Origin of the sequence: Pantoea sp. SM3 (genome assembly GCF_000963995.1) — a bacterium.
GTDB lineage: Bacteria > Pseudomonadota > Gammaproteobacteria > Enterobacterales > Enterobacteriaceae > Pantoea > Pantoea rwandensis_B.
Genome location: NZ_JZRD01000019.1, coordinates 57,672 through 152,657 on the forward strand (window position 1 = coordinate 57,672; position 94,986 = coordinate 152,657).

The following is a 94,986-nucleotide window of genomic DNA, read 5'->3' on the forward strand; positions in this document are numbered from 1 at the left end:
TATCAATCGGGCAATCGCGGACGCAGGCGAAATCGACGTGCTGGTGAACAACGCCGGGATTGGTGTGCTGACCTCACTGGAAGGCACGCCGATGTCCACCGTACGCGAAGTGTTTGAGACTAACACGCTGGGCACTATCGCCATGACGCAGGCGGTGCTGCCTCAGTTCCGCGCCAAACGCAGCGGTACGGTGATCAACGTGACGTCCACCGTGACGCTGAAATCCCTGCCGCTGCTGGCGGTGTATACGGGCAGTAAAGCCGCCGTCAACGCGTTTACGGAATCACTGGCGCTAGAGTTGCAGCCGTTTAATGTTAATGTGCGGCTGGTGTTGCCAGGCCTGGCGCCCACCACCGATTTCGGCAAGAACGCCATGCCGCGCATGGAGCAAACCTTCCTCGACGCCTATCAGCCGATGCTGGATGGCATTATGGCGAGCATGCACCAACCGCAGCCTACCACCAAAGCCGACGATGTCGCCGCCGCGATATGGCAAGCAGCCACAGATCCCAACGCACCGATGCGCATTCCCGCCGGGGAAGATGCGGTGGCATTGGCCCACGAGAGCGTTTGAGCATAAAACCTGGTTAATAGCTTACGGCTTGTCAGTTAAGCGGCGGGTGATAACGCAGTCTGGTGCGGTTCAGAGGGGCTCTGGCCCGCACTCCGGCATTCTCACCCACACGAAAATAATTGCCACTTTTAACAGTGGCAGCATTTACAAAACGGCTCTTAACTGGCGAGCATGCAGCAAATAGCCTGGTTCATTCCAGAGTTAGCGGTTATGGTGTTTGACTCACCTGTTAGCCCTGAAGAATGTTCGATGCAGATTCATTGTCTGGCCCAGATGCCAACTTTTTATGATCAAGTGACCCGCATGTTGCATCATGAATGGAGCGAATTGCCTAACTGGCGTGATGAGCAAGTGATTCGCCAGCGCCTCGAATCACGCAATGCCGCTGATGCCCAAACGATGACGCTGTTTGCCGCCACGCACGAAGGCGAATTGATGGCCACCGCCAGCATCATCCATTACGAATTGAGTGACATCCCTGAGCGTGAATTTTGGCTGGGTGAAGTGATCACCGCTCGCGAGCATCGCGGTAAAGGGTTGGCCAGTGCATTAGTGACCCAGCTGATTGCCGAAGCGCGAGCAAAATCGATCCCTGCACTTTGGCTGTATACGCCCGACCAACAAGCCTTGTATCGCCGCTTTGGCTGGCAGGATGTGGACCAGCGAAACATTGCCGATGAGGACGTCACGGTGATGGTGCTGAAACTGGAATAAGGAGCAATCGATGTTGATACGCAAAAATTACCCGGAACTGGGGGAAGTGAAAGCGCCTTATGTGCACGCAGTAAAGCATGGCGACACTTTATATGTTTCAGGCTTAACGGCTTTCGCCACGCCCGCGCAGCAAGGTGATATTGCCTCACAGGCTGAGGCTATCTTTCAGCAGCTGCACCTGATTGCGGCTTCCGAAAATACCTCGCTGAGCAATCTGATTAAAGTGACCATTTTCATCACCTCCTTTGCCCAAATTAATGATCTGCGGGCCGTGCTCTTTAAGCATTATGGCCATCATCTTCCCGCCAGTTCGCTGGTGCAAATTAGCCAGCTGTTCTCACCGGATCTGAAAGTCGAGATTGAGGCGATTATCGCACTGTAACCTGTGCAAGCTGTTGCAATGCGGCGACGCCATCGCGAGCAATCCAGGTGCGCAGCGGCGCGAACAGCGGCTGCGGGAGCGCTTCAGGTGCAAACCACTGCCAGCCTTCACACTTCTCCGGTTCCATCAACTGCGGTTCACCCTGAGGATGATGTGCCACCAGCAGCAAGGTGATGTAGTGTTTGTTAGCCTCAGGGAACACATCACTGGTGAACGCGCCGTTTTGCAATTCAGTCAGAGTTAATCCCGTTTCTTCAAGCACTTCACGTCGTGCGCAATCATCCGGCGATTCGCCAAATTCCAGGTGTCCGCCAGGTGCCGACCAGTCCCCTGCACCGTGGCTGCCCTTGCGGCGGCCCAGCAGCAGTTTTCCTTCACGGAAAATCAATACGCCTATACCGACTTGTGGTGACATAAAAACTCCTGGTTATGTTAATCGCCCGCAATGGTAAGCGTTGCCTTAAACCTTCTGCAAGCCATGGGCAGAGTTATCGCTGAGGTTTGAAACGTACTGCCATCATCATCAATACCACGACCCCAACGCTCATGATGGCCCATGCGCTGTTAAGTGAGTCGGCGCGATCGCGAACGATGCCCGCAATCAGTGGCATCAACGCTGCCAGCAAATAACCGCCGCCTTGCACAAAGGATAACAAGCCCGCCGCCTCTTCCGGGGAGTGCGCATGATCAAGCGTCACGATCAATGAAAGCGGGAACAACGCACCAATCCCCAATCCGAGTAGCATGGTGGGCAACCACGCCAGCGCGCCGCCCAGCCACAGCAGGCTGATTAATCCCAGCAGCAGGAGGGTCAGCACCAGCAGCAGTGGAGGCCGACGATCGTGGAAGCGATGGATCAAGCCAGACACAATAAAGCCTGCCACCACCTCGGTTAACGTCAGCGCACCGAGCACATAGCCGCTGTGCTGCGGCGTCCAACCATGCTGCATGTAAAACGGTGGCAGCCACGCCAATACCAGCGTGTAAGCCCCCGTGCCAATCCCGAAGAACACCATGAGCAACCCATTACGGTGAGTTCGTACGGGTTTGGCACGCTGATCCTTCGCAGCAGGAACGCTGCGGCGCAACGTGATTAACCACAGCAGTACCGCAACGATCGCGGGGACAACCGGCAGTGCCAGTGCCATGCCCAGCCCCTGCGCATCCGCCAACGGGGCGGCCGTTGCAGCCGCTAACGCTGCACCCGCCATGATCCCGGTGGTAAACAGTGCCATTAACGTGCCGGCCTGCGCAGCAAAGTGCCGTTTAATCAGCGCCGGCATCAATGCCTGAATTAACCCAATCCCTGTGCCCGCCACCAGCGCACTGGCAAGTAGCACCTCGACATCAGGAACAGCACCGCGAAGCAGGCAAGCCAATGCCAGCAGAATCAAACCTGCGGCGATCCCGCGAACCTCTCCGATAAAACCAAGCAACCATGGCCCCGCCAGGGCTGACACGCCCATCATCACCACCGGCAAGGTGGTGAGCAAACTGAGTTGGGTAGCGTTGAGGTGTGATTCGCGTTGCAGTAGCGGAAACAGCGGTCCAATGGCCGCCATAATCGGTCGTAAATTCAGGGCGATGATGAAAACCAGTAAGGCAAACATGCCTAAAGCAGGTAAGGTACGAGTCATGTTGCATCTCCATGTGCGTCAAAAGTATCTTAACGTTAAGATACTTTGCGGCATTTCGATAGAGGGGTGCGCACAAAGCACCACATTCGAGGGGAAAAATGACCGACCACGTTGATTTTGTTATTGAGCAGTGGGCCAATGCGATGCCGGAGTTGGATGCCTCCTCAATGGCGATATTTGGCCGCATGCTGCGCATCATGAAACACCTCGCCACCCGGCGCGCTGAGGCACTGGCTCCCTTTCACTTTCGCGAGGGAGAATTTGATGTGCTCGCCACGTTGCGCCGTGCGGGTGCACCTTATTGCCTCTCACCCACCCAACTCTACAAATCGCTGTTAATCACTTCCGGCGCGATGACCAATCGGCTTAATCGCCTTGAAGAGGTGGGATCCATTGAGCGCGTGGCCGATCCTGATGATAAACGCAGCATGCTGGTTGCCTTAACCGATGCCGGTCGTGAAAAGATTGAGCAAGCCCTGCTGGTTCATACTGCGACCCAACGTGATCTGCTGGCGGCGTTGAGTCTTGATCAACAACAGCAACTGCAGACGTTACTCAGCCAGCTAATGCAGACATCAGAAGCCCAGCGGTAAGTATTTCGTCCGTGGATGTGTCAAAATATGAATTAATTCAGTGCGCTTTCCGCTATGTTAGCGCTTCTGCTTTGCCTTCTGATGGAATAAATGATGAGCACCAAATACGCCCCCTCGCAGATTTTTCTTCACTGGCTGACCTTCTTACTGGTCGTCACAGCCTATTGCACCATGGAATTTCGCGGGTTGGCGACGCGGGGATCCTGGCAGGGCTTTGCTATGATCATTGGCCATTTCAGCGCAGGGAGTTGTGTGCTGGTGCTGATGCTCTCTCGTATCATTCTGCGTTTTCGCCATCGCAGCCCAGCGATTGTACCGAAACCACCCCACTGGCAGACTGGCCTGGCGCACCTGATGCATCTGGCGATCTACCTGTTCTTTATTGTGTTGCCGACACTCGGCATTTTGTCGCGCTTTTATATGGGCCGCACCTGGTGGATTTTCGGGATTCCTATGCCGGTGAGCGGCGACCCCGATCCTGACTTTGCTGACAGCATTGCGGACTGGCATGAAACGCTCGCGCCTTACGGTTACTGGCTGATTGGCATTCATGCGGTGGCGGCACTCGCCCATCACTATCTGTTCAAAGACAACACATTACTGCGCATGATGCCCTCGCGCCGCTCGCGTTAGTCCTCTCTTTTGCGCCCGGTTATGGCACTGGCCGGGCGTCCAAAAAAGCGCTGAAACGCGACGCTGAAATTGCGCGGATGTTGATAACCTACCTGCCATGCCGCCTGAGCCACCTGAAATCCCTTTTCCAGCAAGCGATGAGCGTGCTCCATGCGCATCTGCAACAACATCGCGCCCGGCGTGCAGTGAAAATGCTGCTGAAACCCTTTTTTCAACTGGTAGTCACTTAACCCTGCCGCCAGCGCCAGCGCACTCAGCGAGAAAGCATCAGCCAAATGATTGCGCATCCAGTCGCGTGCCTGTTCCAGCCGTTCAATCATCTGTGGATGCAACTTGTGAAGCGTTTCCGTGGGTTGAAGCTGGTGACGATGCAATGCCAGCAGGCTGAGCGCCTGAATTTCCAGTCGCAACGGATCGTGATGCGCTTGATTGAGTTGTGCAGCGGTAGCATGACCGAATCGGCAAAACAGATGGCGTTTGAGCTGTGGCTGTAGCAATCCTGCTGCCGCTATTTCACCAAAATAGTGGCGCACATTCGCGGCACTGAGGATCAGGCGCAACTGCTGCACCCGCTCACCTGCGCGATACAAGCGCTCGCCCTGGCTGGCCTGAAAACTGGTGACGGTCAAATGCCCGGCGCTGAAGGCTATTTCACGTCCGCTGGTTTCCCGAAAACGGGATTCTCCTCGCAGGCCAAAGGTCAGCACCAGCTGTGGTTGCGTGTGAGTGGGTCGTGAAGACTCACAGAGCGCCTCAACGGGCCAGTAATCAGACTGCACCATGCGCATATCCTGTGACAGTTGATGCTGGCGCACATGCATCTCGCCGGGTTTCTGCATCCTTTCTCCTCCCGCAGAGTTAAATCACCGTCTTGCAGACAAATGAGAATAAATTGCATTTACGCGAAAGGCTAGTCTGATGTTCACGTTACCCGCTCAGGAGATTGCCATGCGTTCCCCGCTAACTACCCTCGATCAACTGCTGGCTCAGCATGCCCTCAACGGCGCTGTGGCAATAGCATTTGAACATCGCTTGTTTGATTTTCTGGCGTTACCTGCCACGGCTGCGCAAGTCGCTCAACACTACGACTGGCAACCACAGCAGGCTTATCATCTGTTACGTCTGTTATGGAGTACGGAATTACTGTCGCATGAAGCTGACTGCTTTGTACTGGCGCCGAATGTGCATGCCTGGCTGTGTCATGACAGTCGCCGCTATATTGGTGACGCCTGGCGCTATCGTCATCAGGTGTTACAGCAGTTTGCTCAACGTTTGCCACAACTGCTGACCCAGGCGGAACCCGGCTGGCAGGATCCCTTGCAAATCGATACCGCGTGGGCGGATGCCGCCTTGCATCAAATTGCCCAGGAGCAACGTGCCCTCAGTGCAGAGACCGCTTGTGCGGTTGCGGATACCCTGGCTGATTTTCAGCGTCCGGCGCTATTGCTGGATATGGGCGGCGGACCGGGTCTAATCAGCATTGCGTTAGCCCAACGCTTTTCACAGCTTTCGGTGATCGTGTTTGACCTGCCCCAAACTGCCACCATCGCGCAGCGCAATATCGAAAAAGCCAGCCTAAGCGATCGCTGTTGCGCTCTGGCGACGTTTCCGAAAGAGCGTCAGGTGGACATCATCTGGAGTTCATCGTTTCTCTATTTTATGGCGGACAGACAGGCGATGCTGCGCGAGTGGTTCACGCGTTTAAAGCCAGGCGGATTGCTGATCAGCGCCCATTCAGAAATCCCAGTGAATCCAGAGGAAGCACGGCAAGTGCTGCCATTCTTTACCCCATTAATGATGAGAGGTTACAACGTCACAAATGAAGGGGTATTGTGCGAGGAATTACAGCAGGCAGGATTTGATATTGAGCGCGTCCAGCGGATGCAACCGTTTCCGATGTCACCGCTCGATGTCATCCTCGCGCGAAAACCTAAAACGTTAAGCTAAAGCTGTCGTCCAGCAGTGCAATAATCTCGCTATCCGGTAAGCCGTTTTCCAGCGTCAGGCTGATCCAGTGCTCTTTGTTCATGTGATAGGCCGGATAGACGCCGTGCTGCTGGCGCAGGGAACCGGTAAGTTCAGGACGTGTTTTGATATTCATCACCTGAACCATCGGACCGTCGGCCAAACCGAGTTTATGGCTCTCAAGCGGAAACACCAGTGCAAACCATTTACGGTGGCGTGGGTGCCGCAGGACCGCGTATTCACTGTGTTTTTTCCACGGATAGTCAGGTTCTATCTGGTACGTTTGGCTGATGTGGTCGAACAGTTGCTGACGATTCATGGTGGTTCCCGATGTGTGGAAGATATTGCCGGCCTTGCCCCAATAGCACAAGGCCGCACCTTACGTTATAAGGCGCGGCCTGTTGTGACAAGCTCTTCAACTCAGACGACTATCTCAACTCAACTGAAAACGTCCCACCGTTTGCGCCAGTTGTGCCGCCTGGTCTTCCAGCGAACTGGCGGCGGCAGACATCTGTTGCACCAGCGCGGCGTTTTGCTGCGTGGTGCCGTCCATTTCATTCACCGCGATGGTGACCTGGCTGATACCGCGCGCCTGTTCATCGGATGCCACCACAATCTCACCGATGATAGTGCGCACTGAGTTCACTGCCTGGGTCATCTCCTGCATGGTCTTACCGGCGTCCTGCACCAGTTGCACACCGCTGCCAACTCGCTGGCTCGACTCTTCTATCAGCGCCGCAATCTCTTTCACCGCGTTGGCACTGCGCTGCGCCAGATTACGCACTTCAGAAGCCACCACAGCAAAACCACGCCCCTGCTCACCGGCACGCGCCGCTTCCACCGCCGCATTCAGCGCAAGGATGTTGGTCTGGAAAGCGATGCTGTTGATGATGGCGGTGATATCGCCGATCTTCTTCGCGCTATCGTCGATCTGCGCCATGGTTTGTACCACTTCACCCACCAGCGATTCACCCCGGCTGGCGATCTGCGTGGCGTTTTCCGTCAACGCCGTTGCCTGATGCGCATTGGTGGCGTTGTGTTTCACCGTGGCGGTGATCTGCTCCATACTGGCGGCCGTTTGTTCCAGTGCCGCCGCCTGTTCTTCCGTGCGTGAAGCCAGATTCAGGTTGCCGCTGGCAATTTCGCCTGCGCCCTGACGAACAGAGGAACTGGCATCCTGGATCTGGCCGACAATCTCACGCAGTTGGTTTTGCATGGTATGCAGCGCATAGAACAGGCTGCTGTTATCACGCCCTTTCAACGTGATGACGTTATCCAGTTTGCCATCCGCCACCGCCAGCGCAATGGTCGCGGCTTCAAGCGGTTCGCCACCAATCGGCTTCAGTACTTTACGGCTGAATAACAGGCCCAGCAGTGCGCAGACCACCAGAATACTGATGACCATCAGGATCACGGCGTTGACCAGTTGATGATGCGCCGCCGCCATCACTTTGCTGACCGGCGCGACCACCCCGAGATACCATTTCTGATCGCTATTGCCGATCACCACCGGCTGCCAGGTGACCAATGCATCTTCACCCAGTAACGCGTCATGTTGTTCCATGACGTCTGAACTGTAGTGATGGGTATCGCCTTTCCACGCTTTGCTGGTTTGGTTTTTATCCGGGTAAGACACCACATTGCCCGCGCTGGATAGCAGCATGGCGTAGCCCACGCCTTCCCAGGGTTTGATTTTATTCACCCTTTCCTGCAACGAGGCCAGCGAAATATCTGAAGTCACAACACCCCACAATTTCCCCTGGCTGAGAATCGGCGCCGCCACGGACGTCAGCAGTGTTGGAACACCGTTATAGGCATAGCTGTAGGGTTCAATCAGGGTGTCTTTTTGACTTTTCTGTGGTAGCAGATAGTAGTCACCCTGGCCCGGTGTAAAGATCGACGTCAGTGGGTGCATCTTGAAATTGCCTGACTGATCGCGATCAACGAAGAAGGCATAACGGCCCTTCGGCGCAGCACCCGGCTGGGTAGCGAACTCGGCGTCGCGGCCATCGAAGGCGTTTTCTTCAAAGATCACTGAAATCGACAGGTAGTCAGGATTATCGCGCAGTGCCGACTCCATGACTTTATCGGCAACCTTACGATCCTGGATCCCTGCCGCTGGCAGCGCAATCAGGCTGTGCCCGAGGTTATGTGCCACGTCTCGTGCATAGCTGAGTTCCTGCTGGATTTGCAGCGCCTGGGTATGGGCAATTTGCTGCAGGTAGTTTTCAGCCAATGACTTCTGCTCGTTGCTGGACTGCCAGCTCAAGACGCCGATGGTCACGGCAAAACCGAGGGTGATGGTTAAGGCGCCCGTCAGCAGCATCTGCGTGCGGGTGCTCATTGTTTTCTTTGATGATGCAAGTTTGGCCATTATGGCGCTCCTGGAGTTGACACTTTTTCGGTTAAAAATGAACCACTCCCTGTGCACCTACATCCCTCTGTAGAGACTATCGGCGCGCGGCGCAGGAACTTGATGGGTGAGCAGGTCGGAGCAGAGCGTAATGAGAGGCTGATTCGCCGTGGGTTGTGTGGCACGGGCGGCCCTCAGGCCGCCCGCCGGTGCATCAGGAAGCACCTTTACGTCATGAACATCCAGGTAACGACAAGCACCGTTATTTAAAGCTTTCGCTCGCGGCTTTGGCGATGGCGATTTCATTTGGGTTAGCAGAGCCGCTGACACCCACGGCACCAATGGTATTGTTTTGCCACACCACCGGTGAACCACCGCCCAGCGGGATGACGCCCGGCAAGGTGGCAATAGCCGGTTCTTTACCGTTGGCGCGATCCATGTATTTGTCTGTTGGCGTGCGATACAACGCCGCCGCACGGCCTTTCAGAATCGAAGAATCGATGCAGCCGACAGGCGCATTGTCCATGCGGTTAAACGCCAGCAGTTGGCCTGACTGATCCAACACAGCAATGCAGACGTTGGCGTTCAGCGCATGCGCTTTTTCCTGCGCGGCCGCGATCAGCTTCTGCGCATCACCCTGCGAGAGAATGGTTTGCGTCAGGGTGGCCTGTGCGGCAGCAGAACCGAACAGTGCGGCGCTCAATAGCGCAAGGGATAAAGCCTTTTTCATTGAAGTCACTCCTTAAAGGGTCGTACCGTGATGAATGCGGGCGACCTCAACGTCGCCCATAAAAGTTATTTCCGGCGGCGCAGCACAAGGATCAACGCCGCAACCACCACCAGTAGCGCAACCCCACCACCGATGATGCTTAGCACATGTGCGTATCGCACCAGCCAGCTGCCGCTTTCGCCTTTCAGCGTTTGTTCCACATCAGCCGGAGTGATGACATGCTGCGGGTTGCCAAAGTTGGTGGAGACATAGTTCGCGACTTTAGTGAGTTCGGCCTGACTAAACTGGGTGCGAAACTCCGGCATAAAGGCGTGATCGTTGCCGGTCTGGCGATCCACGCCTTCCGCGATGGTCATGATCAGGTTGGCGGGATCGTCCGACAGCACCGCTGAAGATCCCACTAGCGCGGGATAGAAGCGCTGAGCATCGTGGGTTCCGCGTCCGTCACTGGCATGGCAAGTGGCGCAGGCACCGTTGTACAGTTGTGCCCCGCTCATGGCATCGCCTGAGACATAGTCCGTGATCTCATTTTTCATGCCGGTTTCGATGGCTGACAGCGGCGTGGCCTGCGGTGCAACAGAAGGCGCTTTACGATCAGCGCCGCCGATCGCAGGCACCTGCTTCAGATAATGTGCCATTGCCTCCAGATCGCTTTGCTGCATTTTCGAGAACGAGTTCTGAACCGCTGTACCCATCTCACCTGCGGCAATCGCTTTACCGTGTAGCGCGCCAGTGCGCAGATAAGTGACTATCTCCGCTTTGCTCCAGTCACCGATACCTGCTTGTGTATCTGGCGTGATATTCGGTGCTGTCCAGCTGCCAACCTTGCCGCCGGAGAGGAAACGATCGCCCTGTTCCGCCATCATGCCGTTACGTGGGGTATGGCAGGTGGAGCAGTGCGCCAGCGTACGGACCAAATACTCGCCCCGTTCTGCACTGCCTGCTGCCGCATTGCTGCCCGGCACGGCACTGCTATCCAGGAACAGCAGATTCCACATCGCCATCACCGGACGGAAGGAGAACGGGAATGGCAGATCGGTTTCGGGGGCCGGATGATCATCGGCTGGCACGCCCAGCATCAGATAGGAGTAAAGCGCGTGGATATCCTCATCTGACAGCCCGGCGAAGGAGGTGTAAGGCATAGCGGGATAGAGATAATGATTACCCGGTGCTTTGCCTTTGCGCATCACGTCGGTGAAATCCGCCAGGCTATAGTTGCCAATCCCGGCAGTTTTCGACGGCGTGATATTGGAGCCGTAAATCATCCCCATGGGAGACTGAATCGCGTAACCGCCCGAGAAGGGTTTACCACTGTGTGGATCGCGATGGCAGGCTGAGCAGTCACCGGCGGTGGCCAGATATTCCCCTCGCTTGACCAGATCCGGCGAAGCATCCTGTGCCTGCACAGCACCGGCCAGCAACAGGCTTGCCGCAGCCAGATGTCTGATAGGTTTGCGCATCATCAGATCTCCCTCGCGATGGTATCGGCCATACGCAGCGCCAAAGCGATGCCGGTCAGCGTGGGATTCACCGTCGCAGAGGTGGGCATCACGCCAGTGGTGGCAAGGAACAGATTGGGATGATCCCAGCTACGGCAATGCGCATCGACCACCGAATCTCGCGGGTTATCCCCCATGATGGTGGTGCCCATGATGTGATACTGATTACGCCAGCCGGTCGGTGCTTCAATCACTTCACCGTTAAAGGCCTGCAGGAAGTTAGCAAAATCCTTGTAAGCCTGCGGGCGCATACCGCGCACATAATCATCAAGATGGTAATTGACGTTGAGCATCGGCAGGCCAATCGAATCTTTGCGATCGTAATTTGGCGTCACGCGGTTGGTGGGACTCGGCAGCGTTTCGCTCATGGTACTGATGTTCATGATGCGCGAAGCGCGGTCACGAATCGCATCATCCAGCGCTTGCCCCATCATGCCCTGTTTCAGCAGCGGCACAGTGACATCGACATTGGGCACCAGGTTACGCAGCGAATAGCGGATCGCCGAGTGCTGTGCACGTGTGGCTTCATCACGACGATTGGCGATGGTGCCGTGCTGCACCGAACCACGACCGGTCCACAGCGGTTCGTCGGCAAGAAAAGTCAGGCTTAGACCCGTGTGATCCATCAGGTTACGACCGACCTGATCGGAACTGTTGGCCACATCATTCATTAGCAGCAGCTTTGGCGTTTCCAGCCCGTGCGCAGCGATGATGAAGGTTTTCGCGGTGAGGCGCGTGTCTTTGCCATCGGGCTGACGATAATGCAGCGCGACGATCTTGTTACCTGCGCCTTTCTCCAGCTTCCAGGCCACACACTCGGTGCGCAGCTGCACGCCCAGCGCCACCGCTTTATCGACATGCATATCACCAGAATACATCGCGCCAATCGGACAGATCGGCTCACAGTTGTTGTTACCCGCGCAAGCCGGACGACCATCATAAGGCCGTGACACACGCGCGTGCGGCTCATGAATCACCTGATAACCCATCGGGCCCAGTTTTGACTGCATGCGCTGCACCATATACGGCTTGGCTTCCGGCGGCAGCGGATATTCCGCTGATCGTGGTGGATAGTGACCGCGTCCTTGCCCACTTTGATCTTCATCGGCGGTCCCTACCACGCCCACTTCACGCTCGGCTTTGACATACCAGGGTTCCAGCTCGCTGTATTCAAACGGCCAGTCGCGGCCAACGCCGTACACACTTTTCAGCTTGAAATCATTGGGCAGAAGGCGCCAGCAGGCCGATGCCCAGTGGCGCGTACTGCCGCCGGCTACGCGTAAATAGCTGGTGACATACTCGAAATCGTCATCCCCTTTGGCATCGATATACCCTTCGGTATAAGAGTTTGGTGCCCACGGCAGATTCGGATAAGGCGTGCACCAGTTACGTTTACTGGCACCGTTTCGGTAGTTTTCCACCACTTTCCAGCGCGGAATATAAGGCCCTGCTTCCAGCATAATCACCGATTTGCCCGCTTTCGCCAGCTGATAAGCGGCGTTGGCGCCCAGCGCACCGGAGCCGACGATCACCACGTCAGCATCAAATTCACTCATGATGTACCTGCTCGATTCTTGTTATAGGGTATTGTGCTGCGCCAGCATCGCCTCGGCTTCCACGAGGGTTTTGGCTTTGCCCTGCACCATCAGTAACCAGGGTGCATCAGGCTGTTTAATCTGCTTTGCGGCGACGGGCGATTGATCGCCCCATTCGCGGATCAAGCCGGGCATCGGTGGCGCGATCACGCCCGGCGGCACTTCGGCCCAGTAATCACCGCCTGCCCGCGCATAGCTGGGACGAATGGTGTGGTCACGCGTCGGTTCATACATCAGCGCCGACAGGAAGGTGACGAAGTGCGCGTCATCCACCGCTTTGGTGGTGGAGGGATGGCCGGTGTAACCGAGATACCACGGCGAAATAATCGTCAACGCCGTTTTGACATCGGCATCATCAAGCTGCGCAACGATCTGCTCACGATCTTCGCTGTGCTGCGCATTGAGGCGCGTCATCAGGCGCGCTAATTGAGCCGGGAATCCCGCATCCTGCTCACACAGCAGCGTCCATAATCGTTCAGTGATGCCGATATCGAGGCCACGGCGTCCGGTTAACAGTTCACTGGCGCGCAAAAGCAATGCCTGAGAGGCATCGGCAGGTGCGGCTAACAGCGGTTGCAACGGGATAGAAACGATGACCGGCGTGGCCATCATCAGTTGTAAGAAACGTCTTCTTTCCATGGCTAACCTGCTTTCAGCGCCGACAGCGCGCCCTGCGCCGCTTCCGCATCCACGTTGCCATCTGGCGTGCTGACACCAATAGCGCCCACCACCACGCCGTTCACTTTCACCGGCTCACCGCCTGGCAGCGGTACCACCACCGGATTACCGAGCATGCCGACATTTCCGGCAGCGATTTTCTGCTGAAAGCTGGACGTCGGCACGCCAAAGGCGGCGGCCGAGTGCGCTTTCTTCGGCGCGAGTTCGCTGTTCGCCAGCGTGGCGCCATCCAGACGCTCATAGGCGATCAGCTGACCAAAAGGATCGACCACCGCAATCGCGCCGCCGATGTGATGGCTATCGATAATCTGCTCGGCTTTCGCTACCAGCTGTTGCGCCTGGTGATGGGTTAATACGGCAACCTGGTTAACGGGTTCGGCGGCCTGGCTCGCGGCACAGAAAAGTCCACCGCACAGCAGCACTGTCGGGAGTTTTTTCATGGGTGTTGTCCTGAAATATTAAGGTTGAAGGAGAAACTCAGTGGCGTGCTAGACGTTGCTGAATCAGATGATCGAGGCTCCATTTACCGCCGCCGTTCAGACACAGCATCAGGAAACCGGCAGCGCAGGAGATATTTTTTAACCACACCATCAGGTGTGCGTGGCTGTATCCCTGATAGAACAGGAATCCCGCCAAAACCGAGAACACCGCCATAAAAATGGCGGTGAATCGCGTCAAAAAACCAAAGGCAATCGCCAGACCGCCGCCCACTTCCAGCAGGATCACTAGCGGCAGGAAAAAGGCCGGTACACCGCTGTCCGCCATGGTTTGCAGGTTGTCAGCATAGTGGGTGATCTTGTCGAGACCGGAAGCGAAGAACAGACCCACCGCCATAACGCGGCCGAGCACAGCGAAGAGTTCTTTTGAGTGAGACATGATGTAACCGTTCTATTATCTAGTTGTTAATGAACCAAACGGTACACTCTATAACTTTAGTTACATTTATCATTTCGTGCGGCTAAAAAACGCATGGCACATGAGTTGTGCAACTTTGCAGCGCACTTTGCTCAAATCAACGACGATAAAATAACTGCGAGGTATCAGGGTGCTGAGGATGATTTTTGAAGTGGATCACACTATTTATGCGGACTTTTAACTGGTGATATGCGGTAGAGCGCTCCGCTAACTCTACGTTTTTAACGGTTTTTTTTAAGTAAAAATCCTAAAGCGTATAGCAAAGTACAACTCCAGCCATGTGCGATCTGTTTGTTAACAAAAAAACAACATTGGGCGGTTTGGCGTTTCAACTCCTGTTACTCGTTGTTATTCCCGACAGGAATGAATTAATAACCTTCGCAGAATATTTTTTATCGATTGCCGATGCCAGGATGACGTAAACCCTATCGGAGAACCGACATGACTTATCGCTTTCTCGTGACCACTACCAGCCTCGGCCAGGGAGGCCGTCAACTGCTCGCTGAAGCAGGCTGTGTGGTCGATTATCTGGATGACGCCAATAACGTTGCGGAAGTTGAACAGCGCATGAGCAGCGTGGCATATGACGCCGTCATATCGCGCACCGTTGAATTGAACGCGAAAGCCATCAACGCCTGTCCGACGCTGAAAATCATCTGCAAACACGGCGTTGGCGTCACCAATATTGATGTGTCAGCGGCTACCGAACGCGGTATACCGGTGCTGACCACGCCAGCGACCAATGCCCAGTCTGTTGCCGAGCTGACGCTGGCATTGATGCTGAATTGCGCGCGGCGTCTGCCCTATTTCCAGCAGGAAGTCGCTGCCGGACGCTGGACCCGCAGCGGCGATGGCGAAGAGCTACAGGGCAAAACCCTGGGTCTGGTCGGCTTCGGCGAAATCGGCCGACGCGTGGCACGGTTCGCGCGTGTGATTGGGATGCAGGTCGCATTTTTCGATCCTGCCGCCCCGGCTGATGGCGAGTTTGAAGGTGCGCAGCGCTGTGCTTCGCTGGACGATTTACTGCCGCTGGCGGATGTATTAAGCCTGCACTGTCCGGTCACGCCCAAAACCCGCCTGATGATCAACGCGCAACGTCTGGCGCAGTTGCCCGCTCACGCCACGCTGATCAATACCGCGCGCGGCGAATTGATTGATGAAGATGCGCTGGCTGCCGCGCTACAAAGCGGACAACTGCGTGCCGCAGCGCTGGACACGGTGACAATTGAGCCGCTGGCTGCCGACCATCCGTTCCGCGCGCTCAGCAATCTGATCGTGACTCCGCATATTGGCGGTTCCACCCCGCAGGCACTGGATGCCGTTGCACAAAGTGCAGCACGCCAATGTCTGGCATTTCTTGATAACCAACAGATCAACCCATCCGCCTGCGTCAATCCGCAGGTGTTAAACCGGAGTTAACCTATGACCATCCATAAAGACTGGCCGATTGGCTATTTCATTGGTGAGCACGGCGCGCCGATCGATGCGGGCGTGATTGATGCCTTCCGTGCACTGCCCGTGCCAAACATTGGCGACTCCATGGGACGCAGTGTCGGTGCGCTGGGCTTACAGGCTTATCACAACGATACCAATCTGGTGCTCTGCGGCCCGGCGATCACCGTGAAAGTCCGTCCAGGCGATAACCTGATGATTCATAAAGCGATCGAAATGGCGCAGCCAGGCGATGTGATCGTTGTTGATGGGTCGGGGGATCTGACCCAGGCGTTAATCGGCGGTCTGATGCGCACCTCTGCCATCACCAAAAAGATTGCCGGTTTCGTGATTGATGGTGCCGTGCGCGATCTGAATGAATGGGCAGAAGGCGGTATTGCCTGCTGGGCACGCGGCAACACTTTGCGCGGCCCTTCCAAAGAAGGTCCAGGTGAAGTGAATACCCCGGTGCACTGCGCGGGACTGGTGGTGTCACCGGGCGATTTGATCGTGGCTGATGCCGACGGCGTGATTGCTATCCCGCAGGATGAGCTGAGTGTGCTGCTGCCTCGCGTGCAGCAACATGCGCAGCGTGAGGAGAAAATCCGCGCCAGCAACGTAGCAGGCAACAACGATCCTGAGCGCTTCAACGCCATTCTGCGCGCGAAAGGCTGCCCGGTTTAACGCTATACCCTGAATCACCTGTGTTATCGGGCGTGGCCATCCGGCCAGCCCTTAACAAACCATTATAAAAACAACGGAGTACCCTACCGTGCTGAAAAAAATTTCGCTGAGCGAGTCGATCCCCCCGCCGATGACCTGGCGTGACAACTTCACACCAGAAGAAGGTAAGGCATTTGGTGCGCAACTCTCTGCGCGTCTGGAACGCTTACCTGCCGCCCGCCCGCTGTGGCTGATTATCTTTGCGCTGGCATTGGGAGGCTGGTTTGAAGTGTATGACGTGTTCCTGACCGCCTATATCGGTCCCGGCATGGTTCGCGAGGGGATCTTTTCTCACGGTAGCCATAACTTTTTTGATCCCCATAGTCTTGGTGCGTTTGTCGCGGCGATGTTCCTCGGGGTTTTCCTCGGCACCTTGCTGATCGCCAATCTGGCTGACCGCATCGGGCGCAAAAAGGTGTTTATTATCGCCTTGCTGGTTTACGCGGTGGCCAGTGGCATTATGGCGTTTCAGCACCATCCGTTTTCCATTGTATTCTGGCGCATTGTGTCGGGTATTGGCGTCGGCGCCGAGCTGGTCACCATTGATGCCTATGTCTCCGAATTTATTCCGGCACGCCTGCGCGGCCGATCCTATGCGTTTGTGCAGGCCATCCAGTACACCTCGATCCCGACCATCGCTTTTCTTTCATGGCAGTTGGTCCCACAGGAAATTCTCGGCCTGAGCGGCTGGCGTTGGGTGGTGTTATTTGGCTGCATCGGCGCGGTGCTGGTGTGGATCCTGCGTATGGGATTACCCGAAAGCCCACGCTGGCTGGTTGAGCAAGGCCGCTACAAAGAAGCGGAAGACGTGGTACGCCGACTCGAAGCACGTGTCGCTAAATCCACCGGTTCCGCGCTGCCTGCGATTGACAGCCATCTGTTGCAGCCTACTGAATCTAAACCGGCTGCAAAAAACGAAATGTGGCGTCCACCGTACCGTCGTCGCACCATCATGCTGCTGGTGTTCAACTTCTTCCAGTCGATTGGCTATTACGGTTTTGCCAGTTGGATCCCGACACTGCTGGCAGCCAAAGGTGTGACCTTCACGCACAGTTTGCTCTATTCCTTCCTGATTGCTTTTGCCAGCCCGTTGGGGCCGCTAGTGGCAATGACCTTTGCCGATCGCATTGAGCGTAAGTGGCTGGTGAGTGGCTCCGCGCTGGCCATTGCCCTCGTCGGCACGGTATTTTCCTGGCAGTCGCAACCGGTGATGCTGGTGACGTTGGGACTGCTGCTATCGCTGGCCAGTACCTGTATGACTTTCTCGTACCGCGCCTATCAGGCTGAATTGTTCCCAACGCGTTTCCGTGCCAAGGCGATTGGTTTGGTCTATTCGGTGAGTCGTATCAGCGGCATGTTGTCAGGCTTTACCATTGCCTGGGTGCTGAGTGAGATGGGGGTGAGTTCAGTGTTTGCCGTGATTTCCGGTGCGATGGCGATTGTGGTGTTTACCATCGGTGTACTCGGTCCGCGCACGCTGAATCGCCGTCTGGAAGAGGTGAATCCCTAAGGGATTGATGACCAAAGAGATGTGATGCCAGGATGTATATAACGGGATTAGGCAGCAGCCTAATCCCGTTTTCAATGGTGGTTATTTCTGTTCTGGCAGCGCGTACGCCAGCACATAATCGCCCACCGGCGTTTCCATAAAGTGATGCCCGGCGGCAACGATCACCAGATACTCACGCCCATTTTGCGTGTAGATCATCGGGTTGGCCTGACCCCCTGCGGGCAGTTCCGTGCTCCACACTTCCTTGCCGGTTTTCATGTCGATGGCGCGAATTAAGTCATCGGTAGCAGCCGCGACAAAGATCAGCCCGCTGGATGTCACTACTGAACCGCCATTATTCGGCGTACCAATATTAATCGGCAATCCGGTTGGCAGGCCAAATGGACCATTACGACGTGCGGTGCCCAGTGGACGATCCCAGATGGTGCGTCCATCACGCAGATCGATGGCACGTATACCACCATACGGCGGCTCTTTACACAGCATGCCTGTGTACGGCAAGCGCCAGCCCGCATTCACGTTCACCGCGTAAGGCACACCGATTTGTGGATCGCCTGCCCCTTCCGCATGGCCGGTATCGTGTGGGTTATAGGGAATTTCATCACGAGGTTTCCAGCCCAACGCATCGGCTTTGGCACGCGGCACCAGAATGTTGTAGTTCGGCATATCATTGTAGTTAGCAATGATGATGCCACGCGTCGGATCCACCGCTACGCTACCCCAGTCAGAACCGCCGTTATAACCCGGATACTCAATCGAATGACGATCGGCTTCCGGCGGCGTGTACTGCCCTTTATAACTGGCTTGCTGGAACTGAATGCGGCACACCAATTGATCCACCGGTGTTAAGCCCCACATGTCCTGCGGAGTGAGGTCCGGTTTACTCAGGTGATGGAACAACGAATAAGGCTGAGTTGGCGAACGCTGGTCCGGTTCTACACCGCCGCCGGGCACCGGACGCTCCTCCACACCAAACAGCGATTTACCGGTGCGGCGATCCAGCACATAAATCTCACCCTGTTTGGTCGGCATGATAATCGCCGGTGTTTTACCGCCGTTTTTATCCGGATAATCCACCAACGTCGGCTGAGAACCGGGATCATAATCCCAGACATCTTTATGCGCGGTCTGGAAAGTCCAGGCCGGTAAACCGGTATCGATATTCAATGCAGTCAATGAGACTGAATACTTATTCTCGGCAGGCGAGCGCGTACCGCTCCAATAGTCACCCGATGAGTTTCCGACCGGCAGATACACCAATCCTAATTTGTCATCACCGGTGAACGAGGTCCAGACGTCGGGTGAACCGCGTTTGTACGCATTGGGTCCTTTCTTCGGTGTGGCGGTATCCGGATCGGCTGCATCCCACGCCCATTTCAACGCTCCCGTGCGCACGTCATAAGCTTTAATCACCCCCGGTGGGCCAAATGCGCGCTGGCCATCGATCGTCTGATGTCCCACTACCAGGGTATCACGTATCACCACCGGCGCTGAGTTGATGGCCACATAGCCGTCATAGGTTTCCCCCATATCCTCAGCAAGATTGACCGTGCCCTGATTACCGAAACTGCGGCAGACTTCGCCAGTTTTGGCGTTCAATTCGATGATGCGGGCGTCCAGCGTCCCGAGGATGATGCGCTGCTGGCAGTCACTGTTGTCGCTGTTCGGTGCGACTGCAGCGACCTGTCCGGTGCTGGCGTGGCTGTTGGTCTGGCTGTCATACCACGTCAACCCACGGCAGGCGGCGGTGTAAGGAATGGATTTGTCGCTGACTTTCGGGTCAAAGTGCCACTTCTCTTTTCCTGTTGCGGCATCCAGCGCGAACACCATGTTGCGCGCGGTACAGGTGTATAGCGTATCGCCCACTTTGATCGGGGTGTTTTCACCGCCCCAACGCGCTTTCGGTAAATCACCGGTACGGAATTGCCAGGCCAGCTTGAGGTCTTTTACGTTATCCGGGGTGATCTGGCTGGCATTGGCGAAACGCTGCGACGCCAGGGAACCGCCGTAGGTATACCAGTCGCCACTGTCTGGCGTGGAGGCTTTTCCGCTGCCAGTATCCGCCATGTAGTTAGCCGAGCCCGCAGCAGGCACATCTGTGGCTGGTGTTTCATTGAGTGGCGCAAAGGGCAGCGCAGCAGCAATCACAAAGGCGACAATCAGTACGGCCGCCAGCGCGCGCGACGCCCCCCGGCTGACGCGCGGCGCCAGATTGGGTAACTGGAAGGCAAACACGATGCCGAGAATCAGCATCAAGGCAAAACGCGGCACCCAGCGCCAGTAATCCAGCCCTGACTCCTGAATGGTCCAGATCAGCGTGCCCACAAATACCAGTGCGAACCAGCCTGCACCGCTGGTTCGCTTCATGAATATCAGTACAGCAGAGATGATCAGCCCTATGCCGGCCACCACGTAGTACCCATTTCCGCCTAATGCCACGAGCCAGCCCCCTCCTGCGGCCAGGATAATCCCCAGCAACAGCAGAATAAGGGCAAATAATTTATTCCAGAACGAAAGTCTGGGTATTGGGTTTGCGATGTTCAAAATAATGTCCTTTGCCATAAACGATTGCAGGATTGTGTATTTTTTAAACTCCGCGATTAACTTTAGAATATTTCGAGGGTTATGCCGGGGTATTTGGCAAATATGCTAAATAAGCGGCACTTTTTATCCGCTTATATTCCTTATAGTTTCTGTGATAAATAGTTTACTGAGGTGGGGGCAAACACCCTTATCCTATCCCGATCAATTTTTGTCTGTGCATTTCCGCGACAAAATCCTGCTGTTTTTGATCTGGCGCAAGATCGCTATCTCACCATCCTGTCAGCTTATTCCTTACAGGGCGCATGACGCCAAATAACAAGAGGAATGCAGCATGACAGGTAAATTAGGCTTAGCGGGATTGTTACTGGTTTGGCTGGTGTATGTGGCGTGGATGGTGAGCTATTACTCTGGAACATTTTCACTCTTCACACATTAATCAACTCTCCATCACTTCTACAACGATAGTCACTTCATTTTCCCTGATGGCGGCGCTCAGGTCGCCATCTGGCACACACCCTTTCCCGGCTCACCTAAAATTTCAGCCTGAAATCGCCACCTATTTTGCCTTCTCATGCGGCTTACATTCGTTTGTGGGCTGAGTGAACTGGCGTTTGAGCCGATTAAGCAGTATGATTCAACTCATCATGTGAGCCGAATAAGGTGGCTTTATGGCTCAGTCAATGAGCCTAATCGCCTGACTGTTTGGCTCACTGGCAAATGAGATGAGGCATGATATGTGGATATGGCAGCAGCCTGAATGGCCAACATTTCACTGGCAGGAGGAAAAACTTCTGCCGCGATTACGCTATCTGCAGCAGCAACGCGGTATTTTGCTGGGACGGGCGAGCATATCGGATAACGCCGATACGCAAACGCTGAATACGCTACTCGCCAATATTCTGTCTTCCTCCGCTATCGAAGATGAGCGCGTCAACGCCGAGTCAGTAAGATCTTCCCTTGCGCGGCGTTTAGGCGTTTCGCTGGAGCAGCCTTATCCCGTATCCGAACGTTCCGAAGGATTGGCCACCATGATGATGGATGCCATCACCCAGCGCGATGAGCCTCTCACGTTTGAGCGGCTGTGTCTGTGGCATCAGTGGCTTTTCCCGGCGAGTGAATGGACGATTAAGCGTTTAAACGTGGGCGGTTTGCGCGGTGAAGAACCGATGCAGGTCGTATCCGGACGCATCGATCGTCCAACTGTCCATTTTGAAGCGCCACCGCGTGACGGGCTTGAACGGCAGCTTGATCAGTTTATTCGCTGGTTTAATCAGAGCCATGACGAGGTCCAGCTCGATCCATTGCTGCGCGCCGCCATTTGCCATCTGTGGTTTGTCACGCTGCATCCCTTTGATGATGGCAACGGCCGTATTACGCGTGCACTGACGGATTTGGCGCTGGCGCAAGCAGACAGCCAAAGCATCCGGCTATATGCCATGTCGTCATCGATTCTGACCCGGCGCGCGGATTATTATCGGATTTTACAAGAGACACAGCGTGGCGATTTGGACATCACTGCCTGGATGCTGTGGTTCCTCGACGTGCTCAATGACAGCCTGGAAGAGGCACTGGCATCGGTCACGCGCATACAAAACAAAGCGAAATTCTGGCTGATTCACCATAATGCCCAATTGAACGCTGAGCAAAATCGCGTATTGAATCGCTTGCTGGATGGCGGTGAACAGGGATTTGAGGACGGCATTAGCGCCAGCCAATACCAAAAAGTGGCCAAGGTCAGTAAGGCGACGGCGACGCGCCATTTGACGGAATTACTGGAGAAAGGTTGTCTGGAGAAATTGCCGGGCGGTGGGCGCAGCACGCGTTATCAGATCAAGCTGTAAGGTTCAGTGAGGCAACAGGAGCGACCTTCTCGCCGCTCCCAGTTTTCAGCTTTCAACACTCAACACTCAGCACTCAGCACTCAGCACTCAGCTTGCAACTCTCAGCTTGCAACTCTCAGCTTTCAACTCTCAGCTCTCAGCTCTCAGCTCTCAGCTCTCAGCTTTCAACTCTCAGCTCTCAGCTCTCAGCTCTCAGCTCTCAGCTCTCAGCAAAGTATCAGGCAGCTTTAACCGCGCGCACTTTCTTTTCGGGTTTACCGATGTCTGCTTCCGCAGAAGCTTCAGATTCCGCAGAGGTTTCCGATTCCGCAGACGCCTCAGTCTCGACTTCGGCTGACGCTTCTTCCTTTACCGCATCCGGTAATTTGCTGGTACGCAGGATATGCTGCACCGCATCCTTCTGTTCAGCCAGTAACATGCCTAACGCTTCAGCTTGTGCCTCATCCAGTTCAGGCTGATGCTGCTGCAGCCAGTCGGTGAAGGCGTCCGCCATATCGAGCATTTTGTCCCAGGCATCCGCGTCTTTTTTATTGGCAAACGTCATTTTTTCTTCACCCTTTCTGACAACAACATATTTGGTTTCGACTGCCATGATGCACCTCGGTTAACTGTATTTATATACAGTATATTCTAAGCAAACTTTTTTGAGCAAACGATTTCTGCTCATTAAGCCAGTAATTCTTCCAGGAACGTCGCCAGCGCTTTGCGCGGATCGTCCTCTTCTGAAACGATCATTTCGATACCCCACTGCCCCAGCACTTCTTTCGCCACCGGATTATTGCGGTTGGTAAACAGGTAGGATTTCGGCCGTGCGGTCGCTAATCCCGTGCGGCCCCACATTTTCGTCAGGCGGTAGAATAACAGACGAATGTTAAAGTCACTGATGCTGTAACCGACAAACAACACCGAGTTGCCCATCACGTCATGCGTCAGTTTGATATCCAGCGGCGAATCGAAATAGAGGCGCTCGAAGTAGCTGCTTTCATCCAGCACGATGGAGGTATCATCGTCAAAATCACCATGAAGTTTAATGATATGACGCTTGTCTTCGGTCAATGACACCAAATCTGCCGCATTCGCCACTTTGCTGTACGGCACATTGTGGGCTTCGTGCGCCATCTCCAGCCAGCGATCGTAATTGGTGGTATAGATACGGGAGAAATTGCCCTGCGTGATCATGGTGTGAATTTCAGAGCTGCGCACATCAATATCCGGGCGATGCCATTCACGATCCATCCAGCTGCGTAACGGACCAAGCGAACCTTTCCGCTGCTTGTAATATTCCGCCAGAGAGAGGTGCGTGCCGTACGTATTGAAGATCTTTGGGTCGTAACCCAGTTCTTTTGCCAGATGCGCAATCAGCTCATGCCATTCCGGCAGACCAAGATTGCGTGAAATACCCGCGCCCGCAAACAGGATCAGTTTGCCTGCATCGTAAGCGCGTTTGAGTTCCGGTTTCATGCCAGTCCCCGTGAAGTTTTTAGAAAGGTGGCGAAACGATCCAGTGCCAGTCTGCGCATGGATATTTCGTTTTTAAAATCACCCATTTCAGCGAAAGTCTGCGAATGCCCTTCCGGTATGAATACGCAGTCCCATTGAAATTCGCGCGGACCGGCTGGAGCAGGCGCAATGGTGCCGCGCAATTGCCCCTCAAACTGGTACATTTTACGGCCATCACAATAGCCCAGTACCGTTTTGGCTGTCACGCTGGGGGTCTCCAGACCGCTGACCAGTTTCGTGAAGCGCTCGGCGTTCAAACGGCTCCAGAAAATGCGCGTTAATCCGGCAGGCAACCCATTCAGCCCATCCAGATACAGGCCCGTATGTTCAACAAACAGCGGACGACCGATGATGGAAAAGGCTTTAGTCAGTTTGTCGCGGACCAGCTCAACTTCATTTTCTGTCTGAATTTCTTCAATGCGGCGAGCGATGGGAATGACTTCAACACCGACCGGCTCCAGAATGGTGCGCACTTCGGCAAGCTTTAACTCATTGGCAGATAGAAAGCGTATTTTCATTGCAACCAGTCGTTTTAAAGTGGATTTCACAATCGGGCCAGGCTGAATACGTGTCCAGCGCTTGTTGTTTTGCCTCTGGCTAAGCAGCGACCTTACGACACTTAGGTTTCATTCTAACGTGCTGACCTGTCATAGGGTAGGCACAATCGCGGTAAACAGAAAATGCGCTGCGCGTGTTCCACGTTTTTTTTCGCCAGGCGACCAGATGGCAATCAACCGACTTAAGTCACATCATTCCACCAAAATTCACCGCAAAAAACGCACATTCGACTTAGCATAGGTCAAATCGCAATGCAGCTTAGACAAGTGTAAATAAGCTGAAAACAGTTATGACAGCCGTCACGCTTTTCCTTAATATACCTGACTGAAAACATTAAATAATTAAGACTATAAAACTGAGAATAGCTAATGATCTCTTATTTCAGTTCAGTATTTTCAAGGATTTGTAATCTGCCGTTTATATTGAAAGGTGATAGCCTGGAAAAGAAACTGCGCTTAACCTTAATGATCGCCGGGACATCCAGCATTCTTGCCGGGATTTATATGGTGTTGTTTAACGCTATCAGGGGTCACCATGACATTGCCTGGTTATATGGTGCCAGCACGACACTCGGCGTTTACATCACTTGTGCCGCTTTTTGCAGTGGGTTAAAACGCAACCTTTACATCATCGTGCATGCGCTACTACTCAGTATTATTCTGCTACTATTATTGGATAATTATCATACAATTGGTAAGCGGTCTGAATATAATTATTTAATGGCTTTAACCATTGGTTCTGCTCTGGTGCTACGACAGCAATCTGGCTATCTCAGTAAAGTCTTTCCTCTCTTTTGTCTGGCATTTTATCTGTTGTTTATCACCACAGGTTTAACCTGGCAAGATGGCGCTTTTCAGCTCAGCATTCCTGAAGAACCTGGCTTCTATATTGTTAATTGCAGTGTGCCGATTATCGCACTGTTGTTAACCGTGTTCACGTCACGCGGTGATTATTCGGAAACCGATCTGATTAAGCGTGAACTTTCAAATGCCATTGAGAAGAATCAGCTGGAACTTTACTATCAGCCACAAGTCGATATAGATAAAAAGCTGATAGGCTTCGAAGCCTTACTTCGCTGGAAACATCCCGTGAAAGGTTTCATCTCACCAGAGGTCTTTATTCCTGTGGCGGAGAAAAGTGGTCTAATTATTGAGATTGGTAAATGGGTGATGGAAAGAACCCTGCAGCAAATGTCTGATTGGGATCGCTCGTATCATCTTAGCAATTTAAAATTTTCGATAAACATCAGCCCATTGCAATTGATGCATCGGGATTTCACTCAGGATACCTTGCTGGCGCTCTCACATTATAAAATCAGTCCGGAAAGGTTAAAGTTTGAAATTACTGAAACGACGTTTATTTACGATCAAAAAAGAATCAGCGGCGTCATTGAGCACTTTAGTCAGTTAGGCATTCAATGGGCAATTGATGATTTTGGCGTGGGCTATTCCTCTCTCAAATCGATCAGTGATTTCGCAATTGATGATATCAAAATCGACAAATCACTAATCATGCATATTTTTGATAATGAATCTGCAGCGATTGTAGTGCACAAGACGATTGAGTTATCACGCGAGATGGGATTAAACGTGCTGGCTGAAGGCATTGAGAGTGAGGAGTATTTCGACTATCTCCGTGAAAAAGGCTGCAACCTGTTTCAGGGATATCACTTCGCCCGCCCACTGCCTGCGGGAGAGGCTGCGCTTTGGATACGTAAAGCCACAACGTAAGAGACTTGTGCAATGGCGGCGGCTGAGCCGCCATTGTACGCAGGATTAAAATATCGCTTTGGCGATGGTTAACGCCAGTCCCAACGTAACGAACTGCATCGAAACCATCCATTTGGTTTGTTTGTTCAGCGCCTGGTACAGATCGCCCCTGATCGCCAATACATCCGCCTTGGTCGCGTAATTTTCCTTTACTGACGCAACATCGCCTTTCACTTCTCGAACCTCGGACCGCACTTCCCCTATTTCTAATTTGACCTCAACGATTTCCGTCCTGACTTCTGCCATATCCTGCTTAGTGGCATAATTCGATTTAATAACAGCAACATCTGTGGCGATAATGGCCACTGTCTCTTCCAGCTTCCTGATTCTTGACTCCATGAAAATTTCTCCCAATCTCGGCTGCTTAATTTTTCTGCACTGTACGGATTGCGCGTGGCAGGCATTAAGATGACTTCTTATATTTTCAACTAACATGTTAACCCCAATCTTTTTAAACGTTGATTGGGTAATGCAGGTTAAGCCAGACCCATTCAAAATCCTTTTTACTCTTTTTCAACCTCACATTCCCTCAGGAAACGTCAATATGACACTTTACCGACAGGCTAAACAATACCGTTCCTTGTAAGAGAAGATAAAAAAACCATCTGAAGCGATTAATTAAAAGCAAGGCGAGTTTATTCCACGGTCAAATATCCAAACTTACCGTTTAAATCATGCGAAACATAAATAAAAGAATGAATGAATTCACAATAACGCTGAAAAGCAAAAAACTCACAACCATCAAGCTGTGAGTTTTCTCTCAACTAACAAAAAAATTATTTACTGATAAACAATGCCAGGTGGATTGACCTGTGACGCTTCCACGCCCTCCTCCTGTTCTCCCCAGCGAGCCAGCACCTGTTGATATTGCCCGCTGGCTATTGCGCCATTTATCGCCTGCTGTAACGCCACATCCAGACCATTGCCTTTTTTGGTGGTCACCGCGACCCACGCACGGAAAGGTCCGTGTCCGACAATTTTAGTTTGCCCGCGTGACGCCACTTTCCATGCCGCCATCGCTTGCGGACCAAAAGAGGCGTCCGCTCGTCCGGAAAGCAACGCCAGCGTCGCTGAAGCATCATCATTGAGGTAAATCGGCTGAACCGGCGCCAACCCCTGCGCGCGGTTCTTCGCATCCCAACTCAGCAAAATTTTCTCCTGATTGGTACCCGAACCGACAATGATGCGTTTACCCGCCACATCCTCGCGCCCGTTGATCGCCGTAATCGCACTGTCTGCTTTGACGGCAAACGCATGGTTATCGGCACGATAGGTCGCGAAATCGAACTTTTGTTTCCGTTCTTCCGTCACCGCAATGTTGAACATCGCCACATCATAACGCCCTGCGGTGATGCCCAGCGGCCAGTCTTCCCAGGCGGCAGGCACCAGTTTGAGTTTTAAGCCCAAACTGTCGGCCAGTAAGCGGGCAAAATCAGGATCACTACCAATCAGCGTTTTGTTATCTGATGCCCACAAGCCGATTGGCGGTGAATTGGATGCCGTGGTCGCCACCGTCAAATATCCCGGCGTCACAAAATGAAAACCCGTCGGAATTTTGGCAATGGCTTGCGGGTTAGCCGGAATATGGATTGGCGTTTCGTTGTTTTTGGCATCCAGTGTTTCTGCTGCCAACAGCGGTGAACTGAATAACCATGCGGCAAGCGCGCTGACAATCACTCTTTCCATCATAGGACTCGCGCCAAAAATCGTTTGGTGCGCTCATGGCGCGGCTGATTGAGCACCTGATGCGTGCTACCTTGCTCGACGATGCGGCCATCCACCATAAACACCACCCGATCAGCCACTTCGCGCGCAAAGCCAATCTCGTGCGTCACAATCACCAGGGTGGTACCGGAGCGCGCCAGCTTTTTAATCACGTCCAGCACTTCGCCCACCAGCTCGGGATCGAGCGCTGATGTCGGCTCATCGAACAGCATCACGCGCGGATTCAGCATCAATGCACGCGCAATCGCGATACGTTGCTGCTGCCCACCCGAAAGATGACGCGGCCAGGCATCGGCTTTATGGCGCAATCCCACGATATCCAGCAATTCTCCCGCCCGCTCAATCGCCTCGCGTCGTGATAATTGACGATGGGCAATCGGTGCCTCGATCAGGTTCTCCAGTACCGTCAGATGCGGGAACAAATTGAAGTTCTGAAACACGTAGCCAACGTTGATGCGCTGACGCAAAATCGCCTTCTCTTTCAGCTCATACAGCTTGTCACCGCGACGCTGGTAGCCAATGTAATCACCGTCGATTTGAATGAAACCCTCGTCCACGCGCTCAAGATGATTAATGGTGCGCAGCAGGGTGGATTTCCCTGACCCCGACGGACCAAGAATCACCGTTACCGATCCCGGTTCCAGCTCCAGCGATACATCTTCCAGCGCTTTGTGTTTACCAAACGATTTGCTGACGCCGGTGATGCTGATGGCACCTGTGGTATGCAGATGACGATAATCAATGGCTTCGGACATGGGACAGCTCCTCATTAGCGTTAGCAGAGCGATTGCGCCATTGACGCCAGCGCGACGGTTGCGGTTCACGCGTGACACTACGTGCCAGCCAACGTTCAACGCTGTGCTGCAGCAGTGACAATACGGTGGTGATAATCAGATACCAGGCCGCGCCCACCATTAACAGCGGAATCACCTGCTGAGTGCGGTTGTAGATCATCTGGATGGTGTAAAACAGCTCCGGCATTGCCAGCACGTACACCATCGAAGTGCCCTTGGCGAGGCTGATGATTTCGTTAAACGTGGTAGGAATGATGGCGCGTAGTGCTTGCGGCAGAATGATGCGGAAGGTTCGACGGGACGAAGATAATCCCAGTGCGGACGCGGCTTCAAATTGACCGTGATCGACGCCCAAAAAGCCACCGCGAATAATCTCCGCACTGTAGGCGCTCTGCACTAGCGTCAGTCCAATCACCGCTGCCGGGAATTGCCCCAGCACGTTGATGGTCTGGAAATGCCCCCACGACAGTGCCGTAAACGGCACGCCGAGCGACAGCGTGTCGTAGAGATAGGAGAAGTTATACAGAATGATCAACACCACAATCAGCGGCAGCGAGCGGAATAGCCAGATGTAGCCAAACGCCAGCGTGCTCAATAACCATGATGAAGAGAGTCGCGCCAGTGCCAGCAGGCCGCCAAAAATTAGACTCAGCACCGTACCGAATAGGGTCAGCAATAGCGTCTGCCCGAGCCCCGTGAGGATCACCGGGTCAAAGAACCAGCGGGCAAACACGCTCCACTCCCAACGGGGATTAAAAGCCACCGAATCCACCACGCTGGCCAGAATGAACAGCGCGACAACCGCCCCGATGATCCTTCCTGGATAGCGTGCGGGCACCACCGTTAAATGTTGTTCCTGACTCATCTTAACTCCTTAGCTGGCTTGCGCCACGCTGTGCACATCAATCACCTTAAGGAAACGTAAGCGCCCGTCATGAGGTGGCTGGCTGTAGATTTCCATATCTTCCAGCAGCGCAAACTGCGGCTGGTAGCCATGGCCGATATACAGCTGCACGGCTTCCGGCTGACGAAATCCGGTGGTCAGGAACACTCGCTGGTAACCCGCGCGTAAGGCACGGCGCTCCAACTCCTGTAAAATCAGCAGCGCCAGTCCCTGACGGCGCAGATCGCTGCGCGTCCAGATACGTTTAAACTCGGCAGTCACGGCGTCATAGGGTTTATAGGCGCCCATGGCGATGATCTCGCCGTCACGCTCCAGCACGATAAACAGCCCACGCGGCGGCAAGTACCATTCGGTCAGCTCAACTTCATTGGCACTTTTGAAGAAATCGCCGTAACGTGCGGCGTATTCACCAAACAGGCCGGTAATGATGGGCTGTAACTCCTCGGCCTCGGGATGCACCTCGCGGAAAAATTGCTGACTCATGCCGCCTCCTTAATCGCCGAGTCCGGCCGGGTTGATTTCAGAGTGATCGAGACGCTCCACACCTTCACCCCAGCGGTTCAGCACCTTGTCGTAATCGCCGTTCTTGATCACGCCATTGAGTGCCGTGTTAATCGGCTGCACCAGACCGTTATCTTTTTTCACCGTCACTGCGATGTGTGCCGCTTTCGGCCAACCCCCATCCACGCTGCCCACCAGTTTGGTTTGATGGGTTAACGCGGCTTTCCATGCGCCAATCACGTTAGGCCCAAAGTAGGCATCGGCGCGGCCGGACTGCAGCGCGAGCGTTTGTGCAGCATCATCTTTGGTGTACACCGGCGTGAAAGGCTTCAGTCCTTTAGCCTGATTCTCCTTATCCCACGCCAGTAAGATTGCTTCCTGGTTGGTGCCGGAACCCACAATGATGCGAAGCCCGGCGATGTCTTCGGCTTTGTTCAATGACTTAATCTGGCTGCTGGATTTAACGTAGAAACCCAGAGAATCCTTGCGATAGGTGGCGAAATCAAAGCGCTCTTTGCGCTCTTTAGTCACCGTCACATTCGTAATGGCCGCGTCATATTTGCCGGATGCCACACCGAGCGGCCAGTCTTCCCACGAGGTTGGCACGACATTCAGCTTCAACCCCAGGCTATCGGCCACCAGACGAGCGATATCCACTTCGCTGCCAAGCAAAGTTTTGTTGTCATCGCTGAACACGGTTAACGGCGGAGAATTCTGCGCGGCCACTGCCACGGTAAATGAACCCGGCACGGCAAACTTATGTCCGGCAGGAATTTGCGCCACCGCAGCGGGATTCGCCACGGTGTTCACTGGCGTTTTATTGGCTTCGATGCTGATCTGCTGACCGTTCACTGCCACGTCTTCAGCCAAAGCCGCACTGCTTAAACTCAGCAGCATCAGCGCAATAAGGGATTTCTTCTGCATAGCGTTTTTCTCTTTAATTTATTGTTGTGTGAACTGATTGACCGGCTCTTTCAGACCGAAACTGGCCCGCAGCGTGGTGCCTGGGTACTCGCTGCGGGTTAAACCGCGCGCTTGCAGGATGGGAATGACACGATCGACAAAGCGTTCGAAGGTATCCGGCGTGCCGCCCTGGATGATGAAGCCATCGGTGGCTTCGGTTTCAAACCACAGCTGTAAGCCATCCGCCACCTCTTCTGGCGTGCCAAAGAACAGCGGACGCGGCGTGGCAGCTTCCAGTGCGGCCTGACGCAGCGTATGGCCGTGCTCTCGCGCCTTACGTTTGATTTCATCAGTGGTACTGCGGAAGCTGTTTTGGCCGATATCGCCGATGTCCGGGAAAGGTTCATCTAGCGGGTACTGCGAGAAATCATGGTGATCGAAGAAGCGACCGAGGTAGTTCAAAGCGTCTTTGATAGACACCAGTGCAGCAGTGGTTTGATATTGACGCTCAACGTCTTCGGCATCATCGCCAACGATCACGCCAACGCCCTGGAAGATATGCAGATCCTGCGGCTCTCGTCCGTTTGCCACCAGCTGCTTTTTCACATCCTTGTAGAAAGCCTGCGCTTCTTCTCGCGTTGGTTGATGGGTAAAAATGGCATCAGCGTGACGAGCTGCCAGCTTTTTACCATCCTCCGAGGCCCCCGCCTGAAACACGATCGGACGTCCCTGCGGCGTGCGTTCGATGTTCAGTGGCCCCTGCACCTGGAAGAAATCACCGTGGTGATTGAGAGTATGAAGTTTAGCGGCGTCAAAGAACTGGCCGCTCTCTTTGTTACGCACAAAGGCATCGTTTTCCCATGAATCCCACAGCCCTTTCACCACCTGCAAATACTCGTCGGCGATGCGATAGCGCAGTGCATGCTCAGGGTGCTGCTGGCGTGAAAAGTTCTTCGCCGATCCTTCCAGAGGCGAAGTCACCACGTTCCAGCCCGCACGCCCGCCACTGAGATGATCGAGGCTGGCAAACTGACGCGCGACGGTGAAAGGTTCGCTGTAAGAGGTGGAGACCGTGCCGACCAATCCTAAATGTTGGGTCACACCGGCAAGCGCGGAAAGCAACGTCAGCGGTTCGAAGCGATTGAGAAAATGGGGAATCGATTTTTCATTGATAAACAAACCATCGGCGACAAACAGGAAATCCAGCTTGCCAGCTTCCGCCTTGCGCGCGATGTGTTTTGCATAGTCAAAATTGATGCTGGCATTGGCCTGCGCCGCCGGATGACGCCAGGCAGACATATTGCCGGATGCGCCATGCAGAATAGTGCCGAGTCGCAGTTGTCTTGCAGTCATAGTGTTCTCTCTTTTCCATGGCATAGCCTGACGGCGACGGTTTCGTCGCCATGCAGAGCGGGGAGTATTGGGTTAAGGGGGCTAACTCAGAATCGCGTCACGACATCGTGCATTGAGGTGCTGCAAGGCCTGCTGCGCCAGTTGGGTGAAGTAGTGCGCGGCAGGGGCAATCAGTGCTTCGTCTGGATTGAAGCCGCCGTGATGCAGACCAAATTCACTGGCACTGCCAATGCTGACAAACGCGCCGGGGATCTGCTGTAAGTAATAAGCAAAATCTTCACCACCGAGGTGCAGTTCTGCGGTTTGCACGCGATACCCCACCTGCTGTGCAATCTCACTGGCAAACTGCGCCCAGCGGGCATCGTTTTCTAACACCGGCGGGCCCGGATGCCAGCTGAACGTCGCCGTAGCACCGTTCGCCGCCGCAATGTGCTCGACAATGTGTCGTGCGCGCTGTTCCAGCTGCGCCCGCACCTGTTTGTCATGGGTGCGCACCGTGCCGCCAAACTCGGCTTCCCCCGGTAAAGCAGTCCCGGACTGACCGGCTTCAATGCGGGTCACGCTCAGCACCAGACTATCCAGGGTATTAAAACTACGGCTGGTCAGTGATTGCAGCGCCTGAATGATCTGACTGGCGACGAGGATGGTGTCCGTGCCCTTATCAGGGTTGGCAACACGCACCACAAACTTGTCAGCATTGGCGTAAAACGCCCCGCCACGCGTGGCGAAAACCCCCGTCGGTAAACCCGGTTCGTTGTGCATACCGAAGATCGCCTGCACATCTTGCAGCACACCAGCATTGATCAACTTGCGCGCACCGGTGGCATTCTCTTCGGCTGGCTGGAACAGAATACGGATGCGTCCCGGCAGTTGATCTTCCAACGCATGGAGTTGCAATGCCGCGCCCAGCATGACCGCGCTGTGCACGTCATGGCCGCAGGCGTGCATGACACCCGCATTACGCGAACGGTATGCGAGGCCAGTGGCTTCATGAATCGGCAGGGCATCAATATCAGCTCGCAACGCGATCAGCGTTTCACCCTGACCCACTTCAACCACCAACCCGGTTTCCAGCGGATAATCGAGCAAACGCAAGCCAGCGTTTTGCAGCCAGCGGCGCAAACGCGCCGTGGTTTCTACCTCATACCCAGACAGCTCAGGCCAGCTGTGCAGCTCGCGTCGCCAGTCAATCAGTTGCTGTTCGATTGTGTGAGTCATGGTTATCTCCAGATTACGCCGCAACCAGTCGATGCGTTGCCAGCAGTTCGAGAGATTTCACTCGCGCCTGCTCCTCGGCAATCGGGGTATCAATCACGAACTCTTCAATGCCAAAATTCTGGTGCAAAGCATCCAGTTTGGCGTGCACCTGCGCGGCAGTGCCTTTCAGTAAAGAAGGCGTGCGCGGCTCAATGACATAATCGGTATAACCGCCCTGGCGCACGTAGCGTTCCGCTTGCTCAACGCTGCCGACATTGACGCTTGGACCGTCTTTGACACTGACGTGATAGACGCGCAAATTATCCACCAGCAAATCAGCTTCAGCCGGTGAATCGGCGACCACCACCTGCACGGCCACCAGCGCCTGCTTGCCGTTGCTGTACTGGCGATAGCTGTTTAGCACCTGCTCCATCAACAGAGGATCACCGTTGTGATGTGCAGCAAACACCAGCTGCCAGCCCAGTTCTGCAGCCAGCCGGGCACTTTGCTCGCTGGCACCCAGCAGGAACCGGTTCGCCGGACGTGGCGGCTGTGGCGTGGCACGCAGGATCTCCTCATCGCCCACCGGCGGAACATCCAGCCAGCTATCCAGCAGTGAAAGCTGCTCAGCAAAGCTGCCCTTCTCATCCTGGTGAATGCCTTGCTGCAAGGCGCGGGTTGAGAGCGGTAGACCGCCCGGCGCTTTACCCACACCGAGATCGATACGACCTGGCGCGAGCGAGGCTAGCAGGTTGAAGTTTTCGGCGACTTTATAAGGACTGTAGTGTTGCAACATCACACCACCCGATCCGACGCGAATATGCTGCGTCTGACCAATGATCCACGCGATCAACAGTTCGGGAGAGGGACTCGCCAGGCGGTCAGTATTGTGATGCTCCGCCAGCCAGAAACGGTGATAGCCCCAGGCTTCAGCTTGCTGCGCCAGCTGTAATGTGCGATGCAGGGCATGCGACGCGCTCTCTCCATCGGCAATCGGCGATTTATCTAACAAGCTCAGTCGATATGACATACGCCAAATCCTTTTCCTCAGTGATGATGGCGAGCAGTGTGTGATGGCGGCGGGTAACGGGTAAAACATATTATTGTCGTATGCATTTTTAATTAATGCATATCAGGGGTGAGCGAAATATTAATGGATGAATAAATGATGTAAAACAGAAGGTTGAGCGGCAATCTTCGATATCGATAACCATTAACCAGGCGTCATAAACTAATCGGGAAAGGTTTGCAATATTGGATATAAGCCTGAGGAAATACATTTTCCGTTATTATATTAAACAGCAAAACGCACCGGAATAAATACCGGTGCGTTTATAAGGGATTTATTATTTTATCTGTGCCAATGCTGCTTCAATTCGCTGAGCGATCGCTTCTTCTCCCTGCGCGTTAAACACAGTCTGAAGTTCCGCCAGTTGTGATTTGTCGAAGCCCACATTGATGCTGATACGCAGATGCGATTGTAGTTGCGACTCAACCCCGCTCATTGCCGCTAATGCACCCACGGTGGCTAACTCACGACTTTTCCAGTCCAGATTGTCACGCGCGAAAATGTCGCCAAACAGATGCGCTTTGAGGAACTGATCGATGGTGGGGGCGAAGTCAAACAGTGGCCCTTTCACCGGGTTTCCAACCAACGCCGTCTGATTGCGCGTGCCGGCGGCGAGCATATTTTCTGGCGTTGGAACCGGCCCAGCCTCATTGCCTGGCTGGTCATTTTTGCCCTGTAGGCGGCGGGCATCAATCACTTTCATTAACTCTCCCAGCGCATTGAGGCTGCGAGGGAAGCCCGCATAAGCATAAAGTTGCACCAGCACCTCACGACACTGGCTGACGGTCAGATCCGCATCTAATCCCTGATTCAGCGCATCATTGAGTTTGGCTATGTTTCCCGTCGCAGCGTAGGCCGCGATCACCGCAATACTCTTCTGTTGCTGACTCAGTGGATGCGTCTGTTTTTGCAGGAGCGCGGCATACCTTTTCTGCTCTGGCTCAGAGGGTTCTTCGGCCACGCTTACTGAAGAGGCGACCGCAGCGCACATCATTAACGAGGCATTGATGCTTTTCATCATCCTTCACTCCTTACAGAGAGATCTTCGATCCATATTGTTCATCGCTAACCTTCTCCAGCCACTCAACGACCTTGCCGTTTTCAGCTTCAGCAATGGCAATGTGTGACATGCTGTTTTCAGGCGCAGCGCCATGCCAATGTTTTACGCCTGCCGGGATCCACACAATATCACCAGGACGAATATCACGGGCTTCACCGCCCCACTCCTGCACGCGTCCCAGACCAGCTGTCACAATCAGCGTTTGCCCAAGCGGATGGGTATGCCACGCCGTGCGCGCGGAGGGTTCGAAGGTCACCGTCGCGCCGCCAATACGTGCAGGCTCACTGCCCTGAAACGGCGCATCAATACGCACGGTGCCGGTAAAATATTCGGCATTGCCTTTAACTGAGGGTTTTTCACCACTTTGCCAAACAGTGATCATGGATGTGTTCTCCTTTGCAGAAACGGCTGAGACAGATAACGCCAGGATGAGTGCAGCTGCAATTCTCATTATGCGGGCTCCCTGCTTCAGTTTGGGTGATGACCACCGGGGTAGTGGCGGCCACATTCATTGCTGTTAAAAAGTGTAAGACCACGGGGATTGATTGATAAGGTGGCCAAATCAGGATGGGTTTATGAACAAAATTCACCAATAATCAGAGTAAAATGGCCTGCACTTTTACGCCTCCTTTTTAATCCTCAGATCATTGCTGTGCTAGCAGACTGAGCATCGCCGGCGTATCAACATCCTTAAGACAGCCCAGATCGGATAATTTAACTGGCGTCACGGGATGGCGGCTTAGCAATGCGCGAGCGCCATTATCACCCTCTAACTGAATCAACTCCGCGTAAAAGGGTTTTTGAAACCCCACCGGATGACCGGGCATCCCCTGCACTTCGCTGCGCACCAAAGGGGACGTCTGCAATGCGCGCGCCACCGCCAGATAGCTGGATGTGGTCAATAACGGCATATCGCCCAGTACAATCAACCAACCATCATAATCAGATGTGGCTGCAACGCCTGCGGCAATTGAGTGCCCTAATCCGTTACTTGCCACTGTAATCAGCTGTGCCTGACTGGCCAGCAAATGAATGTCCCGATCTTCAGGCCGGGACACCACATACACATCCATTTCGGTTGCGATTGCCCGCTCAAGCGTATGCTGCAGCACAGGCTTATCTTGTAACAACGCGCGCAATTTATGCCCGCCGTTCAACTTTCTGAAACGTTGGCTTAAACCCGCTGCCATGATCAGTATGGCGAACTTCATGGATGCACAGCGCTCACGTCATATGCAGAGGCAATCTCGGCACTGCGCACACCGTTTTTATAGCGAACGATATCCGCCATGATTGAGAGCGCGATTTCAGCAGGGGTTTTGCTGCCAATATCGATCCCCACAGGGGCATGGATTCTGCTGATCTGCCGGGGCTCCAATTCACCAATCCGCACCAGACGTTCTTTACGGCGCTGACTATTATTCAACGATCCCATCGCACCAATGTAAAAAGCCGGCAGATTGACCGCCTCCATCATCGTGAGATCGTCAATACGCGGATCGTGGGTCAGTGAAAGGATCGCCGTAGCGGGATGGCAACCCTCTCGTTCCAGATAGGCCGCAGGGAATTGCCTGATCAGTGTGATGCCATTATCGAGATCGCCCGCCATGTTAAGCAGCACTTCCTCACGGTGTTCACACACCAGCGTTTCGAAACCCAGTGCCAGCGCGAAATTCGCGCAAAACAGCGCGACGTTCGAGAGGCCTGCAATAATCACTCTGGGCGGAGCCGAGAGGGTGAGCACCACTTCGGCCCCCTTGATCTGCGCAAAGGTGTGACTGGCATAAGCACCGGGTTTAACCGCATGGCAGGCATTGGGTATGACCAGTCTCTTCTCCAGCGCATGGGCACTGACTATCGCCTGATGCATGCGCTGCAGATAGTCGATGGCCACACTGCCGGGCAGCAACTTTTCCACCAGGATATCCAGCACACCACCGCAGGGCAGCGCGCGATCGGGTGCAAAGCCGCCCTCACCGTAACGCACTATCTGGCTCGGCGCGGAGAATACCGCCTCGCTAATGCGCGCGATAAAGCTCTCTTCAACACATCCACCCGACAGTGAACCGCAGTAACGACCATCTTCTCTAATCACCATCATCGCGCCAGGCGGCCGCGGCGATGAGCCATAAGTGCTGAGCACCGTACAGAGCCACACGGGAGATTCCTCTGCCCACGTCAGCGCAGTACGGATAACCTGCACATCAAGATTGTGCATGGGATTCTCCCGTTTGGCATTTCATCGTCTTATCAAAAGCTGCAAGTTTCATGGCTAACGCATCTGCAAAATAATTACGTTACTGCTGGCCGGATCGGTTTTACCCCGCAGTTCTCCGACCGCTTTTGCATCCACTTTCTCCCCCTGATTTCCCCATGAAGTACGGATAAAATTCAGCACCTCAGCAGCCTGCTGATCGGTTAACTGTTTCCGATAAGGCGGCATGCGGTAAGCATCTGGCACGCCATCGGCGACAATACGCGCGGAACCATTCAGCACCACATTGATGGCCGAAGCCGAATCCACTTGCATCGAGGTTGCACCCGCCAGCGGTGGGATCCACGGCGCCTGACCGCGACCATCGGCACCATGACAACTGCTGCAGCGCGCCGTGTAAATCTGACGACCAGAAGGGTTGCCTGCGAGCGTGCTTTCCGTTGTTTGATACTGCCAATGGCTGCCTGCATTGTGACTGCCTGCAGGCAGCGCTTTTAGGTAGTGCGCAATCGCACGCAGATCGTCCTCATTCATAAACTGCGTCGAGTTATTGAAGGCGTCAGCCATTGATCCAAACACCACCGCATGCTGGTTACGCCCCTGCTTCAGGAACGTCACCACATCCTGTTCACTCCAGCGGCTGATGCCGGTATTCGCATCATTACGCAGACTCGGCGCGTACCAGCCATCTAATAATGCCCCCGCCAGGTAATCTGGGCTGCTGGCATCCAGCGCCTTTTCATTAAATGCCAGACCGCGCGGCGTATGGCAGCTACCACAGTGACCCGGACCTTCAACCAGATACGCACCACGATTCCACAGAGCATCATGTCCTTCCTTTGACTGATAAGGTCCGCCGCGTGAAAAGGCCGCGCTCCAAAATGCCAGCGGCCAGCGCATATTCAACGGCCAGGGAATCTCAGAGGCAATGTTCTGGCGAGATACCGGTTTAACACCCTGCTTCATAAACGCATAAAGCGCGGCGATATCGTCATCGGAGAGTTTCTGATATGAAGGAAACGGCATGGCGGGATAGAGCCGATGGCCGTCCTGCGCGACACCCTGGCGGACAGCACGATCAAAATCAGCCAGGGTGTAGCGGCCAATACCGGTATCGTTATCTGGCGTGATATTCGTGGTGAAAATTTTGCCCACCGGCGTGGCCATCGCCAGTCCGCCGCTGAATGGCGGCGCATCAGGTGTGCTATGGCAAGCGACACAATCGCTAAGACGGGCAACATATTCGCCTTTGCGCACCATGTCCGCTGACGCCATAGTCTGCTTCATGGGTTGATGATCAAAATGTGAAGCAGGCGTACGCATGAGCCAAAGCGATACCAGCACTGCCACGCAAACGACGACCGCTGATATCAGCCCAAACTTTTTTAGTTTCATGGTTATTCCCGTCAGCTGAAGGTATAGCGAGAGAGAGGCATGGCGCGAATGCGCTCGCCAGTTAGTCGGGAAACCGCATTCGCCACAGCGGGCGGCACCGCAGGGAGCGGCGGTTCACCGATGCCGCCCATTTTTGCGCCGCTCTCCACGATACGTACGTTCACTTGCGCCATACGTGATGGCGGCAAGATGGGATACATATCGTAGTTACGCGCCACTGGCTGCCCTTTCTCGTACACACTCTCTTCCAGCAAAACCTGTGATAACCCCAGCGCCACGGCGCCGTTAACCTGTGCTTCGACTATCGCCGGATTCACAATGCTGCCGGGATCTATGGCTTCCCATATCTGATGCACGGTGACCTGACCGTTTTCGATGGATACTTCAGCAATGGCGGCCGCTTCAGTGCCAAACGGCGAAGCCATCGCCACACCGCGTGCACGACGTGTACCGTCTGCCGCCGTGTAGGGGCCTGCCTGCCAGCCCCCTGAAAGCTCTGCCACCGCATTCAGCAAAGTGGTTAAACGGTCATTGCCCTGAAGCAAATGCAGACGCAAAGCAAAGGGATCGAGTTTGCCGCGATCGGCCATTTCGTCGAGGAAGCACTCATAGAGAAAATCATTCATCGAGTTGCCCACGGATCGCCAGTAACCGAGTTTGACTGGCCCCTTTTTATAAATCTGAGCGATGCGCACATTGGGAATCTTGTAGGATTTTCCTGCCAGTCCCTCCACTGCCGTGGGGTCCAGTTTGCTGCCGTGTTTACCGGCGATGCCTTCGGTAGGCCCCTCGCATATGCTGATGGCCTCCAGCGCAACCGGGTAGCCTTGCGCATCCAGTCCGGCCTGAAAGCGCACGGCGGCCATTGGCCGATGGGTATCACGCAAGAACTCTTCTTCACGGCTCCAAATCAGTTTGACTGGACGCCCTACCGCTTTAGCCAGTTGAATCGCCTGTGGGTAGACCATTGCAGTGTCATAAACAAAGTGGCGGCCAAAAAATCCACCGAGTAGCGGCGAGTGAATGATGATGTTTTCCGCTGCCAGTCCGGTGCGCTTAGCGATATCCGCCTGAAACATCTCCGGTGCCTGATTAGGGATCCACAGTTCCAGCGTGCCATCGTTATTAAAGCGCGCGAGTGCTGACGGCGGCTCCAGCTGAGCGTGATTAAGATATTGGCTGTGGTAAGTCGCGCTAACTGTCGTTTTCGCCGTAGACATGCCCTGGGCGAAATCCCCTTTCACTTCCGCATCCTCACCGTTACCAGGTTCCTGAGCCAGTGCTGTGGCAAAGGCCTCAGTGGAAAAATCCGCCGGCATGTAATTCGCATCGGGTGTCTGCGGCTCTTGCCAGGACACCTGTAGCGTTTCGGCTGCACGTTTGGCCTGCCACCAGCGTTCAGCAACCACGCCAACCGCACCAGGCAGCACGTGCACGGAATGCACGCCTTTCATGGCTTTTACCTGATCCAAATTACGGATGTCACCCGCTGTCAGGCCCAGTCGTGGCGCATGCTGAACGGCCGCATGCAGCATGTCATCAACGCGGCAATCAATGGTGTAAATGGCCTGTCCGGTGGATTTTTCATGCATATCCAGACGCTGAACCGGCTTACCGATCCAACGAAACTGAGCGGGATCTTTAAGTTTTACCGTTTCAGGCGCAGGCACCGGCAAATCGCGCGCACGCTCAGCCAGTTCACCGTAGGTCAGCGAGCGACCAGAAGCGGCGTGAATGACGCGTCCCGGTTCAGTATGCAGCTCATCAACCGGCACAGAGAGCGCAGTCGACGCTGCCTGCAGTAACATCTGTCGTGCCAGTGCACCCAACCGACGCATGGTGGTATAGCTGGATCGAACAGACTGGCTCCCCCCAGTGATGCGCATTCCACTGTCCATCACCTTGTATTGCGAACCGGCGGGTGCATTCTCAACCACAAAAGTGGCGGGATCGGCATCCAGTTCCTCCCCGACGATTTGCGCCATGGCGGTAAAAATCCCCTGTCCACCTTCGACAAAAGGCGAAAGGAATTTGATCGAGCTATCGGGGCGAATTTCCAGGAAAGCTGGCACACGCGTGCCAGGAGGCAGCACAACATCGGCAGATTGCGCCCGTCCTTCGCCAATGGGTAAACCCACACCCAGCACAAACGCACCGGCCAGGCTGCTGCTGGCCAGCAAAAAGCGGCGGCGTGAGAGATTAGCGGGCTGCTCTCCCAGTGTTTCGTCAGTGTCTTCACAGCGAATCATGCCTTCGCCTCCATGCCAGCAACTTCATGAATCGCCGCACGGATGGCGTTATAGGTTCCGCAACGGCAAAGGTTGACCATTGCAGCGGCAATCTCTTCCTCAGAAGGCTGTGCATTAGATTGCAACAGTGCCCTTGCCGCCATCACCTGGCCCGACTGGCAATAGCCACATTGGGGTACCTGATATTTGATCCACGCTTCCACCAGTCTCTTGCCTAAGTCATCACTTTCAATGGCTTCGATGGTGGTGATCTGTTTACCCACGGCTTTCTCCACTGGCGTAACGCAGGAACGAACAACCTGACCGTCGATCATCACTGAACATGCGCCGCATTGCGCCAGGCCGCAGCCATACTTGGTGCCTGTCATGGCCAAATCGTCACGGATCACCCACAGTAATGGGGTATCCGCGTCAGCATCAGTCTGGTAAGTCTTATTGTTAATATGCAGTTCCATCGGTATGCGCTCCCATTGGTAATACCACGCTCACAAAAGGCGAATCGAAGGGGGTAATTTTTTATCCTTACAAATAATAGTGAAAAGCAGAATAGCCGCCAGTTGAATGCCCCTATGAGATAAATTCACCAATGATTGAGCGTCACGGGTTACGCGGAACCATGAAGCATGGCCCTCATGCGGGGTTGAGGATGCAGCGGACAGTAAAGGAAACTAAGCGAATCGAAAGGCGACGCATTTTTTGTGAAAATGTCGCCTCAGTACGGGGTCGGAATGATTTCGATGCCGTGGTCAATATTTAAACAATGCGTCGACCTGCAAATACTTAACCCTGATAGCGCACTGCTTCAATCAATTTAGAGAACGCTGCGGTGTGCTGTTTGCGGCTGGGATAATATAAATAGTAGCCACTAAAGGGTTCGCACCAGTCAATCAGTACACACTGCAACAACCCTTTATCAATATATTTCCGCACGGAATCCTCAGGCGCATACACAATCCCCATTCCGCTAAGTGCTGCTTCAATACGCGAACTGAGGTTATTGAAAATAAGCTGACCTTCAACTTTTACGCGAATCTCTTTTTTATCTTTGGTGAATTCCCAGCTATATAGTCCACCCAATGTTGGCAAGCGCATATTGATACAGTTGTGATGCTGCAACTCGTAGGGTGTTTCAGGAATGCCGTGATTTTTGAAATATTCGGGGGTGGCAACCACCAGCATTCTCCAGTCTGGGCCGATGCGCACCGCGACCATATCCTTTTCCACCTGTTCGCCTAATCTCACGCCTGCATCAAAACGGCCGCTAACAATGTCAGTCAGCGTGTTATCCACTGAGAGTTCAATGTTCACTTCAGGGTATTCCTGAAGATACGGCTTAATTAAAGGCCAAAGCGTGGAGTGCAGCGCATGTTCACCGGCGGTAATCCGGATATTCCCCGAGGTGCGCGTCTGGTGCTCAGTCAGTGCCACCAGCGCTTTTTCAATATCGGACATTAAGGGCGCGATATTTTGGATAAGTTGTTCACCGGCTTCGGTGGGTGCCACGCTGCGGGTGGTGCGCGTCAACAGACGCGTCTGAAGCCGCTCTTCCAGACCGCGCATCGCATGGCTCAATGCGGATTGAGAGACACCCAATTTGGCAGCGGCACGGGTAAAACTGCGTTCTCGCGCGACCATCACCAGATACACCAAATCGCTGAAATTTTCTCTTAGCATCGTCTACTCACATCTCTGTCCAGGTCTATTGAAACTATCACAAACAAGCTGAAACATATGTGGCTATCTCACAAGTGGCTTCTCACTGAAGGCTTTCACTTTGAAGTCGATCACTCTATAGCATCCAGACAACCGACTTATTCACTCTATGAGGCATTATTCATGAACAACGATCATAAAGCCTATCTGATTCCCTATGCTAATAATCTGTATCTTGTAATGTTACTCTTCATTCAGCCGCAAGAGATGTCGTTCACCGGCGAGATAGATTCGAAAGCACAACATAACGTTTTATAGCTTATCCGCTCCATTAATCAGAGCGCCGGGCATTCTATTGCTTTCAATTTTTTCGCCATCAATCTGCTTTAACATTGAACGGGTGAAATTATGGATCGTTATGAAAAAATTGTTTACGAACTGGCCGACTGGATTAAAAATAACATTCACTCTCCGTTAAAAATAGAACAGGTTGCGGAGCGCGCCGGTTACTCAAAATGGCATCTGCAAAGAATGTTTCATCGCATTATGCACGTCAGTCTTGGCCACTATATCCGCGACCGAAAACTGGAATCCGCAGCCAGAGATTTGCTGCGTAGCCACGAGACAGTCATCGATATTTCAGTAAAGTATGGTTATGACTCACAGCAGTCATTTACCCGCTCATTTGTGCGCAAATATAACCTGCCACCTGCCAAATTTCGTCGATTAAATACGCAACATTTCACTATACCAATATAATTTCACTTACAAGGGATCTCAGTAATGCCGATTAAATGGGCGCTAAAACCCAGTGCGCTATTCTGTTCATTTATTGCATTGACGCTTTCAGGTTGTGACAATTCGACTGGCAGTGAAACGCCAGCGAAAAATGCGCCCCAGGTTAACGTTGTTACGCTACATACCCAATCCCTGCCGGTTACCACCGAACTTCCCGGACGCACTTCAGCCTTTCGCGTGGCAGAAGTGCGTCCGCAGGTTTCAGGTTTGGTATTACAACGTACCTTTATCGAAGGGAGTGACGTTGCCGCCGGACAAAAACTTTATCAAATCGATCCCGCTCCTTTTCAGGCGGCGTATGACAATGCACATGCCGCACTAGCGGAATCCGAAGCTAATGCCCGTATGGCACAAGCCACATTGCAGCGTTATCGCCCCTTAGCCGGCACGCAATATATCAGCCGTCAGGTTCTGGATCAGGCGGAAGCCACCGCCGCTCAGACGCGCGCCAATGTGGAGTCGGCAAAGGCCGCGCTCAACAGTGCACGCATCAACCTCAACTGGAGCAGCATTACGGCTCCCATTGCAGGGCGCGTTGGCCGCTCTTCCGTTACCGAAGGTGCACTTGTGCAAAATGGCCAGACAGATGCGCTGGCAACCGTACAGCAACTCGATCCTTTGTACGTTGATGTCACTCAATCCAGCCAGGATTATCTCCGTCTGCAACAGGAGCTGGCTTCCGGACAGTTGCAGCAAAACAACGGCAAAGCGCTGGTGCACGTGATCCTGACCGATGGCTCCGTCTACCCACAACAGGGCACCCTGGCCTTCTCTGATGTCACCGTGGATCAAACCACGGGCTCAATCACCCTGCGCGCCATCGTCCCCAATCCGCAGCACGCCTTACTGCCGGGCATGTTTGTACGCGCCCGGCTCGACGAGGGCACCAATCCGCAGGCCATTCTGATCCCACAACAGGCTGTGACACGCACGCCACGAGGCGATGCCACCACCATGGTGGTGAACACTGACAATAAAGTGGAGATTCGCACGTTGTCTGTCTCACAAACCGAGGGCGATCAGTGGCTGGTGACGAGCGGCGTTCAGTCTGGTGAACGCGTGATTGTGTCAGGTATTCAGCGCGCTGAGCCCGGCCAAAGTGTCGTGCCGGTCGATATCACTGCCAACGCGACTGCACAAGGAACGACTAACTGATGTCCAAATTCTTTATCAATCGCCCAATTTTTGCCTGGGTGCTGGCGATTATTGTCATGCTGGCAGGGGCTATTTCCATCATGCGGCTGTCGGTGGAGCAATACCCTGATGTCGCTCCTACCGCTATTCAGATTCGCGTGACTTATCCCGGCGCCGATGCCACCACACTGCAAAATACCGTCACCCAGGTGATTGAGCAGAATATGAGTGGACTGGATGGGCTGATGTATATGTCCTCAACCAGCGATTCATCCGGCACGCTGGAACTGAAACTCTCGTTTGAAAATGGCACCGATGCGGACATCGCCCAGGTGCAGGTGCAGAACAAACTGCAGCTGGCGACACCGCTATTGCCGCAAGAGGTCCAGCAACAGGGGATTACCGTCCGTAAATCCTCCAGCACCTTCTTCCTGGTGCCGGCATTTGTCGACGAAACCGGCAAAATGAGCATGGAAGACATCGCCGATTACGTTGGCTCGAATATCAAAGACCCCCTCAGCCGTATCAGCGGTGTCGGTGATTCCACGCTGTTCGGCTCGCAATACGCGATGCGCATCTGGCTCGATCCCAATAAGCTGAATAACTACCAGCTGACGCCGGTGGATGTGATGAGCATGATCGAATCACAAAACGCGCAGATTGCCGCCGGACAGTTAGGTGGCGCGCCGCCGGTAAAAGGCCAGCAACTGAATGCCTCTATCATCGCGCAGACACGTCTCACCTCACCGGAAGAGTTCGGTAACATCCTGTTGAAGGTGAATGCGGATGGATCGCAGGTGCGGCTACATGATGTGGCGCGTATTGAGCGCGGCGGCGAGAACTATAATTTTGTGGTGAAAGTGAACGGCAAACCATCCTCTGCGCTGGGGATCCAGCTGGCCACCGGCGCCAACGCGCTGGACACCGCCAAAGCCATTCGAGCCAAAATCGCGCAGCTTCAACCCTACTTCCCTCAGGGCATGAAGGTGGTGTATCCGTATGACACCACGCCGTTTATCAACATCTCGATTCATGAAGTCGTGAAGACACTCGCCGAAGCCATCATCCTGGTGTTCCTGGTGATGTATCTGTTCCTGCAAAGTTTTCGCGCTACGCTGATCCCAACCATTGCTGTACCGGTGGTGTTACTGGGCACCTTTGGCATTCTCAGCATGTTTGGCTATTCGATTAACACGCTGACCATGTTCGGCATGGTGCTGGCAATCGGGCTATTGGTGGATGATGCCATCGTGGTGGTGGAAAACGTTGAGCGCGTGATGGCGGAGGAAGGTCTGAAGCCTAAGGCAGCCACACGTAAATCGATGGAGCAGATTCAGGGTGCGCTGGTCGGCATTGCGCTGGTGCTCTCCGCCGTGTTTGTCCCGATGGCCTTTTTCGGCGGCAGTACTGGCGTTATCTATCGCCAGTTCTCAGTCACCATTGTTTCTGCCATGGCGCTCTCGGTGCTGGTGGCATTAATTCTCACCCCGGCGTTATGCGTCACCATCCTTAAACCGGTTAAGCCGGGTCAACACGGCCATCAGCGCGGATTTTTCGGCTGGTTCAACCGAAAGTTTGATCAAAGTGCGGAACATTACACCTCTTCCGTGGGCCACATGGTGCATAAGTCAGGTCGCTATCTACTGATTTACGGCGTGATTGTGGTGGGAATGGCGGTGCTGTTTATGCGCCTGCCAACTTCATTTTTACCAGCTGAAGATCAGGGCGTTTTCGCCACGCAGGCCATTCTGCCCGCGGGTGCGACGCAGGAACGCACACAAAAGGTGCTAGACCAGATCAATGACTATTACCTGACACAAGAAAAAGCCAACGTTGAAAACGTGCTTACCGTGAACGGTTTCGGCTTTGCCGGACGCGGCCAGAATGTCGGCATTGCGTTTATCGGCCTGAAGGACTGGGAACAACGCGCCGGTCCGGAAAATAAAGTTGATGCCATTGTCAGCCGCGCCACGCAAGCTTTCTCCAGCATCGTCGATGGCACGGTAGTCGCGTTCAACCTGCCGCCGATTATCGCGTTGGGTAACGCCACGGGATTTGATTTTGAACTGATTGACCAGGCGAACCTCGGCCATGACAAACTGATTGAAGCCCGCAATAAGCTGCTGGATCTGGCGCGTCAGCATCCTGATGTACTGACCGCTGTGCGTCCGAACGGCATGGAAGACAATCCCCAGTACAAAATCAATATCGATCAGGAAAAAGCCACTGCGCTTGGCGTGACGCTGGACGATATCAACACCACGCTGAGTGCCGCATGGGGTGGCAGCTACGTGAATGATTTTATCGATCATGGCAGGGTGAAAAAAGTCTACGTGATGAGCGATGCACCCTATCGCATGATGCCGAAAGACATGGGCGATTGGTATGTGCGCGCCAGCAACGGGAAAATGGTGCCCTTCTCCAGCTTCTCCACTGCGCAATGGGTTTACGGTTCACCGCGCCTGGAGCGTTACAACGGTTTATCGTCGGTAGAAATCCTCGGACAGCCCGCGCCGGGCCGCAGCTCCGGTGAAGCCATGGCGCTGATGGAGCAACTCGCTGCTCAATTGCCAGACGGCATCGGCTATGACTGGACAGGCATGTCTTATCAGGAACGTCTCTCTGGCGATCAGGCTCCGGCACTGTATGCGTTGTCATTGATCGTCGTTTTCCTTTGTCTGGCCGCGCTGTATGAGAGTTGGTCGATTCCTTTCTCGGTGATGCTGGTGGTGCCGCTGGGCGTAGTCGGTGCGCTGGCGGCAACAACGCTCAGAGGATTAAGCAATGATGTCTACTTTGTCGTTGGCCTGCTTACCACCATCGGTCTGGCGGCAAAGAACGCCATTCTTATCGTGGAATTCGCCAAGGACCTGACGGAGAAAGAGGGTAAAGGCATCATCGAAGCCACCCTTGAAGCCTCACGCATGCGCTTACGCCCGATTTTAATGACGTCGCTGGCCTTTATCCTCGGCGTGATGCCGCTGGCGATCAGCACCGGCGCGGGTTCGGGTGCGCAAAACGCGGTGGGCACCGGGGTCATTGGCGGCATGGTCGCCGCAACGTTGCTGGCGATCTACTTTGTGCCGGTGTTCTTTGTGGTGGTGCGTAGCCGTTTTGCGGGTAAGCGAGATGACGAGGAAGATGAAGCGTAATCCTACAGCCAAAGGTTAAATTCCAGGCGGTTGATTATTTCCCGTGGCGGTGTGATTGCCACGGGAAAGCGCTCCAACTAAATATTCTTATCGAAGAACGGATCCAGTTGGCTCATCGCCTGATCGACATAACGCGGCACCCAATAGGTTTCGATATGCGTGGCGCCCTCAATCAGATAAAGCCTTTTGTTAGTGGTTCCCGTTGCTTTGCTAAAGGCACTTTGCGTCATATACAGCGAATCTGCTTTGCTCCCGGCCATCATTAACAATGGTTGATTAATCTGAGGGGTTTATTAATGAATTGAACTAATAAACCCTAGCTGACTACGGGCTCTAATCAGTTCAATCTTCTCACGTTATGCTTTCATAAATTCACGAAAGGGTAATCTCATGCAAACAGTAAAACTTAATAACGGTCTCGATATGCCTCTGCTGGGCTTTGGAGTATTTCAGATGTCGGATGCCGCCGAATGTGAACGCGCAGTGATTGATGCCATCGAAACCGGTTATCGCCTGATCGACACTGCGGCCTCTTATCTAAATGAAACGCAGGTTGGGAATGCGATAAAGCAAAGCGGTATCGCGCGCGATGCGCTGTTTGTAACCACCAAATTGTGGCTACAAGATACTCATTATGAAGGCGCAAAAGCACAGTTCGAGCGCTCATTAAACCGGCTGCAGATGGACTACGTCGATCTTTATCTGATCCACCAGCCTTACGGCGATGTACATGGCGCGTGGCGTGCGATGGAAGAACTATACGAAGCGGGCAAGATCAAAGCCATTGGTGTCAGCAACTTCCAGCCCGATCGTTTGGCCGACCTCATCGCATTTAATAAAGTTGTGCCCGCCGTGAATCAGATTGAAGTCAATCCCTTCCATCAGCAGCTTCATGCAGTGCCATGGATGAAGAGCCGAAACATCCAGCCAGAAGCATGGGCACCTTTCGCCGAAGGTAAAAACGGTTTGTTCCAGCATCCGGTTCTGACAGCAATAGGCGAAAAACATGGCAAAAGTGTGGGTCAGGTGGTGTTGCGTTGGATCTTCCAGCGTGGCGTAGTCTCTCTCGCGAAAACAGTGCGTAAGGCGCGCATGGAAGAAAATATTAACGTGCTCGATTTCGAGTTAAGCAGCGATGAAATGAACCGTATTACCTCGCTGGATACCGCAACCAGCGCCTTCTTCTCGCATCGCGATCCGGCCATGGTGGAGTGGCTGACTGGCCGTAAGCTCGATGTTTAAACGCTTGCTTCCACACTTAAAGGAGTGACCAATGCAAACACGTTACCTTGGAAACACTAAGCTTGAAGTCTCAGCGATTGGCCTGGGTTGTATGGGCCTGAGTCATGGCTACGGCCCTGCACTCAGTCAACAGCATGCCATTGAACTGATTCGTAGCGCCTACGAAAAGGGCGTAACCTTTTTTGATACTGCGGAAGTGTATGGACCTTATCTCAATGAAGAGGTGGTAGGTGAAGCGTTAGCGCCGTTTCGCGATAAGGTCGTGATTGCCACCAAGTTTGGCTTCACCTTTGGCGATGATAATAAGCAGCAGATTTTAAACAGCCGGCCAGACCATATTCGCCAGGCAATTGAAGGCTCGCTAAAGCGCCTGAGAACCGATGTGATTGACCTCTATTATCAGCATCGCGTTGATCCTGAGGTGCCGATTGAAGACGTCGCGGGAACGATTAAAGATCTGATTGCGGAAGGGAAAGTTAAACATTTCGGCCTTTCTGAAGCCGGTCCCGAGACCATTAAGCGTGCGCACGCCGTACAACCGGTGACCGCGCTGCAAAGTGAATATTCAATGTGGTGGCGTGAGCCTGAAGAAAAAATCATTCCTCTTCTTGAAGAATTAGGCATTGGTTTTGTGCCCTTCTCTCCACTTGGTAAAGGTTTCCTGACCGGCACCATCGATGCACAGATGACGTTCGGCGACGATGACTTCCGCAGCAAAGTGCCACGATTTGCGGCCGAGGCCAGGGAAGCCAACCAGCAATTAGTCACGCTGGTACAAAGTATCGCAACTGAAAATGGCGTAACGCCTGCGCAGATTGCGCTGGCCTGGTTACTGGCACAGAAACCCTGGATCGTTCCTATTCCTGGTACAACGAAATTGCATCGGTTGGAAGAAAATTTAGGTGCGTCGCAAATAGCGTTAAACACCCATGAAATACAAAAAATCACCACAGCTATTCAGGCTATAGATGTGGTTGGCGAGCGTTATCCAGAATCCCTGCGGGCGCGGGTCGGTAGATAAATGACGGGGGTGAACCAGGTTTCACCCCGTCATGTTTTCAACTTGAGATCAGGTTAGGCTTGGTAAACAGCATGGCTATACCAGACATCAACCTCTCCTGCCCTCAACTTTTACTCAACGTATAAGTAAACACCCTTCCGTTTTTAGTTTGCACGGTAAGGGTCTTGCCTGCGGTGGTATCCAGCGTGCGAGCTTCGCTGTACTTCCACATCATAAGACGTTGCCCCTCAGGGTAAGGGGATTCAGAGTCAGGCGGCCCAAACATATTAATCAACTCGGCTCTGGTGGTTTTACCGGTCTGTATTTTCTGAATGCTCGCCGTATCGAAATTATGCCCGACGGAACTTGAGCAGGCTGAAAGCATAAACATGATGGCCGGGATAAAATATGCTCTCATTGAATTGCCCTTAAGATGCGTACTGTAAATATAAAACCTCTGCATTATAGAGAGTTAAATCCTTTTTGGAGCGGCGAAGAATCTTAATTATTTCCCACAAGTCCATTCATTTTATTTTTTTCGCAAAAGCTTAGTGCAATTCCTTGGTTCAACTCACGCGTGCGGCATTTGATGATGAAATCCGCCCGCCGGGCTATTGAATCATAAGGAATTCACCATGAGTAAGCATTTTCACTTGCAGGCATTGAGCTTAGCCCTGCTGACAGGGATATTTAGTGCACACGCGGCGGACACTCCGGTCAAGGGTGGCACGCTGGTGTATCTTGAACAGCAACCGCATACCAATCTCTATCCACCCGCCGGTGGTTTCTATCCCAACGGCGGCATTCTCAATCAGATCACCGATAAACTGACGTGGCAAAATCCGAAAACGTTGCAGGTCGAGCCCTGGGTGGCCGAAAGCTGGAGCAGTAACGCCGATAAAACTGAATACACCTTTAAAATTCGGCCGGGCGTCACGTTCTCCGATGGCACCCCGTTAGATGCCAACGCGGTAGCCAAAAACTTTGATACTTACGGCCTCGGCAATAAAGCCCTGCGCCTGCCGGTTTCGGAAGTGATTAATAATTACGACCACAGCGAAGTTATCGATCCCCTGACGGTGAAATTCTATTTCAGGAAACCTTCGCCGGGATTTTTGCAGGGCACCGCGACCATCGGTTCCGGTTTAGTTTCACTCAGTACCTTGCAACGCAGCTTCGATCAACTGGGTGACGCGCGCCATATTATTGGCTCAGGTCCGTTTGTGGTCAGTGATGAGAAGCTCGGGCGAGAAGTCGACCTTACCGCGCGTAAAGATTATCAGTGGGGCCCGAAAAATATCGCTCAGCAAGGCCCGGCCAATCTCGATGGCATCAAAATTATTGTCACGCCGGAAGACAGCGTGCGCATCGGCGCGTTGCTGGCAGGCCAGGCAGACTTTATCCGCCAGGTGCAGGCCTATGATGAGAAACAAGCACAACAGCAACACTTCCCGATTTACGCCGCACCGACGCGTGGAATCAATGACAGCATTAGCTTCCGCCCCGATAACCCGCTGGTAAGCGATGTGAACGTGCGGCAGGCTCTGCTGCATGCGACAAACGCCCTACAGGTGGTACAAACGCTGTTCTCCCCCAACTATCCGCAAGCCACCTCTGTCATTGCCAATTCAGCCGCAGGTTATGTCAACCTCGCCGACAAGCTGAAATACGATCCCTTGCTGGCAAAACAACTGCTGGATAAAGCGGGCTGGAAGGTCGGCAGTGACGGTATCCGTGAGAAAGACGGCAAGAAGCTTGCCCTGACAATCTACGAATCACTGCCACAGCCGCAAAACAAAGAAGTGCTGCAGTTGGTGGCACAGCAATGGCGTCAGGTTGGTGTGGCGCTGGCGGTCAAAGCCGGTGATGCGGGCAGCCGCACGCTGGACAATCTCGATCCATTAAAAACGCCATTGACCGTATCGGAAGTGGGTCGTGCCGATCCGGATGTGGTGAAAAGCCAGTTCTACCCCACTAACCGTGATGCGCTGCTGCAAAAAGGCGGCTCCAGCGACAAGGTGCAAAACTTCCGCGACGACAAGCTCAATGCGCTGCTGGTGGATATCTCTGCGGAAGTCGATCCCGCCAAGCGTCTGGCTCTGACCGGTGATGCCCAACGCTATCTGCTCGATCAGGCTTATGTGATCCCAATCTTCGAAGAGCCGCAGGTGTTCGCGGGGGCCCCCTGGTTCAAAGGCGTCAGCTTTGAAGCGGTAGGGCGTCCTTCGTTCTACGGTGCGTGGCTGGAAAAACACTAAGGCAGGCTGATGATGCAACGTTCTCTGCTGCGAAGAGTGGGTCAAAGCGTGCTGGTATTGTGGGCCGCGTTTACCCTGTCGTTCTTGCTGCTGCAGGTGCTACCGGGCGACGCGGTGCTGATTAAATTTCAGAACCCGGATCTGGGCTTAAGCCCGGATCAGATCGCGGAGATGCGGCTGGCCTATGGCGCAGATAACCCCCTGTGGCAGCAATATTTCCATACGCTACTGGCGATGCTGCACGGTGATTTTGGCTATTCGGTGCAGGCCGGTGTGTCAGTGAGCGATCTGTTGATCAGCAACCTGCCCGCCACCCTGCAACTGGCCGTGCTGGGTTTTGCGCTCGCCACGCTGCTGGCCTTTACGCTGGCGGCGCTGTCTCGGCTACCCGCGCTGCGTCTGCTGCGTTCGTTGCTGCAATCCGTTCCTGCCCTGTTTATCTCGCTGCCGACCTTCTGGCTCGGCATCGCGTTGATACAGCTGTTCTCCTTCCAGCTGCGCTGGATACCGGTGATCAACCCGTCGCCGCTGCAGGGTTTAATCCTGCCAGTGATCACCGTGGCGATCCCGATATCCGCGCCGCTGGCACAAATTCTGTTGCGCAGCATTGATCAAATCTCGACGCAGCCGTTTGTGGCGGTGGCGCGAGCTAAAGGCGCCAGCGCCAGTCGCGTGCTGTGGCGACACGTGATGCGTAATGCGCTGCTGCCGGTGCTCAACGTGGCGGGTCTGCTGTTGGGTGAGTTGATCGCTGGCGCGCTGATCACCGAAACCGTATTTGGTCTTAGCGGTATCGGCCAGCTGACGCAGCAAGCGGTCAATAATCAGGATGTCGCCGTGCTGCAAGCAGTGGTGATGATCTCTGCGCTGACATTTGTACTGATTAATCTGCTGGTTGATGTGCTAATGCCTCTGTTTGATCCCCGTCTGCAACCTATCGCCGGAGGAAACCGATGAGCCTCGTCGATTACGCCACCGCCCGCCAGCGCGGCGCTACCCCACGTACGCAACGCAGCTGGCAGATCCAGCCCGGACTCTGGCTGGCCTGGGCAGTGATGCTGCTGGCGTTGCTGGCTGCGTTCGCGCCAGGATTATTGACCCATTACCACCCGACGCAAGGGTTGCCCGGCGCGCAACGACTAGCGCCGCAGGCCGCTTACTGGCTCGGGACCGATCAACTCGGCCGCGATCTGTTTACCCGTATTGTCTACGGTGCGTCACAGTCACTGGCCGCCGCCTTTGCCGCCGTGGCGATGGGTCTGATTGGCGGCACAACACTTGGCGTATTGGCAGGCGCGGTAGGCGGGCGTACGGAAAACACCCTGATGCGCCTGGTTGACGTGCTGCTGTCGATCCCTTCATTACTGCTTTCGCTCAGCGTACTTATTCTGCTGGGGTTTGGCACGGTGCATGCCGCGCTGGCCGTGGGGATTGCCTCTATCGCTAGTTTTGCTCGCCTGGCGCGTGGCGAAGTGGTACGCGTGCGGCGCAGCGAATATGTTGAAGCGGCCTACGGTAGCGGCGGCAGTTTTTGGTCGGTGCTGTGGCGACACATCTTGCCCAACTCGCTGACGGCGGTGATCGCCTTTGCCGCGCTACAGTTTGGTCAGGCGATTCTGGCGCTTTCCACGCTAAGTTTCCTCGGCTACGGCACGCCGCCTCCCACACCAGAATGGGGTTTACTGATCGCCGAGGGGCGCAACTATCTGGCTACGGCCTGGTGGCTGACCACTTTCCCCGGCATCGTGGTGGTGGCAGTGGTGCTGGCCGCGAATCGCATTAGCCAGCAGATCGCCGGAGGTGGCGCATGAGTGCATTACTCGCAATAGAAAATCTTTCCCTCAGCTATCAACAGCGCGGGCAGTGGCGTGAAGTGGTGCACAACGTGAGCTTCAGCTTGCAGGCAGGGGAAATGGTGGCCTTAGTGGGCGAGTCCGGCTCCGGTAAAACCACGACTGCACAGGCGATCATTGGCTTGCTGGCGGAAAATGGTCGCCGCGACAGCGGAAAAATCGTGTTAAACGGCACCGACATTGCCGACTGGTCGGCCAAACGCCTGGACAGCCTGCGCGGCGTCAGTATTAGTCTGGTGCCGCAGGATCCCGGCAACTCACTGAACCCGGTGAAAACCATCGGCGATCAGGTGGGTGAGATGCTGCAACTGCATCAGAAAATCAGCCAGTCTGAGCGCCAGCAGCGCGTACTGGAACTGCTGGAAAAGGTTGGCCTGAGCCATCCACAACAGCGACTGGCGCAGTATCCGCATCAGCTTTCTGGCGGCATGAAACAACGCGTGTTGATTGCCATCGCCCTCGCCTTGCGCCCGCAAATTATCATCGCGGATGAGCCCACCAGCGCACTGGATGTCACAGTGCAGAAGCGCATTCTGGATCTGCTGGATGTACTGCGGCGTGAATCCGGCACCGCTGTGCTGTTCGTCACGCACGATCTGGCGCTGGCGGCAGAACGCGCCGACCGATTGCTGGTCTTCCGTCACGGCGAGATTCAGGAACAGGGGCCAGCCGCTCAGGTGTTTAATGCGCCACACCATCCTTACACGCGTCAGCTGCTGCAAGATGCTGCGCCTGGCCACAGCGCGTTGACGATTCCTGCTGAAGCAAAATTTTCAACACCCGCGATCCAGCTTTCCGCCATCAACAAGCAATTTTCGCTCGGCAAACAGCAGCAGTTAACGGTCGCCAAACAGGTTAGCCTGACGGTGGCACGCGGCACCACGCACGCGCTGGTCGGTGAATCCGGCTCGGGTAAAACCACGCTGGCGCGCATTCTGCTGGGGTTTGAACAGGCCGACAGCGGACGTGTCGTCATCGACGGTATTGATGCCAGTGCGCTGCGCGGCGAAGCGCTTCGCCAGCTCAGACGCAAAATCCAGTTCGTTTACCAGAATCCGTTTGCATCCTTAGACCCGCGCCAGACGCTGTTTGCCATTATTGAAGAGCCGCTGCGCAATTTTGAAAAGCTCAGTGCCGAAGTGCGCCGCCAGCGTGTCGAAGCCGTGGCTCAGCGAGTGGCACTGCCACTGGAATTGCTGACACGTAAACCGCGCGAACTTTCCGGTGGTCAACGCCAGCGCGTAGCAATTGCCCGAGCACTGATCCTGCAACCGGCAATACTGGTGCTGGATGAAGCCACCTCGGCACTGGATGTCACCGTACAGGCGCAGATTCTGCAGTTGTTGCAACAGCTGCAACAGGAGCTGGGCTTGACCTATCTGTTTATCACCCACGATCTCGCCACGGTGCGCCGTATCGCGCACAGCGTGACGGTGCTGCGTGCGGGGGAAGTGGTCGAACAAGGTGACACTGTCACAATATTTAACGCGCCCCAACATATTTATACCCGTTCACTGATTGACGCTATCCCCGCTATCCGTCCGCTGATTAAGGAGTCTGCATGACGCGTAAACGCATTGGCTTTTTCACCCGCCTGCTGGATGAGGTCTCGGCGCAAGAGCGCTATCGCCTCGCCACAGAACAGATCCAGCACGCCGAGCGTTTGGGTTTCGATAGCGCCTGGATCGCTCAGCATCATTTTCATGAGAAGGAAGGCGGCCTGCCTGCACCGCTGGTTTTCCTCGCACACGTGGCCGCGCACACCCACAGAATTCGGCTTGGCACTGGCATTATTACGCTGGCGATGGAAAACGCGCTGCGTGTGGCGGAGGATGCGGCCGTACTGGATCTGCTCAGCAACCAGCGGCTGGAAGTCGGATTAGGATCGGGCGGCACCAAAACCTCTTTCCTGCCCTTTGGCTTAACCATCGATCAGCGTGCCAGTGTGTTTGCCGACCAGCTGCATACACTGCTCAGCGCCTGGCGCGGCGATACGCTGGCACATCCGGATAATCATCTTTATCCGCCCGCCCCAACGCTGGCACAGCGCGTGTGGATTGCCACTTTCTCGGTTGAAGGTGCCGCACGAGCCGGCACCGCTGGCCATGGATTGATGTTGTCACGCACGCAACCGCGTCCGCCAGGTCAGCCTGACTTGCCGCTGGAGGCGATACAAAATCCGATAATCGATGCCTATCTTGCCGCGCTACCGGCCGATATTGCACCGCGCATTCTCGCCTCGCGCACCGCATTCGTTGCCGATTCGAATGCGTATGCGCGGCGCCTGGCGGAACCGGGATTGCAGCGCCAGGCTAAGCAATTTCAGGCTGCTGGCCACGTCATCACTGGGCATACGCTGGAAAGCCATGCGCGCCAGCTTGATGCGCACTTTGGCGATGCGCCTACCGTTTTGGCGTCATTGCGCGCGGACTCCACCTTGCAACGCGTCACCGATATCACCTTCCAGGTGCACTCGATCGATCCGCCACACGCCGACATTCTGCGTTCCATTGAATTAATCGCTGACCATATCGCCCCGGCGCTACGCGCTCTGGAACAGGCTTAACAGGAGAAGATGATGTCTCAATCCATTGATTTACTGGCCGCCTTAGCGGATATCGACCCCGCATCGGAACTCGCATTAGCACGTCGCGAGCGCCACGCTGCCACTCAGCACACGCAAGGGAGTTATGAGGTTCTGTTTAGTGAAGATGTTGCGGATCTCCCACTGCAATGGCGATTTTCCATAGCTGCGCAGGTCGCCGACTGGCACGGTGCCACACGCTTACAGGCGCATTATCAGCAGCAAGTGACGAATAAGGCACATGACGCGCGTTTCGCGGCCGGTCACGCCTTTGCCGAACTGCTCAGCCTGCACCCAGTGGATGCGGCACCCAAACACATTCAAAACCTGCAAAGCGCTGGCTGGTCGCCGCGTGGCATCGTCACCCTCGCACAATTAATTGCCTTTGTGAGCTTTCAGAGTCGTTTACTGACCGGCTTACGCCTGCTCAATGGCGAACAGAGTGACACGCAAGCACACGCCGTAGCAGGCAAGTGGCACGATGCGCCGTTAACGTTAAGCGGCCAAACTGCCCTCACCGCCTTTACCCAGCAAGAATTAGGCTGGGAACCCTGGCTGGCAGCCAAACCACTCAACGAATTTACCGCCGATGAACAGGCTACGCTGAAGAAAAACGGCCACAGCGACTCCGACTATTTCCGCCTGCTGGCACGTAATCTGCCGCTGCTGGAACAGCGCACGCTGACCGACAAAGGCATCTTTTACACCGCTGGCGGATTGCCGCGCGCTGAACGTGAACTGGCAGCAACGGTGGTGAGTAAAGTGAATGGCTGCATCTTTTGCGCTTCTGTCCATGCGCGTAAAGCCAGTCAATTGTCAAAAGATGATGCGGCAGTGCAAAAGCTGCTGAATGTGGCACCGGGCGCAGAACTGGCTCACGGCCAGTCACCACGCTGGGCCGCGATCATTGACCTGGTCGCCACGCTAGCCATTACGCCTGCTGCTGCTAGCCTCGAACAGGTTCAGACGTTACGCGGTCACGGCGTCACCACGCTGGAACTGCTTGACGTGATCCAGTCCGCCGCTTTCTTTGCCTGGGCAAACCGTTTGATGTTGACGCTGGGCGAGCCTTTTTTACCTGCACAAGCACAAGGATGACCATGACCGGGCAAACCCATTCAACGCAGCGTTTTCACATCACCCTGACCGGCAAAGGCGCCCATGCCGCGCGCCCGCATGAAGGCATTGATGTGATTGTGATCGGCAGTCATATCGTTTCAGCGCTGTATGCACTCCCCAATCGTCATCGCCAATGGACGCTTGGCATTACACGTTTAACGGCCGGTAATAGCTGGAATGTGCTGCCTCAGACGGCAGAAATCGAAGGCATCGTTCGCAGTCATGATAAGTACACCGATACACACATCACCACCTTGATTGCCGGCATTGCCGCCGGTTTTGGTGCGGAGACGCACGTCAACTGGCAGCCACTGTCAGCATCCGAACCGGACGCGCTAGCATGGGCGCAGTGACAATGAGAGCAAGGAGGAAAGCGATGGCCATTTCAGTACCGATTCCCTGTCTTGATCATGTGGTCATCAACGTGGCCGATCGGTTAGATGAGGCCAGTGCGCTGTTTCGCCGGTTGGGGTTTCAGCTCACAGAACGCGGCCATCATTCGCTCGGATCCAGTAACCATCTGGCCGTGTTTGGTGATAACTATCTTGAGCTGCTTGGCTTTGAGGCCGGACGTGCCAGTTTACGCCAGGACGTGTGGCAGTCGCCGATTGGCCTGAGTGGTTTAGTGTGGAAGACCGACGATGCCGATGCGGTATGGCGTTATCTTGAGAGCCAGGACATTGATGGCAATCAACCTGCCCGCTTCTTCCGTCCGGTGCAGTTACCGGATGGCAACGAAGAACAAGCTCGTTTCCGCACGGTGCCATTACGGCCTGCGCTGGTGCCGAATGGCCGCAGTTTCTTTTGCCAGCACGAGACCCCGCACGCGGTGTGGCAGGAAGCATGGCGTCAGCACCCCAACGGCGTGACCGACATTGTCGAATTTGTGGTGGTGGCGCATGACCCAGCGGCGGCGGCACAACCCTACAGTCGACTGTTTGGGGCTAATGCGCTCACCGCCTGCCAGGAAGGCGCATTCGTATTGAAAGCCGGCGTGGCAACGATACGCTTCGCTGCTGCTGGCTATGTCACGCAACGCTTCGCCGGATTACCACTCGATTACAACGGCAGTGCACGCATGGCGGCGTTAAGCTTGCGCAGTACGGATCTGCGCAAGGTGAAAGCCAGCTTGTTACTGGGCGATATCCCGTTCCTGGAAGAGGAGTCAGCGCTTATCGTCAGCGCTGAGCATGCCTTTGGCGTGGCACTGCGGTTTCAGCAGTGAGCTTAACCCTCGTGCATGGCCCTGCCGCCGTGCCTGTTAAACACTGTTCTTGAGCTGTGCACGCGGGGTGTAAAAACGACGATACGATAAATACGCGGCGATAATGGTCGAGAGGCTGGCGGTGCCGATGAGCATAAAGGTCACCATAATCTGGTATTTAATCGCTTTCACCGGATCGATCCCGGTAAAAATCAATCCTGACATCATGCCGGGAAGACTCACCAGTCCCACGGTTTTTGCGGCATCGACTGTCGGGATCATTGCCGCACGGATGCTGTCGCGAATTAGCCGCCCCGAGGCGAGCTTCACTGAAGCGCCTAAACTCAGCATCTCCAGAATCTTCTGCCGATTATCGCTAAACCTTTGATTGAGGTTGGTGTAACACAAACCCACTGCCACCATCGCGTTGCCCGCGATCATGCCGGAAATCGGGATCACCTGCATCGGGATAAACTCAATGGCGCCGCTCAATAACAAAATAGTGAGGGTGAGCGAAGTGCCGGTGGTGATCGCCACAAATGAGATCGCTAGCGCATGGTCGATGTTGCGGCTGCGTTTGCGTGCATTCAGCGCCGCATTCACGCAGATGAATAGCACCATTAAGATGGTCAGCCAGCGGTTGTTAAGGTCAAAAATCGACTTCAGCACATAGCCCACAATCACCAACTGCACGATGGCGCGGCACACGCTCCAGAGGATGTCCTTACCCATGCCGAGCTTCTCTTTCTGACTGATCAGCAGTGCGATCACCACCAGCATCAGTGAAAGCAGCAGCGAGCTGTCGGTAATATTATGCTGGCTCATGTACGGCTCCATTCTCCGGTGTTTCCAGTCGCAATACTTTTTCGGCGTGCTGGATTTCATTGACATCATGGCTAATCCACACCACAGCCAGGCGTTGCTGATCCACCCGCTGGCGAATCATTGCCTGTATCGCGGTTTTATTTTCCTCATCCAGCGCGCTGGTCACTTCATCCAGCAGCAGCACCTGCGGCAGAAATTGCAGATTACGCAGCAGTCCAACGCGTTGTTTTTCGCCTCCGGAGAGTTGCTCCACCGGCTTATCCAGCATATCTGCATTAAGGTGCACGCTCTCCAGCGAGGCGATTAGCTTTTCACGCGCCGGTTTTTGCTGACGAATCAGCCAGGGCAACGCCAGGTTGTCGTAGACCGTCTCACCAAACAACTGTGGCGTCTGGAAACAGTAGGAGACCTGCTGGCGATAGTGCTCGGGTTTGCATTGACCGATATCGCGATTCTCAAAGCGAATCACGCCGGCTGTCGGGGCCAGCAACGAGGCTAAAATTTTCAACAGCGTGCTTTTACCGCTGCCTGAGGAGCCGGTCAGCAGCAGAAAATCACCCGCATGCAGTTGCAGTGAAACAGGTGCCAGCAGCGTTCGGCCTTGCATGGCATAGGTGATCCCTTGCACATCAAGCAGGGGAATTTCGGTGGTCATGATCGCTTCCAGATGTCAGTGAGGATTTTCAGAGCTTATGACTTCTCCGCGCCCCAGGGCGGGTCAACGCGTTGCTGATTTCATACAACTTGCTCATGCTATTCATGGTGGCGACCGGCGTCGTGGCGGCCAGCCCTAACACCAGGATCTCCAGACAGATCATCGGCGTAGCATGCACCGGCATTTTATCCGCCTCACGGCTGCGCGGGATCTCAATCGTCACATCCGATCGCTGAGCAAAATGACTGTCGGTGGCGCCTGTCAGGACAATGATTTTCATCCCCAGTCGTTGTGCTTCGGCCATTGTCACCAATCCTTCCGGATGCGCACTGCTCTGCACCAGCATAATCAGGACATCAGCATGGCGCATCTCCGCAATCTGTTCGCTGAGTGCAATGCCGGTGCGATTAAGCACATAGCATGCGGTACCGTTACGTTTAAAGAGTCGTGCAGTGTAATCGGCAAGAATGGCTGAAGCACCGATGCCAAAGATCGCCACCCGTTCTGCATGCTGCAACAGATCGATGGCTTGCTGAATCGCCTTTCTGTTCGCCGTGGACGACAGCATATCGCAACTGATGCGATAGCTATCCAGCACGAAATCCACACTCCCTTTGGCATCCTGCGACAAGGCATTGACAGTCGAGGCCACACGCGCCGGCGATCGTTGTGTGACGCCCAGATACTCCGCCATCACAATTTTCAGATCGCGATAGCCGGAGAAACCCAACGCCTGAATGGCACGGATCACTGTGGCATCCGAGGTCTGGGTATCAATAGCGATACCCAGCGCGGTTTTATCCAGTACCACACTGCGATGCTGATGGATGTAATTCGCCACTTTGAACAGGCGTGGCGTGAGTTGATGTTTACAGGCGTGAAAGCGTTCGCCGTAGAGATCGTAAGGGCGTTTACTGGTTTTCGGTGCGGAATCGCTCACGGGAACAAACACCTTTTATATGAGTAGGTTGGATGATGCTTCGCGACGTTATCGCGATAAAGTTCTGCGAGGATAATCCAGAATTTGTATGGAATCAAAGCCACGCCATCCCTTCTCACCGCTATATTTCTTTAATGGCAAAGGTATTATTAAAATGAAAATTAAGAATACCTTAATTTAATTAAATTAATCATCATCCGTTTATCGAAGGATCGTTGGGGTTAACATCGCCGCCGCCCGGGTGAAATGTAGTGGATGATGAATATACACCCTGAAACTACACCGACTACTACATACATACAATAAACACATATAAAACAATGGATTTAAAAACTACATTTAATCTCAACATTGCATTGAATAGTGGTTTTGTGCCAACTCACTTTCCAGTGAAATAGTAAAATAAATAGCCTGAATTGATAACGATACAGCAATATTTTGTTGTAAATGGAAATCAATCTCATTACCATCCGCTCTTCTGAATCTTTCCCTTTTTGATGCGGATTTAACTTAATGAAGTATCTTTGCTTATTTTCACCAGCGGTAAAATATACGCTCTCTGGCTCTCAGGTATTACTGGCTTCCACCCTGCTGTGCAGTTACTCAGCCAGCGGCGCGGATCAAACCTTGACCGTTACAGCCGCCCCGGAGACCACTTCCAGCAGCTATAACCAGGACGATGCCGCGGCGACACTGCGCACCTCAACGCCACGCAACGAAACACCGCAGTCGATCAGCGTGGTGACGCCACAAGTGATGAAGGATTATCAGGTCACCAGCCTGAATGATGCGGTGAAGTTCGTCAGTGGCGTGACTCAAGGTAATACGTTGGGCGGTACTGAAGATGGCTTTGTAAAGCGCGGCTTCGGCTCCAACACCGACGGTTCAATCTTCATCGACGGCGTGCGCAGTAACCAGGGATTAACCATGGATGCCAGCATCGATCATGTCGAGGTGCTGAAAGGATCCTCATCGCTGCTGTACGGCATTCTGAATCCTGGCGGCATCATCAATCTGGTGAGTAAAAAGCCGCAATACGAGTGGAACACCCACATCAGCGGTGAATCCAGCAGTTACGGCGGTGGCACTGGCATGGTCGATATCACCGGTCCGCTCGGTAACGGCTTTGCTTTCCGCATGGTGGCTGAACGTCAGCGCGAGGATTACTGGCGTAATTTTGGTGTTAACGAACATACCCTGCTGGCGCCGTCATTAAGCTGGTACGGCGATCGCGCGTCCTTCAACATCAGCTACGTCGAGTATAAATACGATGTGCCCTACGACCGTGGTACGGCGTTTATTGGCGGGAAACCCGTCGATATTCCTTACAACCGTCGTCTCGACGACAACGCCAACCATGCCAGGGGCAAAAACAAGCGCCTGAACGTCTCATACGGTTACATCCTCAATGATGTCTGGGATACGCACCTTAACTATGGCTGGATGCAGCGCCGTTATGACAGTAACGAAGTGCGCGCCACCGCCATCAACACCACGACCGGCATCGTTTCGCGCCGCGCTGACGCTAACCGTGGCTTCAACCATCAGACGGAATATGTCTCCTGGGACATCAGCGGTTCTCCCACTATCGCGGGCATGCAGCACGACTTGTTGGTGGGTGTCGATTATGAGCAGAACGAAACCTACAAAGCGCGATCCTATCGCGGCACTGTTTCACGCACCTTCAACATGTACGACCCGGTGTACGGCGAAGAGCCGATCGTCAGCGACAGCACCTATAACGATGCGCTGAGCAATCTGCGCACCAATCTTTATAGCCGCTCAGTGTTTGCCAAAGACAGCATTCATCTGACGGACAAATGGACCGCGGTATTGGGTGGCCGTTTCCAGCGCTACACCCAAACCTCCAGCAACGGCTTTATCGATCCTGAAACCACACTCAACGATCGCGGCAACGCTTTCCTGCCGCAATTGGGAGTGGTGTACAAAGTCTTGCCGGACGTCTCACTGTACGGCAGCTACAGCAAATCATTTACGCCATCAACCCAAACCGACGATGACGGCAATGTGGCCTCCACCGAAAAAGGCACCACCTGGGAAGTGGGTTCTAAGTGGCAGGTTGCACCCAATCTGGCCGCCACGCTGGCGTTGTACCGCATTGATGAAGAGGACATGTCGATTTTCATTAACGGCGTGACGCGCAACATTCCCAAAGCACGCTCGACCGGTGCGGAGCTGGAGGTCAACGGCGAGTTTGCGCCTGACTGGAACCTGATCGCTAACTACAGCTACGACAAAACCGAGATTGTTTCCGACAACGTTAATCCTGACAACGTCGGCAACCGTCTGGTGAACGCACCGACCAATATGGGCAGCCTGTATCTGAGCCACACTCTGCGCTTCTCGTGGTTGCCAGGTGAACTGCGACTCGGCGGCGGTGGACGCTATGTTGGCACCCGTGCGGGCGATCCAGAAAACAGCTTCGTGATGCCCGCTTACACCGTGGCCGATGCGTTTATTGCCTGGGACAGCCAGTTGATCGGCAAACACACCCAATTGAAGCTTAACGTGAAGAACCTGTTCAACCGCGAATACTACGAATCCAGCGCCGGTAACCTGCGCGTGATTGAAGGTGAACCCCGCGTGATGTATTTGCAGGCTGCCGTCGACTTCTAATCTGCTGCGCTCCGCCTCTCAGGGCGGAGCCTACTGTGAGCAACGCGATGAAAAAAGTGCTACTGACATTGCTTCTGCTATTGCCGCTGGCTTCGCAGAGCAAAACCCTGACCGATAGCCTGCAACGTCAGGTGAATGTCCCGGACAATCCGCAGCGGATTGTGATTGGCGAAAGCCGGATGATCTACACCCTCGCGCTGGTGGAGGATGGCAACCCGGCGAAACGGGTGGTCGGCTGGCCCGCGGATCTTCACAATCTCGATAAGCAAACCTGGGACCGCTACGTCAAAGCCTTCCCGGCAATCGGCAACATTACCCAGATTGGCAACTCCAACTTCTCGCAGCTTAATGTAGAGAAAATTATCGCGCTGCAGCCGGATTTGGTGATCCTGCCGGTGTATGCCCGTACTCCGCCCAATAACTCGCTGTTTATGCAGCAGCTACAGGCCGCGAATATCCCGGTGCTGTTTCTTGATTTCCGCGTCGATCCGCTGGCCAATACCGTTGCCAGTCTGCGTACGCTGGGCGCGGCACTCAATGATGAGGCGAAAAGCGAGCGCTTCATTGCCTTCTATCAGCAGCATATGCAGCGTATTCGCGATCGTTTAGCTAACTGGCACGGCACGCGTCCGAAAGTGATGCTGCAATTACATCTGGGTAAGAAAGCCGAATGCTGTACCACGGTGGCGCACGGCAATCTGGCGGATTTGATCGCCTTCGCCGGGGGCGACAACATTGCCGCCGGTCGTTTTCCCGCCGTATTTGGTCAGCTCAACCCGGAAGCGGTGATAGCCGCTAATCCCGATATCTATATCGCCACCGGCTCTTCGGGCCCGGAAGAAACCACAGCACTGCAACTCGGCCCATTGGTCAATACGGAGCAAGCCAAAACCACCTTTCTGCGGGCGTTAGCCCAGGACAGCACGGTTTCGGCCCTGCCCGCCGTGCAGCAGCAGCGCGCCGCCGCCTTCTGGCAAAATTTCTACATGAGCCCATGGCACCTGCTGGCCGCCGAATTTTTTGCCAAAACCTTCCATCCACAGCTGTTCCACGATCTGTCACCCGATGACACGCTGCGGGAGATGAACCAGCAATTCCTGCCCATCCCGGAAACCGGCACTTACTGGACGCACAATTGATTTTTCGCGGTACCTGACGCACAGGGTTTAGCCCTAAGGTTGCGTTAATCTTGGTTCGCGAAAATAGCCTCATGACCACGAGGATATTTTTATGAAATCGATGTTTGTTCGTCCCGCCAGCGAGTATCTGGCGATTGCAGTGAGCCTGTTCGCCGTCGTGAGTTTTCTGACTATCTGGTTCACCCGCTAAAACGCCACGCTGTGGCGTTTTTCTTTTTGTAACCCACTGAAGAATCTGTGCATCTGAAGATGACAAATTTGTCATCTGCCTCTTTCCATTCTGTTCGGTGGCCTTCGATAAACTTGTGAAAAATGACAACGCTCGTCGAGGCACCATGGCTTTTCAATCTAAACACTCTCTTCTGCTGATGGTCGGTTTGATCGTCGGCGGGAGCGGCTGGTATTTCTGGCCGAAACAACAGGCCGATGCGGCCGTGAAACCCGCCCACACTCCGGTGCTGGTCAGCACGGTCAGTGCCTCGGTGAAACCGCTACCGATTACCCTGGCAACGCAAGGTCATGTGGTGCCGCTCAACCAGGTGGACATCCAGGCGCAACTCACTGGCACGGTGAAAAGCGTCGATTTCCATGAAGGGGATTTCGTTAGAGCCGGGCAGCGACTGTTTACGCTTGATGATGCCAGCCAGCAGGCCGCCTATGATCGGGCGGTGGCTGCTGCAGGGGAATCCAAAGCGCTGCTGGTGAAAGCGCAGAATGATCTGCAACGCGGTCGCATGTTAAAAGCGAAAAACTATATCTCTCTGTCTGACTGGGACACGCTGCAAAGTAACCTTCAGCAGTATCAGGCTCAGTTCAAGGCCGCACAGCAAGATGTGCAAACCGCACAGGTCAACCTCGGCTATACGCGCATTACCGCGCCTGTCGGCGGCAAAACCGGGGCGCTGAATGTCCATCCCGGCAGCCTGGTGCAGCCCGGCAGCACATTGCCACTGGTCTCACTCATCCAGTTCGATCCGATTGGTGTCGCGTTTACCCTGCCTGAGAACGATTTGAAACCGGTACTGGCGGCCCAAGCCCAGGGACCGGTGACCGTTTGGGTTGAGGATGCCAGCGGTAAGCCGACACAAGGCACCCTCGACTTTATTGATAACAGCGTCAGCACCACCAGCGGCACCATTACGCTTAAAGCCCACTTCGATAACCATCAGCACCTGCTGTGGCCCGGTCTGTTCCAGAATGTCAAAGTTGATGCGGGCATCACGCCAGATGCCGTTGTCCTGCCACCGCAGGCAGTGCAAAACGGGCCGGAGGGTCATTTCGTCTATGTGATTGATGCACACAACCAGGCGCAAGCACAGACGGTCACACTGCTGCGCGTGCAGCAGTCTCTGGCGGTGATTAATGGGCTCGCGCAGGGCACTAAAGTGGTGAATGAGGGGGCGAATAACTTGCGCCCCGGCATCAGGGTGCAGATTGCCAGCAACATTGATAAGGCGGTCATGCAGCCATGAGTTTCTCTGAGCGTTGTTTACAGCGGCCGATTGCCGTACTGCTGTTTTGGATTGCCATCATGGTGGCGGGTGCGGTGTGCTGGCAGCATTTGCCCGTCGCTGCCCTGCCCACTTTTGATACGCCTACCATCAAAGTGAACGCCTCACTGTCAGGCGCCAGCCCGGAAACCATGGCATCCTCAGTGGCCACACCGCTGGAAAAGAATCTGGCGACCATTCCGGGTGTGGCGACCATGACGTCGACCAACCTTGAGGGCGCCACCACCATCGTGCTGGAGTTTGATCCCTCGGTGAACATCGATTCAGCCTCGGTAGATGTGCAGGCGGCGCTGTATCAGTCACTGAAAAAACTGCCCTCGCAGATGACCACCCCGCCAACCTTCCGCAAGGTCAATCCAGCGGATGCGCCAATTGCGCAGATCAGTCTGGATTCACCCTCCATGACGCTCTCGGATCTTAACCGTTACTCGGACGATTTGATCTCGCCATCACTGTCGATGATCAAGGGCGTAGCGGAAGTCACGGTGATTGGTCAGAAGCGCTATGCGGTGCGCGTGGAAGTTGATCCTGCCAAACTCGCCGCCACCAACATGACGCTGGAAGAGTTGCACACTGCGCTAAAGGCGGCCAATGACAATTCCCCTGTTGGTGAGTTGGATGGAAAGAGGCAGATGATGATGTTGCAGACCGACGGTGACCTGCGCAATGCCAGCGATTTCAGTCAGGTGGTGGTGGCAACGCGCAATGGTCAGCCGGTCAGGCTTTCAGACATTGCCAGCGTGCAGGACAGCATTGAAAACACGCTGAGCCACAGTGCCGTGAACAATCACACCGCCATCGTGCTGAGCGTGACGCGCCAGCCGGGTGCCAATCTGGTGGCGACACTCGACACCATCAAGCAGCTGTTACCGAAATTGCAGCAGCAGATGCCTGCTTCGGTTCACATGCAGCTGCTCAATGACCGTTCGATCTCGGTGCGCAACGCCATTCACGACGTCAATCTCACCCTGCTGCTGACCATTGCGCTGGTGATTATGGTGATCCTGCTGTTCCTGCGTCACGTACGCGCCACGGTGATCCCCGCGTTAAGCGTACCGATTTCGCTGCTGGGTTCCTTTGGCCTGATGTACGCCTTTGGCTTGAGTCTCGATAACATTTCCCTGATGGGTTTGACCATCGCCGTCGGGCTGGTAGTGGATGATGCCATTGTGGTGCTGGAAAATATCATGCGCTACATCGAACAGGGTGAAGATCCCAAACACGCGGCATTAAAAGGCGTCAGAGAAGTCGGCTTCACGGTGATCTCCATCTCGCTATCGCTGGTGGCGGTGTTTATCCCCATCTTCTTTATGCCCGGCACCATGGGACTGCTCTTCCATGAATTTGCCTGGGTGGTGTCACTGGCGATTCTGGTTTCCGCTGCCGCCTCACTCACCATCATCCCGCTGCTGGTACCGATGTTGATGCGCCATAATGCCGATCACGCAAAACCAGAGCCGGCGTGGAGCCGTCTGTTTGAACGCGGGTTTGAGACGCTGCGTCAGCACTATGCGCGCGGATTAAATTGGGCGGTGGCTCATCGTGCCGTGACGCTTTCGGTCGCCGTGTTGACCGTCGCATTGACCGCCTGGCTGTATATCAGTGCACCGAAAGGGTTCTTCCCACATGAGGATATCGGCCAGGTCACGGCAAACATCGACACGCCGCAGGATATGTCCTACGACGCGCGTAAACAGGTGGCCTTCCAGTTGGGCAACACGTTGTTAAATGACAGTGCGGTAGAGACGCTGGTGACGAAAGTGGATCACGACACGACTCAACTCAACATTACGTTGAAGGACGCCAGCCAGCGCCCGGCGATGGCGCAAGTGTTGCAACAGATGCGCGCCGAAACCCACTACTTACCTGGCATTCAGGTGTTCTTCAGCCCGGTGCAAAACTTTAAAGTGGGTGGCCGTGCGGCAAAAAGTACCTATCAATACACGCTGCAATCGGTGAGCAGCAGCAGTGGCTTGAGTCTTAACGACTACACTAATCAACTGATGGCCGAGATGAACAAGAGCGGCGTGTTTGTCGGGGTGAACAGCGATGCCCAGCTGAATGGCCTACAGGCGCAACTCACCATTGACCGCAATAAAGCCTCTTTGCTGGGGGTCGATCTCGACCAGATCCGCAGTAATTTGTACGCCGCCTTCGGCACATTACAGGCTTCCACCATCTACGCCCCGGAAGACAGTTATGAGGTGATCATGGAAGTGCAGCAGCCTTTCCGTCAGAACGAGAGTGATCTGTCACAAATCTATGTTCGCTCTGCTTCGGGCGATCTGTTGCCGCTGTCGACCTTCACGCATATTAGCCGCGTGCAGGGCGTGACCGCCGTGAACCATCAGGGGCAGTTACCGGCCATCACCATTTCATTTGACCTGGCACCCGGTAAGTCGCTGTCCGATGCTACGCAAGCCATTAGTCAGGCAGAGAGTGCCATCAACCTTCCCGCCACGGTATTCGGTAACTACGCCGGGCAAGCTGCGTTGTACCAGCAGTCGCAGAGCAGCCAGGTGTGGTTGATTGTGCTGGCACTGGCGGTGATTTATGTGATTCTCGGCATGCTGTATGAGAGCTGGATCCATCCCATCACTATTCTGCTGGGCCTGCCATCCGCTGCGGTAGGCGCGCTACTGTCGTTACGACTCATGGGGTTGGATCTCACCTTCATCGCCATGATTGGTATCTTGTTGCTGATCGGCATTGTGAAGAAGAACGCCATCATGATGATCGATTTTGCGCTATCTGCGCAGCGTGAGCAGGGGTTAAGTGCCCATGACGCCATTATTCAAGCCTGCCTGCAGCGTTTCCGCCCGATCATGATGACCACCCTTTGCGCCATTATGGGGGCGCTGCCGATTGCCTGCGGCTGGGGTGCCGGTGCCGAGTTACGCCAGCCGATGGGTGTCGCCGTGGTCGGTGGTCTGGTGTTTTCGCAATTCATTACCCTGTTTATCACCCCGGTGCTGTATTTGCTGTTTGATCGTACCGGTGCACGTCTGGATGCGCTGACCCACGCGACGGAGGAAGCATGAGATTGTTATTAGTAGAAGACCAACAGATGGCCGCGGACTACATCGCCAAAGGGCTGCGCGAGAATGACTTTGTGGTGGATGTGGCCGCCAACGGTATAGATGGCTTGCACCTGCTGCTGACGCACGACTATGACCTGGCGATACTGGATGTGATGTTGCCGGGCATCAACGGCTGGAAGCTGCTGGAGATGGCGCGGCAGGCCGACCGTGCGACGCCAGTGATGTTTCTCACGGCACGGGATGATGTCGAGGACCGGGTTAAAGGGTTAGAACTTGGCGCGGAAGATTACCTGATCAAGCCCTTCTCTTTTAGCGAACTGCTGGCACGCGCGCGGGTGATCCTGCGCCGTCAGACGCCCAGCGCGGTGTTGAGCAGCGACGAATCGCAGTTGCAGATTGGCGGGCTGGTGCTGGACTTTGTTAAGCACAAGGTCACACGCGAAGGCAACCGTATCGAGCTGACGCAGAAGGAGTTTTTGTTGTTAAGCCTGTTGATGCGCCGCAGTGGCGAAGTCCTGTCGCGCACGGTGATCGCCGAGCAGGTGTGGGACATGAATTTTGATCCTGAAACCAACGTGATTGATGTCGCTATCCGCCGTCTGCGCGGCAAAATTGATGATAACTATGCGGTAAAACTGCTGCACACCATTCGGGGTGCCGGTTATGTCCTGGAAGAAAAAGAGCATGTTGATACCCCGTAACGTCCCGATTACCGTTCGACTCACCCTGTTCTTCTCTCTGGCGATGGCGATTGTGCTGTACAGCGTTTCTGGCTTGCTTTATCAGACCCTGCGCGACCAACTCAACAGTAAAGATGTCAATGAGTTGCGCAGCACGCTGCAGTTCCAAAAAGAGATTGCCAGCACCATCAGCGAACGCCAGGGGCCGCAAGAGCAGTGGCAGAAGGAGTTGTTTGAATTTATCGCCGAGCAGGATCGTTTGTCGCTGCGCATTATCAGTCCGGACGGCAAAGTCTGGTCTCAGTCAAAAAATATGCGCGTGCCGCAATCGGCCTATCCTGCCCCGACCAAAGATTTTAACTACCAGAGCTGGAAGCATCATGACGGTGAGCTGCACGAGAAGTATCTGATTACCGCCACCACTTTCCCTCTCAAGGATAAAGAGCTGTGGTTGGTGCAGGCCGCGCTCAACGTCTCACGCAATAATGAAATCATCGAAAATTATTGGGCGCGCATGCAGATTGCTGCTGCGCTGGCGATCCTGCTGTTTGCCGCCTGCGGCTATGGTCTGGCACGTCGTGGCCTGCGTCCGCTGCGGGTGATCAGCCGCCAGATTGAAACCATCAACGTCGAAGAGTTGCATACGCGTTTGGCCACCGAGCGCTGGCCGTCGGAGTTGGTGGTGTTGGCCTCATCATTCGACAGTATGCTTACGCGACTGGAAGCGTCTTTTGCCCAACTCACGCGCTTCTCTTCTGACCTCGCCCATGAGCTGCGGGCACCGATCAATAACTTGATTTCAGCGGCCAGCGTGACCCTGAATCAACCACGCAGCACAGCGGAGTACCAGGATACGTTAGAGGCGATAGTGGAAGAAGGTGAACGCTTGTCGCGCACCGTCTCTTCCATGCTGTTTCTGGCCCGCGCCGATAACAGCCGCGAGCCGTTGAAAAAAGAGCAGCTGAATAGCGCCAATGAATTCCGGCGTTTAATTGGTTTTTACGACATTCTGGCTGAGGAGAAAAACATCACGCTGATACAAGCCGGCGATGAGTCATTCTCTGCCGATCCGCTGCATTTTCAGCGCGCCATCTCTAACCTGCTGTCGAATGCCCTGCACTACACGCCCGCAGGCGGTGAGATCATTCTGCGCGCTGTGCGAGAACCTCACTGGCTGCACTTTAGCGTGCAGGATAGTGGCGAGGGCATTGAGCCTGAGCATCTTCCGCATCTGTTTGAACGTTTTTATCGTGCCGATCCTTCACGCACCAGCGCAGAAAATACCGGATTAGGGTTGGCGATTGTGAAGACCATCGCCGAGTTACACGGCGGTAAAGTGGCGGTCATCAGCACGCCAGGCCAGGGCAGCACCTTTACCTTCTCGATACCGCAATAAACACGCCTGTCAGAATTGTCATCTTCAGGTTTGAGTGTGGTCACCGCCACCGTGAGAAAATAACACTATCAACACAACAGTTGTTATTAACCACGAGGTGACCACCATGAAACAGAAATTATTGATGATACTTGTAGCCGCGTTTTCCCTGTTAGCTGTCACTCAGGTCGAAGCGAATATCGGCGTGGAACGCACCGCCAACACCTGGCTATTAACCCCCGCCAGTTGGCATCCCGGCACACCGAATAAACTGTACGAGAATTATCCTTTCGATCTAGGCGAACGGAAAATTAATATGGGGGATGAGGATCAATATCATCACGTTAATAATGACAGCAATCTACATCCCCTGACCGATAAATCCGTCCACTCGCCGGTTTATCAGCAGCAATAAGATAGTTAATTCGCTGGCGAATGCTTGCCAGCTTAGGTCCTTTTTGAATGAGGCCGCTATTTTCTAAAATGGCGGCCTTTTTATATATATGAACATGTTGGTGCGGGCCTCCGACACAGTGCGCTTTGTGGCAGTAAAAGCGCTATCGCCTGAGTCATCGCGCCCTTTCAAACAGCGTAAACGGATGTTAGCAAGCAGGCTGGTGCCGCTCTGGGGCGGGCATTTCGCAGCGCTGAACGGAATGAGGAAGCCAGGAGAGCCAGCATGGATGCTGGCGAAAGGTGCAGCCGGGACAGGGAAAGTCCCGTCTGCACCGGTCCGTCAGGCTGACGAGTGAAGTGAAGGTACCGCGTCAGCGGCGCGAGGACAGCCAGCCCCAGAGCGGCACCAGACTGCGTTATCACCTAATGCTTGTAGAGCAACGTTTAGCCTGCCTTTCGCCGCAACCACCACCACACCGCAGGCAAACTCAGATACAGCGCAATCATAATCGACGTAAACAGATCCCCCGGCCAGTGCATACCCAGCGCCAGACGGCTGATGATCACGCCATAGGCCCACAGCATCACTCCCCCAGCCAACAGCCACTTACCCCGCGCCATCAGCAGCGCCACCGCCATTAATGCCCAGGTGGCGGCAAAAATCGTGTGCCCGGAAGGAAAAGCAGGATCGACCTGTTGAAGCCAGTGCTGCTTCTGCCAATCCGGAATCTGGGGGTTATTAGCCAACCGCTGGCTAACCAGCTGCTGCCGCTGGGCAGGATCATCCTGGTAAAAGTGGCGATCAATCTCACTGTCCGTCTGACTCAGCCACACCACATAGGGGCGCGGCTCATGGTTGGTCTTTTTGATCTCGCTGACCGCCAGTTGTCCAACGATCACCGGCAATAACATCACCAACGCAAATTTAAGCCACTCTCCCCGACGAATATTCAGCGTATAAATCAAAACAAACAACATTAACGCAGACGTGATAAAGCCAAATGGTTTACTCACGGTCTGCGTCAGCACATAAAACCACCATAACAGCGCGGATTGATCGTTGGCATTCCAGCTCCAGTGAATTCCCCAGGCAAATAACGGAATAGCAAACAACAATGCACAACTGATGAACAGCGCAATATAAGGGCTGCGTAAAAATCGCATCGGTTTAATTATCCGTCAATTAATGTTTTGCGCGCGTGAGTTTTAAATAAACCAATAAATAAGTATTCAAATTGCAGAGTTTATCAAACAGCGGTGAGAGTAGCGGTTCCGCTTTATTCACAGCGAATGCACACCCCAGTGCCACCAGCACCGAACCCAACATATCGCTGGGGAAATGCACCCCCATATAGATTCGACCCCAGGCAATAAATCCGCTCATCACCAGCAGCACGGCACCTGATATCTGCCGTTGGCTAAATAAAAAGCTCATCGTAATCGCACAGGCCAGTGTCATATGATCGCTGGGGAAAGAAGCGTCGGCGACATGGGAAATAAAGGTGTGGCCAATCGGCACCATAAACGGTCGTGGATGAGGGAAGAAATCTCCGATGATCACGTTGAGGGTTAAAGCGATCAGCGATGTCAGTAAAGCAGACAACGCCGCCTGTTGCTTATCACGGTTAAAACTGAACCAATAAACCAGCAACGCCAGCGGATATATCAATATCAGCCACGTCGCGCAGACATTGCCAAAACTCAGCATTGCCGTCGATGCATGCGCCGGCGCATTCAGCAGCAGGAAAACCGTGTCGTTAATATTTTCCGCATTTTCAGATGTCAGAAACATCGCTATCTCCTTGTAATCAATTAAGCCAGTGGCAGGGAAACACTTACCTTCAAACCCGATGGGAAGCGCGTGGCGGCTGATAGCGCCACCTCACCCTGCATGCGAACCAGCATGGCGTGGACAATCGACAAACCTAAGCCTGAGCCGTTGGCGTCATTGCCTTCCATGCGATAAAAAGCGTCAAACACCCGATGGTGCTTATCGGCTGGAATACCCGGACCGGAGTCTTCGATGGTGATCAACACCTGGCGGGGATGCTGTTCGATAGCGATATCGATGCATCCTCCCTCCGGCGTGTAGTGGATGGCGTTGTGCAACAGATTGCGCAACGCGGTATAGAGATCAGAGGGGCGCACCATCACCTCCGCATCGCTGATACTGAGCACCCCCAGATCCTGGGCTTTGTGCTCAGCTAACGGATGCAGATCGGCAATCACCTGCTTCATCACCGCAAAAACCTGTGTGCGCTCCACGGGCGGCAGCACTCCGGCTTCAACACTTTGAGCGCGGCTCAGCGTCAGCAACTGCTCCACCAGCCAACTGGCGCGTTGCATACCTGCACGCAAATCACTTAGCCGATGCTGGCTCTCCGGCGGCAGTTCGCTACTTGCCAGCCGTTCGGATTGCAGCATCAGCGCCGTCAGCGGTGAGCGAAGTTCGTGGGCGGCATCCGCAACAAAACGTCGCTGCTGCGTGATGGCATCAGAAGACCGTTGTAGCAAGCGATTGATGGCAATGATAAAGGGCTGAATTTCATGCGGAATTGTCGCGCCATTCAGTGACATTGATGCACTGTCGCGTTGCTGATCGACCTCCGCCGCCAGTTGGCGAATCGGGCGGAAAATCTTCTTCACCAGATCGGCAATCAGATACAGCAGTACCGGAAAAAGAATGCCGAACGGCACTAAAGTGCGCAGTGCAGAAGAGAGCGCGACGCTTTCCTGCACCGAAGCACGTTGCGCCACCGCGACGCGCACGCCACCAGCCATGTTTTCTATCAGCACGCGATAGCGTTGTTGATTGACTTTCAGCGTGTGAAAACCCGCCTCAAGCTGTGCAGGCAGTGCAAAATCAGCGACGGGCGCCGCAGCAGGCATGATGAAGTGCACCACAATGCGCGAGCCCTCCTCATCCTGTAGCGGCGGGCTGATGAAACTGCTCTTACCGGGCGTCAACATGCCATCTTTCGCCAGACTGGCGATTTGTTGCAGCGACGAATCCTGCAACTCATGCGCTTCATCCCAGGCAGAGAGAAAACCCAACACTCCGCTAAGAAAAGCGATACTGCCGACAGCAACACACAAAACCAGCGACAGACGTAATTGCACTGATTCACTCAGGCGTCTTTTGAGACTTTCCATCCCACGCCCCGCACATTCTGAATCGCATCACTACCGAGCTTTTTACGCAGCGAATGAATGAAGTACTCAATCGCGTTGCTCTCAACCTCTTCGCCCCAGCCGTAAATTTTGCTTTCTAGCTCGCTGCGCGAAAAAATCTGACCGGGCTGGGCGATTAACGCCTGCAACAGGGCATACTCACGGGCAGATAGCGTGTGGGTTTCATCGCGTTGAAGATGACACACCTGCCGGGTTGCCGGATTGAGCGTCAAGAGCCCATTGCTCATCAATGGCGCGGCATTCCCTGCTTTGCGCCGCATCACCGCACGTGCACGTGCCAGCAGTTCGCTCATGGCAAAGGGCTTGAGCACATAATCATCGGCACCTGCATCCAGCCCCTTCAAACGATCTTCCAGTGCATCGCGTGCGGTAACGATCAGCAGCGGTACCTGATTGCCTTGCTGACGCAGTTGCTTCAGCACTTCAACGCCATCACGACGCGGTAAACCCAGATCAAGCAGCACCAAATCGTAGTGGTGAGCCGTCAGACTCAGCAGCGCCTGTTCGCCATCACGCACCCAATCGGCGGCGTAGGCGGCATCCTTCAGCGCCGCATACACTGCATCACCGATCATGCGGTCATCTTCAACCAGCAGCACTCTCATGACTCTTCCTGCTGGGCAGGACGCATCACCGCGGTCAGCACCGGCAGCAGTGAAAGACCAATAATGCCGAGCGCCAGCCATTCACGGTGATCGCGCACCCAGGCCAGATCACCCAGGAAATAGCCGAGCGCGATGAAACTGCCACACCACGCCAGACCGCCCGCAAAATTCCAAAGTAAAAATGCAGAGCGAGGCATGGACGACAGCCCCGCGACAAAGGGCGCAACGCTACGCACAATCGGCACGAAGCGACCAATAAAGACGGTGGCTGCGCCATATTTGCGAAAGAAGGCTTCCGTCTTTTCCCGATGCTGAACCTTCAGCCATTGACGCCGCAAAATAAAACGCCCCACCGCCCCTTTGCCAATATGGTAATTCAGCGTATCGCCGATAAAAGCGGCGGCGGTTAACAGAGCGATCACCAGCAAGGGTGAAACAGATGTCGCCGGTAAAAAGGCGCCTAATGTGAATAACAGTGAATCGCCGGGTAAAAACGGCACAATCACCAGGCCGGTCTCGCATAAAATAATCACCGCGACAATGGCCACCACATATAAAGGGTCGGCATTTACCAGCGCTATCAAGTGACTGCCCGAGAGATAATCCATCAGATGCTGCAACATATTTTCATTCCTGATCTGTTTAGAGTTTGGATATCTGGCGCGATGAGTGGCCGTACAACGTTGATGCGCCGATTAATATCGCCATCGCAAGCAGGAAAATAATATTGACTGGCGTGGTGCCATAGCCCAATCCGCCCTCTTTAATCGGCTGAGAGAACAGATCGGCGAGTGAAGCCCCCAATGGGCGCGTCAAAACGTAAACCGTCCAGAAACAGGTCACGCTGCTGAGTCTACCTACGCGCCACAATACGGCTGTCGCCGCAATCAACACGGCAAACAACAGCGTGGTGGTCAGATAGCCCAACGATAATCTTTCGGCCAACGCATCGCCTAACGCGGTACCAAAAGCGAAGGTGATTATAATGGCGAGCCAGTAATAGAGTTCACGGCCTTTCGTATTGATGGATGCGAATTCCAGCGTGCCCTCGGTGCGATGCCAAAACATCAACACCATCACCAGTCCCGAACCAAACATCGCCACAGAATAAAGCAATGGCACCTGCAGTTGGTCGGTCAGATAATCGGTCAATAACGTACCGGTAATGCTCACCATTAACACCGTGAGCCAATACAACCAGGGGATATAACGCGGTGCGCGCAACTGAATCAGTAATACGCATAAAAATAACAACGCAGAAATAATCGATGTGCCGGTCAGACCCAATCCTAGCCCAAAGTTTATCCAGTCCGCTCCGGTTTCACCTACCGTTGTGGACATCATTTTTAGCACCCAAAACAACAGTGTGGCTTGAGGTACTTTCGCTTTTAATTCTGTAAAGGTGTCAGTCATGATCGGTGTCCCCGTCAACATATTGCGCCCATGATGAACGGGGAAACTTAAATCTCCCTTAAAACAAAAAAATAGTTCCCCTGATGAAAACTTTTCTTAAAATTGGAGAATTACACCTCGTTCTTAATGTTCAATTAAGGATTCCCTGAATGTGCTTACTTTTATTCGATAACTCTCACGACATTCAGCGTGAAATAATTTTACCTTGAAATAAATAACCAAACTGAGTTCACAAAAGCTGTAAAAACTTTACAGGGTGGATTGCATCGGGGTCGCAATGGGTTACTGTTAAATTCTTGTAACAAATGTAACCAAAAGGATCTGTATGAAAACCTCACTGCGTTTTTTAACAACCTCTGTCATGGCTGGGCTCTCCTTTTCTGCGATCGCCGCTGTGCCTGCTGGTTATCCCGCTGATTATCAGAAAGTCATTGATGCGGCGACAAAAGAGGGAAAAGTGGTGGTGTATTCAACCACTGACACTAAGGCTGCTGGCCCGTTGATTAAAGGCTTTGAGTCGCTCTATCCGGGCATCAAAGTTGAATATAACGACATGAACAGCACCGAACTCTACAACCGTTACATCAGTGAACAGGCCTCCGGCAGCGGCAGCGGCGATGTGGTGTGGAGTTCATCCATGGATACCGCGTTGAAGCTGGCCACCGACTACGCTGCGGAATATGCCTCTCCTGAGCAGAGTAAAATTCCAAAGTGGGCGGTGTGGCAAAATAAAGCCTACGGCACGACCTACGAACCGGTGGTGTTTATTTACAACAACAAACTCATCCCGAAAGACACCGCGCCTGACTCTCACACGGCGCTGGCAAAAATGATTGCAGCCGATCCGGCTAAATTTAAAAACAAAGTGACCACCTACGATATTGAAAAATCGGGATTAGGTTTCATGTTGACGGTTCAGGACAGCAAAGTGGATCCGCAATATAAAGAAAACCTGGCAGGTATGGCGAAAGGTGGCCTGACCGTACAGTCTTCTACTGGCACCATGATGGAGCGCGTATCATCGGGTGAAAACCTGATTGGCTATAACATTCTCGGTTCCTATGCCGAAGCACGGGCTAAGAACGATCCGGCGTTGGGCATCGCCTATCCAAAAGATTACATTCTGGTGTTATCACGCGTCTCGTTTATCACTGAAGACGGTGAGCATGAGAACGCGGCCAAATTGTGGCTGGACTACGTGTTGTCAGAAAAAGGGCAAAGCATCCTGGCGAATCAGGCGGACATCCCTTCACTGCGTAATGATATCGAAGGTAAAAACGATATCGATGGTATGACCAAAATGCTGGGTGATGCCCTGAAGCCGATTCCTGTAGACGAATCACTGCTGGAATATCTGGAACCGGCGAAGCGCCTGGAATTTATTAAACAGTGGCGCACCGCTGCAGGGAAATAACGATCCCGATGTTATGCGCCAGCAATGGCGCATAACTTTCCTCTCGCGTCCGGTGTTTGACAGGGTTGGCATATGACCAGGTTACTGAAAAAGTGGCAACGTTTGCCACGTGCATTGATTGTTCTGATCACCGCATTGGTTATTTACGTGCCGCTGATGTTTATTGTGGTACAGAGTTTTCTTTCGGCGCCCTTCTTTGCCAAAAAGAAAGCGCTGACGTTCGGTTCATTTGAGTTTATTTTCTCGGATCCTGATTTTTATAAGGCGCTGGAGTCTGGCTTTATTCTGGCGTTTGGTCTGGTGATCATTGCCATTCCGCTCGGCGGTATTCTGGCTTTCCTGATGGTCAGAACCAACCTGCCAGGGCGCCGCCTGATTGAGCCATTGATTCTGGTCCCGATATTTGTTTCACCGATGGTGCTGGCCTTTGGCTATGTGGTTGCCGCCGGGCCAGTGGGTTTCTTGTCTCAGTGGGCGAATCAGCTGTTTGGCGTGGTGCCGTGGAACATCTATTCGATGACCAGCATTGTGGTGATCGCGGGACTGACACATGTGCCGCATGCCTATCTCTATATTTCATCGGCACTGCGCAGCGTGAGCTCAGATGTGGAAGAAGCGGCGCGAACCGTGGGTGCCTCACCCTTGCAGGTGATGACTTCGGTCAGCCTGCCGATGGTGCGCCCTTCGATTCTGTATGCCTGCGTGCTGCTGTTCTTTCTGGGACTGGAAGTATTCGGCCTGATGCTGGTGTTGGGCGATCCGGAAGGCAACATGGTGCTCGCCACCTACCTGTATAAGCTGACCAACAAGCTCGGCACCCCGTCTTACCACCTGATGGCCGCTGTCGCCGTGGTGCTGATCTGCTTCACCGTGCCGCTGGTGATGCTACAGCGCTGGCTGATGCGCACCGCCAACCGTTTTGTCACCATGAAAGGCAAAGCCTCACAAGCCCGCGCCCTCCCGTTGGGTAAATGGCGCTGGATTGCCGGTGCGGTGGTGTTGACATGGCTCACCGTCACCATCGGCGTGCCGCTTCTGGGTGTGGTGATGCGCGCATTCATCTCTCACTGGGGTGTCGGCGTCTCACTGTGGGATGAAATATCCATCGCGACCTTCCGCAGTATCTGGGATCAACCCAATCTGTTGCGTGCCATCGTCAACTCGATGCTGATTGGCGTCATTGGTGGCGCGATTGCGGTGATCTGTTATCTGTTTGTAGGTATCGCGATGCACCGTAAACAGGATCAGGTTACGCGCTTCCTGGATTACAGCGTGCTGGTACCACGCGCCGTACCGGGGCTGTTAGCCGGTCTGGCTTTTCTCTGGGTATTCCTGTTCATCCCGATGTGGCTGGATCAATCACTGAAAAATGGTTGGCTCTCAAGCCTGCCGGTTGCCGACTGGCTGCGCGAGAACTTTATCGTTTGGCTCCGTTCGTTGCGTCAAACCATCTTTAGCGTCTGGCTGGCCTACACCGTGGTGTGGATGGCTTACTGCTTACGTCTGATTTCATCAACGCTGTTGCAGGTCGGCCCGGAACTGGAAGAGGCCGCGCGCAGTGTGGGCGCCACCCCGGGACAGACCACGCGCCATGTGACCGTGCCGCTATCACGTCATGGCCTGATAGGCTCGTGGCTGCTGATGTTCCTGATATTTGAGCGCGAATATTCAACGGGCGTTTATCTGCTGTCACCCGGCACCGAAACCATCGGTTCAATGCTGGTTTCACTGTGGTCTGCGGGTGCCATTGATATCGTGGCTGCGCTCTCCCTGATTAATATCGTGCTGGTGGTGGTCGGCCTCGGCATCGCTTTACGCTTTGGAGTGAAATTACATGATTGAATTATCGGTAGATAACTTGCATCTGATGTACGGCGATAATCCGGTGTTGAAAGGCGTATCAATGCAGTTGAAAAAAGGCGAGGTGGTTTCACTGCTGGGACCGTCAGGCAGCGGCAAAACCACCTTATTGCGCGCCGTGGCGGGTCTGGAAAAACCGTCACAGGGGCGTATCACTATCGGCAAAAATGTGGTGTTTGACGGCACGCCGAAAAGTGAAATCCCAGCTGAAGAGCGTAATCTCGGCCTGGTTTTTCAGTCCTACGCGCTGTGGCCGCACAAAACCGTGTTTGAGAACGTGGCCTACCCGCTCAAGTTGCGCAAAGTGGCCACAGCAGAGATTAATCAACGCGTTCAGGCGGTGTTGGATCAACTGGGTCTCGGGCATCTTGGCAAACGCCATCCGCATCAGCTTTCCGGCGGTCAGCAGCAGCGTGTGGCGATTGGTCGTGCGCTGGTCTATAACCCGCCCGTTATTTTGCTGGATGAGCCGCTCTCCAACCTGGATGCCAAATTGCGTGAAGAGGCACGCGTGTTCTTACGCGAGTTGATTATTCGACTCGGATTATCTGCCTTGATGGTGACGCACGACCAAAATGAAGCCATGGCGATCTCTGACCGCATTCTGCTGCTCAACAATGGCGTGATTGAACAGCAAGGCACACCGCAGGAGATGTACAGCCAGCCTTCTACACTGTTTGCCGCAGAGTTTATGGGTAGCAACAATCGCCTGCACGGCAAAATTACCCACGTTGAAGGCGGACGGGCGCGCATTGCCGGAGCGAAATGGGCGCTATGGGGTAAGCCGAGCGGCGAGGTGCGTGTTGGGCAGGAAGGCACAGCGGTGATACGTGTCGAGCGTATGAATGTGGCTGACACCACGGATGACAACGCGCTGGAATTGCCCCTGCTCACCAGCATGTATTTAGGTGACCGCTGGGAATACCTGTTCCGTACCGAAGGGGATGATTTTGCGCTGCGCGCGTATGGCAAGGAGTTCCGCGGCAATCAGCGCTTCCGCGTCTCACTGCCCAAAGAGGATCTGTGGATTTTCGCAAAAAGCTAAGAATAGACCTGCCGCAACTGGCAGGTCTGGTCACTCAATCCCCACTGACCCGATAGCGTTCCAGCCAATGTGCGTAAGGCGCAGGCAGCACCCAGGAAGGTTCGGTCTTGTCCAGTACCAGCGCGGCCTGATAACTCCAGTGCGGGTTTTTCAGGTGCGCGCGTCCCACCATTACCAGATCCAATTGGCCTTTCTCAATGGTCTCATTTGCAATGGCAGGAGCATCAATACCCCAAGCTGACGTCACCGGAATGTTCGCTTCGCGGCGCACACGTTCGGCAATGGGTGCCAGGAATGCCGTGCCCCACGGGATGTTGGCATCCGGGGTTGAGAAGCCCATGCTCACGCTCAGCAAATCGAGGCCATTATCACGCCACTGCCTGGTGAGCGTAATCGCTTCCTGCAACGTCTCTTCATCCCGCCCATCAAACTCCAGCACGCCAAAACGCGCGGTCAACGGCAGATTTTCTGGCCACACTTCACGCACCGCATCAAAGGTTTCGCGCAGGAAACGGCTGCGCCCAGCGGCGTCACCGCCGTATTCATCAGTACGCTGGTTGGCGTGGACCGAGAAGAAACTCTGCGCCAGATAACCATGAGCAAAATGCAATTCCAGCCACTCGAATCCGGCATCGCGGGCGCGCTGCGCAGCACGCACAAAATCTTCGCGTACACGTTTAATATCATCAAGCGTCATGGCCTTCGGCAAACGCGGCAAATTGGCACCAAAAGCCACGGCAGAAGGAGAGAGAGTTTCCCAGGCTGCCGTATCACCCGCAGGAATATGGTCATCACCTTCCCAAGGTTTATTTGCGCTGGCTTTGCGCCCAGCGTGTCCAATTTGAATGCCCGGCACTGCACCACTGGCTTTGATTTCGCGCGCAATCTGTCCGAGTTTTTCCGCCTGAGCGTCATTCCAGATGCCGAGACAAGCCGGTGTAATGCGCCCTTCTGGTGACACCGCTGTTGCTTCGACAATCACCAGCCCCGCACCGCCGCGAGCCAGACTGTTGTAATGCACACGGTGCCATTCGTTACTAACACCGTCCACGGCACTGTACTGGCACATCGGCGGAACCGCGATGCGATTGCGCAGCGTGATGTCTTTCAGGCTAAAAGGTAAAAACAGTCCCATGACAATCCCTTAATGTAATTTAAGCAAAATGACCTGCTTGCCACTGAAATTACGATGCTGTAATGCTCGTAACTGTGCAGGCAGTTGATCGTAAGGAAAATGCAGCAGTAACTCGCTTTGCAAACTCCCGGAGGCAATCTGCGCCAGCATGCGCTCTCCTTGTTGCGTGATTGCATGCCATTGCTGAGCATTACCCATTTGATGCAGAGCGCCAAGAGCCACTTCGTGCAGTGAGAGCGCGCGACCAAATGCGGCACATGGCCACTCCGTGACACGCCCCTGAATGCAGACTAAGTGCCCATTAGCCAGCAGAGTATCTGCTAGCTGTGCAGCATGTTCTGGCCCCACCGCGTCAATCACGGCGAAATAACGACGATGTGCCGCTTCTGTCGTGAGTTGGCTATCGTTCAGGCATCGTTTTGCACCCAGTGCATGCAAGCGCGACCAGTGGCGTTCACTACTCAAAGTTGTGATATCAAAACCCCGCGCCTGTGCCAGTTGCACCAGATAATGACCAACAGAACCGCCCGCACCAGCAATCAACAGCGGCGCGCCGGACTGAGCAGGAATTTTTTCAATGGCCTGCCAGGCAGTCAATGCTGGACAAGGGAAGGCGGCGGCCGTCGCAAAATCAATATCGTCGGGGATCCGCATGACAACCTTTGCAGCCAGCACGGTGTACTCAGCAAAGCTACCGTTACGCTGTAAGTTTTGGTGATAAGCCACACGTCTGCCGAGCAGGCTTTTCTCCACCTCTGGCCCTATCGCCACCACCGTCCCCGCACCATCAACACCCGGCACTTGTTCGAGCTGTGTGCTGAGCACTTTCCAGTCGACCGGATTAAGCCCAATCGCCGCGTTCTGCACCAGAATTTCTCCCGCCTGCGGTGGCGTGGCGCTGAGATAACGTTCCTGTAGATCCAGCGGGGAATGACCTCCGTGCCAGACCCAACCACGCCAGTCAGCAGGAATGGAGAACATCTGATCAGACATAGGCACCTGCCGAATACGTCAACTCATAACTGTGGCTGTAAATTTCAATGATGTTGCCAAACGGATCTTCCATATACAACATGCGATACGGTTTCTCGCCAGGGAAGTATTCACGCACCGGCATACGCTGTTTTCCGCCAGCGGCCACGATTTTCTCGGCTAACCCTTCAACATCGGGATCCTGCACGCAGAAGTGGAAGACACCGGTTTTCCAGTATTCAAAGTTATTTTCTGGTTTTTCAGCGGCTTTAAACTCAAAAATTTCGACACCTACGCGATCACCCGTTGAGAGGTGGGCTATGCGGAATTTTTCCCAGCCGCCGCCAAATACATCACTGCACATCACACCGATGGCGGATTCATCCTCCTGAATCTCAGTCGGTGGCATAATCAGGTACCAACCCATGACCTCAGTATAAAATTTTACAGCGGCATCAAGATCGGTCACTGACAGACCAATGTGTGAAAACGTACGTGGATAGGGAGTACTCATCGCTCATCTCCTTTGATGAAAAGATCCACAGGCTACGATGCTATAGGTATAATGAAAACAATGATTCGATTATGGAAATTATAAAATTTCATTATGCTAAATCCACAATGGCTAAAATCTTTTGCCACACTGGCGGAAGTGAGCAGCTTCACGGCCACCGCTGAACGGCTGGGCATCACACAAGCGGCCGTCAGCCAACATATTCGCCATCTTGAGCATCAACTCGGCCCGCTGATCCTGCGCAGTAAGCGTCCGTTAGAACTGACACCCGCCGGTCGGGCCCTGCTGGATTATTGCCAGCAGGTAGATCGTGCCCAGCGTCACCTGGCACTGCGACTCAGTGAAGGCGACGTGACCTGCGGGGAAGTCAGTCTTATCTCCCCCGGCAGTATCGGGTTGCGTCTTTATCCCCTGCTCCTCGCTTTGCAGCAACACCATCCTGACTTAACCATTCGTCACCGTTTTGCACCGGATAGCGAAGTGATGGATGCCGTGCTGCATAACCGGTTTGAGATGGGCCTGATGACGCAAAAGCCCGATGACAAACGTCTGGTGGCACAGAAATTTACAGAAGAACCTCTAGAGCTGGTTGTGCCAGCAGGCGCAGCCGCGACAACATGGGAAGATCTTGAAGCCCTGGGCTTTATCGATCATCCAGATGGTCAGGCGATGGCGACGCGTCTGCTGAGCCGACGCTTTCCCGGTAATCCAGGCGTGCGCAACCTGCCACAGCGCGGCTTCAGTAATCAGATCAGCTTGATTCTCGAACCTGTCGCGCGAGGATTGGGATTTACCGTATTGCCGCGTTTTGCCCGTCTGGCGTTTCACCTTCAGGAGGGTATTCAGGTGATCGAGGCAGGTAACGCCTTAGTGGATTCCATCTGGCTGATTCACCGCGCGGAATGGCCTCTTTCTGCGCGGGCACAACAGGCACTACGTTGGTTGGAAGCCCAGATGTAACCTTTACTGACGGGCTTTAGCCGCAGCGACTAGCCCATCCAGCCAATCCTGGTGACCGTTAATCATTGGATTAGGTTTGGCATTCGCCAACTCCACAGCAGGCTTACCGTTTTGCGTCTCTTGTGTCAGGATGCGCACGCGGTTATCAGGGAGATCTTCAATAAGCCAGGCGTGCAATACGTCCAGGCGTTCATCGCTGCCGACTTCGCCCGCCCATCCGTGCCAGGAAACACGGGCCGCTTCACCTGCAACAGGCGCGACATATTCTGTGACCTGAGCTTCAACGGGGAAGCCAAACGTTTCGAAGTAGAAACGCACGCCCTGTTCCAGTTCTGGGCCTTTATTGTCATAGAAACGGGCGTTAGCCGAGTTCTGATAATAAGTCGGCCACAGTGAGGGAGTATTCAGCAACGGCCAGATATCTTGGGTGCTTAAGCCTGCAACAATGACTTCGTTGGAACAGTAGTTATCGGCAAATCCCGGAACAAAGCCTTCCGGCCAGTTAATCGCGTTCATTTTCATTGGTTATTTCTCAAAAGTGATAAGGGACAGATGAAGTATCTGTCTGCTGGAGAAATAACACCAATCGCCTTTCATTATTTTTGATATTAAAATTATTGATATCTGAAATATGATAGCTCGCGCTGGCTATAACGATAATTTATCACCTTCATAAGTGAACGCATGTTTTCATTATAGGTACATCCGCTAATCTGACGGGGCGCGGAACCCGTCAAAAATTGAGCAATGGCGCATAACTTCATTTTTTAAATCTTAAGGATATGAAATGGCAAATAGCCAGACCCCATTGATTAAACCGGTGCTAATGGTACTTACCAGCTATCGCGGCATTGTGAACGGACATGAAATTTCAGGTTTTTACTTGCCGGAATTAACGCATCCCCTCCATGTGCTGACTCAGGCAGGCGTGCCGGTCGCCTTTGCTTCCATTAAAGGCGGAAAACCACCTGTCTATGGCATCGGGGATGATGAAATTAATCAACGATACTGGCAGGATGGCAATTTCCAGCAGCAACTCAATCACACCTTATCGCTGGCCGCAGCCAAAAGTGATGATTACAGTGCTGTACTGTTTGTCGGTGGGCATGGAACTATGTGGGACTTCCCGGATGATGCTGCGGTTAAAACACTGATCCGTGACATGTTTGCGTGCAATAAGCCCATCGCTGCCGTTTGTCATGGTCCCGCCGCACTGGTCAACGTGAAACTCAGCAATGGGCAGTATCTGGTGAAAGGTAAACGTGTTGCGGCTTTTACCGACACAGAAGAAATGGAAGTAGGTTTGGCGGAAGCTGTCCCTTTTATGTTGGAAACTACGCTAAAAGCACGCGGGGCACGACATCAAGCGGCTGAAAACTGGCAATGCAACGTGGTAACCGATGGCGTACTGATTACTGGTCAGAACCCGCAGTCAGCTTCCGAGGTTGGTAAAGCGCTTTGCCAGTTGCTGCTGGAGGGATAACACGCAACGCCGTTTTCAGCATAAATTCACTTTTGCCTGTCACTACCGGGGCTTATGAAAACCGATATACGTAATCTGGATCTTAATTTGCTGAAGGCACTCGACGCCCTGCTGGATGAACGCAGTGTGACACGCGCGGCTGAGCGACTGTCACTCACGCAACCTGCCGTCAGCGGGATGCTGACGCGCCTGCGCGAGTGTTTCGATGATCCTCTTTTTACACGCACTCAGCGCGGCATCATTCCAACATTGCGGGCGTTAGAACTGGCGCAGCCAGTGAAATCCATTCTGGCTGAAGTCAGTGAATTATTGCAGCCCAAGGCATTTGAACCCGCTGTCGCTGAGATGACGGTGAAGATTGCCGCCACGGATTACGCTTTACGTGCCGTGGTGGTGCCTTTTATGGCGGCACTACGTGTACAAGCACCAGGCATTCGCGTCGCGGTGCTGCCGGTCAACAATGAACAGTTATCCCTGCAGTTTGAACGCGGAGACATCGATATGGCGCTGATTACACCGGATACTGCGCCCGTCGACCTGCACGCCAGGCCACTTTATCAGGAAGAGTATGTGTGCCTGATGCGTGAAGACCATCCCCTTGCTCAGCCTGATGCCCTGACGCTTGATAGCTTTTGCGCCCAGGATCATGCGTTAGTCTCCTATACAGGAGGGCGATTTCAGGGTGTCACCGATGAGGCGCTGGCATTAACAGGCCGGTCGCGACGCGTGACGCTCTCGGTGTGCAGTTTTCTGGTCCTGCCGGAAATCTTGCGCGTCAGTGATTTAATCAGCGTGGTGCCTCGTCGCTTGACGCGCGATCTACCCGGTCTGAAAATCCTGCCGCCGCCGTTAACTATTCAGGGTTTTAGCAAAATCGTTGTCTGGCATGAGCGTACGCACCGCGATGCCGGGTACCGCTGGTTGCGTGAACTGCTGTTTTCCATTGCCATTTAAGCGGCGGCGCGATCGGTGCCCAATAAATCCAAAATTCGGCTGCGTAACGCCACAAGCTGTGGGTCATCGCGGCGGCGCGGCCAGGGCAGATCCACCTCAATCACATCCACCACTCTGGCCGGACGCGGGCTGAACACCACCACCCGATTGGCCATCACCAGCGCCTCCTCAACGTCATGGGTGACCATCAACGTGGTGAACTGCTGCTCCTGCCACAGATCAACGATTTCCTGCTGCATGCGTAACCGCGTGAGAGAATCGAGTTTGCCCAGTGGCTCATCAAGAATGAGCAGACGTGGCACATTCACCAGTGCGCGTGCCAACGCTGCTCGCTGGGCCATCCCGCCTGACAGCTGATGCGGCCAGGCACGGGCGAAATCCTTCAGGCCGACACGATCCAACATCGCGTTAATCCTCTGCGCTCTAACGGCTCTGTTTTCGCCGCGAATTTGCAAGCCGAGGCCTACGTTGTCATACACCGTGCGCCACGGATAGAGCGTGGGATCCTGAAACACCACCACGCGGGATGGATCGGGGGCGGTGATGGCTTTGCCCTCTTCCGCCAGCAAACCGCTGGCAGGAGGTTCCAGCCCGGCGAGTAAGCGCAATAAAGTCGATTTACCGCAACCGGATGGGCCTAATAGCGCAACAAACTCGCCGGCTTTCACCTGTAAATTGATATTCTCCAGCACGGGTAAATCACTGCCTTCAAGCGTGAAATGGTGATTCACTTTTTCAATGGCAATATTCACGCCCGCAGAGTTCATGGCCATATTTCACTCCCGCTAAAATAATAATGAGCCGATTGTTATCAGAAAATAACCATAAGCGGCTCTCTCGCCTCATTGAAATAGCCATTTCGGCAAACCTATCCGTCATTTTTCATAAAGAAAAACTGCATGACCTCATGCGGGATTGTTATTTGGTGGCAGGAAATCGTTAAGCGATAGTGCCCCTGATCTTTAATGACAAGGAAAGCAAAATGGCAATGCAAAATTACTTTCTGAGCCGGCGCGCATTATTGCGCGGTCTGGGTTTATTCAGCGCGGGTATCGCGGTGAATCCATTGTTGAGCAGCCCTGTTTTCGCTGACGACAAACCGCTTAAAACCATCAAACTGGCGTGGGGGCAAACGGCGGTGTGTCAGGCACCGATCTCCGTTGCCCTGAAACAGGGTTTCTTTAAAAAATATGGTCTTAATGTCGAACCGGTTAACTTCAGTGGCCCGACCGATGCGCTGCTGCAGGCGATCGCTACCGGGCAGGCCGATGGCGGCATTGGTATGGCGTTGCGCTGGTTGAAACCACTGGAACAAGGCTTTGACGTGGACCTGACTGTCGGCACACACGGTGGCTGCATGCGGTTACTGACACCGCAGAACAGCGGCATTCGCGATGTGAAAGATCTGGTGGGTAAATCCGTCGCGGTCAGCGATCAGGCCAGTCCGATTCGCAACTTCTTCGCTGTGCAATTAGCAAAACAGGGCATCGATCCGGATAAACAGGTCAACTGGCTGCAATATCCACCCGACCTGTTTGGTGAGGCACTGCGCAAAGGTGAAGTCCAGGCACTGGCAACGGATGATCCACAGGGCTGGCTGCTGAAAAAACAACATAACCTGTTGGAAGTCGACAACAACCTGAAAGGTGAATACGCCAGCATGACCTGCTGTGTGCTAGGTCTGCGTGGTTCGCTGGTGCGTGACGATCCGGCGACCGCTCGCGCTATCACTCAAGCTATTGTTGATGCACAGCAGTGGACTGCCGATCATCCCGCCGAAACCGCCAAAATATTCCAGCCCTTTGTGCCGGGGTCGGTGCCAGTAGATGACATCACCGCGATGCTCAAAGAGCACACCCATCACCATCACTCCACCGGTGCCCAGTTGCGCAGTGAAGTCGCGACCTATGTTGAGGAACTGAAAAAGATCAATGTGATTCGCCCGGATACCGATGCGAAGCAGTTTGCCGAGCACTATGTGCCGCAACTGTTGCCTGCCGAATCCGTCCATCAGCACGCCAGTAACATGGCACACATGAGCAACATGTCGAGTTAAGGAGAGAATCATGGCCAGTGAAACCCTCACTATTGCCCAACACCGCGCCGCACCGCGCCGCCTGCAACCCGCCGTCTGGGGCGCGCTGTTACTGTGGTGGGCGTTAGTGGCGCTGATGGTGGCGGTACCGGATAAGCCGCAGGGTTTTGCTGCCCCGCGCTTTGTCGATCAAACCCATGAACTGTTTGCCGGCATTGCGCTGTTGCTCACCGTGCTGGCGATTGCATCAGGCGTATTTCCGCGCCTGACGCTGCTGACACCGTTAAAACGCAGCGGCCCGTGGTTGATTGTGCTGGCGTTGCTTATTGGCGTGTGGGAAATCGTGACCGGGAAACTGGCACTGTTGCCCGCCCCCTTCTTTGCACCGCCGCGCGCACTGGTCGAAGCCTACGCCACTGACTGGCCTCGTCTGTTGGATAGCGTGCTCAATTCGCTGCGTCTGCTGGCCTTTGGTTTTATCTACGGCAGCGTGGTGGGCTTTATCACCGGCGTGGCGATTGGCTGGTCACGCGGGTTGGGATATTGGGTGCATCCGATTCTGCGCTTCCTCGGTCCCGTGCCGTCCACGGCATTGCTGCCGCTGTCGCTTTATTTTTTCCCTTCCAGTTTCTCAGCAGCGGTGTTTCTCATCGCACTGGCGACCTGGTTCCCGGTCACCGTGCTGACCTGGTCTGGCGTTTCCAGCGTCGATACCCGTTTTTATGATGTGGCGCGCACGTTGGGTGCCAACTCGATGTTCCTGGTGCTGCGCGTAGCCGTGCCCGCCGCGCTACCACACCTGTTTGTCGGCTTATTTATGGGGCTGGGCGCGTCGTTCTCGGTACTGGTTGCCGCTGAAATGATGGGGGTGAAATCTGGCCTGGGTTGGTATCTGCAGTGGGCCCAGGGCTGGGCGGCCTACGCCAATATGTATGCCGCGTTGATCGTGATGGCGCTGCTGTTCTCTTCATTGATCTCCCTGCTGTTCCTGGTCCGCGACCGTCTGCTTTCATGGCAGCGCAGCACGGTGAAATGGTAACGATTGGCCGATGTGCCCGATGGCGCATCGGGTTGAAACGCACACCACATCTGAGGGGCCGTCAATCATGACGACTCACGCAGGCTACTCCACCACAGAGGTGAACTATGGTTGCAAAAATTTCCTCGTCGATCACTGAACTGATTGGTAATACGCCGCTGCTGCGGCTCTCGCGCTACACGCAGCAGCAAGAGATTCAGGCCGAACTGATCGCCAAGCTGGAGTTGTTTAATCCCAATCACAGCGTCAAGGATCGCATCGCTCTTAGCATGATCGAAGCCGCAGAGCGCAATGGCACCATCAAGCCAGGTGACACCCTGGTTGAAACCACCAGCGGCAATACCGGGATTGGATTAGCGGCGATTGCAGCCGCCAAAGGCTATAAATTCCGCGTCTATATTAATGATTTTGTCAGTATCGAACGCACGCAACTGATTCAGGCTTACGGTGCTGAAGTGGTGCCGTTCAGCACCATTGACGGATTTAGAGAATTTTATGAAGCCAGCAATGGCGATTTTGTCGCCGCCACCAAATGGCTGGCAGAAAAAGTGACCGCCGCTGAGCCCGAGGTGCATTTCCTGCTGCAACTGGAGAATCCCGCCAACCCGGCAGTGCATGTTCAAACCACCGGGCCCGAAATCTGGCGCGACAGCGGTGGCAAACTGGATATCTTTATTGCGGCCGTGGGAACCGGCGGTACGCTGTCCGGAACCGGGCGCTACCTGAAGCAGCAATACCCAGGCCTGCAAGTCTTCGCTGTGGAGCCAGGCGTGGGTTCACAGCCCAGCGAATTGCGCCCGGAACCGCTGGAGATCACCGGCGTGCACGCCTTTAGCAATCAGCCGCCCGAACGCATCCCGGCGAATTTAGATCATCGGGTTTATGACGAAGTGATCGCTGTCGAAACCTGGCAAGCGTATGCGGCGGCGCGTCAACTGGCACTCAGCGAAGGTGTGTTAGTCGGTGATTCTTCCGGGGCCGTATTATGGGCGGCGGAACATGTGGCAGCGCGACCGGAAAATCACGGCAAACGCATCGTACTGCTGCTGGCAGATGGCGGCAGCAGTTACCTGACGACGCAGTTGTTTGCACATCAGGTGCCAGCTGAGACCTTTAAGCTGGCGAATGCGATTCAAACATCGCAGAAGATTGCCTGATTAGCTGAGTTTCATTGATTAGAATGTCATTTATTGCGCATTCCTCAGCAATTACGCTGCTCGATGAATGCGCGATAAGTTACCCCGCTTCGACAAATTGCTTGATGTCAGACGGCCTCTCACACCAGCACATTGCTGGTGATACCCTTTGCGAACAGCAGCGGATCGGTTTCTGGTCTTAGTACGTTGATGGCTTTCAAATCGCGCGCGTAAACATCGATTTCTTTGACGAATGCATTACCCACCGAATAGTGGCCATGGGTATGGGTTTTCAGTACGCTGGCGATCTCCTGCGGTGTAGTATTCAATGCTTGTCCATTAAACTCACTGCCGATGGCTTCCGGATGCTGCGCAGCGTAGGCATGCGCTTGCAATATCGCGTGAGTGATTGCGGCAGCCACCTCCGGCTGTTCGCGGATGAGACTGCCGCGCGTGCCGACCACGCAGCAACTCAGGTTGGCGTATTCATCCATCAAATTGGTGCCGACTTCGCGGTAGCCCGGTTTCTGTGCCAGACGCCACATAATCGGATCTGAGCCGCTGGCGGCCTGAATCTCCCCTTTCTCAAGCACCATCGGCAGCAGATCTTGCGGGAATACACGCCAGTTCACATCGGTATTCGGGTCAACGCCGTGTTTTTTTAACATCAGCGAGAAGAAGTTTTTATCCGCGCCCGCCATATCAGTGACGCCGATAGTTTTGCCCTTTAGCTGCTCCAGCGTAGCGGGACCCTCATTGCGCGCTAATAAGCGCATGCACCCACCGTGTGTGCCTGCGGTCAGCTTGACATCAAAACCCTGCTCCAGCGCCTTCAACCAGCGCAACGCCATGCCGATGGCGGCTTCCGCTTTCCCCGTGGCGATGGACTCCAGCAGCAGTTCGGTAGAGTTGCCGAAATTGACGAACTCGACTTCCAGATTGTGCGCTTTAAAGAAATTATGTTGGTCGGCCACCACAACGGGTGCGAGGCATATCGCGTTAAGATTGACCGCGAGACGAATGTGCGTGGGTTTCGCCAGCGCCCATTTGCCCGCACCACCCTGCAAAAGATCGCCGGACATTGGCATATTATGCATCTGCTCTTCGGCAAAACTGCGTCCCGGCAAAGTAGAATCCATCATCGCCGCTGCGGAATACCCAAGAAAGCGACGGCGTGAAAGTAAATATTTATCCGACATGTTTTACTCCCAATAATATATGCAGATGAATGAGTGAGTGTTGTAATAATGCATTTCAGGAGCAGGCAGAGTAATCGTAAATTAATGCTTCAACCAGATACGGAATTATGCCAATTATGCATGTGTTAAGCGGTTTTATTGCTTTTACAGTCTTGCCATATAAGGAAACAATCAACCTTAAGTTATTCAGAAATTTATAAGGTTTTCTCAATGGCAAATAACACCCCTTTTCTCGCTGAAATATTGCCAGCCCTTACCGGACGATTGGCTGCACATGCTGAGCAGGTCGATCACAGCGGCGAATTTCCCCGTGCGGCTTTCACGCATTTACGTCAGCACGGATTATTGCATTTCGCTCTGCCCGCTTCTGCCGGCGGTAGCGGTGGCGATTTACGAGAATGCCAGGCGATTATTCAGGCGGTAGCGCGCGGTGAACCCTCCGCAGCACTGATTTTGATCATGCAATATCTCAACACGCGGCGGCTGAGCGAGGAATCTGACTGGCCCATTAGTGTGCGCGAGGCTGTAGCGAACAGCGTGGTAACCCAGGGCGCGTTGATCAATGCGCTGCGCGTCGAACCTGAACTGGGTACGCCAGCGCGCGGCGGTTTGCCTGCAACCCGAGCGCGGCGTACCGCCGAGGGCTGGCGCATCAGTGGTGAGAAGATTTACTCCACCGGCAGCCATGGGTTGAGATGGTTTCTCGTTTGGGCCAGTAGCGATGATGCCGATCCTCTGGTCGGCGGCTATCTGGTGCCCGCCGATGCGCCAGGCATTCAAATCGTCGACGAGTGGGATCATCTTGGCATGCGCGGCACCTGTAGCCATCGCGTGGTGTTAGATGAGGTGTTGATTCCGCTCAATCACGCGGTTAACGTTGCGCCCTGGAGCACGCCGAAAGTAGGCCTAAATGAAGAGGAGTCTGTGTGGATGGCGGTGCTGTTAGGCTCGTTATATGACGCGATAGCCCAAAGCGCACGCGACTGGTTTATCACCTTCTTGCAGCAGCGCATCCCCGCTAATCTCGGCGCGCCGCTAGCCAGTTTGCCACGATTTCAGGAGTTAGTAGGACGCGTCGAAACTTTGCTGTTCACCAATCACACACTGCTCAACAGCGCCGTTCGGGGTCAGGTGACCAGCAGCCATACGGCTCAAATCAAACAAGTGGTCACCGAAAATGCGATTCGCGCGGTTGAGCTTATGGTGGAGAGCATCGGCAATCATGCGCTGACACGTCATCATCCGTTACAACGTCACTGGCGTAATGTTTTGTGTGGCCGTATTCATACGCCGCAGAGTGACGTAATGCTTGTCAGTTAAGATCT

General features: G+C 54.2%; 89 protein-coding genes and 1 pseudogene (1 of these 90 cut by a window edge). 41 read left to right on the forward strand and 49 right to left on the reverse strand.

From position 1 onward, the window contains the following. The 3 genes from VI01_RS12555 to VI01_RS12565 all read left to right on the forward strand — a co-directional run. Window positions 1-574: the 3' portion of an SDR family oxidoreductase gene (locus VI01_RS12555; RefSeq protein ID WP_045815392.1), read on the forward strand. Its footprint begins 173 nt before the window's first position; only the last 574 of its 747 coding nucleotides appear in the window; the start codon falls outside the window, past its left edge; the stop codon is at window positions 572-574. A 303-nt stretch (window positions 575-877) separates the two neighbouring features. After that, complete coding sequence (locus VI01_RS12560; protein ID WP_369801874.1) at window positions 878-1,288, forward strand: GNAT family N-acetyltransferase; 411 nt, start codon at window positions 878-880, stop codon at window positions 1,286-1,288. 10 nt (window positions 1,289-1,298) lie between these two features. Further along, a complete protein-coding gene (locus tag VI01_RS12565) occupies window positions 1,299-1,670 on the forward strand; it encodes a RidA family protein (protein WP_045815393.1) in 372 nt (123 codons plus the stop codon). On the opposite strand, the gene VI01_RS12570 is transcribed toward VI01_RS12565, so the two are convergent. Both VI01_RS12570 and VI01_RS12575 read right to left on the reverse strand, forming a co-directional pair. Continuing rightward, window positions 1,657-2,085, reverse strand: a complete 429-nt coding sequence (locus tag VI01_RS12570) for an NUDIX hydrolase (RefSeq protein WP_045815394.1) — start codon at window positions 2,083-2,085, stop codon at window positions 1,657-1,659. The two genes, VI01_RS12565 and VI01_RS12570, sit on opposite strands and share 14 nt — an antisense overlap. A gap of 73 nt (window positions 2,086-2,158) precedes the next feature. Further along, the gene (locus VI01_RS12575; RefSeq protein WP_045815395.1) at window positions 2,159-3,307 is read right to left on the reverse strand and encodes an MFS transporter; all 1,149 of its coding nucleotides are present in this window, start codon (window positions 3,305-3,307) and stop codon (window positions 2,159-2,161) included. A gap of 98 nt (window positions 3,308-3,405) precedes the next feature. Here VI01_RS12575 and VI01_RS12580 point away from each other — a divergent pair, with 98 nt between their 5' ends. Next, window positions 3,406-3,900: a MarR family transcriptional regulator gene (locus VI01_RS12580; RefSeq protein WP_045815396.1), complete on the forward strand. Its 495-nt coding sequence runs from the start codon at window positions 3,406-3,408 to the stop codon at window positions 3,898-3,900. A gap of 93 nt (window positions 3,901-3,993) precedes the next feature. Next, window positions 3,994-4,533: a cytochrome b561 gene (gene cybB, locus VI01_RS12585; protein WP_045815397.1), complete on the forward strand. Its 540-nt coding sequence runs from the start codon at window positions 3,994-3,996 to the stop codon at window positions 4,531-4,533. Here the strand turns inward: cybB and VI01_RS12590 are convergent. After that, window positions 4,530-5,372: an AraC family transcriptional regulator gene (locus VI01_RS12590; protein ID WP_045815398.1), complete on the reverse strand. Its 843-nt coding sequence runs from the start codon at window positions 5,370-5,372 to the stop codon at window positions 4,530-4,532. The two genes, cybB and VI01_RS12590, sit on opposite strands and share 4 nt — an antisense overlap. 109 nt (window positions 5,373-5,481) lie before the next feature. Here VI01_RS12590 and VI01_RS12595 point away from each other — a divergent pair, with 109 nt between their 5' ends. After that, window positions 5,482-6,480, forward strand: coding sequence for a trans-aconitate 2-methyltransferase (locus VI01_RS12595; RefSeq protein WP_045815399.1), 999 nt, complete (start codon window positions 5,482-5,484; stop codon window positions 6,478-6,480). Here VI01_RS12595 and VI01_RS12600 read toward each other — a convergent pair. From VI01_RS12600 to VI01_RS12635, 8 genes are all read right to left on the reverse strand, one after another. Beyond that, on the reverse strand, window positions 6,464-6,817 hold the full coding sequence (locus tag VI01_RS12600; RefSeq protein ID WP_045815400.1) for an MmcQ/YjbR family DNA-binding protein: 354 nt from the start codon (window positions 6,815-6,817) through the stop codon (window positions 6,464-6,466). The genes VI01_RS12595 and VI01_RS12600 overlap by 17 nt on opposite strands. 114 nt (window positions 6,818-6,931) lie before the next feature. Continuing rightward, window positions 6,932-8,872, reverse strand: a complete 1,941-nt coding sequence (locus VI01_RS12605) for a methyl-accepting chemotaxis protein (RefSeq protein ID WP_045815401.1) — start codon at window positions 8,870-8,872, stop codon at window positions 6,932-6,934. A 241-nt stretch (window positions 8,873-9,113) separates the two neighbouring features. After that, window positions 9,114-9,581 carry a heme-binding protein gene (locus VI01_RS12610; protein WP_045815402.1) on the reverse strand — a complete coding sequence of 156 codons (468 nt, stop codon included), beginning with the start codon at window positions 9,579-9,581 and terminating at the stop codon, window positions 9,114-9,116. Window positions 9,582-9,646: 65 nt separating this feature from the next. Next, on the reverse strand, window positions 9,647-11,044 hold the full coding sequence (locus VI01_RS12615; RefSeq protein ID WP_045815403.1) for a cytochrome c: 1,398 nt from the start codon (window positions 11,042-11,044) through the stop codon (window positions 9,647-9,649). After that, a complete protein-coding gene (locus VI01_RS12620; RefSeq protein WP_034829792.1) occupies window positions 11,044-12,636 on the reverse strand; it encodes a GMC family oxidoreductase in 1,593 nt (530 codons plus the stop codon). The genes VI01_RS12615 and VI01_RS12620 overlap by 1 nt, the downstream gene beginning before the upstream one ends. 21 nt (window positions 12,637-12,657) lie before the next feature. After that, window positions 12,658-13,314 (reverse strand): sugar dehydrogenase complex small subunit, encoded by a 657-nt coding sequence (locus VI01_RS12625; protein WP_045815404.1) that lies wholly within the window; start codon window positions 13,312-13,314, stop codon window positions 12,658-12,660. A 2-nt stretch (window positions 13,315-13,316) separates the two neighbouring features. Continuing rightward, entirely contained in the window at window positions 13,317-13,793 is a 477-nt protein-coding gene (locus tag VI01_RS12630; RefSeq protein ID WP_045815405.1) for a heme-binding protein, read from the reverse strand. A 37-nt stretch (window positions 13,794-13,830) separates the two neighbouring features. Continuing rightward, on the reverse strand, window positions 13,831-14,229 hold the full coding sequence (locus tag VI01_RS12635) for a DoxX family protein (protein ID WP_045815406.1): 399 nt from the start codon (window positions 14,227-14,229) through the stop codon (window positions 13,831-13,833). 480 nt (window positions 14,230-14,709) lie between these two features. On the opposite strand from VI01_RS12635, the gene VI01_RS12640 reads away from it, so the two are divergent. The 3 genes from VI01_RS12640 to VI01_RS12650 all read left to right on the forward strand — a co-directional run bounded on the left by VI01_RS12640 (window position 14,710) and on the right by VI01_RS12650 (window position 17,932). Continuing rightward, window positions 14,710-15,687, forward strand: coding sequence for a hydroxyacid dehydrogenase (locus VI01_RS12640; RefSeq protein WP_045815407.1), 978 nt, complete (start codon window positions 14,710-14,712; stop codon window positions 15,685-15,687). A 3-nt stretch (window positions 15,688-15,690) separates the two neighbouring features. Beyond that, window positions 15,691-16,383: an RraA family protein gene (locus VI01_RS12645; RefSeq protein ID WP_045815408.1), complete on the forward strand. Its 693-nt coding sequence runs from the start codon at window positions 15,691-15,693 to the stop codon at window positions 16,381-16,383. 88 nt (window positions 16,384-16,471) lie between these two features. Next, window positions 16,472-17,932: an MFS transporter gene (locus VI01_RS12650; protein WP_052697003.1), complete on the forward strand. Its 1,461-nt coding sequence runs from the start codon at window positions 16,472-16,474 to the stop codon at window positions 17,930-17,932. An 81-nt stretch (window positions 17,933-18,013) separates the two neighbouring features. On the opposite strand, the gene VI01_RS12655 is transcribed toward VI01_RS12650, so the two are convergent. Further along, window positions 18,014-20,476 (reverse strand): membrane-bound PQQ-dependent dehydrogenase, glucose/quinate/shikimate family, encoded by a 2,463-nt coding sequence (locus VI01_RS12655; RefSeq protein ID WP_255353427.1) that lies wholly within the window; start codon window positions 20,474-20,476, stop codon window positions 18,014-18,016. A gap of 734 nt (window positions 20,477-21,210) precedes the next feature. Here VI01_RS12655 and VI01_RS12660 point away from each other — a divergent pair. Continuing rightward, entirely contained in the window at window positions 21,211-22,317 is a 1,107-nt protein-coding gene (locus tag VI01_RS12660) for a Fic family protein (protein ID WP_082082055.1), read from the forward strand. 217 nt (window positions 22,318-22,534) lie between these two features. Here the strand turns inward: VI01_RS12660 and VI01_RS12665 are convergent, their stop codons facing one another. The 3 genes from VI01_RS12665 to VI01_RS12675 form a co-directional block, all read right to left on the reverse strand. Beyond that, the gene (locus VI01_RS12665) at window positions 22,535-22,909 is read right to left on the reverse strand and encodes a YebG family protein (RefSeq protein ID WP_045815410.1); all 375 of its coding nucleotides are present in this window, start codon (window positions 22,907-22,909) and stop codon (window positions 22,535-22,537) included. Between the two features lie 74 nt (window positions 22,910-22,983). Continuing rightward, on the reverse strand, window positions 22,984-23,778 hold the full coding sequence (locus tag VI01_RS12670; protein ID WP_034829783.1) for an SIR2 family protein: 795 nt from the start codon (window positions 23,776-23,778) through the stop codon (window positions 22,984-22,986). Then, window positions 23,775-24,335: a non-canonical purine NTP pyrophosphatase gene (locus VI01_RS12675; RefSeq protein ID WP_045815411.1), complete on the reverse strand. Its 561-nt coding sequence runs from the start codon at window positions 24,333-24,335 to the stop codon at window positions 23,775-23,777. The genes VI01_RS12670 and VI01_RS12675 overlap by 4 nt, the downstream gene beginning before the upstream one ends. 408 nt (window positions 24,336-24,743) lie before the next feature. Between VI01_RS12675 and VI01_RS12680 the strand changes: the two genes are divergently transcribed. Beyond that, window positions 24,744-26,105, forward strand: coding sequence for a bifunctional diguanylate cyclase/phosphodiesterase (locus VI01_RS12680; protein ID WP_045815412.1), 1,362 nt, complete (start codon window positions 24,744-24,746; stop codon window positions 26,103-26,105). 45 nt (window positions 26,106-26,150) lie between these two features. On the opposite strand, the gene VI01_RS12685 is transcribed toward VI01_RS12680, so the two are convergent. The 17 genes from VI01_RS12685 to VI01_RS12765 form a co-directional block, all read right to left on the reverse strand. Further along, a complete protein-coding gene (locus VI01_RS12685) occupies window positions 26,151-26,579 on the reverse strand; it encodes a hypothetical protein (RefSeq protein ID WP_052697004.1) in 429 nt (142 codons plus the stop codon). Window positions 26,580-26,924: 345 nt separating this feature from the next. Then, a complete protein-coding gene (locus VI01_RS12690; protein ID WP_045815477.1) occupies window positions 26,925-27,830 on the reverse strand; it encodes an ABC transporter substrate-binding protein in 906 nt (301 codons plus the stop codon). Then, window positions 27,830-28,624 carry an amino acid ABC transporter ATP-binding protein gene (locus VI01_RS12695; protein ID WP_045815413.1) on the reverse strand — a complete coding sequence of 265 codons (795 nt, stop codon included), beginning with the start codon at window positions 28,622-28,624 and terminating at the stop codon, window positions 27,830-27,832. Before VI01_RS12695 ends, VI01_RS12690 begins: the two co-directional genes overlap by 1 nt. After that, window positions 28,608-29,528: an amino acid ABC transporter permease gene (locus tag VI01_RS12700; RefSeq protein WP_045815414.1), complete on the reverse strand. Its 921-nt coding sequence runs from the start codon at window positions 29,526-29,528 to the stop codon at window positions 28,608-28,610. Before VI01_RS12700 ends, VI01_RS12695 begins: the two co-directional genes overlap by 17 nt. Before the next feature lie 9 nt (window positions 29,529-29,537). Beyond that, window positions 29,538-30,050, reverse strand: a complete 513-nt coding sequence (locus VI01_RS12705; RefSeq protein WP_045815415.1) for a GNAT family N-acetyltransferase — start codon at window positions 30,048-30,050, stop codon at window positions 29,538-29,540. 9 nt (window positions 30,051-30,059) lie between these two features. Beyond that, window positions 30,060-30,992 (reverse strand): ABC transporter substrate-binding protein, encoded by a 933-nt coding sequence (locus VI01_RS12710; RefSeq protein ID WP_045815416.1) that lies wholly within the window; start codon window positions 30,990-30,992, stop codon window positions 30,060-30,062. Between the two features lie 18 nt (window positions 30,993-31,010). After that, window positions 31,011-32,324 carry an LLM class flavin-dependent oxidoreductase gene (locus VI01_RS12715; protein ID WP_045815417.1) on the reverse strand — a complete coding sequence of 438 codons (1,314 nt, stop codon included), beginning with the start codon at window positions 32,322-32,324 and terminating at the stop codon, window positions 31,011-31,013. 81 nt (window positions 32,325-32,405) lie between these two features. After that, complete coding sequence (locus VI01_RS12720; RefSeq protein ID WP_045815418.1) at window positions 32,406-33,542, reverse strand: amidohydrolase; 1,137 nt, start codon at window positions 33,540-33,542, stop codon at window positions 32,406-32,408. A 13-nt stretch (window positions 33,543-33,555) separates the two neighbouring features. Further along, entirely contained in the window at window positions 33,556-34,551 is a 996-nt protein-coding gene (locus VI01_RS12725; protein ID WP_045815419.1) for an MsnO8 family LLM class oxidoreductase, read from the reverse strand. 316 nt (window positions 34,552-34,867) lie between these two features. Beyond that, window positions 34,868-35,611 carry a carboxymuconolactone decarboxylase family protein gene (locus VI01_RS12730; RefSeq protein ID WP_045815420.1) on the reverse strand — a complete coding sequence of 248 codons (744 nt, stop codon included), beginning with the start codon at window positions 35,609-35,611 and terminating at the stop codon, window positions 34,868-34,870. 10 nt (window positions 35,612-35,621) lie between these two features. Further along, window positions 35,622-36,101 (reverse strand): cupin domain-containing protein, encoded by a 480-nt coding sequence (locus VI01_RS12735; RefSeq protein WP_075564103.1) that lies wholly within the window; start codon window positions 36,099-36,101, stop codon window positions 35,622-35,624. A 193-nt stretch (window positions 36,102-36,294) separates the two neighbouring features. Beyond that, a complete protein-coding gene (locus VI01_RS12740; protein ID WP_045815422.1) occupies window positions 36,295-36,861 on the reverse strand; it encodes an NTP transferase domain-containing protein in 567 nt (188 codons plus the stop codon). Continuing rightward, on the reverse strand, window positions 36,858-37,868 hold the full coding sequence (locus VI01_RS12745; RefSeq protein WP_045815423.1) for an XdhC family protein: 1,011 nt from the start codon (window positions 37,866-37,868) through the stop codon (window positions 36,858-36,860). The genes VI01_RS12740 and VI01_RS12745 overlap by 4 nt, the downstream gene beginning before the upstream one ends. Before the next feature lie 54 nt (window positions 37,869-37,922). Beyond that, window positions 37,923-39,260 (reverse strand): cytochrome c, encoded by a 1,338-nt coding sequence (locus VI01_RS12750; protein WP_045815424.1) that lies wholly within the window; start codon window positions 39,258-39,260, stop codon window positions 37,923-37,925. An 11-nt stretch (window positions 39,261-39,271) separates the two neighbouring features. Next, complete coding sequence (locus VI01_RS12755) at window positions 39,272-41,509, reverse strand: molybdopterin cofactor-binding domain-containing protein (protein WP_045815425.1); 2,238 nt, start codon at window positions 41,507-41,509, stop codon at window positions 39,272-39,274. Then, window positions 41,506-41,964: a (2Fe-2S)-binding protein gene (locus tag VI01_RS12760; RefSeq protein WP_045815426.1), complete on the reverse strand. Its 459-nt coding sequence runs from the start codon at window positions 41,962-41,964 to the stop codon at window positions 41,506-41,508. The genes VI01_RS12755 and VI01_RS12760 overlap by 4 nt, the downstream gene beginning before the upstream one ends. 325 nt (window positions 41,965-42,289) lie before the next feature. Then, window positions 42,290-43,183: a LysR family transcriptional regulator gene (locus VI01_RS12765; protein ID WP_045815427.1), complete on the reverse strand. Its 894-nt coding sequence runs from the start codon at window positions 43,181-43,183 to the stop codon at window positions 42,290-42,292. Between the two features lie 387 nt (window positions 43,184-43,570). On the opposite strand from VI01_RS12765, the gene VI01_RS12770 reads away from it, so the two are divergent. Genes VI01_RS12770 through VI01_RS12780 form a run of 3 tightly spaced genes read left to right on the forward strand, consistent with a single transcriptional unit; the run spans window position 43,571 to window position 48,246 of the window. Beyond that, window positions 43,571-43,921 carry a helix-turn-helix domain-containing protein gene (locus tag VI01_RS12770; protein WP_045815428.1) on the forward strand — a complete coding sequence of 117 codons (351 nt, stop codon included), beginning with the start codon at window positions 43,571-43,573 and terminating at the stop codon, window positions 43,919-43,921. 24 nt (window positions 43,922-43,945) lie between these two features. Beyond that, the gene (locus VI01_RS12775; protein ID WP_045815429.1) at window positions 43,946-45,115 is read left to right on the forward strand and encodes an efflux RND transporter periplasmic adaptor subunit; all 1,170 of its coding nucleotides are present in this window, start codon (window positions 43,946-43,948) and stop codon (window positions 45,113-45,115) included. Beyond that, window positions 45,115-48,246 carry an efflux RND transporter permease subunit gene (locus VI01_RS12780; protein WP_045815430.1) on the forward strand — a complete coding sequence of 1,044 codons (3,132 nt, stop codon included), beginning with the start codon at window positions 45,115-45,117 and terminating at the stop codon, window positions 48,244-48,246. Before VI01_RS12775 ends, VI01_RS12780 begins: the two co-directional genes overlap by 1 nt. A gap of 77 nt (window positions 48,247-48,323) precedes the next feature. On the opposite strand, the pseudogene VI01_RS12785 reads toward VI01_RS12780, so the two are convergent. Beyond that, window positions 48,324-48,527: pseudogene (locus VI01_RS12785) on the reverse strand (alpha/beta hydrolase); the annotation flags it as partial. 109 nt (window positions 48,528-48,636) lie between these two features. Here VI01_RS12785 and VI01_RS12790 point away from each other — a divergent pair. Further along, window positions 48,637-49,488, forward strand: a complete 852-nt coding sequence (locus VI01_RS12790) for an aldo/keto reductase (protein WP_045815432.1) — start codon at window positions 48,637-48,639, stop codon at window positions 49,486-49,488. A gap of 31 nt (window positions 49,489-49,519) precedes the next feature. Beyond that, the gene (locus VI01_RS12795; protein ID WP_045815433.1) at window positions 49,520-50,509 is read left to right on the forward strand and encodes an aldo/keto reductase; all 990 of its coding nucleotides are present in this window, start codon (window positions 49,520-49,522) and stop codon (window positions 50,507-50,509) included. A 103-nt stretch (window positions 50,510-50,612) separates the two neighbouring features. On the opposite strand, the gene VI01_RS12800 is transcribed toward VI01_RS12795, so the two are convergent. Further along, window positions 50,613-50,906, reverse strand: a complete 294-nt coding sequence (locus tag VI01_RS12800) for a hypothetical protein (RefSeq protein ID WP_045815478.1) — start codon at window positions 50,904-50,906, stop codon at window positions 50,613-50,615. A gap of 217 nt (window positions 50,907-51,123) precedes the next feature. Here VI01_RS12800 and VI01_RS12805 point away from each other — a divergent pair, with 217 nt between their 5' ends. The 8 genes from VI01_RS12805 to VI01_RS12840 are packed head-to-tail and all read left to right on the forward strand — an operon-like array spanning window position 51,124 to window position 59,527. Further along, window positions 51,124-52,746, forward strand: coding sequence for a TIGR04028 family ABC transporter substrate-binding protein (locus tag VI01_RS12805; RefSeq protein WP_045815434.1), 1,623 nt, complete (start codon window positions 51,124-51,126; stop codon window positions 52,744-52,746). A 12-nt stretch (window positions 52,747-52,758) separates the two neighbouring features. Further along, entirely contained in the window at window positions 52,759-53,703 is a 945-nt protein-coding gene (locus VI01_RS12810) for an ABC transporter permease (protein ID WP_197079593.1), read from the forward strand. After that, window positions 53,700-54,557, forward strand: coding sequence for an ABC transporter permease (locus VI01_RS12815; protein WP_045815436.1), 858 nt, complete (start codon window positions 53,700-53,702; stop codon window positions 54,555-54,557). The genes VI01_RS12810 and VI01_RS12815 overlap by 4 nt, the downstream gene beginning before the upstream one ends. Beyond that, complete coding sequence (locus VI01_RS12820) at window positions 54,554-56,164, forward strand: ABC transporter ATP-binding protein (protein ID WP_045815437.1); 1,611 nt, start codon at window positions 54,554-54,556, stop codon at window positions 56,162-56,164. Before VI01_RS12815 ends, VI01_RS12820 begins: the two co-directional genes overlap by 4 nt. Next, window positions 56,161-57,165, forward strand: coding sequence for a putative FMN-dependent luciferase-like monooxygenase (locus tag VI01_RS12825; protein ID WP_045815438.1), 1,005 nt, complete (start codon window positions 56,161-56,163; stop codon window positions 57,163-57,165). The genes VI01_RS12820 and VI01_RS12825 overlap by 4 nt, the downstream gene beginning before the upstream one ends. A 12-nt stretch (window positions 57,166-57,177) precedes the next feature. Further along, complete coding sequence (locus tag VI01_RS12830) at window positions 57,178-58,281, forward strand: alkylhydroperoxidase domain protein (protein WP_045815439.1); 1,104 nt, start codon at window positions 57,178-57,180, stop codon at window positions 58,279-58,281. A gap of 2 nt (window positions 58,282-58,283) precedes the next feature. Beyond that, window positions 58,284-58,655, forward strand: a complete 372-nt coding sequence (locus tag VI01_RS12835) for a peptidase dimerization domain-containing protein (protein ID WP_045815440.1) — start codon at window positions 58,284-58,286, stop codon at window positions 58,653-58,655. Window positions 58,656-58,678: 23 nt separating this feature from the next. Continuing rightward, a complete protein-coding gene (locus VI01_RS12840; protein WP_045815441.1) occupies window positions 58,679-59,527 on the forward strand; it encodes a VOC family protein in 849 nt (282 codons plus the stop codon). A 36-nt stretch (window positions 59,528-59,563) separates the two neighbouring features. Here VI01_RS12840 and fetB read toward each other — a convergent pair whose 3' ends face one another. The 3 genes from fetB to VI01_RS12855 are packed head-to-tail and all read right to left on the reverse strand — an operon-like array spanning window position 59,564 to window position 61,926. Next, window positions 59,564-60,331 (reverse strand): iron export ABC transporter permease subunit FetB, encoded by a 768-nt coding sequence (gene fetB / locus VI01_RS12845; protein ID WP_045815442.1) that lies wholly within the window; start codon window positions 60,329-60,331, stop codon window positions 59,564-59,566. After that, window positions 60,318-60,986 carry an iron ABC transporter ATP-binding protein FetA gene (gene fetA / locus VI01_RS12850; protein ID WP_045815443.1) on the reverse strand — a complete coding sequence of 223 codons (669 nt, stop codon included), beginning with the start codon at window positions 60,984-60,986 and terminating at the stop codon, window positions 60,318-60,320. The genes fetB and fetA overlap by 14 nt, the downstream gene beginning before the upstream one ends. Before the next feature lie 28 nt (window positions 60,987-61,014). Next, on the reverse strand, window positions 61,015-61,926 hold the full coding sequence (locus VI01_RS12855) for a MurR/RpiR family transcriptional regulator (protein WP_045815444.1): 912 nt from the start codon (window positions 61,924-61,926) through the stop codon (window positions 61,015-61,017). A gap of 513 nt (window positions 61,927-62,439) precedes the next feature. Here VI01_RS12855 and VI01_RS12860 point away from each other — a divergent pair. The 7 genes from VI01_RS12860 (at window position 62,440) to VI01_RS12890 (ending at window position 72,724) form a co-directional block, all read left to right on the forward strand. Continuing rightward, window positions 62,440-64,563 (forward strand): TonB-dependent siderophore receptor, encoded by a 2,124-nt coding sequence (locus VI01_RS12860; RefSeq protein ID WP_082082057.1) that lies wholly within the window; start codon window positions 62,440-62,442, stop codon window positions 64,561-64,563. Between the two features lie 47 nt (window positions 64,564-64,610). Next, complete coding sequence (locus VI01_RS12865; RefSeq protein ID WP_045815480.1) at window positions 64,611-65,702, forward strand: ABC transporter substrate-binding protein; 1,092 nt, start codon at window positions 64,611-64,613, stop codon at window positions 65,700-65,702. Window positions 65,703-66,037: 335 nt separating this feature from the next. Next, a complete protein-coding gene (locus VI01_RS12870; protein WP_045815445.1) occupies window positions 66,038-67,174 on the forward strand; it encodes an efflux RND transporter periplasmic adaptor subunit in 1,137 nt (378 codons plus the stop codon). Beyond that, entirely contained in the window at window positions 67,171-70,254 is a 3,084-nt protein-coding gene (locus VI01_RS12875) for an efflux RND transporter permease subunit (protein ID WP_045815446.1), read from the forward strand. Before VI01_RS12870 ends, VI01_RS12875 begins: the two co-directional genes overlap by 4 nt. Beyond that, window positions 70,251-70,955, forward strand: a complete 705-nt coding sequence (locus VI01_RS12880; protein WP_045815447.1) for a heavy metal response regulator transcription factor — start codon at window positions 70,251-70,253, stop codon at window positions 70,953-70,955. Before VI01_RS12875 ends, VI01_RS12880 begins: the two co-directional genes overlap by 4 nt. Next, entirely contained in the window at window positions 70,939-72,330 is a 1,392-nt protein-coding gene (locus VI01_RS12885; protein ID WP_045815448.1) for a heavy metal sensor histidine kinase, read from the forward strand. The genes VI01_RS12880 and VI01_RS12885 overlap by 17 nt, the downstream gene beginning before the upstream one ends. Window positions 72,331-72,436: 106 nt before the next feature. Continuing rightward, a complete protein-coding gene (locus tag VI01_RS12890; protein WP_045815449.1) occupies window positions 72,437-72,724 on the forward strand; it encodes a hypothetical protein in 288 nt (95 codons plus the stop codon). 425 nt (window positions 72,725-73,149) lie between these two features. On the opposite strand, the gene VI01_RS12900 is transcribed toward VI01_RS12890, so the two are convergent. Genes VI01_RS12900 through VI01_RS12925 form a run of 6 tightly spaced genes read right to left on the reverse strand, consistent with a single transcriptional unit; the run spans window position 73,150 to window position 77,915 of the window. Next, a complete protein-coding gene (locus VI01_RS12900) occupies window positions 73,150-73,869 on the reverse strand; it encodes a phosphatase PAP2 family protein (RefSeq protein ID WP_045815451.1) in 720 nt (239 codons plus the stop codon). A 19-nt stretch (window positions 73,870-73,888) separates the two neighbouring features. Further along, window positions 73,889-74,497: a phosphatase PAP2 family protein gene (locus VI01_RS12905; protein WP_045815452.1), complete on the reverse strand. Its 609-nt coding sequence runs from the start codon at window positions 74,495-74,497 to the stop codon at window positions 73,889-73,891. A 20-nt stretch (window positions 74,498-74,517) separates the two neighbouring features. Continuing rightward, window positions 74,518-75,858, reverse strand: coding sequence for an ATP-binding protein (locus VI01_RS12910; RefSeq protein ID WP_045815453.1), 1,341 nt, complete (start codon window positions 75,856-75,858; stop codon window positions 74,518-74,520). Then, a complete protein-coding gene (locus VI01_RS12915; protein ID WP_045815454.1) occupies window positions 75,834-76,502 on the reverse strand; it encodes a response regulator transcription factor in 669 nt (222 codons plus the stop codon). The genes VI01_RS12910 and VI01_RS12915 overlap by 25 nt, the downstream gene beginning before the upstream one ends. After that, complete coding sequence (locus tag VI01_RS12920; RefSeq protein WP_045815455.1) at window positions 76,499-77,125, reverse strand: VTT domain-containing protein; 627 nt, start codon at window positions 77,123-77,125, stop codon at window positions 76,499-76,501. The genes VI01_RS12915 and VI01_RS12920 overlap by 4 nt, the downstream gene beginning before the upstream one ends. Window positions 77,126-77,144: 19 nt before the next feature. Then, window positions 77,145-77,915 (reverse strand): membrane protein, encoded by a 771-nt coding sequence (locus tag VI01_RS12925; protein ID WP_045815481.1) that lies wholly within the window; start codon window positions 77,913-77,915, stop codon window positions 77,145-77,147. Between the two features lie 325 nt (window positions 77,916-78,240). Here VI01_RS12925 and VI01_RS12930 point away from each other — a divergent pair, with 325 nt between their 5' ends. The 3 genes from VI01_RS12930 (at window position 78,241) to VI01_RS12940 (ending at window position 82,234) form a co-directional block, all read left to right on the forward strand. Next, on the forward strand, window positions 78,241-79,329 hold the full coding sequence (locus tag VI01_RS12930) for an ABC transporter substrate-binding protein (protein ID WP_045815456.1): 1,089 nt from the start codon (window positions 78,241-78,243) through the stop codon (window positions 79,327-79,329). Window positions 79,330-79,401: 72 nt separating this feature from the next. Beyond that, window positions 79,402-81,171 (forward strand): iron ABC transporter permease, encoded by a 1,770-nt coding sequence (locus tag VI01_RS12935; protein ID WP_045815457.1) that lies wholly within the window; start codon window positions 79,402-79,404, stop codon window positions 81,169-81,171. Beyond that, on the forward strand, window positions 81,164-82,234 hold the full coding sequence (locus tag VI01_RS12940; protein ID WP_045815458.1) for an ABC transporter ATP-binding protein: 1,071 nt from the start codon (window positions 81,164-81,166) through the stop codon (window positions 82,232-82,234). Before VI01_RS12935 ends, VI01_RS12940 begins: the two co-directional genes overlap by 8 nt. Before the next feature lie 34 nt (window positions 82,235-82,268). Here VI01_RS12940 and VI01_RS12945 read toward each other — a convergent pair whose 3' ends face one another. Genes VI01_RS12945 through VI01_RS12955 form a run of 3 tightly spaced genes read right to left on the reverse strand, consistent with a single transcriptional unit; the run spans window position 82,269 to window position 84,855 of the window. Continuing rightward, on the reverse strand, window positions 82,269-83,369 hold the full coding sequence (locus VI01_RS12945) for an NADH:flavin oxidoreductase/NADH oxidase (RefSeq protein WP_045815459.1): 1,101 nt from the start codon (window positions 83,367-83,369) through the stop codon (window positions 82,269-82,271). Window positions 83,370-83,378: 9 nt separating this feature from the next. Further along, window positions 83,379-84,362: a zinc-binding dehydrogenase gene (locus VI01_RS12950; protein ID WP_045815460.1), complete on the reverse strand. Its 984-nt coding sequence runs from the start codon at window positions 84,360-84,362 to the stop codon at window positions 83,379-83,381. Then, window positions 84,355-84,855 (reverse strand): lactoylglutathione lyase family protein, encoded by a 501-nt coding sequence (locus tag VI01_RS12955; RefSeq protein ID WP_045815461.1) that lies wholly within the window; start codon window positions 84,853-84,855, stop codon window positions 84,355-84,357. Before VI01_RS12955 ends, VI01_RS12950 begins: the two co-directional genes overlap by 8 nt. Window positions 84,856-84,948: 93 nt before the next feature. Between VI01_RS12955 and VI01_RS12960 the strand changes: the two genes are divergently transcribed. After that, window positions 84,949-85,815 (forward strand): LysR family transcriptional regulator, encoded by an 867-nt coding sequence (locus VI01_RS12960; protein WP_045815462.1) that lies wholly within the window; start codon window positions 84,949-84,951, stop codon window positions 85,813-85,815. A 3-nt stretch (window positions 85,816-85,818) separates the two neighbouring features. Here the strand turns inward: VI01_RS12960 and VI01_RS12965 are convergent, their stop codons facing one another. Beyond that, entirely contained in the window at window positions 85,819-86,331 is a 513-nt protein-coding gene (locus VI01_RS12965) for a polyketide cyclase (RefSeq protein WP_045815482.1), read from the reverse strand. 271 nt (window positions 86,332-86,602) lie between these two features. On the opposite strand from VI01_RS12965, the gene VI01_RS12970 reads away from it, so the two are divergent. Next, window positions 86,603-87,298: a type 1 glutamine amidotransferase domain-containing protein gene (locus tag VI01_RS12970; RefSeq protein WP_045815463.1), complete on the forward strand. Its 696-nt coding sequence runs from the start codon at window positions 86,603-86,605 to the stop codon at window positions 87,296-87,298. A gap of 54 nt (window positions 87,299-87,352) precedes the next feature. After that, window positions 87,353-88,252, forward strand: a complete 900-nt coding sequence (locus VI01_RS12975) for a LysR family transcriptional regulator (RefSeq protein WP_045815464.1) — start codon at window positions 87,353-87,355, stop codon at window positions 88,250-88,252. Here the strand turns inward: VI01_RS12975 and VI01_RS12980 are convergent. Further along, window positions 88,249-89,025 carry an ABC transporter ATP-binding protein gene (locus tag VI01_RS12980; RefSeq protein ID WP_045815465.1) on the reverse strand — a complete coding sequence of 259 codons (777 nt, stop codon included), beginning with the start codon at window positions 89,023-89,025 and terminating at the stop codon, window positions 88,249-88,251. The genes VI01_RS12975 and VI01_RS12980 overlap by 4 nt on opposite strands. Before the next feature lie 209 nt (window positions 89,026-89,234). Here VI01_RS12980 and VI01_RS12985 point away from each other — a divergent pair, with 209 nt between their 5' ends. The 3 genes from VI01_RS12985 to VI01_RS12995 all read left to right on the forward strand — a co-directional run bounded on the left by VI01_RS12985 (window position 89,235) and on the right by VI01_RS12995 (window position 92,483). Next, complete coding sequence (locus tag VI01_RS12985; RefSeq protein ID WP_052697005.1) at window positions 89,235-90,308, forward strand: ABC transporter substrate-binding protein; 1,074 nt, start codon at window positions 89,235-89,237, stop codon at window positions 90,306-90,308. A gap of 10 nt (window positions 90,309-90,318) precedes the next feature. After that, window positions 90,319-91,326 (forward strand): ABC transporter permease, encoded by a 1,008-nt coding sequence (locus VI01_RS12990; protein WP_156149357.1) that lies wholly within the window; start codon window positions 90,319-90,321, stop codon window positions 91,324-91,326. Between the two features lie 107 nt (window positions 91,327-91,433). Further along, window positions 91,434-92,483: a PLP-dependent cysteine synthase family protein gene (locus VI01_RS12995; RefSeq protein WP_045815467.1), complete on the forward strand. Its 1,050-nt coding sequence runs from the start codon at window positions 91,434-91,436 to the stop codon at window positions 92,481-92,483. Between the two features lie 119 nt (window positions 92,484-92,602). On the opposite strand, the gene VI01_RS13000 is transcribed toward VI01_RS12995, so the two are convergent. After that, entirely contained in the window at window positions 92,603-93,661 is a 1,059-nt protein-coding gene (locus tag VI01_RS13000) for an ABC transporter substrate-binding protein (RefSeq protein WP_045815468.1), read from the reverse strand. 210 nt (window positions 93,662-93,871) lie between these two features. Between VI01_RS13000 and VI01_RS13005 the strand changes: the two genes are divergently transcribed. After that, entirely contained in the window at window positions 93,872-94,981 is a 1,110-nt protein-coding gene (locus VI01_RS13005) for an acyl-CoA dehydrogenase family protein (protein ID WP_045815469.1), read from the forward strand. Window positions 94,982-94,986: the final 5 nt, after the last annotated feature.

Excerpts from the sequence above, each read along its gene's own strand:
- VI01_RS12560 (WP_369801874.1), top strand. The coding sequence starts at position 878 with ATGTTGCATCATGAATGGAGCGAATTGCCTAACTGGCGTGATGAGCAA.
- VI01_RS12565 (WP_045815393.1), top strand. The coding sequence starts at position 1,299 with ATGTTGATACGCAAAAATTACCCGGAACTGGGGGAAGTGAAAGCGCCT.
- VI01_RS12570 (WP_045815394.1), bottom strand. The coding sequence starts at position 2,085 with ATGTCACCACAAGTCGGTATAGGCGTATTGATTTTCCGTGAAGGAAAA.
- VI01_RS12575 (WP_045815395.1), bottom strand. The coding sequence starts at position 3,307 with ATGACTCGTACCTTACCTGCTTTAGGCATGTTTGCCTTACTGGTTTTC.
- VI01_RS12580 (WP_045815396.1), top strand. The coding sequence starts at position 3,406 with ATGACCGACCACGTTGATTTTGTTATTGAGCAGTGGGCCAATGCGATG.
- cybB (WP_045815397.1), top strand. The coding sequence starts at position 3,994 with ATGAGCACCAAATACGCCCCCTCGCAGATTTTTCTTCACTGGCTGACC.
- VI01_RS12590 (WP_045815398.1), bottom strand. The coding sequence starts at position 5,372 with ATGCAGAAACCCGGCGAGATGCATGTGCGCCAGCATCAACTGTCACAG.
- VI01_RS12595 (WP_045815399.1), top strand. The coding sequence starts at position 5,482 with ATGCGTTCCCCGCTAACTACCCTCGATCAACTGCTGGCTCAGCATGCC.
- VI01_RS12600 (WP_045815400.1), bottom strand. The coding sequence starts at position 6,817 with ATGAATCGTCAGCAACTGTTCGACCACATCAGCCAAACGTACCAGATA.
- VI01_RS12605 (WP_045815401.1), bottom strand. The coding sequence starts at position 8,872 with ATGGCCAAACTTGCATCATCAAAGAAAACAATGAGCACCCGCACGCAG.
- VI01_RS12610 (WP_045815402.1), bottom strand. The coding sequence starts at position 9,581 with ATGAAAAAGGCTTTATCCCTTGCGCTATTGAGCGCCGCACTGTTCGGT.
- VI01_RS12615 (WP_045815403.1), bottom strand. The coding sequence starts at position 11,044 with ATGATGCGCAAACCTATCAGACATCTGGCTGCGGCAAGCCTGTTGCTG.
- VI01_RS12620 (WP_034829792.1), bottom strand. The coding sequence starts at position 12,636 with ATGAGTGAATTTGATGCTGACGTGGTGATCGTCGGCTCCGGTGCGCTG.
- VI01_RS12625 (WP_045815404.1), bottom strand. The coding sequence starts at position 13,314 with ATGGAAAGAAGACGTTTCTTACAACTGATGATGGCCACGCCGGTCATC.
- VI01_RS12630 (WP_045815405.1), bottom strand. The coding sequence starts at position 13,793 with ATGAAAAAACTCCCGACAGTGCTGCTGTGCGGTGGACTTTTCTGTGCC.
- VI01_RS12635 (WP_045815406.1), bottom strand. The coding sequence starts at position 14,229 with ATGTCTCACTCAAAAGAACTCTTCGCTGTGCTCGGCCGCGTTATGGCG.
- VI01_RS12640 (WP_045815407.1), top strand. The coding sequence starts at position 14,710 with ATGACTTATCGCTTTCTCGTGACCACTACCAGCCTCGGCCAGGGAGGC.
- VI01_RS12645 (WP_045815408.1), top strand. The coding sequence starts at position 15,691 with ATGACCATCCATAAAGACTGGCCGATTGGCTATTTCATTGGTGAGCAC.
- VI01_RS12660 (WP_082082055.1), top strand. The coding sequence starts at position 21,211 with ATGTGGATATGGCAGCAGCCTGAATGGCCAACATTTCACTGGCAGGAG.
- VI01_RS12665 (WP_045815410.1), bottom strand. The coding sequence starts at position 22,909 with ATGGCAGTCGAAACCAAATATGTTGTTGTCAGAAAGGGTGAAGAAAAA.
- VI01_RS12670 (WP_034829783.1), bottom strand. The coding sequence starts at position 23,778 with ATGAAACCGGAACTCAAACGCGCTTACGATGCAGGCAAACTGATCCTG.
- VI01_RS12675 (WP_045815411.1), bottom strand. The coding sequence starts at position 24,335 with ATGAAAATACGCTTTCTATCTGCCAATGAGTTAAAGCTTGCCGAAGTG.
- VI01_RS12680 (WP_045815412.1), top strand. The coding sequence starts at position 24,744 with ATGATCTCTTATTTCAGTTCAGTATTTTCAAGGATTTGTAATCTGCCG.
- VI01_RS12685 (WP_052697004.1), bottom strand. The coding sequence starts at position 26,579 with ATGTTAGTTGAAAATATAAGAAGTCATCTTAATGCCTGCCACGCGCAA.
- VI01_RS12690 (WP_045815477.1), bottom strand. The coding sequence starts at position 27,830 with ATGGAAAGAGTGATTGTCAGCGCGCTTGCCGCATGGTTATTCAGTTCA.
- VI01_RS12695 (WP_045815413.1), bottom strand. The coding sequence starts at position 28,624 with ATGTCCGAAGCCATTGATTATCGTCATCTGCATACCACAGGTGCCATC.
- VI01_RS12700 (WP_045815414.1), bottom strand. The coding sequence starts at position 29,528 with ATGAGTCAGGAACAACATTTAACGGTGGTGCCCGCACGCTATCCAGGA.
- VI01_RS12705 (WP_045815415.1), bottom strand. The coding sequence starts at position 30,050 with ATGAGTCAGCAATTTTTCCGCGAGGTGCATCCCGAGGCCGAGGAGTTA.
- VI01_RS12710 (WP_045815416.1), bottom strand. The coding sequence starts at position 30,992 with ATGCAGAAGAAATCCCTTATTGCGCTGATGCTGCTGAGTTTAAGCAGT.
- VI01_RS12715 (WP_045815417.1), bottom strand. The coding sequence starts at position 32,324 with ATGACTGCAAGACAACTGCGACTCGGCACTATTCTGCATGGCGCATCC.
- VI01_RS12720 (WP_045815418.1), bottom strand. The coding sequence starts at position 33,542 with ATGACTCACACAATCGAACAGCAACTGATTGACTGGCGACGCGAGCTG.
- VI01_RS12725 (WP_045815419.1), bottom strand. The coding sequence starts at position 34,551 with ATGTCATATCGACTGAGCTTGTTAGATAAATCGCCGATTGCCGATGGA.
- VI01_RS12730 (WP_045815420.1), bottom strand. The coding sequence starts at position 35,611 with ATGATGAAAAGCATCAATGCCTCGTTAATGATGTGCGCTGCGGTCGCC.
- VI01_RS12735 (WP_075564103.1), bottom strand. The coding sequence starts at position 36,101 with ATGAGAATTGCAGCTGCACTCATCCTGGCGTTATCTGTCTCAGCCGTT.
- VI01_RS12740 (WP_045815422.1), bottom strand. The coding sequence starts at position 36,861 with ATGAAGTTCGCCATACTGATCATGGCAGCGGGTTTAAGCCAACGTTTC.
- VI01_RS12745 (WP_045815423.1), bottom strand. The coding sequence starts at position 37,868 with ATGCACAATCTTGATGTGCAGGTTATCCGTACTGCGCTGACGTGGGCA.
- VI01_RS12750 (WP_045815424.1), bottom strand. The coding sequence starts at position 39,260 with ATGAAACTAAAAAAGTTTGGGCTGATATCAGCGGTCGTCGTTTGCGTG.
- VI01_RS12755 (WP_045815425.1), bottom strand. The coding sequence starts at position 41,509 with ATGATTCGCTGTGAAGACACTGACGAAACACTGGGAGAGCAGCCCGCT.
- VI01_RS12760 (WP_045815426.1), bottom strand. The coding sequence starts at position 41,964 with ATGGAACTGCATATTAACAATAAGACTTACCAGACTGATGCTGACGCG.
- VI01_RS12765 (WP_045815427.1), bottom strand. The coding sequence starts at position 43,183 with ATGCTAAGAGAAAATTTCAGCGATTTGGTGTATCTGGTGATGGTCGCG.
- VI01_RS12770 (WP_045815428.1), top strand. The coding sequence starts at position 43,571 with ATGGATCGTTATGAAAAAATTGTTTACGAACTGGCCGACTGGATTAAA.
- VI01_RS12775 (WP_045815429.1), top strand. The coding sequence starts at position 43,946 with ATGCCGATTAAATGGGCGCTAAAACCCAGTGCGCTATTCTGTTCATTT.
- VI01_RS12780 (WP_045815430.1), top strand. The coding sequence starts at position 45,115 with ATGTCCAAATTCTTTATCAATCGCCCAATTTTTGCCTGGGTGCTGGCG.
- VI01_RS12790 (WP_045815432.1), top strand. The coding sequence starts at position 48,637 with ATGCAAACAGTAAAACTTAATAACGGTCTCGATATGCCTCTGCTGGGC.
- VI01_RS12795 (WP_045815433.1), top strand. The coding sequence starts at position 49,520 with ATGCAAACACGTTACCTTGGAAACACTAAGCTTGAAGTCTCAGCGATT.
- VI01_RS12800 (WP_045815478.1), bottom strand. The coding sequence starts at position 50,906 with ATGAGAGCATATTTTATCCCGGCCATCATGTTTATGCTTTCAGCCTGC.
- VI01_RS12805 (WP_045815434.1), top strand. The coding sequence starts at position 51,124 with ATGAGTAAGCATTTTCACTTGCAGGCATTGAGCTTAGCCCTGCTGACA.
- VI01_RS12810 (WP_197079593.1), top strand. The coding sequence starts at position 52,759 with ATGCAACGTTCTCTGCTGCGAAGAGTGGGTCAAAGCGTGCTGGTATTG.
- VI01_RS12815 (WP_045815436.1), top strand. The coding sequence starts at position 53,700 with ATGAGCCTCGTCGATTACGCCACCGCCCGCCAGCGCGGCGCTACCCCA.
- VI01_RS12820 (WP_045815437.1), top strand. The coding sequence starts at position 54,554 with ATGAGTGCATTACTCGCAATAGAAAATCTTTCCCTCAGCTATCAACAG.
- VI01_RS12825 (WP_045815438.1), top strand. The coding sequence starts at position 56,161 with ATGACGCGTAAACGCATTGGCTTTTTCACCCGCCTGCTGGATGAGGTC.
- VI01_RS12830 (WP_045815439.1), top strand. The coding sequence starts at position 57,178 with ATGTCTCAATCCATTGATTTACTGGCCGCCTTAGCGGATATCGACCCC.
- VI01_RS12835 (WP_045815440.1), top strand. The coding sequence starts at position 58,284 with ATGACCGGGCAAACCCATTCAACGCAGCGTTTTCACATCACCCTGACC.
- VI01_RS12840 (WP_045815441.1), top strand. The coding sequence starts at position 58,679 with ATGGCCATTTCAGTACCGATTCCCTGTCTTGATCATGTGGTCATCAAC.
- fetB (WP_045815442.1), bottom strand. The coding sequence starts at position 60,331 with ATGAGCCAGCATAATATTACCGACAGCTCGCTGCTGCTTTCACTGATG.
- fetA (WP_045815443.1), bottom strand. The coding sequence starts at position 60,986 with ATGACCACCGAAATTCCCCTGCTTGATGTGCAAGGGATCACCTATGCC.
- VI01_RS12860 (WP_082082057.1), top strand. The coding sequence starts at position 62,440 with ATGAAGTATCTTTGCTTATTTTCACCAGCGGTAAAATATACGCTCTCT.
- VI01_RS12865 (WP_045815480.1), top strand. The coding sequence starts at position 64,611 with ATGAAAAAAGTGCTACTGACATTGCTTCTGCTATTGCCGCTGGCTTCG.
- VI01_RS12870 (WP_045815445.1), top strand. The coding sequence starts at position 66,038 with ATGGCTTTTCAATCTAAACACTCTCTTCTGCTGATGGTCGGTTTGATC.
- VI01_RS12875 (WP_045815446.1), top strand. The coding sequence starts at position 67,171 with ATGAGTTTCTCTGAGCGTTGTTTACAGCGGCCGATTGCCGTACTGCTG.
- VI01_RS12880 (WP_045815447.1), top strand. The coding sequence starts at position 70,251 with ATGAGATTGTTATTAGTAGAAGACCAACAGATGGCCGCGGACTACATC.
- VI01_RS12885 (WP_045815448.1), top strand. The coding sequence starts at position 70,939 with ATGTTGATACCCCGTAACGTCCCGATTACCGTTCGACTCACCCTGTTC.
- VI01_RS12890 (WP_045815449.1), top strand. The coding sequence starts at position 72,437 with ATGAAACAGAAATTATTGATGATACTTGTAGCCGCGTTTTCCCTGTTA.
- VI01_RS12900 (WP_045815451.1), bottom strand. The coding sequence starts at position 73,869 with ATGCGATTTTTACGCAGCCCTTATATTGCGCTGTTCATCAGTTGTGCA.
- VI01_RS12905 (WP_045815452.1), bottom strand. The coding sequence starts at position 74,497 with ATGTTTCTGACATCTGAAAATGCGGAAAATATTAACGACACGGTTTTC.
- VI01_RS12910 (WP_045815453.1), bottom strand. The coding sequence starts at position 75,858 with ATGGAAAGTCTCAAAAGACGCCTGAGTGAATCAGTGCAATTACGTCTG.
- VI01_RS12915 (WP_045815454.1), bottom strand. The coding sequence starts at position 76,502 with ATGAGAGTGCTGCTGGTTGAAGATGACCGCATGATCGGTGATGCAGTG.
- VI01_RS12920 (WP_045815455.1), bottom strand. The coding sequence starts at position 77,125 with ATGTTGCAGCATCTGATGGATTATCTCTCGGGCAGTCACTTGATAGCG.
- VI01_RS12925 (WP_045815481.1), bottom strand. The coding sequence starts at position 77,915 with ATGACTGACACCTTTACAGAATTAAAAGCGAAAGTACCTCAAGCCACA.
- VI01_RS12930 (WP_045815456.1), top strand. The coding sequence starts at position 78,241 with ATGAAAACCTCACTGCGTTTTTTAACAACCTCTGTCATGGCTGGGCTC.
- VI01_RS12935 (WP_045815457.1), top strand. The coding sequence starts at position 79,402 with ATGACCAGGTTACTGAAAAAGTGGCAACGTTTGCCACGTGCATTGATT.
- VI01_RS12940 (WP_045815458.1), top strand. The coding sequence starts at position 81,164 with ATGATTGAATTATCGGTAGATAACTTGCATCTGATGTACGGCGATAAT.
- VI01_RS12945 (WP_045815459.1), bottom strand. The coding sequence starts at position 83,369 with ATGGGACTGTTTTTACCTTTTAGCCTGAAAGACATCACGCTGCGCAAT.
- VI01_RS12950 (WP_045815460.1), bottom strand. The coding sequence starts at position 84,362 with ATGTCTGATCAGATGTTCTCCATTCCTGCTGACTGGCGTGGTTGGGTC.
- VI01_RS12955 (WP_045815461.1), bottom strand. The coding sequence starts at position 84,855 with ATGAGTACTCCCTATCCACGTACGTTTTCACACATTGGTCTGTCAGTG.
- VI01_RS12960 (WP_045815462.1), top strand. The coding sequence starts at position 84,949 with ATGCTAAATCCACAATGGCTAAAATCTTTTGCCACACTGGCGGAAGTG.
- VI01_RS12965 (WP_045815482.1), bottom strand. The coding sequence starts at position 86,331 with ATGAACGCGATTAACTGGCCGGAAGGCTTTGTTCCGGGATTTGCCGAT.
- VI01_RS12970 (WP_045815463.1), top strand. The coding sequence starts at position 86,603 with ATGGCAAATAGCCAGACCCCATTGATTAAACCGGTGCTAATGGTACTT.
- VI01_RS12975 (WP_045815464.1), top strand. The coding sequence starts at position 87,353 with ATGAAAACCGATATACGTAATCTGGATCTTAATTTGCTGAAGGCACTC.
- VI01_RS12980 (WP_045815465.1), bottom strand. The coding sequence starts at position 89,025 with ATGGCCATGAACTCTGCGGGCGTGAATATTGCCATTGAAAAAGTGAAT.
- VI01_RS12985 (WP_052697005.1), top strand. The coding sequence starts at position 89,235 with ATGGCAATGCAAAATTACTTTCTGAGCCGGCGCGCATTATTGCGCGGT.
- VI01_RS12990 (WP_156149357.1), top strand. The coding sequence starts at position 90,319 with ATGGCCAGTGAAACCCTCACTATTGCCCAACACCGCGCCGCACCGCGC.
- VI01_RS12995 (WP_045815467.1), top strand. The coding sequence starts at position 91,434 with ATGGTTGCAAAAATTTCCTCGTCGATCACTGAACTGATTGGTAATACG.
- VI01_RS13000 (WP_045815468.1), bottom strand. The coding sequence starts at position 93,661 with ATGTCGGATAAATATTTACTTTCACGCCGTCGCTTTCTTGGGTATTCC.
- VI01_RS13005 (WP_045815469.1), top strand. The coding sequence starts at position 93,872 with ATGGCAAATAACACCCCTTTTCTCGCTGAAATATTGCCAGCCCTTACC.